Annotated in this window: 93 protein-coding genes and 3 pseudogenes; 42 read left to right on the plus strand and 54 right to left on the minus strand. The window is 57.1% G+C overall.

Annotated features, from left to right (window positions below; all coding sequences use genetic code 11):
- Positions 1-516: 516 nt before the first annotated feature.
- From gspD to AB1462_RS13715, 12 genes are all read right to left on the minus strand, one after another.
- Positions 517-2,739 carry a type II secretion system secretin GspD gene (gspD, locus tag AB1462_RS13660; RefSeq protein WP_367246871.1) on the minus strand — a complete coding sequence of 741 codons (2,223 nt, stop codon included), beginning with the start codon at positions 2,737-2,739 and terminating at the stop codon, positions 517-519.
- On the minus strand, positions 2,736-3,260 hold the full coding sequence (locus AB1462_RS13665; RefSeq protein ID WP_090406304.1) for a general secretion pathway protein GspN: 525 nt from the start codon (positions 3,258-3,260) through the stop codon (positions 2,736-2,738). The genes gspD and AB1462_RS13665 overlap by 4 nt, the downstream gene beginning before the upstream one ends.
- Positions 3,257-3,868: a type II secretion system protein GspM gene (gspM, locus tag AB1462_RS13670; protein WP_024076406.1), complete on the minus strand. Its 612-nt coding sequence runs from the start codon at positions 3,866-3,868 to the stop codon at positions 3,257-3,259. The genes AB1462_RS13665 and gspM overlap by 4 nt, the downstream gene beginning before the upstream one ends.
- A complete protein-coding gene (locus tag AB1462_RS13675) occupies positions 3,843-4,886 on the minus strand; it encodes a type II secretion system protein GspL (RefSeq protein WP_367246873.1) in 1,044 nt (347 codons plus the stop codon). The genes gspM and AB1462_RS13675 overlap by 26 nt, the downstream gene beginning before the upstream one ends.
- Positions 4,883-5,608, minus strand: coding sequence for a general secretion pathway protein GspK (locus tag AB1462_RS13680; protein WP_090406310.1), 726 nt, complete (start codon positions 5,606-5,608; stop codon positions 4,883-4,885). Before AB1462_RS13680 ends, AB1462_RS13675 begins: the two co-directional genes overlap by 4 nt.
- The gene (locus AB1462_RS13685) at positions 5,605-6,234 is read right to left on the minus strand and encodes a prepilin-type N-terminal cleavage/methylation domain-containing protein (RefSeq protein WP_090406312.1); all 630 of its coding nucleotides are present in this window, start codon (positions 6,232-6,234) and stop codon (positions 5,605-5,607) included. The genes AB1462_RS13680 and AB1462_RS13685 overlap by 4 nt, the downstream gene beginning before the upstream one ends.
- Positions 6,231-6,599, minus strand: coding sequence for a type II secretion system protein (locus tag AB1462_RS13690; protein ID WP_090406315.1), 369 nt, complete (start codon positions 6,597-6,599; stop codon positions 6,231-6,233). The genes AB1462_RS13685 and AB1462_RS13690 overlap by 4 nt, the downstream gene beginning before the upstream one ends.
- On the minus strand, positions 6,596-7,027 hold the full coding sequence (locus AB1462_RS13695) for a Tfp pilus assembly protein FimT/FimU (protein WP_367246875.1): 432 nt from the start codon (positions 7,025-7,027) through the stop codon (positions 6,596-6,598). Before AB1462_RS13695 ends, AB1462_RS13690 begins: the two co-directional genes overlap by 4 nt.
- Before the next feature lie 9 nt (positions 7,028-7,036).
- Positions 7,037-7,462, minus strand: coding sequence for a type II secretion system major pseudopilin GspG (gspG, locus tag AB1462_RS13700; RefSeq protein ID WP_024076412.1), 426 nt, complete (start codon positions 7,460-7,462; stop codon positions 7,037-7,039).
- Between the two features lie 20 nt (positions 7,463-7,482).
- Entirely contained in the window at positions 7,483-8,685 is a 1,203-nt protein-coding gene (gene gspF, locus AB1462_RS13705; RefSeq protein ID WP_259191851.1) for a type II secretion system inner membrane protein GspF, read from the minus strand.
- Entirely contained in the window at positions 8,682-10,412 is a 1,731-nt protein-coding gene (gene gspE / locus AB1462_RS13710) for a type II secretion system ATPase GspE (protein WP_090406324.1), read from the minus strand. The genes gspF and gspE overlap by 4 nt, the downstream gene beginning before the upstream one ends.
- Positions 10,413-10,504: 92 nt before the next feature.
- The gene (locus AB1462_RS13715) at positions 10,505-10,729 is read right to left on the minus strand and encodes a hypothetical protein (protein ID WP_259191852.1); all 225 of its coding nucleotides are present in this window, start codon (positions 10,727-10,729) and stop codon (positions 10,505-10,507) included.
- Between the two features lie 507 nt (positions 10,730-11,236).
- Between AB1462_RS13715 and AB1462_RS13720 the strand changes: the two genes are divergently transcribed.
- Positions 11,237-13,987: a glycoside hydrolase family 3 protein gene (locus AB1462_RS13720; protein ID WP_090406330.1), complete on the plus strand. Its 2,751-nt coding sequence runs from the start codon at positions 11,237-11,239 to the stop codon at positions 13,985-13,987.
- A gap of 60 nt (positions 13,988-14,047) precedes the next feature.
- On the opposite strand, the gene AB1462_RS13725 is transcribed toward AB1462_RS13720, so the two are convergent.
- On the minus strand, positions 14,048-14,662 hold the full coding sequence (locus AB1462_RS13725; protein ID WP_090406333.1) for a TetR/AcrR family transcriptional regulator: 615 nt from the start codon (positions 14,660-14,662) through the stop codon (positions 14,048-14,050).
- A 62-nt stretch (positions 14,663-14,724) separates the two neighbouring features.
- Positions 14,725-15,765: a LacI family DNA-binding transcriptional regulator gene (locus AB1462_RS13730; RefSeq protein WP_090406336.1), complete on the minus strand. Its 1,041-nt coding sequence runs from the start codon at positions 15,763-15,765 to the stop codon at positions 14,725-14,727.
- Positions 15,766-15,974: 209 nt separating this feature from the next.
- Between AB1462_RS13730 and AB1462_RS13735 the strand changes: the two genes are divergently transcribed.
- The 3 genes from AB1462_RS13735 to AB1462_RS13745 are packed head-to-tail and all read left to right on the plus strand — an operon-like array spanning position 15,975 to position 20,420.
- Entirely contained in the window at positions 15,975-18,158 is a 2,184-nt protein-coding gene (locus AB1462_RS13735) for a TonB-dependent receptor (protein WP_367246877.1), read from the plus strand.
- 1 nt (position 18,159) lies between these two features.
- Entirely contained in the window at positions 18,160-19,491 is a 1,332-nt protein-coding gene (locus AB1462_RS13740) for an LLM class flavin-dependent oxidoreductase (RefSeq protein WP_367246878.1), read from the plus strand.
- Positions 19,488-20,420: a sulfonate ABC transporter substrate-binding protein gene (locus AB1462_RS13745; protein WP_367246879.1), complete on the plus strand. Its 933-nt coding sequence runs from the start codon at positions 19,488-19,490 to the stop codon at positions 20,418-20,420. The genes AB1462_RS13740 and AB1462_RS13745 overlap by 4 nt, the downstream gene beginning before the upstream one ends.
- Positions 20,421-20,469: 49 nt before the next feature.
- On the opposite strand, the gene fecE is transcribed toward AB1462_RS13745, so the two are convergent.
- The 6 genes and pseudogenes from fecE to AB1462_RS13775 all read right to left on the minus strand — a co-directional run.
- Positions 20,470-21,261, minus strand: coding sequence for a Fe(3+) dicitrate ABC transporter ATP-binding protein FecE (gene fecE / locus AB1462_RS13750; protein WP_367246880.1), 792 nt, complete (start codon positions 21,259-21,261; stop codon positions 20,470-20,472).
- Between the two features lie 4 nt (positions 21,262-21,265).
- On the minus strand, positions 21,266-22,234 hold the full coding sequence (locus AB1462_RS13755) for an iron chelate uptake ABC transporter family permease subunit (protein WP_090406352.1): 969 nt from the start codon (positions 22,232-22,234) through the stop codon (positions 21,266-21,268).
- On the minus strand, positions 22,231-23,220 hold the full coding sequence (fecC, locus tag AB1462_RS13760; RefSeq protein WP_367246881.1) for an iron-dicitrate ABC transporter permease FecC: 990 nt from the start codon (positions 23,218-23,220) through the stop codon (positions 22,231-22,233). Before fecC ends, AB1462_RS13755 begins: the two co-directional genes overlap by 4 nt.
- Before the next feature lie 2 nt (positions 23,221-23,222).
- Entirely contained in the window at positions 23,223-24,143 is a 921-nt protein-coding gene (locus AB1462_RS13765; protein ID WP_090406357.1) for a Fe(3+) dicitrate ABC transporter substrate-binding protein, read from the minus strand.
- Positions 24,144-24,345: 202 nt separating this feature from the next.
- Positions 24,346-26,751, minus strand: a complete 2,406-nt coding sequence (locus AB1462_RS13770) for a TonB-dependent siderophore receptor (protein WP_367246882.1) — start codon at positions 26,749-26,751, stop codon at positions 24,346-24,348.
- Positions 26,752-26,831: 80 nt separating this feature from the next.
- A pseudogene (locus AB1462_RS13775) lies at positions 26,832-26,945 on the minus strand (AsnC family transcriptional regulator); the annotation flags it as partial.
- Positions 26,946-27,501: 556 nt separating this feature from the next.
- On the opposite strand from AB1462_RS13775, the gene AB1462_RS13780 reads away from it, so the two are divergent.
- From AB1462_RS13780 to AB1462_RS13790, 3 genes are all read left to right on the plus strand, one after another.
- The gene (locus AB1462_RS13780) at positions 27,502-28,356 is read left to right on the plus strand and encodes a lipopolysaccharide biosynthesis protein (RefSeq protein WP_367246883.1); all 855 of its coding nucleotides are present in this window, start codon (positions 27,502-27,504) and stop codon (positions 28,354-28,356) included.
- 540 nt (positions 28,357-28,896) lie between these two features.
- On the plus strand, positions 28,897-29,070 hold the full coding sequence (locus tag AB1462_RS13785) for a hypothetical protein (RefSeq protein ID WP_244176366.1): 174 nt from the start codon (positions 28,897-28,899) through the stop codon (positions 29,068-29,070).
- A 332-nt stretch (positions 29,071-29,402) separates the two neighbouring features.
- Entirely contained in the window at positions 29,403-30,959 is a 1,557-nt protein-coding gene (locus AB1462_RS13790) for a methyl-accepting chemotaxis protein (RefSeq protein WP_367246884.1), read from the plus strand.
- Between the two features lie 138 nt (positions 30,960-31,097).
- On the opposite strand, the pseudogene AB1462_RS13795 reads toward AB1462_RS13790, so the two are convergent.
- Both AB1462_RS13795 and AB1462_RS13800 read right to left on the minus strand, forming a co-directional pair.
- A pseudogene (locus AB1462_RS13795) lies at positions 31,098-31,232 on the minus strand (alpha/beta hydrolase); the annotation flags it as partial.
- 57 nt (positions 31,233-31,289) lie between these two features.
- Positions 31,290-31,415, minus strand: a complete 126-nt coding sequence (locus AB1462_RS13800) for a hypothetical protein (protein WP_367246885.1) — start codon at positions 31,413-31,415, stop codon at positions 31,290-31,292.
- On the opposite strand from AB1462_RS13800, the gene AB1462_RS13805 reads away from it, so the two are divergent.
- Both AB1462_RS13805 and AB1462_RS13810 read left to right on the plus strand, forming a co-directional pair.
- The gene (locus AB1462_RS13805; RefSeq protein ID WP_090406372.1) at positions 31,406-31,732 is read left to right on the plus strand and encodes a DUF2388 domain-containing protein; all 327 of its coding nucleotides are present in this window, start codon (positions 31,406-31,408) and stop codon (positions 31,730-31,732) included. The two genes, AB1462_RS13800 and AB1462_RS13805, sit on opposite strands and share 10 nt — an antisense overlap.
- Positions 31,733-31,981: 249 nt before the next feature.
- Complete coding sequence (locus tag AB1462_RS13810) at positions 31,982-32,179, plus strand: hypothetical protein (protein ID WP_244176368.1); 198 nt, start codon at positions 31,982-31,984, stop codon at positions 32,177-32,179.
- Between the two features lie 162 nt (positions 32,180-32,341).
- On the opposite strand, the gene AB1462_RS13815 is transcribed toward AB1462_RS13810, so the two are convergent.
- The 3 genes from AB1462_RS13815 to AB1462_RS13825 form a co-directional block, all read right to left on the minus strand.
- Positions 32,342-32,965, minus strand: coding sequence for a hypothetical protein (locus AB1462_RS13815; protein ID WP_367246886.1), 624 nt, complete (start codon positions 32,963-32,965; stop codon positions 32,342-32,344).
- Positions 32,962-34,446: an AAA family ATPase gene (locus AB1462_RS13820; protein ID WP_367246887.1), complete on the minus strand. Its 1,485-nt coding sequence runs from the start codon at positions 34,444-34,446 to the stop codon at positions 32,962-32,964. Before AB1462_RS13820 ends, AB1462_RS13815 begins: the two co-directional genes overlap by 4 nt.
- A 177-nt stretch (positions 34,447-34,623) precedes the next feature.
- On the minus strand, positions 34,624-35,985 hold the full coding sequence (locus AB1462_RS13825) for a hypothetical protein (protein WP_367246888.1): 1,362 nt from the start codon (positions 35,983-35,985) through the stop codon (positions 34,624-34,626).
- A gap of 933 nt (positions 35,986-36,918) precedes the next feature.
- Between AB1462_RS13825 and AB1462_RS13830 the strand changes: the two genes are divergently transcribed.
- Positions 36,919-38,067, plus strand: a complete 1,149-nt coding sequence (locus tag AB1462_RS13830) for a hypothetical protein (protein ID WP_367246889.1) — start codon at positions 36,919-36,921, stop codon at positions 38,065-38,067.
- 437 nt (positions 38,068-38,504) lie between these two features.
- Here the strand turns inward: AB1462_RS13830 and AB1462_RS13835 are convergent, their stop codons facing one another.
- On the minus strand, positions 38,505-38,633 hold the full coding sequence (locus AB1462_RS13835) for a hypothetical protein (RefSeq protein ID WP_256214295.1): 129 nt from the start codon (positions 38,631-38,633) through the stop codon (positions 38,505-38,507).
- A 920-nt stretch (positions 38,634-39,553) separates the two neighbouring features.
- Here AB1462_RS13835 and AB1462_RS13840 point away from each other — a divergent pair.
- Genes AB1462_RS13840 through AB1462_RS13850 form a run of 3 tightly spaced genes read left to right on the plus strand, consistent with a single transcriptional unit; the run spans position 39,554 to position 45,487 of the window.
- Positions 39,554-41,977: a TerB N-terminal domain-containing protein gene (locus AB1462_RS13840; protein WP_367246890.1), complete on the plus strand. Its 2,424-nt coding sequence runs from the start codon at positions 39,554-39,556 to the stop codon at positions 41,975-41,977.
- Positions 41,974-43,269: an ATP-binding protein gene (locus tag AB1462_RS13845; RefSeq protein WP_367246891.1), complete on the plus strand. Its 1,296-nt coding sequence runs from the start codon at positions 41,974-41,976 to the stop codon at positions 43,267-43,269. Before AB1462_RS13840 ends, AB1462_RS13845 begins: the two co-directional genes overlap by 4 nt.
- The gene (locus tag AB1462_RS13850) at positions 43,244-45,487 is read left to right on the plus strand and encodes a DEAD/DEAH box helicase (protein WP_367246892.1); all 2,244 of its coding nucleotides are present in this window, start codon (positions 43,244-43,246) and stop codon (positions 45,485-45,487) included. The genes AB1462_RS13845 and AB1462_RS13850 overlap by 26 nt, the downstream gene beginning before the upstream one ends.
- Positions 45,488-45,642: 155 nt before the next feature.
- Here AB1462_RS13850 and AB1462_RS13855 read toward each other — a convergent pair whose 3' ends face one another.
- Genes AB1462_RS13855 through AB1462_RS13870 form a run of 4 tightly spaced genes read right to left on the minus strand, consistent with a single transcriptional unit; the run spans position 45,643 to position 50,494 of the window.
- A complete protein-coding gene (locus tag AB1462_RS13855) occupies positions 45,643-46,692 on the minus strand; it encodes a hypothetical protein (RefSeq protein WP_078803462.1) in 1,050 nt (349 codons plus the stop codon).
- Positions 46,692-48,236 carry a hypothetical protein gene (locus AB1462_RS13860; protein WP_367246894.1) on the minus strand — a complete coding sequence of 515 codons (1,545 nt, stop codon included), beginning with the start codon at positions 48,234-48,236 and terminating at the stop codon, positions 46,692-46,694. The genes AB1462_RS13855 and AB1462_RS13860 overlap by 1 nt, the downstream gene beginning before the upstream one ends.
- On the minus strand, positions 48,237-49,046 hold the full coding sequence (locus AB1462_RS13865) for a hypothetical protein (RefSeq protein WP_078803464.1): 810 nt from the start codon (positions 49,044-49,046) through the stop codon (positions 48,237-48,239).
- A gap of 11 nt (positions 49,047-49,057) precedes the next feature.
- Positions 49,058-50,494, minus strand: a complete 1,437-nt coding sequence (locus tag AB1462_RS13870; RefSeq protein WP_367246895.1) for a hypothetical protein — start codon at positions 50,492-50,494, stop codon at positions 49,058-49,060.
- A 951-nt stretch (positions 50,495-51,445) separates the two neighbouring features.
- Here AB1462_RS13870 and AB1462_RS13875 point away from each other — a divergent pair.
- Positions 51,446-52,984: a tyrosine-type recombinase/integrase gene (locus tag AB1462_RS13875; protein ID WP_367246896.1), complete on the plus strand. Its 1,539-nt coding sequence runs from the start codon at positions 51,446-51,448 to the stop codon at positions 52,982-52,984.
- A 77-nt stretch (positions 52,985-53,061) separates the two neighbouring features.
- A pseudogene (locus tag AB1462_RS13880) lies at positions 53,062-53,292 on the plus strand (TraI domain-containing protein); the annotation flags it as partial.
- A 156-nt stretch (positions 53,293-53,448) separates the two neighbouring features.
- On the opposite strand, the gene AB1462_RS13885 reads toward AB1462_RS13880, so the two are convergent.
- A complete protein-coding gene (locus AB1462_RS13885; protein WP_367246897.1) occupies positions 53,449-54,372 on the minus strand; it encodes a LysR family transcriptional regulator in 924 nt (307 codons plus the stop codon).
- Between the two features lie 133 nt (positions 54,373-54,505).
- Here AB1462_RS13885 and AB1462_RS13890 point away from each other — a divergent pair, with 133 nt between their 5' ends.
- Both AB1462_RS13890 and AB1462_RS13895 read left to right on the plus strand, forming a co-directional pair.
- Positions 54,506-55,756 (plus strand): multidrug effflux MFS transporter, encoded by a 1,251-nt coding sequence (locus AB1462_RS13890; RefSeq protein ID WP_367246899.1) that lies wholly within the window; start codon positions 54,506-54,508, stop codon positions 55,754-55,756.
- A 193-nt stretch (positions 55,757-55,949) separates the two neighbouring features.
- Positions 55,950-57,218: an OprD family porin gene (locus tag AB1462_RS13895; RefSeq protein WP_367246900.1), complete on the plus strand. Its 1,269-nt coding sequence runs from the start codon at positions 55,950-55,952 to the stop codon at positions 57,216-57,218.
- A 52-nt stretch (positions 57,219-57,270) separates the two neighbouring features.
- On the opposite strand, the gene AB1462_RS13900 is transcribed toward AB1462_RS13895, so the two are convergent.
- The 3 genes from AB1462_RS13900 to AB1462_RS13910 form a co-directional block, all read right to left on the minus strand.
- Positions 57,271-58,392: an MBL fold metallo-hydrolase gene (locus tag AB1462_RS13900; RefSeq protein WP_367246901.1), complete on the minus strand. Its 1,122-nt coding sequence runs from the start codon at positions 58,390-58,392 to the stop codon at positions 57,271-57,273.
- 260 nt (positions 58,393-58,652) lie between these two features.
- Positions 58,653-59,405, minus strand: coding sequence for an HpcH/HpaI aldolase/citrate lyase family protein (locus AB1462_RS13905; protein WP_367246902.1), 753 nt, complete (start codon positions 59,403-59,405; stop codon positions 58,653-58,655).
- Positions 59,406-59,574: 169 nt separating this feature from the next.
- Positions 59,575-60,384 (minus strand): NADPH-dependent F420 reductase, encoded by an 810-nt coding sequence (locus tag AB1462_RS13910; RefSeq protein WP_367246903.1) that lies wholly within the window; start codon positions 60,382-60,384, stop codon positions 59,575-59,577.
- Between the two features lie 15 nt (positions 60,385-60,399).
- Between AB1462_RS13910 and AB1462_RS13915 the strand changes: the two genes are divergently transcribed.
- Positions 60,400-61,299, plus strand: a complete 900-nt coding sequence (locus AB1462_RS13915) for a LysR family transcriptional regulator (RefSeq protein WP_367246905.1) — start codon at positions 60,400-60,402, stop codon at positions 61,297-61,299.
- A gap of 121 nt (positions 61,300-61,420) precedes the next feature.
- Here the strand turns inward: AB1462_RS13915 and AB1462_RS13920 are convergent, their stop codons facing one another.
- Positions 61,421-62,332 carry a LysR family transcriptional regulator gene (locus AB1462_RS13920; protein ID WP_367246907.1) on the minus strand — a complete coding sequence of 304 codons (912 nt, stop codon included), beginning with the start codon at positions 62,330-62,332 and terminating at the stop codon, positions 61,421-61,423.
- Between the two features lie 129 nt (positions 62,333-62,461).
- Here AB1462_RS13920 and AB1462_RS13925 point away from each other — a divergent pair, with 129 nt between their 5' ends.
- Complete coding sequence (locus AB1462_RS13925; RefSeq protein WP_367246908.1) at positions 62,462-63,547, plus strand: AbrB family transcriptional regulator; 1,086 nt, start codon at positions 62,462-62,464, stop codon at positions 63,545-63,547.
- 171 nt (positions 63,548-63,718) lie between these two features.
- Positions 63,719-64,621, plus strand: coding sequence for a LysR substrate-binding domain-containing protein (locus tag AB1462_RS13930; protein WP_367247110.1), 903 nt, complete (start codon positions 63,719-63,721; stop codon positions 64,619-64,621).
- A gap of 178 nt (positions 64,622-64,799) precedes the next feature.
- Here the strand turns inward: AB1462_RS13930 and AB1462_RS13935 are convergent, their stop codons facing one another.
- From AB1462_RS13935 to AB1462_RS13970, 8 genes are all read right to left on the minus strand, one after another.
- Complete coding sequence (locus AB1462_RS13935) at positions 64,800-65,828, minus strand: alpha/beta hydrolase (RefSeq protein WP_367246909.1); 1,029 nt, start codon at positions 65,826-65,828, stop codon at positions 64,800-64,802.
- A gap of 577 nt (positions 65,829-66,405) precedes the next feature.
- Positions 66,406-66,897: a cupin domain-containing protein gene (locus AB1462_RS13940; protein ID WP_367246911.1), complete on the minus strand. Its 492-nt coding sequence runs from the start codon at positions 66,895-66,897 to the stop codon at positions 66,406-66,408.
- Positions 66,898-67,003: 106 nt separating this feature from the next.
- The gene (locus AB1462_RS13945; protein ID WP_367246912.1) at positions 67,004-67,312 is read right to left on the minus strand and encodes a LysR family transcriptional regulator; all 309 of its coding nucleotides are present in this window, start codon (positions 67,310-67,312) and stop codon (positions 67,004-67,006) included.
- On the minus strand, positions 67,309-67,617 hold the full coding sequence (locus AB1462_RS13950) for an antibiotic biosynthesis monooxygenase family protein (RefSeq protein ID WP_367246914.1): 309 nt from the start codon (positions 67,615-67,617) through the stop codon (positions 67,309-67,311). The genes AB1462_RS13945 and AB1462_RS13950 overlap by 4 nt, the downstream gene beginning before the upstream one ends.
- A gap of 563 nt (positions 67,618-68,180) precedes the next feature.
- Positions 68,181-69,653, minus strand: a complete 1,473-nt coding sequence (locus tag AB1462_RS13955; protein ID WP_367246915.1) for an NAD-dependent succinate-semialdehyde dehydrogenase — start codon at positions 69,651-69,653, stop codon at positions 68,181-68,183.
- Between the two features lie 45 nt (positions 69,654-69,698).
- Positions 69,699-71,336 (minus strand): GMC family oxidoreductase, encoded by a 1,638-nt coding sequence (locus tag AB1462_RS13960; RefSeq protein ID WP_367246917.1) that lies wholly within the window; start codon positions 71,334-71,336, stop codon positions 69,699-69,701.
- A 292-nt stretch (positions 71,337-71,628) separates the two neighbouring features.
- The gene (locus AB1462_RS13965) at positions 71,629-71,808 is read right to left on the minus strand and encodes a rubredoxin (RefSeq protein ID WP_367247112.1); all 180 of its coding nucleotides are present in this window, start codon (positions 71,806-71,808) and stop codon (positions 71,629-71,631) included.
- Positions 71,809-71,988: 180 nt separating this feature from the next.
- Complete coding sequence (locus AB1462_RS13970) at positions 71,989-74,100, minus strand: 3-hydroxyacyl-CoA dehydrogenase NAD-binding domain-containing protein (RefSeq protein ID WP_367246919.1); 2,112 nt, start codon at positions 74,098-74,100, stop codon at positions 71,989-71,991.
- A 281-nt stretch (positions 74,101-74,381) separates the two neighbouring features.
- Here AB1462_RS13970 and AB1462_RS13975 point away from each other — a divergent pair, with 281 nt between their 5' ends.
- Genes AB1462_RS13975 through AB1462_RS13985 form a run of 3 tightly spaced genes read left to right on the plus strand, consistent with a single transcriptional unit; the run spans position 74,382 to position 77,142 of the window.
- Positions 74,382-75,551: a thiolase domain-containing protein gene (locus tag AB1462_RS13975; protein ID WP_367246921.1), complete on the plus strand. Its 1,170-nt coding sequence runs from the start codon at positions 74,382-74,384 to the stop codon at positions 75,549-75,551.
- A 4-nt stretch (positions 75,552-75,555) separates the two neighbouring features.
- Positions 75,556-75,969 (plus strand): Zn-ribbon domain-containing OB-fold protein, encoded by a 414-nt coding sequence (locus tag AB1462_RS13980; protein WP_367246922.1) that lies wholly within the window; start codon positions 75,556-75,558, stop codon positions 75,967-75,969.
- The gene (locus tag AB1462_RS13985; protein ID WP_367246924.1) at positions 75,970-77,142 is read left to right on the plus strand and encodes a lactonase family protein; all 1,173 of its coding nucleotides are present in this window, start codon (positions 75,970-75,972) and stop codon (positions 77,140-77,142) included.
- Between the two features lie 62 nt (positions 77,143-77,204).
- Here AB1462_RS13985 and AB1462_RS13990 read toward each other — a convergent pair whose 3' ends face one another.
- On the minus strand, positions 77,205-78,044 hold the full coding sequence (locus tag AB1462_RS13990) for an SDR family NAD(P)-dependent oxidoreductase (protein ID WP_367246926.1): 840 nt from the start codon (positions 78,042-78,044) through the stop codon (positions 77,205-77,207).
- Positions 78,045-78,499: 455 nt separating this feature from the next.
- On the opposite strand from AB1462_RS13990, the gene AB1462_RS13995 reads away from it, so the two are divergent.
- From AB1462_RS13995 to AB1462_RS14015, 5 genes are all read left to right on the plus strand, one after another.
- Complete coding sequence (locus AB1462_RS13995) at positions 78,500-79,615, plus strand: CapA family protein (RefSeq protein WP_367246928.1); 1,116 nt, start codon at positions 78,500-78,502, stop codon at positions 79,613-79,615.
- Between the two features lie 3 nt (positions 79,616-79,618).
- Positions 79,619-80,395, plus strand: a complete 777-nt coding sequence (locus AB1462_RS14000) for an SDR family oxidoreductase (RefSeq protein ID WP_367246929.1) — start codon at positions 79,619-79,621, stop codon at positions 80,393-80,395.
- A gap of 142 nt (positions 80,396-80,537) precedes the next feature.
- Positions 80,538-81,878 (plus strand): NAD(P)-dependent oxidoreductase, encoded by a 1,341-nt coding sequence (locus AB1462_RS14005; RefSeq protein WP_367246930.1) that lies wholly within the window; start codon positions 80,538-80,540, stop codon positions 81,876-81,878.
- 576 nt (positions 81,879-82,454) lie between these two features.
- The gene (locus tag AB1462_RS14010) at positions 82,455-83,822 is read left to right on the plus strand and encodes an MFS transporter (protein ID WP_367246932.1); all 1,368 of its coding nucleotides are present in this window, start codon (positions 82,455-82,457) and stop codon (positions 83,820-83,822) included.
- A 171-nt stretch (positions 83,823-83,993) separates the two neighbouring features.
- Entirely contained in the window at positions 83,994-85,946 is a 1,953-nt protein-coding gene (locus AB1462_RS14015; RefSeq protein WP_367246933.1) for a methyl-accepting chemotaxis protein, read from the plus strand.
- A 12-nt stretch (positions 85,947-85,958) separates the two neighbouring features.
- On the opposite strand, the gene AB1462_RS14020 is transcribed toward AB1462_RS14015, so the two are convergent.
- From AB1462_RS14020 to AB1462_RS14045, 6 genes are all read right to left on the minus strand, one after another.
- Positions 85,959-86,711, minus strand: a complete 753-nt coding sequence (locus tag AB1462_RS14020; RefSeq protein ID WP_367247113.1) for an IclR family transcriptional regulator — start codon at positions 86,709-86,711, stop codon at positions 85,959-85,961.
- A gap of 224 nt (positions 86,712-86,935) precedes the next feature.
- Positions 86,936-87,868 (minus strand): LysR family transcriptional regulator, encoded by a 933-nt coding sequence (locus AB1462_RS14025; protein WP_367246934.1) that lies wholly within the window; start codon positions 87,866-87,868, stop codon positions 86,936-86,938.
- A gap of 56 nt (positions 87,869-87,924) precedes the next feature.
- The gene (locus AB1462_RS14030; RefSeq protein ID WP_367246936.1) at positions 87,925-88,719 is read right to left on the minus strand and encodes an enoyl-CoA hydratase/isomerase family protein; all 795 of its coding nucleotides are present in this window, start codon (positions 88,717-88,719) and stop codon (positions 87,925-87,927) included.
- A gap of 100 nt (positions 88,720-88,819) precedes the next feature.
- A complete protein-coding gene (locus AB1462_RS14035; RefSeq protein ID WP_367246938.1) occupies positions 88,820-89,551 on the minus strand; it encodes an enoyl-CoA hydratase/isomerase family protein in 732 nt (243 codons plus the stop codon).
- A 59-nt stretch (positions 89,552-89,610) separates the two neighbouring features.
- On the minus strand, positions 89,611-90,651 hold the full coding sequence (locus tag AB1462_RS14040) for a CDP-6-deoxy-delta-3,4-glucoseen reductase (RefSeq protein ID WP_367246940.1): 1,041 nt from the start codon (positions 90,649-90,651) through the stop codon (positions 89,611-89,613).
- Between the two features lie 46 nt (positions 90,652-90,697).
- On the minus strand, positions 90,698-92,833 hold the full coding sequence (locus tag AB1462_RS14045; RefSeq protein ID WP_367246941.1) for an acetate--CoA ligase family protein: 2,136 nt from the start codon (positions 92,831-92,833) through the stop codon (positions 90,698-90,700).
- A gap of 557 nt (positions 92,834-93,390) precedes the next feature.
- Between AB1462_RS14045 and AB1462_RS14050 the strand changes: the two genes are divergently transcribed.
- From AB1462_RS14050 to AB1462_RS14110, 13 genes are all read left to right on the plus strand, one after another.
- Positions 93,391-93,948, plus strand: coding sequence for a hypothetical protein (locus AB1462_RS14050; protein WP_367246944.1), 558 nt, complete (start codon positions 93,391-93,393; stop codon positions 93,946-93,948).
- A 161-nt stretch (positions 93,949-94,109) separates the two neighbouring features.
- Entirely contained in the window at positions 94,110-95,204 is a 1,095-nt protein-coding gene (locus AB1462_RS14055) for an SMP-30/gluconolactonase/LRE family protein (protein ID WP_367246945.1), read from the plus strand.
- 58 nt (positions 95,205-95,262) lie between these two features.
- Positions 95,263-97,701 (plus strand): pyrroloquinoline quinone-dependent dehydrogenase, encoded by a 2,439-nt coding sequence (locus AB1462_RS14060; RefSeq protein WP_367246947.1) that lies wholly within the window; start codon positions 95,263-95,265, stop codon positions 97,699-97,701.
- A 509-nt stretch (positions 97,702-98,210) separates the two neighbouring features.
- Positions 98,211-99,638: an aldehyde dehydrogenase family protein gene (locus AB1462_RS14065; protein ID WP_367246948.1), complete on the plus strand. Its 1,428-nt coding sequence runs from the start codon at positions 98,211-98,213 to the stop codon at positions 99,636-99,638.
- A gap of 312 nt (positions 99,639-99,950) precedes the next feature.
- Positions 99,951-101,405 carry an FAD-dependent tricarballylate dehydrogenase TcuA gene (gene tcuA / locus AB1462_RS14070; RefSeq protein WP_367246950.1) on the plus strand — a complete coding sequence of 485 codons (1,455 nt, stop codon included), beginning with the start codon at positions 99,951-99,953 and terminating at the stop codon, positions 101,403-101,405.
- The gene (tcuB, locus tag AB1462_RS14075; protein ID WP_367246952.1) at positions 101,392-102,549 is read left to right on the plus strand and encodes a tricarballylate utilization 4Fe-4S protein TcuB; all 1,158 of its coding nucleotides are present in this window, start codon (positions 101,392-101,394) and stop codon (positions 102,547-102,549) included. Before tcuA ends, tcuB begins: the two co-directional genes overlap by 14 nt.
- Before the next feature lie 207 nt (positions 102,550-102,756).
- Positions 102,757-104,088, plus strand: coding sequence for a carbohydrate porin (locus AB1462_RS14080; RefSeq protein WP_367246953.1), 1,332 nt, complete (start codon positions 102,757-102,759; stop codon positions 104,086-104,088).
- A 307-nt stretch (positions 104,089-104,395) separates the two neighbouring features.
- The gene (pqqA, locus tag AB1462_RS14085) at positions 104,396-104,470 is read left to right on the plus strand and encodes a pyrroloquinoline quinone precursor peptide PqqA (RefSeq protein ID WP_003194766.1); all 75 of its coding nucleotides are present in this window, start codon (positions 104,396-104,398) and stop codon (positions 104,468-104,470) included.
- Between the two features lie 69 nt (positions 104,471-104,539).
- The gene (pqqB, locus tag AB1462_RS14090) at positions 104,540-105,451 is read left to right on the plus strand and encodes a pyrroloquinoline quinone biosynthesis protein PqqB (protein ID WP_367246954.1); all 912 of its coding nucleotides are present in this window, start codon (positions 104,540-104,542) and stop codon (positions 105,449-105,451) included.
- A gap of 11 nt (positions 105,452-105,462) precedes the next feature.
- On the plus strand, positions 105,463-106,215 hold the full coding sequence (pqqC, locus tag AB1462_RS14095) for a pyrroloquinoline-quinone synthase PqqC (protein WP_367246955.1): 753 nt from the start codon (positions 105,463-105,465) through the stop codon (positions 106,213-106,215).
- The gene (gene pqqD / locus AB1462_RS14100; RefSeq protein ID WP_367246957.1) at positions 106,212-106,487 is read left to right on the plus strand and encodes a pyrroloquinoline quinone biosynthesis peptide chaperone PqqD; all 276 of its coding nucleotides are present in this window, start codon (positions 106,212-106,214) and stop codon (positions 106,485-106,487) included. The genes pqqC and pqqD overlap by 4 nt, the downstream gene beginning before the upstream one ends.
- On the plus strand, positions 106,459-107,610 hold the full coding sequence (gene pqqE / locus AB1462_RS14105; protein WP_163033231.1) for a pyrroloquinoline quinone biosynthesis protein PqqE: 1,152 nt from the start codon (positions 106,459-106,461) through the stop codon (positions 107,608-107,610). The genes pqqD and pqqE overlap by 29 nt, the downstream gene beginning before the upstream one ends.
- 406 nt (positions 107,611-108,016) lie before the next feature.
- Positions 108,017-108,412, plus strand: a complete 396-nt coding sequence (locus tag AB1462_RS14110; protein ID WP_367246959.1) for a hypothetical protein — start codon at positions 108,017-108,019, stop codon at positions 108,410-108,412.
- A gap of 156 nt (positions 108,413-108,568) precedes the next feature.
- Here the strand turns inward: AB1462_RS14110 and adeC are convergent, their stop codons facing one another.
- Genes adeC through AB1462_RS14125 form a run of 3 tightly spaced genes read right to left on the minus strand, consistent with a single transcriptional unit; the run spans position 108,569 to position 114,243 of the window.
- The gene (adeC, locus tag AB1462_RS14115; RefSeq protein ID WP_367246960.1) at positions 108,569-109,993 is read right to left on the minus strand and encodes an AdeC/AdeK/OprM family multidrug efflux complex outer membrane factor; all 1,425 of its coding nucleotides are present in this window, start codon (positions 109,991-109,993) and stop codon (positions 108,569-108,571) included.
- Positions 109,990-113,145: an efflux RND transporter permease subunit gene (locus AB1462_RS14120; protein WP_367246961.1), complete on the minus strand. Its 3,156-nt coding sequence runs from the start codon at positions 113,143-113,145 to the stop codon at positions 109,990-109,992. The genes adeC and AB1462_RS14120 overlap by 4 nt, the downstream gene beginning before the upstream one ends.
- A gap of 3 nt (positions 113,146-113,148) precedes the next feature.
- Positions 113,149-114,243 (minus strand): efflux RND transporter periplasmic adaptor subunit, encoded by a 1,095-nt coding sequence (locus AB1462_RS14125; RefSeq protein WP_367247114.1) that lies wholly within the window; start codon positions 114,241-114,243, stop codon positions 113,149-113,151.
- On the opposite strand from AB1462_RS14125, the gene AB1462_RS14130 reads away from it, so the two are divergent.
- On the plus strand, positions 114,143-114,451 hold the full coding sequence (locus tag AB1462_RS14130) for a hypothetical protein (RefSeq protein ID WP_367247119.1): 309 nt from the start codon (positions 114,143-114,145) through the stop codon (positions 114,449-114,451). The two genes, AB1462_RS14125 and AB1462_RS14130, sit on opposite strands and share 101 nt — an antisense overlap.
- A 387-nt stretch (positions 114,452-114,838) precedes the next feature.
- On the opposite strand, the gene AB1462_RS14135 is transcribed toward AB1462_RS14130, so the two are convergent.
- Entirely contained in the window at positions 114,839-115,282 is a 444-nt protein-coding gene (locus AB1462_RS14135; RefSeq protein WP_367246963.1) for a cupin domain-containing protein, read from the minus strand.
- Positions 115,283-115,343 lie beyond the last annotated feature (61 nt).

Here is a 115,343-nt window from a genome sequence, read left to right on the forward strand (position 1 = left end):
GGCTTGTCCCGCGTTGGGCTGCGTAGCAGCCCCAGTAAAGCAGAATGCGGTGTATCAGAAACTCCATAGCGGCTGTTTTGGGGCCGCTACGCGGCCCAACGCGGGACAAGCCCGCTCGCCACAGGGGAACTCGCCAGTCTCTGAAAATTGTGTAGATACCTATGCCCCGATGAGTATGGGTATCTACACAACGTTGTATTAGCCAACGCTAACCACGATGCGAAGCGAGCCGCCCTTGATCTTGCTTTAGATCTTGATCTCAGGCGCCCCGTTAAACCACGCTGGCCGGAATTCGACAGTGATTTGGGGCACACCGAGCCTAGGCGAGGTGCCGAGTGGTGGGGCGAAGCGTTTTGCTTACTTTTGCACTGTTCAAAAGTGAGTCGCTGTAAGAGCGAAGCCCTAAGTGGCCGTTACCGCAGCAACGGATATGTACTCGGTCTGATCCAACATCCTGGTCGGCTGTCAGGCCGCCATCGGGGGCAAGCCCCCTCCCACATTTTTCCCCGCGTTCCCTCAGTTAGCCGGCTTCAACAACTGCATCTGCTGGCGATAGTCATCCGTCACCTGCCGCGCCTGGCTGCTGCTGGTAATCACCCTCGGGGTAATCAGCACAATCAACTCCGTGCGGTCCTTGGACTTGCTGGTATTGCCAAACAACCAGCGCAACCCCGGAATTTTCCCAAGGTAAGGCACCGCACTGACACTCTCCGCATTGTCCTGCTTGATCAACCCGCCCAGCAGCACCGTTTGCCCACTCTGCACCGCGACCTGGGTCGACACCGACCGCGTGGAAATACGCGGATTCGTCGGCGTATCGCTGCCAGTGGACGCCTGGTCCTGGGCATCACTGACCTGCTGCTGAATATCCATGTACACCAAACCACCCGGATTGATCCGCGGCACGACGTCAAGAATCACCCCGGTCTGCACATATTCAACACTGCTCAACGTGGTGTCGGAGGTGCCGGTGTTGACCGTGGTCTGGCTGATCGGGATGTTGTCGCCCACCTGGATCTGCGCCGGTTGGTTGTTCATCACCACCAGCGACGGCGCCGACAGCACCTGGGTGCGGCCGTTGGTTTCGAGGGCATGCAGGGCCACTTGCAGGTTGGAGCTGACGAAGGAGTAGAACAACGAATCCGTCGCGCCCAACCCTGCCCCGCCGCCGCCCAACGCGCCTTGGCTGCCAGCGGTGTTGCCCACCGTGGTGCTGGTGGAGTTGCCGGCCAGGCGGCCGAGGTACCACTGCACGCCAAGGTCCAGTTCGCCGGTGAGTTTGACCTCGAGGATGCGCGTTTCGATCTGCACTTGCAGCGGTGGGTTGTCGAGGCGTTTGATCGCCGATTCGATCTCTTTCCATTGCACCGGGCGGGTGCGGACCAGCAGTTGGTTACTGCTTTTTTGCGCGGTGATCCGGGTGCCGGCGTCGAGGCTTTTGGCCGGGGCGTCGTCGGTCGCGCCCTGCTCGGCGGTGTCCTGCTCGGTGTCGGGCGCTTGCTCCTCGTCCTCAGCGGCGGGTGGGTTGCCATTGAGGTTGTTGCTCAGGCCACCCGGCGTGCTGCCGGAGGTGCTGTTGGTGCCCGGCGAGGACAAGGTCGCGGTGCGCAAACCGGGGGCGACCTTGGCCGGGGTGTCGTCCTTGATCGCGCCCGTGCCGTAGATCTGCCGCAGGTACTTGGCCAGGTCAGTGGCCTTCATGTTGCGCACATCGTAGACGTACATCTGCGGCTCGTTGCCACCGCCTTCATCGATGGTATGGATCCAGTCGCCGACTTCGCTGAGGTACTGCGGCTGCGACGAGATCGCCACCACCGAGTTGGTCCGCTCGATGGGCAAGAAGCGCACCATGCCGGCCAGGGGCATGCCGCTGTCGGGGCCGAACATTTTCTGCAGCTCGGGCATCAGCTCGGCCACCGACGCGCGTTGCAGGCCGAACACGCCCACCGACATGCCCTTGAGCCAGTCCACGTCGAAGGTGTCGATGGTGTCCTGGTAATTGGCCAGTTCTTCGGGAGTGCCGGCCAGGCTCAGCACATTGCGCGCCGGGTCCACCAGCAGGAAGGCGTTCTCGCGGGCGAACGGCTTGAGCAGTTTCTGCATCTCGGTGGCCGAGATATAGCGCAACGGAAACAGGCGTGCCGACAAACCGCTGGACGGCTGCGACACGCGCATCTCCGGCACCAGCTTGCCCGCCACTGCCTGATTGGCCGGCAGGATCACATAGCGGTTGCCCTGTTTGATCATGGCGTTGTCGGTCCACGACAACAGGGTCTCCAGAATCGACAAGGCCTGCTGCTTGTTCACCGGCTTGGACGTGGAAAAGCTGACATTGCCCTTCACACCCTGGGCGATGCTGTAGTTCTCGTGCAGCAGGTCGCCCATCACGCTGTTGATCACGGCCTCGATCGGCTGGTCGGCGAAGTTGAACACGATGTCGCCGCTGCCCTCTTCCTTGGCGGCCGAGATGGCTGCCGGTTGGCGCACGAACTGCTGGTTGCCGCGTATCAACTGGCGCTGGGGCGGGGTCTTCGCCTGGGGTTGGCCGCTGTCGACCGGCGCCTGTTCGCTGGCCGGGTCCACGGGTGGGCGTTGCGAACCGGTGCCCTGCATCGCCTCATGCAGCAGGGCCTCGTCCGGGTCGAGATGCTCGGGGAAGGTGCCGCAGCCACCGAGGGAAACGGCGGTGGCCAGGCACAACACGGTGGTGCGCAAGGCGCCAGGGAAAGTATCGATCAAGGGGTGGACTCGTGAGGAAGGGTAATCGGGGGAGTGCTGGACGGCGGCGGCAAACGCAGGGCACGCAGGCTCAGGGTTTGCGTGCGACCGTCGAGTACAAAGCGGGCATCGCGGGGCGTCAGGTGTTCCAGGCGCCAGCCGTTGGGCAGGGTCTGGCCCTGGTGAACTTTGAGCGGCGGGCCATCGGCACGCTTGAGCAGCGCCACGCGCAGGTCGCCGTCGAGGACGATACCGGTCAGCACCAGGCTCGACAGGCTGGAAACGGCGGCTTGGCCCACCGCACGGTCGGGGCTGCGGTCGGGGCTGAACAGCGGCGTTTGCCAGGTGCCGGCCAGGCTTTCGAGGGTCGCGCTCGGCGCCACCAGAACCTTGGCGGCGGTAGTGGCGCGGGCATCGGGGTCCGGCGCCGGCAACCACTGCGGCGCATCGCCGATGCTGCTGAGGATGCCGACCATCAGCAGGCCCAACAGCCCGGCCACACCGAGCAACAGCCATTCCAGGGGACGCAATACATTGATCATCGTTGCACCTGCCGGGCGGCGGCCGGTTGCAGGTAACCGCGTACCAACAGGTGCACCACCAGTTGCCCGGCGCCACCGCTGGCCGGCGCGTTCGGTGGGCGGCGAATGCTCATCTCATCGACAAACAGAAACGGCCGTTGGTACTCCAGCTCATGCAGGATCGCGGTCAAGGGTTCGATGGCGCAGTTGAGGGTCAGGCTGACCTTGACCTGGCGATAGGGCTCGGCGTCGTCCTGCTCCGGGGTGATGGGCATGCGCTGGGTCAGGCTGCAACCGCCACCGAGGCCGGCGCGGCTGTTGATCAGGTCGGCGATGCGTTGCATCAGGTCCGCCGCCACCGCGCTCGGGTCGTCGCCGGGCAACAGGCTGGTGCTGCTGGCCGGGTCCTGCCGCGCTTGCTCCAATTGCTGGCGCAGGCTGTCGCCCTGGCGCAACACACCGGCGTAGCGTTGCTGCTGTTCACGCAGCTGCTCGGCTTGCTCGCCCATGCTGCGCAAGGGGCCGGCGAACCAACTGTCGATCAACAGCCAGTAACCGGCGCCGAGCACCAGGGCCAGGGCGATCAGGGCCGCGCCACGGCGTTCACGGGGTGTCAGTGGTCGGCGCATCGGCGGCCTCCTGGTGCAGGTGGGCGCGCAAGGAAAATTGATCCTTGCCGGTTTGCGCATCGGGTTGGATCACCCCTTCGAACTGGGCGTTTTCCAGGCTGTGGCAGGCCTTGATCCGGGTGATAAGCGCACTGGCCTTGGCACTCTGCCCGGAGAAGGACACGTCGGCGCCGTCGTTGACTTCCAACTGGTCGAGCCAGGTGTCCGAGGGCAGGCACGCGGTCAGTTCGTTGAGCAGCGCCGCCAACGGTGGTTGGGCGGCCTTGCGGCGAATCAGGTACTGGGCGGCGCCACGGGTATTGAGCAATTGCTGGCGCAGGGCCTGGATCTCGGCGACCTGGGCTTTCTGCTCGCGCACACTGTGCTGCATGGCATCGAGCACGCGCTGGCGGTCGTCGAGCCACAGCAGCATCGCCGCAATCAGCAAGGCGCCGCACAACCACGGCAGGCTGCGTTGCAGGCCCTTGCCCTGGGGGCGCTGGCGGGGACGCAATGGCGCCGGCAGCAAATCGATGCCCATGGGTTTGCCTGCGCTATCGGCGACATCCACCGCATGGGGCTGCAAGCCGAGGGCCGCGCAGTCATTGAGGATCTGGTCGAGGCGCTCACGCAGGATCGCCACCAGCGTGACGTGCAAGTGCGTGGGGGTGCGGCGCTCCTGGCGCGCGACAAAGTACAACTGGGCAGCGTCGAACGGCGTGAAGCGGTCCAGTTCATAGCCGACCACCGTCGACAGGTTGCGCGCCGCCGCCGGGGGCAACTGCAGGGTTTGCACCAGCACCGTTTCCGGCGGCAGCACCAGCACCTGACGCGCTTCGCCAGGCAGCTTTTCGACCGGTGCGGTCAGCGGCCAGGCGTAGACATGCTCGGGGATATCGGCGAACGACAACCACCCCGGCAGGCAGCCACGCAGCTCCTTGAGCCACAGGCGCCAGCCCAGTTGCAGCAGGCTGCCGCGCCAGCGCTGGGTGATGGGCTGCGCCAGCGCCTGAAGCCGCGCGGTTAACTGTTCGTTCATTCTTGCCAACGTAAGACTCGATAAGGTTGTGCGCTGCCTTGCGCGGGGCTCAATAACACGGTGGCTTGCACCTGGGCGTGGTAACCACCGGGGCGTTGGGCGCGGCTGCTGACCACCAGCACGTCGCCGGGATCGGCACCCACCGCGCTTTGGTGCGGCAGGTTCAGTGCGCGGCGCATCAAGGCACTGGCGAATGCCGGATCGGGCCGGTCCAGGCCGCTCCACAGGCTGATCTCGGGCACCAGTTCGCTGTACAGCGCCTGGGTCATGCCCGGCAGTTGGCGCACTTCTTCCACCACCCGAAACGGCGCCAGGCCCTGGTTACGCCGCACCTCCAGGGCTCTGGCGAGTTGGTTGGCCTGGGCCTGGGTCGCACCGCAGGCCAGGGCCAGGCGGGCAAAATCACCCACCTCGGCGCTGTTCAAATACAGCTTGCCGCGCTCGCTGTGCAGGCTGACGCGCAGCTGCGCATCGTCGAACACCAGCGGGATTTCACGCCCGTCGGCAATCCACTGCTTGCGCTGCAACGGGTCGGCGACGGCTTGCATCGCCAGCGCCACCCCGGCCTCGGCCGCCAGCACCGCCTGGGTGTGCTGGCGGTGCCAGGCGGCCTGGCGTGTTTCCAGTTGCACCCAACCGGCCAAACCGCCGAGCAACAGACTGAGCAAGGCCAGCACCCACAGCACCAGCAGCAGGGCCACACCGCGTTGATGCTGGATCATTCGGGTGCCCCGCCGGACAGGTTCAGGCGCAAGGCAACCACCTGGGTCACCCACGGCACCGGGCCATTCACCCGCGCGTCAATCCGCACCGTGTAAGGCAGGCGCTTGGTCCACGGCCACTCGCTGATCCAGCCGGTGGCCTGGCCCTTGGGCGACACCCCGCGATAGCTGAATTGCAGGTCCTCGACCCCCTTCAACAACACCTGCGGCTCACTGCGCGAGGCCGGGACGCTGACTTGCGCCGCGGACTCAAACCGCGCGAACGCCACCTGCAAGTCGCGCTGCGACTCAGGGCCCACCAACTGCAAGGTGAAGCGCTGAATCCCGCCACCAAGCACACCGGGCAAGGTCGCGACAAACTGCATGCGCTGCGGCCCACCGGCAAAAAAACCATCGGTCTGGCTGTCGTCCTCGGTCACATCCAGCGGTAGCGCTTCGCTGATGGCGGTGCGCAAAAACTGCTGCGCGGCACGCATTTCATCCAGGCTGACCGTGTAGCGCTGGGCCTTGAGCACGGCGCGATTGGCCCCCAGCAAGGCGCCGCCGACCAGGGTCAGCAACACCCCGAGCAGGCTCAGCACGATCATGATCTCAAGCAAGGTAAAGCCCTGCTGACGCGCCTTCACAAGCCGGCCCCGACGCCGGCAGCGCGCAGTTTCAAGGTGCTGAAACTGGCCTGGCGCGGGCCTTCGCTGACGGTGAGGTCAAGCCTGAACAAATGTGCCTGACCAATGCGGCTGGGCTGCTGGGCGATACGCAGTTGCCAGGCGATACCGTTCAACTCGCCCTGGCGTGTGCCGCTGGCCAAAGGGCCCATGCCTTCCTGATCCATCACACTCAAGGCGGCATGGGTCAGGCGGTCGCTGTGGGACACCTGCAACAACGAGCGCGCGCTCTGGCCGAAGGCGACCAGCAGCACCGTGCTACAGATCGCCATCAACGTCAGCGCGGCGAGCATTTCCAGCAGGGTAAACCCCGCCTGGCGCTTCATGGCAAGGCCTTGGACCGCACGCTGCCAGTCAGCCAGCCGATGTCGATGCGCCAACGCCGACTGCCGTTGGCCAGCAACACGTGGCCGCCGGTGGAACTGCCATCGGGGTAGAAATCCACCGCAGCGCCGGCTTGCTCGGCAGTGTGCAGGGTCACCTGCAGCCCGGCCGGCCAATACTTTTTCGGACGGCCCGGCGCCTGCACGCTGAGGTTGCGCAAATCGAACAGCGTGCTTTCGGTGGTGCCACTGACAATCGCCCGCGCCCGCGTGCTGCGCAATGCCTCGACCACCTGCCCGACGGCCTGGCGTTCTTTGGCGGCGCGCAGGCCCTGTTGCAGGCCAAACCCTACCAACCCGGCCGCGATGCTGATCAAGACGATCACCACCAGCATCTCCAGCAGGGTAAAGCCGCGTTGGGCGTTGGCCATGGTCGTGGGTTATTCCCAGTTGCCCAGGTCGGCGCTGTAGCCTTCGCCGCCGGGCTGGCCGTCCTGGCCGTAGAAAATCAGGTCGAACGCACCGTGCTCACCGGGGAAGCGATAGCCGAAGGCATGGCCGAACGGGTCCTTGAGGTCCGACGGCTTGGCATACGGCCCGGCCCAACCGGCGCTGTTGCCCGGCTTGTCGACCAGTTGCTGCAGGGTCTTGGGCGGCGAGCCGACGTCCAGGCCGTAGCTTTCAATCTTCATGCTCAGGCTGGCCAGCTGGGCCTTGCCCGCGCCGTATTTGCCCTTGTCCACATTGCCGCCGACCTGGCGCACCACGATGGTCGCGACGATGCCCAGCAGCACGATCACCGCGAGCATTTCCAACAAGGTAAAACCGCCCTGGCGGCGGGCGGGCTTGAATCGGGTATGGCGCATCAGCGTGTTTCCTTAAGGGTTCATATATTGCTGGTCAGGCTCATCAGCGGCAGCATGATCGCCAGCATGATCACCGCCACCAGCACCGCCATGACCACAGTCAGGGACGGCACCAGCGCGGCGAGCAGGCGGTCGATGCCGCGTTTGGCTTCAACGTCGAACACTTCGGCGACCTTGAGCAGCATGCTGTCGAGTTCGCCGGCCTGTTCGCCGACTTCAATCATTTGCAACGCCAGATCGGGCAGCAGCGGTTCGCTGCCGAAGGCACTGGCCAGAGTGCCGCCGCCCTTGACCGACTCGGCGGCCTGGGCGACCTGGGCTTGCAGGGCGCGGTTGGTGCAGACCTGGCGGGCAATCACCAACGCTTGCAGCAGCGCCACGCCGTTGCTCAGCAGCGTGCCGAGGGTGCGCGCCAGGCGGGCGGCTTCGACCCGTTGCAGCAACGGGCCGATAATGCGGATACCCAGAACGCGGCGGTCATAGCGTTCGCGGCGCTGGGGATCGCGCAGGCGCGCGGCCAGGGCCCAGGCGCCGACAATCAACCCGGCCAGCACCGCCAGGCCGTAGGCCCCGAGGAATTGGCCGAGGCCCAGGATCACCTCGGTGATCAGCGGAATCGGCACGCCCAGGTCCTTGAAGATCGGCACGAACTGCGGCACCACGTAGGCCAGCAGCAGGGCCAGCGAACCGAGCACGCCGACCACCAGAAAGGCCGGGTAGATCAGCGCGTTGATCACTTCGCCCCTGAGTAACTGGCTGCGCTCCAGGTAGTCGCTGAGCTGGCGCAGGGTGTCTTCGAGGGCACCGCCCGCCTCACCGGCGCGGACCATGCTCAGGTACAGCGGCGAGAACTGGCCACCCTCCGCCTCCAACGCCTTGGATAACGGCTGGCCGGCCTTGACCTGTTCGCGGATGCGCTCGATCAACGCACGGGTCTGCGGCTGGCCGGGCTGCTTGAGCAGGATGCCCAGGGAGCGTTCCAGCGGCTGGCCAGCCCCCAATAGCGTGGCCAACTGTTGAGTGAAACTGACCAGCGCCGCGCCGTTCAACTGACCCCGGCCAAAGGCCTTGCGCAGGCCCTGGGCACCCGCCACCTCGATCTGCAACAGCAGCAAGCCGCGCTTGTGCAGCGCGGCGACGGCGGCGTCCTGGTCCTTGGCTTCGAGGGTGCCGTTTTGCGCCTGGCCCTGGCTGTCGAGGGCGCGGTATTTGAACAGGCTCACGCGCCCTCTCCCCGGGTGACGCGCAGCACTTCTTCAAGTGACGTGACACCGGCCACGGCCTGGCGCAGGCCCTCTTCATGCAAAGTGCGCAGGCCGCCACGACGGGCAGCCTGTTCGAGGGTGGCGGCGTCGGCCTGGCGCATCAACAGGCTGCGCAGTTCGTCGTTCATCACCAGCAGTTCGGTGATTGCACTGCGGCCGTGGTAACCGCCGCCCGGCGCATCGGCGCGGGGGCGATAGAGCATGATCGGGCGCTGCTCGGTAAACCGGTCGAGGCCATGTTCGGCGATCAACTCCGGCGGCGCTTCGAAGGCTTCGCGGGTGGCCGGGTCCAGGCGCCGTACCAGGCGCTGGGCGAGGATGCCGTTGACGGTCGAGGCGATCAGGTAGCTTTCGACGCCCATGTCCAGCAAGCGCGTGATACTCGCCGCCGCGCTGTTGGTGTGCAGGGTCGAAAGCACCAGGTGGCCGGTGAGGGACGACTGGATGGCGATGCGGCAGGTTTCCAGGTCGCGGATTTCACCGATCATGATCACGTCCGGGTCCTGGCGCACGATGGAGCGCAACGCGCCGGCGAAATCCAGGCCGATGGCCGGTTTCACCTGGATCTGGTTGATGCCCTCAAGTTGGTATTCCACCGGGTCTTCGACGGTGATGATCTTGCGCTCGGCGGTATTGAGCCGCGACAACGCGGTGTACAGGGTGGTGGTCTTGCCCGAGCCGGTGGGCCCGGTGACGAGCAGGATGCCGTGGGGCCGCTCGAGCACTTCGAGGAAGGTTTCCAGGCGCTGGCCATCAAAGCCCAGGCTCTGGAAATCGAACTGCACGGTCTGGCGGTCGAGCAAACGCATGACCACCGATTCGCCAAAACTGGTGGGCACCGTGGACACCCGCAAGTCCAGCTCCTTGCCCTGGATGCGCAGCATGATGCGCCCGTCCTGGGGCAGGCGCCGCTCGGCGATGTCCAGGCGCGCCATGATCTTCACCCGCGAAATCACCGCTGCCGACGAACTGGACGGTGGGGCTTCGGCTTCGTGCAGCACGCCGTCGATGCGGTAGCGCACCTTAAGCTGGTTTTCGAAGGGTTCGATATGAATGTCCGAGGCGCGATGCTCTACCGCGCGCTGCAGGATCAGGTTGACCAGGCGAATCACCGGCGCTTCGGAGGCCATGTCCTTGAGGTGTTCGATGTCTTCGAGGGCGCCGCCCTGCTCGTCGAGGTTTTCGATCAGGGTGCCCATGGCCGAACGGCCCTGGCCGTAGTAGCGCTCGATCAGGGTTTCGACTTCGTTGCGCGGGCCCACGGCCAGCCACACCGGCACGCCGCAGGCATAGGCCATGGCCTGGAACGGGTAGACCAGCGACGGGTTGGCGGCCAGCACCCGCAGGCCGCCCTGGCTCCAGCCCACGGGCACCACCTGGTAATGGCGCATGAAACGTTCGGTCAGTACCGGCAATGGGTCCAGCAGCGGCGGCGCAGCATCGGCCAGCAGCAGCGGTGCGCCGAGCAGGTCAGCCCAGGCACGGGCCAGTTCCACTTCCGAGACCAGCCCCAAGCGCGTGAGCAGCCCGAGCAACTCGGTGTCGCCGCCCTCCTGGGACAGGCGTCGGGCGCGCTCCAGGTCAACGGTTTTCAACCCGGCATGTTGCATCAGCCACGCGCAGACCTGATCGGTGTGCGGGATGTGCAGTTGGCAGGCATTGAGAGGCGTTGAGGAGCTGGGCATGGGTGACTATCTGAGGGGCTATGTTCTAAAGGGTTATGGGAAACCCTTGTGGGAGGGGCAAGCCCCCTCCCACAGGGGACCGCGTTTCCCCGTTAGTTCGAGGTCTTCGGCGCGGCCTGGCTGCCGTTCAGCGGACGCCCACCCTTGGTGGTTTCAGCCTTCTGCTTTTTAACTGCCTTGGCGTCGTGGGCCTGGGTCAACACCGTGGAATCGGCAGCCCCGGATTTCGCATCAGCGTCCGTGGACTCAGCCGCCATCGCTGCGCCACTTAGCGCAACGCCCAGGACAACACCGGCACCCAACAGGGAAATCTTCATCAACTTTCTCCAGATCAAAAACAGCAGATAGCCCAAGTGGCGCCTTGAACTCGATCAAGACCCTACACCAAAGCGTTGTGTATGACAGCTTGTGTAAACATGGCACTTTAGAACTACCGAGCAATGCCACTAGTTAGCCACGACTCGACAAAATTCCTTAAACCAATCGACTGGTAGGTTTAGCCTTAGTTCCTGAACGTAAGAAATTATTTCTTATTTCGCGCAAAAATTAGCTTTTGTTTGACTTCCAAGCGCAAGAATTGCCTTAATTATGCGGTTTTCGCGGTTCAAAATGCCACCTCGTGATATCGCTTAGACACTATCTACAACAATAACTAATACAATTTTTACACTAATAAAACTGCGAAATTCGCCAAATAGTTGCAATTAGCCATCGGTTAAAAATTGCGATCACGGGCAACTGTTGCCCAGAAAAAAGTGACGAGGTGCAGTGCAACACGCACTTCTCGGCGCGCCATGTTTACTGAACTGTTGTCGGAGAGACCCATGAATAAACGCAAAATGCTCGGTGCACAGTCGGCATTCGCCCTGCTGGCACTGGCCGTGTCCCAGGTGCATGCAGCCACCAGCCCCGCCCTGGATGAAGGCCGGGTAAGCCGCGCAGAAAAGGCTGCAGACAAGACCCTGGCGAAGATGACCATGGAAGAAAAACTCGCCTACATCGGCGGCACCGGTGGCTGGGACGTCAAGCCACTGACCCAATACGGCATCCCACAGATCCACGGCGCCGATGGCGGCGTGGGCGTGCGCTACACCAGCGAAGGCAACGCTCAGGGCGTGGTCTACCCGTCGGGGCCGAACCTGGCCGCCAGCTGGAACCCGCGTCGCGCCATCGACCTGGGCCGTGCCCTGGGCTATGACACCGCCAGTGGCGGTTATCAGTTCGTCACCGGCCCAGGCATGAACCTGTACCGCATGCCGTACAGTGGTCGGGCGTTCGAGTACTTGTCCGGTGAAGATCCGTTCCTCGGCGCCAGCCTGGGGCCGGCGGTGATCAACGGCATTCAGTCGCGTGGCGTGTGGGCCAACGCCAAGCATTTCGCCGCCAACGACCAGGAAAGCAACCGTTTCCACCTCGATGAAATCATCAGCGAGCGCGTGCTGCGCGAAATGACCCTGCCGCCGTTCGAGTCCGCCTCCAAGAACAGCAAAGTCGCGATGATGATGTGCGCCTTCCAGAAGGTGAACGGCGAGTTCGCGTGCCAGAACAAGCACCTGATGCGTGACATCCTCAAGACCGAATGGGGCTATCCGGGCTTCGTGCAGAGCGACTACAACGCGGTGGTCGACGGTTTGCCGGCGGCACAGGCGGGTACCGACCTGGACATGATGGGCTACCAGATGAACAGCACCATCCTCAAGCCGTACCTGGACAGCGGCGAACTGAGCAGCGCGACCATCGATGACAAGGTGCGCCGCATCCTCAAGCAGATCTACCTGTACAAGTTCGACAGCAAGGCGCCGCTGACCAGCCACAACATGAACAGCGCCACCAGCAACCGCGTGGCCCTGAACGCCGCGCGCGAAGGTATCGTGCTGCTGAAAAACCAGAACAGCCTGCTGCCGCTGGACGCGAACAAGGTCAAGCGCATCGCCGTGGTCGGCACCCTGGCCAAGTACGCGCCGCCTACCGGTTTTGGCAGCGCCAACGTCATGGCCGCCAACTACATCAGTGAGCTGAGCGGTTTGCAGCAACTGGCGCCAGGCGCCAAGGTCGAGTTCATCGACGGGCTGTCCCTGGACCCGGCCACCTCGACCTGGACCCATGCCGACAGCAATGGCAACAGCGTCAAAGGCTTGAAGACCGAGTTCTTCAGCAACACCAACTGGTCTGGCGACCCGGCCGCCAGCCGCACCGACACCCATGTCGACCTGGACTGGTCCACCGACAGCCTGCCGGTGAACGGCGATACCGCCGCCACCTCGATTCGCTACAGCGGCCAGATCACCCCGACGGTCAGCGGCGAGCAGGTGTTCAAGGTACGTGCCGACGGCGCCGTACGCCTCTACGTCAACGGCAAGAAAGTCCTCGACAACGGCGACGGCAAACCGCTGCCGAACAACAGCATTCCACCGACCATCCCGGTGTTTGCCAAGGTCAACCTGGAAGCCGGCAAACCGGTCGACATCAAGCTGGAATACTCACGCCGCAACGGCTACCTGTCGACCATGGGCGGCCTCGTCGGCGTGCAGATGAGCTGGGCTTCGCTGGTGGCACCGCAGGACCTGGCCAAGTACGACGCGGTACTGGTCGCGGCCGGTAACAGCAATGAATACGAAGGTGAAGGCTTCGACCACAGCTTCGACCTGCCCGAGTACCAGAACCTGCTGATCCAGAGCATCGCCAAGGTCAACCCGAATACCGTGGTCACCCTGCACGGCGGCACCGGCCTGAAGATGAGCGACTGGATCGACCAAGTACCGGCCGCGCTGCATGCGTTCTACCCTGGGCAGAACGGCGGCCAGGCCTTGGCGGAGATCCTGCTGGGCAAGGTCAACCCGTCGGCCAAGCTGCCGATCAGCATCGAGCGCAACATCGAAGACAACCCGATCTACGCGACTTTCCCCAAGTTCGACAACCAGGAAACCCTGGCCGAGATGAGCTACAAGGACGACCTGTTCCTGGGCTATCGCGGCTACGAGAAAAAGGGCATCAAGCCGCTCTACCCGTTCGGCTACGGCTTGTCGTACACCACCTTCGGCTACAGCAACATCAGCGTGACCCCTGGGGTGGCGGTGGCCGGGGCGCCGATCAAGGTGTCGTTCGACCTGGCCAACACCGGCAAGGTCGCGGGCGCCGAAGTGGCCGAGTTGTACGTGGGCCAGAACAACCCGAAAGTCGAACGCGCGATCAAGGAACTCAAGGGCTACAAGAAGGTGTTCCTGAAACCGGGCGAGAGCAAGCGCGTGACCATCGAGCTCAACGATCGCTCGCTGGCCTACTACGACGTGGCGAGCAAGCAATGGGTCGTGGATGCCGACAGCTTCAACCTATCGGTGGGCGCGTCGTCCCAGGATATTCGCCTGAACGCCAAGCTGGTCAACCCGTTCCGCCAGGAACTGTCGACCACCACCAGCAACCCGCTGCCACGCTCGGCGCTCAACTCGACGCTGCGTGAATCGACGGTGAAGACCGGCGGTGTGCTGCATCAAAATGAAGGCGATAGCGGCACCAGCGACGGTGATGGCTATGACATGAGCGATGACAGCAGCCAGGGCAGTGCTGCGGGTAACTGATCCCGACTCAGGCTAGTGTGGGAGGGGCACGCCCCCTCCCACATGTTGCCTGTGTTCGACTCAGGTTCTGATAGCTGCCTCGACCCGTGCGATGTAGCTGTCAAACCGTGCCACCAGATCCACCTGCTCCGGAAAGCGCAGCCACTGGATCTGCAGGCCATCCATCATGGCCAGGATTTCTTCCACCAGCCCGGCGATGTCCACATCGCTGCGCACTTCCCCCGCTGCGACCAGGTCGGCAAACTGCCCCTGCATGCGCCGCTGGATCCCCGCATAACGCTCCTGGAACCACGCCCACGCCGGTTGGGTGTCGAGCAGACTTTCGGCATTCAAAATCGTAAACGCGCGCACCACGCCCGGCGCGGTGGCGTTCGAACGGTTGATCGCGCGCAGGCTGCCGAGCAACCCGGTCAGGGACTTTTCGGCGCGCACTTCATCGGCGATTCGTTGATTGACCTCGTCGCGACGTTGCAGCACGCCCATCAATAATGAAATTTTGCTGGGAAAGTGATGCAACACACCGGCCACGGAAATACCGACGATGGCCGCCACTTTTGCCACCGAAGCGCCGCTATAGCCTTCCAGGGAAAACACCTGCAAGGCCGCGTCCAGCAGCTCTTCGCGGCGTTTTTCACCTTTGGGGGCGCGGCGGGTCTTGGGGGCGGGCTCGGTCATGGGGACATCCTTGTGGGCAGGCTTGCACCGTATCCAAATTGCCCCTGGGCCGCAAATAAAGCTCAGGCGCTTTCCCGTTCGATCAGGCGGCAGTCCAACAGGTTCAAACGCTGTACTTCCTCCTCAACCGGCACTACTCCAAGGCTTTCCAGCACCCGCGTGGCCGCCAGCACACCGATCTCCAACGCGGGCGGCTTGATGGTGCTGAGGCTCGGCAACAGCATCTCGGCAAACGGGTAATCGCCAAACCCGAGCACGGCACAGTCCTGCGGGATCTTCAGCCCGGCGCGCTGCCCCGCCAGCAAACCACCGGCGGCGAGGTTGTCATTGGCGAAGAAGATCGCGTCGGGCGGTGTGGCATGGTTCATCAAGGCTTCCATCGCCTGCCTGCCGGCCTCGAAGGGCGCGCGGTCGGCGTCCGGGGCGAAGACCCAGGGTTGTACACCCAGCTCGATCAGGGTCGCGGCAAACCCATCACCCCGTTCCAGCGCGCTGAAGTCGCCCGTAGCGCTGTTCTGCACGAAGGCGATGCGCCGATAACCCTTGCCATGCAGGTAGCGCGCGGCGGTGACGCCGACTTCGTAGTGGGAAAACCCGATTTGCAACGGCGCGCGGTCGGGCACGTAGTCCCAGGTTTCCACCACTGGAATATCGGCATCGGCGATCATTTTTTCGGTGCCCGTGCTGTGAAAGCGGCTGGTCAGCACCAGTGCCGCCGGCGACCAGCCGAGGAACGCGCGCACCGCGCTTTCTTCCTGCTCGGCGCTGAAGTAACTGGACGCAAGCAACAGCTGATACCCATGGCGACTGAGGGTGTCGCTGAAGCCCTGGATCGTGTTGGCGAAGATCGGCCCCGAGATGTTTGGGATCACCATCGCCACGATCCGCCCGCGCGCCGACGCCAGGCCGCCGGCCACCAGGTTGGGCACATAACCCAGCTCGGCCACCACCTCGGCGATGCGCTCGCGACGCTCGGGTGAGACCTGCTCCGGCTGGTTGAAATAGCGCGACACGGTGATTGCCGACACGCCAGCCTGGCGGGCCACGGTGTTCAAGGTGACGCGCCCGGCGCCACGGCGTTTGCGCGGTTTTTCTTCGCTCACGGGATAATCCTACTAACAACAAAAAAGAATATAGGAATAATTTTTAAGTCTTTGACGCTCTAAACCCAAGTTACCAATAATGTCGATGTTAGCGCTAACAAAGCGCGCTGTCTGCTACTCGCTCAAGCGAATGCCCAAGACAGTTTCCACAGGCGCTGACGGTCGCAAGAACCGCAGCGGTTCAGGGCATTTTTTCGAGCGAACACACCATGCACAGGCACACGCACTTATTCCTTCTCGCCGGTCTGACCGCCCTCCCCGTGCCCGGCGCCTTTGCCGCTGACGAACAGGAACCCACGCTCAAAGCGGTGACGGTCACCGCCACCCGGCGTGAAGAGTCACTGCAAAAAGTCCCGGTGGCGGTCTCGGTGCTGGACGGCGAACAACTGGAGCGCGACAACCGCAACGGCGTGGCAAGCATCGCCCAGCAAGTGCCGTCGCTGAACTTCCGCACCGGCGCCTCGAACAAGGACACCTCGCTGTTCGTGCGCGGCGTGGGCACCATTTCCACCTCCCCTGGCGTGGAGCCGACGGTGGCCACGGTGATCGACGGCGTGGTCTATGCCCGCCCCGGCCAGGCCACCCTCGACCTGCTGGACCTGGAACGCATCGAAGTGCTGCGCGGCCCGCAGGGCACCTTGTTCGGCAAGAACGCTTCGGCCGGCGTGCTCAACATCACCAGCAAGGCGCCCAGCGCCGAGACCCACGGCTACATCGACCAGGCGTACTACAGCGGCAATGAAAGCCGCACCCGTTTCGGCATCGGCGGCAGCCTGGTGCCGGATGTGCTCAAGGGCTCGATCAGCACGCTGTTCGGCAGCTACGACGGCAACGTCGACAACCAGCACAACGGCCAGGAGGTCAACGGCTACAACCACAAGGGCATCCGCGGCAAGCTGGCGTTCACCCCCAACGATGACGTGACACTGACCCTGATCGCCGACTACATGCAGTCCCATGACGACGCGCCGAATGGCGTGGTCAGCAAGTCCCTGAGCCCGGGCTTCACCACTGCCTTGAGCCCGGTGCGCGCTTCCAGCGACAACCGCGACATCAACACCGATACGCGCAGCCATGTCGAGGACACCAACAAAGGGTTGTCCGCTCAGTTGGACTGGAACCTGGGCGACTACACCCTGACCTCGATCACCGCCTGGCGCGGCTGGGACAACACCCAATACCAGGACGGCGACCGCCTCAGCACGGTGACTGCCGCCTTCCCCGGCACCGCCGACAAGGGCGAGCTGGCCTTCGACCAATACTCCCAGGAACTGCGCCTGGCCTCGCCCAAGGGTGAGTTCCTGGAGTACGTCGGCGGCCTGTTCTACATGCATGGCAAGGACGAGGAAACCTATCAGCGCACACTCACGACCACCACGCGCACCGACCGTGGCATCGCCGACTACAGCACCACCAGCGACAGCTACGCGGTGTTCGGCGAGACCACGCTGAATTTCACCTCGCGCTTTCGTGGCATCGCCGGCCTGCGCTACACCCACGATGACCTGAAATACGATCACCGCCGCGTCTCCACCTCGGCCACCACGGTCAGCGGGATTCAACCGGCCACCTCCAGCTCCGGCTCGGTGGACGAAGACGGCTGGTCCGGCCGTCTCGGCGTGCAGTACGACATCAGCGACAGCGTCACCAGCTACCTCACCTACTCGCGCGGCTACAAGGGCCCGGCCTACAACGTGTTCTTCAATATGCAGCCACGCGATACCGACGCGCTCAAACCGGAAACCTCCAACACCTGGGAAGCCGGGATCAAGGCCACCGCCTGGAACAACCGCCTGACCACCAACCTCGCGGTATTCCACAGCGACTACGACAACTACCAGGCCAACTTTTTCGACACCGTCGCCGGCCAGGTCGTGACTCGCCTGATCAACGCCGGCAGCGTCAGCACCGAAGGCGTCGAGCTCGATTACGCCCTGCAAGCCACCCAGCAACTCAAGCTCTCCGGCGCCCTGGCCTACACCCGTGCGCGCATCGATGAGTTCGCCTGCCCGGCCGGTGCAGCGGCGACGTGTAACGTCAACGGCAAGCCACTGCCCTTCAGCCCGGACTGGAAAAGCTACGTGCGCGCCGACTACACGATCCCGCTGGATAACGGCCTGGACATCGAACTGGGCACCGACTACAGCTGGCAGAGCGAAGTGCAATACGACATCAGCCAGAACGTCGACACTAAACAAGGCGCCTATGGCATCTGGAACGCCAGTGTGGCCCTGGCCGACTACAGCAACGGCTGGCGCGTGGCGTTGCTGGCCAAGAACCTCGCCGACAAGTCCTACTCACCGCTGCTGGCCAGCGGTGGCAACTACATTTACCGCGCCGTACCCCGTGACGATGAGCGTTACTTCGGCGTGCAACTGCGCAAGGATTTCTAGCATGAGCCGTCAACTGAAACTCGGCGCCTTTCTCATGGCCACCGGGCACCATGTCGCCGCCTGGCGCCACCCGGACGTACCGGCGAATGCCGGGCTGGACTTCGCCCAGTACAAACACCTGGCGCGGGTGGCCGAAGCGGCGAAGTTCGATGCGCTGTTCGTGGCGGACAGCATCGCCGCCGCCACCGGCGAGATTGCCAGCCATATGGCGCGCTCGGACCATTTCGAACCGCTCACCCTGCTCTCGGCGCTGAGTGCGGTGACCGAGCATATCGGCCTGATCGCCACCGCGACCACCAGCTACAACGAGCCCTACCATGTGGCGCGCAAGTTCGCCTCGCTGGATCACCTGTCCGGCGGGCGCGCGGGTTGGAACCTGGTGACCTCGGACAACGCCGCCGAAGCGCAGAATTTTGGCCGCGACGAACACCTCGGCCATGGCGAACGCTACAGCCGCGCCAAGGAGTTTCATCAGGTGGTGACCGGGCTGTGGGACAGCTGGGAAGACGATGCCTTTGTGCGCGACAAGGCCAGCGGCAACTATTACGACCCGGCGAAGCTGCATCTGCTGGACCATGTGGGCGAACACTTCCGGGTCAAGGGCCCGCTGAATGTGGCGCGCTCGCCCCAGGGCCAACCGGTGATCGTGCAGGCCGGTTCGTCCGAAGCTGGCCGTGAGCTGGCGGCGCAGACCGCCGAGGTGGTGTTCACCGCACAGACCTCGTTGGCCACTGCCCAGGCGTTTTATGCCGACCTCAAGGGACGCTTGAGCCAGTACGGGCGCGAGCCGGATTCGCTGAAAATCATGCCCGGCGTGTTTGTGGTGGTCGGGGCAACCGAGGCCGAGGCCCAGGCCAAATTCGAGGCGTTCCAGGCGCTGGTCGAACCGCAGGTCGGTGTCGCGTTGCTGGGGCGCATGCTGGGCAATTTCGACCTGTCCGGCTACCCGCTGGACGGGCCGTTGCCGGAGCTGCCGTTGACCGACAGCGGGCAACGCAGTCGTCAGCAACTGCTGAGTGACTTGGCCCACCGTGAGCAACTGACCCTCGCACAATTGGGTCGGCGAATTGCCGGTGGCCGTGGGCATTACAGCCTGATCGGCACGCCCGCGCAGATTGCCGATGAGCTGCAGAACTGGTTCGAAAACGGCGCGGCCGATGGTTTCAATATCCTCGTGCCGCACTTGCCGGGTGGGTTGGAAGACTTCGCGCAATGGGTGGTGCCCGAGCTGCAGCGGCGCGGCCTGTTTCGCACTGAATACAGCGGTTCCACCTTGCGTGAAAACCTCGGTCTGCTGCGCCCGGTCAATCGTTTTACAGAGGGTAAAGCATGAAGTTTCCCGCACTGATCCTGGCCCTGCTGGCCGTGACGCAAACCGCGCTGGCCGCCGACCCCGCCACCCTGCGCATCGGCTACCAGAAAGGCTCCATCGCCCTGGTGCTTGCCAAGCAACATGACCTGCTGGAAAAGCGCTTCCCGAAGACGGACGTGAAATGGATCGAATTCCCCGCCGGCCCGCAGATGCTTGAAGCGCTGAACGTGGGGGCACTGGATGTGGGTTCCACCGGCGACATCCCGCCGCTGTTCGCCCAAGCCGCCGGGGCCGACCTGGTGTACATCGGCGCCGAACCGCCCAAGCCGAGCGCCGAGACTATCCTGGTGCGCAACGACAGCCCGCTGCATTCGGTCGCGGACCTCAAGGGCAAGAAAGTGGCGTTCCAGAAGGGTTCCAGCTCCCACAACCTGATCCTACGCGCACTGAACAACGCCGGCCTGAGCTACAAGGACATCCAACCGATGTACCTGCCTCCGGCCGATGCGCGAGCCGCGTTCGAACGAGGCAGCGTCGATGCCTGGGCGATCTGGGAACCCTACTCGTCACTCGCCTTGAGCCAGAGCCCCAGCCATGTGCTGGCCAATGGCGAAGGCTTGGGCCTGTCGGGACCGGTGTACACCGCCCGGCGCGAGTATGCGCGGGACAATGGTGCGTTTATCCAGGCTCTGCTCGACGAACTCACCGCCGCCGAAGCTCTTACCCGCAGCCAACGCGAAGACAGCCTGAACGTACTGACCGACTTCATGGGCCTGCCCGCCGACGTGGTTGCGCGCTACATGGACAACCGCCCGCCTTCGCCGATTTTGCCGATTGATGAGGGGATCATCCAGGCGCAGCAGGCGACGGCGGATCTGTTTTTCCAGAATCGGTTGTTGCCCAAGGCCATTGAGGTCAAGAAGGCTGCGTGGAAATCTGAAGCCAACTGAGATCCAAATGTGGGAGGGAGCAAGCCCCCTCCCACATTTTTTGACCGCGTCAGGCTTGGGTACGGGTGCTTTTTTCGACCAGGCACATGGGGGTGCCGGCCACCGGCTCGCGCATGATCTGCACCTGCACCTCAAATACCTGGCGCATCAACTGCGCACTGATCACCTGCGCCGGCGCGCCATCGGCCACCAGCTTGCCGGCGTGCATCACCGCCAGGTGGTCGGCGTAGCGGCAGGCCTGGTTGATGTCGTGGAGCACGGTGATCACGGTCTTGCCTTCGGCGGCGAGTTCGCCCATCAGGTCGAGCAGTTCGACCTGGTGGCTGATGTCGAGGTAGGTGGTGGGTTCGTCGAGCAACACCACAGGTGCGTTCTGTGCCAGGACCATCGCCAGCCAGGCGCGTTGGCGCTGGCCGCCGGACAGGTCCGCCAGGGCGCAGTCGGCCAGGTTGTCGAGTTCCAGGCGTTGCATGGCTTGGGTCACCTGGGACTGGTCATTGCCGCTCAGGCGTCCCCACAGCGAGTTGTGCGGGCTGCGGCCATAGGCGACCAACTGGCGCACGCTGACGCCTTCGGGCACCGGCAGCACTTGGGGCAGGAATGCAATGTGCCGCGCCAGTTGGCGGGCGGACAGGCTGGCGTAGGCCTGGCCGTCCAGGCTCAGTTCGCCTTGCGTGGGCTTGAGGATGCGCGCAAACGCCTTAAGCAAGGTGGACTTGCCGCAGCCATTGGGGCCGATCAATGCGGTGACCTTGCCCGCCGGCGGCGTGAACGACAGCCCCTGCACGATGGGGGTAGCGCCATAGCCGATATCCAGCTCGCGTGCTCGAAGAATACTCATGTCATCAGCCCTTGAACCGTGCCAGCAACCAAAGAAAATACGGTGCGCCAATCACCGCTGTAAGCACCCCGGCGGGGATTTCGCTGGGTGCGATCAACGTGCGCCCGAGGGTGTCGGCCAGTACCAGTAACAGCGCGCCGATCAGCATCGCGGCCGGCAGCAGGTACTGGTGATGCCCGCCCACCAGGCGCCGCGCCATATGCGGTGCGACCAAACCGATAAAGCCAATCGGCCCGATCACGCCCACGCCCAGACTGGTGAGCAGCACCGCGCAGGCCATCGCCAGCCAGCGCGTGCGACCCAGGAAGGTGCCCAGGCTGTGGGCCGCTTCATCACCGAGGGCGATCAGGTTCAGCGGCTTGGCCAGGCACAGCCCCAGCGGGATCAGCACCAGGAACGGCAACACCAGCGCTACATGGTGCCAGTTACGACTCCACAGGCTGCCGGTGAGCGCGAGCAAGGCAGTGTTGATGTCCAGCGGGTGGGACAGGATCAGAAACTCGGTGATGCTGGACAAGGTCACCGCAATCGCCACGCCGGACAGCGCAAAACGCACGCCGGAAAAACTCACGCCGCTGTTGTACAGCGCCAACAGCAACGCACCACCGGCACCGCCCAGGCAGGCCACCAGCGGCAGCCAGGCAATCGGCAGGTGCGGCCAGCTGATGATCGCCACGGTCAGCGCCAAGCCTGCGCCTTGGGTCACGCCAAGGATCTCCGGCGAGGCCAGCGGGTTGCGAATCACGCCCTGCACAATCGCCCCGGCCAGGCCGAATGCGCAGCCGGCGAGGATCGCGATCAGGCTGCGTGGCAGGCGGTGGTTCCAGACTTCAAAGTCGAGGGCGTCATGGGCCAGCAGGCGCTCCAGCACGGTTTCGGGCGTGAGCCACAGGGTGCCGGCGCTGAGGCTGACGAAGGTCGCCAGCAGCAACAAACCGAGCAGCAGCCAAAGGCGCAATCGTGGCTGGGTCATAGGGCGCGCCTGGCGAGAAAGAGGAAGAACGGTGCACCGATCAATGCAGTGACCACCCCGGCCGGAGTTTCCACCGGGAACGCCACGGCGCGGCTGAGCAGGTCGGCGCCGAGCACGATCACCGCGCCCAAGGCGGCACTCAGCGGGATCAGCCAGCGGTAGTCATTGCCGAGAAACTGGCGAAGGATATTCGGCGCGATCAACCCGACAAAACCGATCGGCCCGACCGCGCAGACACTCGCCCCCACCAGCAACAGGCTGGCGACGAACACCTGCAAACGCAGGCTGGCAATGCCCACGCCCAACGAGCGTGCAGCGTCTTCGCCAAGGTTGATCAGGTTCAGGCGCGGCGCGCACCACAGCGCCCACACACCGCCGATCAAGGTGCACGGCCAGAGCAATTGCACCTGCGCCGCACCGACGTTGGCCAGGGAGCCGGCCAGCCAATTGAGCACGCTTTGCGCCTGGGCCTCGACCATGATCACCGTGAGCCGGGTCAAGGCAGCACACAACGCGGCGACGGCCACCCCGGCCAACACCAGTCGACCTTGAGCCGTGGTCGGCGACCAGGCACCGCCGAGGCTGAACACCGTGACCCAGGCCAGCGCGCCGCCCAGGCAGGTCATCAGCAAGGCACCGCCGGCAAACGGCGGTGCGACCAACCCGGTGGAAAACAACGCAAGCCCCAACGCCGCGCCCGCTGTCACGCCGAACAGCGACGGCGATGCCAGACGGTTGCGGGTGATGCCTTGCATCAGCGCCCCGGCCAGGCCCAGGCAGGCGCCCACCAATGCCGCGCATACCGCACGCGGCACGCGCAACTGGGCGACGATATAGGCCATATTGCCGCCCACGCTGCCCTGATGCACCAGGCCATTCCAGGCATCCGTGGCGGTGAGGGTGAACGGCGACCAGCTGTACAACGACAGCCAGAACAACACGGCGCCCAGCACTACGATGCCGGCTGCGGCCAAACCACGGCCCATGCTTATTGGCTCAGTACGGCTTTGCCGCCCTTGAGGATCGCCAGGGCGTCCTCGGCGATCTGCTCCGAGGCCAACACGCCACGGTTGCGCGCCCAGCTGTCACCGTCCACTTCGGCCACCTGCTGGTGACGCACCGCGCCCAACACTTGCCACAGCGGCTGTTTGCTCCAGCTGTCGACGATGCTCGGGCGGCGGTAATGGCCGACCAGCAGCCAACCCGGATCAAGGGCGAGCAGTTGTTCCAGGCTGACGAATTCAGTGGGCGCGGCGTTGGCGCGCACCGACGGCACTTTCAGGCCGATGGCTTGCAGCACGCTGCCGGCGTAGGAGTCCGGGCCGTGCACGGAGAAGCTGTCTTCACGGGCGACACCGAATAACACGCTGGCACCGGCCGGGATCTGCTGGGCGATGTTTCTCAGGTTTTCACGGTTTTGCGCGATGCGGACTTCCATCTGCGGGCTTTTGCCCAAGGCCTTGCCGATCAGCTCGGCGGACTTGAGGCTGCCCTCGTAATCCTCACCACGCGAGGGCAACAACAAGGTCGGCGCAATACTCGCCAGGTCGCTGTACAGCGCCTGGTGGCGGTTGAGGTCGGCAACGATCAGGTCCGGCTTGAGCCGCGCGATTTCCTCGATGCTCGGCTGCGAACGCAGGCCCACGGATTTCCATTGGCCGATGGCCTGGCGCACACGGGGCAGCACGCGATTGGCGTCGCCATCATCGGCGGCGCCGACTGGGGTCACGTCAACGGCGGCAAGGCTGTCGAGAAAGGAGAACTCCAGCACCACCACTCGCTTGGGCGCATCGGGCAGATGCACCGCGTGCTGGCCGTCGTTGAGGTCGATGGGGGCAGCGCTTAACAGGCTGGAAGAGAACGCCAGCAGGCAGGCGGCAAAGGTGGGGATGGAGCGCAACAATTGCATGAAGGTACCTCGGCGTTAAAACACCCCAGCTGGACCGGCTGGGGAAAACGGCGGGTACTATTCCATATCGGGGCGGCGCGATCAAAAAACATTCTCATTTGTGGGAGGGGGCTTGCCCCCGATAGCGGTGTGTCAGTCAAGGATGCTCCAACTGAACCGCCGCAATCGGGGGCAAGCCCCCTCCCACTTTTTTAATCGGCGTCTAGAAGTCGACGGTGGCAGACAGCAGGTAGGTGCGCGGGGTCGACAGGGTCAGCCCCGGCTCGCTGTCATCCGACGCACCGGCCGAACTCCAGTAGCGCTTGTCGGCGACGTTCTCCACATTCGCCCGCAGGGTGATGTGCTTGTCATCCACCTTGAACGCATAGCGGGCGCCGACGTCGATACGGTTCCAGGCGTCGATTTCCTTGACGTTGGACTGGTCCAGGTATTGGGAGCTGGAGTGGATGCCCCGGCTGGTCAGGGTCAGGCCTTCGAGGGTCGGAACGTCCCACTCGGCGCCGAGGTTGACGTTGTACTTGGGCGTGGCCGGCGCGCGGTTGCCGTCCCAGGCGCCATTGGTGGTGTCCTTCAATTTGCTGTCGATGTACATCACGCCGCCGAGCAAGCGCACACCCTTGAAGGGTTCGCCGAACACACTCAGCTCCGCACCGGTGTTCTGGCGCTTGCCATTGGGACCGAACAGCAGCGAGGTGGAGTTGGTCTCGTAGGCCGGTTGCTTGATGCGGAACACGGCGGCGGTCACGGCGAAGGCGCCGGCGTCGTACTTGGCGCCCACTTCCACCTGGCGGCTGATAAACGGCGGGAAGATCTGGTCTTCGTTTCTCGACGTGGACGGTGCGATCTTGCCCTGGCTCATACCTTCCATGTAGTTGGCGTACAGCGAGAGCTTGTCGGTGGCTTTGAACAGCAGGCCACCCGAAGGCGAGATCTTTTCTTCGTCGTAGTTGGTCTTGCCTTTGATGCCATTGCTCCAGTCGTCCACGATCACACGCTGCCAACGCGCGCCGAGGGTGAGCAACAGGCGGTCATCGAAGAAGCCCAGGGTGTCGGACAAGGCCACGCCACTGAATGTGTTCTCGGTGTACACCTTCGCGTCCTGACGCGTGGCCACAGACGGCGTCGGGGTTTGCACGGGGTTGTAGAGATTGCTCGATGCGTTGGCATAACGCGCACCGCCGTTGGTGAAGTCCATATAGAAGTAGCTGGCGGCCAGGTTGACCTCATGGCTCACCGGCCCGGTGTGGAACCAGTTACGCACACCGGCCGTGGCAGTGCGGACGTTTTCATCGCGGGTGAAATCCCGAGGCGAGACGGTAAACGCGCCGGCTGCGTTGCTGACCGACACCGCATGGCGCAGGAACTCGTGGTTACTTTTACGCGCGCCCACACCGCCGTAGAGCATCACCGAATCGCTGAGGTCATATTCGGCATTCACCGTACCGAAGGTGTCCTTGGTGCGGGCCTTGCTCCAGGACTGCGCGTAGTTGCGGCGCACATCGTTGGCGCTGGGCACCGGCGCCGCGGCCGCTACTTGCACACGCTCCTGCGGGGCATCGGTGTCGCGCTCGGTGCGGCCGATGTCGGTGGAAAGACGCAGGCGCTCGCCACGAAAATCCAGGCCCAGCACGGCCATCTCACGGTCGACGCTCTGGTGGTCCCATTCGGTATCGCCGGACTGCTTCACGCCGTTGAAGCGCAGGCCGAACTTGTTGTCCTCACCGAAGCGCCGGCCCACATCCACCGCGCCGCCGGCCTGGCTGTCGGAGGCCCAGGTGCCGGTGAACGAGGTGATGTCCTTGTCGGTGGCGCGCTTGGGCACCACGTTGATCCCGCCACCCACGCTGCCGCGCGGCGAGATGCCGTTGATCAACTGGGTGGGGCCCTTGAAGATGTCGACGCGGTCGGCCATTTCCATGTCGATGGTGTAGGTCGGCAGCACGCCGTACAGGCCGTTGTAAGACACATCACTGTTGAACAGGCTGAAACCGCGAATGGTGAACTGCTCATAACGCCCACCGGCCGGGTTGGTGGCGCGTACCGACGGGTCGCTGGCGATCAGGTCGCCGAGGGTGCGCGCCTGCTGGTTTTTTACCGCGTCCTGGGTGTAGGTGGTCATGCTGAACGGCGTTTCCATGAAATCCCGCGTGCCCAGCAAGCCTTGCGAGCCACGCCGCGCCACCTGGCCACCGGCGTAGGTGTCGCCGTCGTACAGGCCGGTGGTACCGAGAATCGACGTCGGCGCCAGTTCCAGGCTGCTGCCATCCGGCGCCGGTACCAGCATGTACGCCTGCTCCCCCATGGGTTGCAGCTGCAGGCCGGAGCCTTGCAGCAGGCGGGCAAAGCCCTCTTCCACTCCGTACTCACCAGACAAACCGCTGCTGCTGCGCCCGCTGACCAGCGCCGGGTCTATCGACAGGTTGACCCCCGACAAACCGGCAAAGCGGGTCAACGCCGCACTCAGGCTGCCGGCCGGCACCTGGTAGCTGCGGCGCGCGGCGCTGTCTTCGGCATAGCTGACGGGGACGAACAACGGGCTGGCGCTGAGGCTCAGCATCAGGCTCAGTTTGAGCAACGGGCGCAAGCGCAAAGGGAGGACGGCGGGCATGGGAAGAAGCTCTCGATTTTGTTCACTTGCCTGGAATGACAGGCGAGGTGAAAAAAGGGGACAGGCTTCGACCAACTTTTTTATGCAACCGGCACTTCCAAGCCGACGTTGACCCGGTCCAGCACCACCAATGTCTTGAACCGTTTCACATTGGGATTCTCGGCGAACAGCCGACCGGCGAGGTCCTGGTACTTTATCCCAACTCCCTCGGCAGGCATAAACGGAGCGTCTCCTGGTTTTTTGATTCACCTGTCGCCGGTGTTTCCGGTGATGTCGAAGGGTTCCGTCGCCACGGAGCGGCCGGGCATGCCGTAATACCAGTCAGCTAAGGAACCTGCGACCAACTTGCCGCAACCGTGCTGCAAGTTAAAAATCCCGCTGAGTTCGGCGCCATTGACCGCGAAATATCGCGTACGCGCCGCCTTGGCGAGCTTGTCAGCCCATTTCTCCGTGTTACACGCGTAATCAGCCCATACCCATCAGCTTTTTTCGAGCCATCCACCAGCTGGACCTTGGAATAGGTGCTGCGTCGGGAAATGCGCCAGATGGCCAGCTCGGTGGGGGGGTGTGAACCTGGCATATCCGATCCGCACGCCTGAGAAAGCGGACAAGCAGGTGTTTCAGTTTTCCATGGGACAGACGTTCTGAAAGCGTCAGCGCGTTTATATATTCTTTTTCATTAAGGAACTCTACTGCTGGCTCCAGGTCGGGAGATGTATGTACTTTCATTTCACAACATGGATAGGTCGGATGAAACAGATGTCCTGCGTCGGGGCCAAGCCGGTTGGCGAGAATAAGCTGCCGTTGTTTGCACCCGCATCAGTGCCGTGTTTAAACGCACGCTCGCCGACCCTACACGACTTTGATGCCTGTCGGAATGTCGAATCAGGCGCGGTTTTTATTATTGCTTCCGGCCCTTCAGCCAAATCATTTCCCCTCGAAAAGTTTGCGCACGTGCCCATGATTACGATGAATGGCGCGATTTCGATGTTTATGAACACCGACATCAAACCGAGTTTTTACGCCTGCACGGACAGAAGCTTTTCCAACCAGCAGCCGGATTTATTCAACTACGCCATGGTCGTCAGCCAAAGGGTCGCGCTATGGGCAGACCATGCGCAATCATCCTGCATTCGTCCAACCGGGCAGCTCTACCCGTTGTCCAAGGCTACAAGGCCGTCGTGGCTCGATGTGGCGCTCGGGAGACAAAAAGAGTTGGTTACCGATCACTCCTTGATCGCCCGTCGGAAACGACCCATCGGGTTCTCCAAGGACATGAGCCAGGGCTTTTTTGATGCCCGAACCGTGGCCTACCTGGCCATACAGCTGGCATTCCACGTCGGGTTCTCCAAGGTTTTTCTGGTAGGCGTCGACCTGGACGAAAAGTCGGGGAGGTTTTACGAAACGAAGGACTCCGTAAACTCCCCCTGCGGGCTCGATCAACACTATTACACCCGCATACTTCCGTCGTTCGAGTTGATGTCCAAAAAGGTCATGGGGGATGACTTCATGGTTTACAACTTATCCGATATTTCGAAGATCCCGGAAAGCGTCATTGCGCGTGTAACCGTTGCGGAAGTGGAAGCGATGCTCCAAACGCCATGAAGCAAGAAAGGGGCGAGTAGCGCACGCCTTGGCGTGACTTGATCTTCGCTCGCTCATCGAGCGGTTGCTCATCCCATTGGGCGTGCCAGGCACAAACGGTCACAGGGCCATGAACCTCGGTCAAGCGTGAGCTGGACCGGCGCGTGATCGACGGCATGCTGCTGTGTACTGCACCGGAAAAACGCCGCAGTCGCTGATCTAACTGACAGCTAAGACCGTACTAACGCAGTTGCACGTTATTGAACGCAGATTGAATCAAGATTCAACTTATCGGCTGAATCGAATCATCTGTTTAATCCGTGAAACACACTACAGCTGCGTAAGCGACATTATAAGCAGGGTGAATACCCGCACAAAAAAGCTGTGAACTTTACGATTTCACCGCGTTAGCCATTAGTCGAATACTGCCTCCCGCGAGCAGGGCCTTATAGTGCGCAACCTAAAACACACCTCCTATTGAAATAGTTCTGAGTATTTTTAATGTCCCTCAAGCCCCCCTCGCCGAATGCACTTGCGATTAATGAGGAGCTATTGCATTTAATGCAAGCAACCGCTAACGCCCAAACGGCCTGGATGACCACCGTCAACCATTTGGAAGCCGCCTGTGATGACGTCTGGCTCGCGCGCATGTGGGAAGTCGAGAACCTGGAAAACCAATACAGGGCCTGCCAGGACCAATTGTTTTCCTACCTGAAAAAAACCATCAAACTTTAAATACCTGGTGACTGCCGCCTGTCTTTTGGTAGTTAGCCGCAAGCATTCGGGCCAAACAGAACTCGGTCCTCCTGAATATTCGACTAAAGCACAAGACAACATTTCGGCTCTCAGAAAATCAACTTAGTTAACTAACCGCCCTCCCCGCCAACGCCTGAAAAACATGGGGCTGTATCCTTTCAGTGACACTACAGCCGATGAACACCACCTGCCGATTTTTTTTCACGCAAGATCCAAGTCGAAGTATGGAACATGCTCGCGATTAAAGCATTGGAGGTGTAGGTCGACACTCAGGGGATCAATAATCAACCTGCTTTATTTTAGGAGTCTGTATGTTCGGCTGGATCAGCAATATCCGAGTCAGTGCTAAATTAAGTTGGGGGTTCGGCCTGGTGCTGGGGCTTGCGTTCTTGCTGGCCGCGACCGGCTGGTACGCCGTGGTGACACTGACCGAGCGCGGGCTTAAGGTTGAAAAAATTGCGCAGATCAGCAACTACACCAAAGACTTGCGAATCATCCGTCTGCGCATCGGTACCAACGCTCAAGCGAATGCCTATCAACCGTTGCAACAAACCCTGGATCAACTGGCAGCCCACCTGCACAGTATCCGGGAGCTGTTCATCGAGCCGATGGATAAAGACCTGATCCAGCAGCAGGAAAATGCGGTCAACGAGTACGGGAAACACCTGCACGACCTGTCCACGCCTGGCATTGACCAGGCGGCGCTATTTAAACGGATGGGGCAGTTGGGTGACCTGTTGCTCGACACCACGCAAACCCTCATTCAATCGCAAAATACCAAACGCGATGCCGATGCCGCCTCTGCCAAGACCCTGCTGGGACTCGTCGCGGCCCTGGCACTGTTGCTGGGTACACTCGCCGCCTGGGTCATCACCCGCCAAATCGTGAACCCACTGCAACACACGCTCCAGGCAGTGAACCGCATTGCCCAGGGTGATTTGACCGAGCCTGTAAAGGTCGACCGGCGTGACGAGTTGGGCCAACTGCAATCAGGCCTTGCGCAGATGATGCACAACCTTCATGAGCTGATTGACGGCATTCGCTCCGGTGTTATCCAGGTGGCCAGCGCGGCCGAGCAGTTGTCGGCAGTCACCGAGCACACGAATTCCGGCATCAGCAATCAAAAAGCCGAAACGGATCATGTGGCCACCGCGATGAACGAGATGACCACCACTGTCCAGAACGTCGCACGCAATGCCGAAGAAGCCTCTGCGGCCGCGTCCATCGCGGATCAACAAGCCTGCGAGGGGGAACAAATCGTGGGTGAGGCGATTGCACAGATCCAGCGCCTGGCGGCAGAACTCAACCAATCGGCCGATGCGGTGCGCCATCTTCAGGAACAAAGTGACAAGATCGGCGGCGTACTGGATGTGATCAAAGCCGTCGCCCAGCAAACCAACCTGCTGGCGCTGAACGCGGCCATCGAAGCGGCCCGCGCCGGCGAGGCTGGCCGTGGCTTTGCTGTGGTGGCAGACGAAGTCCGCAACCTCGCCCTGCGGACCCAGCGCTCCACCGAAGAAATTGAAAGCCTGGTCGCCGGGGTACAGAGCGGCACCCACGCCGTGACCTCAGGTATGGAAAGCAGCCTGGTACTGAGCGAAAGCAGCGTGGAATGCACCCACCGGGCGGTCAGTGCGCTGGAGAACATCACGGGCAAGGTCTCGATCATTCAGTCAATGAATCAGCAGATTGCCACGGCGGCGGAACAGCAAAGTGCCGTCACCGAGGAGATCAATCGCAGCGTGATCAACGTGCGCAACATCTCCGACCAGACGGCCGACACCTGCGAAGAAACCGCCGCGTCGAGCAACGAGCTGGCGCGGTTGGGGCATGAATTGGAGCGGTTGGTGGAGCGGTTTAAGGTTTAAGGCGCGCAAGGGCGGCTGCCGGTTTGCGGTAGCCGCTGCTGGCATTGAAGCCTAGCAATGAACGCCTCGCCCGCCGGTTCGCCCGATGGGCGCCCATGAAAACCAGGCAGCCCTCAGGAAAACCGCCCCCCCGGTGAGGCTGTTCGCGTGGAAATCGGCGATCTGTTGCCACATCGCGATCGGGTTGGAATACATCGGACCGTGCGCGCAAACCGCAATAGGCGCCAGCCGCATACGTTCAGCCTGGAGGCAGTAGGACAACGACGTGGATCGTGTCCGATCTAACCGGACACGTTGTTGGCCTGCTGGTGAGGACGTGGTGTCGGTGATTCAGCCGATCTCGACATTCATCGCGATGCACCAGGTGCCGGCGCCGGCTTCTTGTTTCTGCTGATCCCCTGCTCTGGTATGGTGGCGCCCACTGATCGCAATGGAAGCATCGAAGAATGGACTCATGGAAGACCCTGGCAGCCGTCGTTATGGTATCAATCAGCGCTGAAGCAATGGCGTGGTACGTCGAGAATCCGGTCGAGAGAGCGCTGAGCGCCACTACCCTGTTCCCAACGATGGTGCTCGGAGGTACAACAGCATTTACAGTCTACGGGCCCTCAATGATGAAAAAAGCGAAGGACGATGCCCTCGCATTCATTGGTTCAGATGGCGAAATTCGCGGCGCTCAGTTTGAGCAAGCAGTTCGCTTTTATCGTGCGACATACACGCCGCCGCTGATGAACGACCAGCAACTGGCCCAGGCAATCTCTACCTCGTACTGAGCGCGACCTTTCACGACCTTTTCACAGTCAATTGTCTATTGTTACCCCAGCTCCTAGTGAACATCCCTTTAAGCCCGCCCTCCCCATCGCGGGCTTTTCTTTGCCTGCGATTCGCCCTTAGCGATAAGTCCTCCCTGATCTACACTTCCTCAGTCGAGCTTTCGCCCCCTCTCGGTGCTCGACAGACCGCACATGCGGGCGTTTTGTTACCCACGACCTCAAGCGGAGGAGCGACCATTTCTACGCAGGATGGAAGGAAGAAGAGATGCCGGCTTCCATGAAGTGCGAGCGCTGTCGCTGCACCTGTACAAGAAAGCCGGTAAGGACGGGCAGAAGATTGCAGGCCATGCGAGCGAGGGCATGACCAAGAACTACCAGCGGGACCACGAGGAAATCATTTGGTCCGAGGCGATTCCGGATCTGAATATCAGCGAAATCACCGGGTAGTTTTGCGCAGGCACAAAAAAGCCGATCTATCTGATCGGCTTAAGAGTCTGATTTTACTCAGGAATAATGGTCGGGACGGAGTGATTCGAACACTCGACCCCTAGCACCCCATTGTACCGATCCACCAACGTGGGCTTCGTTAAACATCGCTTGAGTGATCCATTAAGCAACGTTCATCGCTCCCAGCGCTCTCTCAATGAGATCCTCTTCCTGGGCTGGAAGCCTCAATCGTCCCCTTTGTTCGTAAAACACTTCCTTCGCTCTCTCCCTGGTCAACCCGACGTCATCAAGCTTCATACTCTTGACAGTCCAGAGTCCCTTCGGTGATATCCCTTTTATCACTACCGGAAGCTGATCTCGATCATTGTCAAACTGAATATGCAATTCGATCTCGTCATCGTAAGGATGAACGATGTGGAACTCACAGTCGTCGTACGTATCTTTGAGTTCTTTAATTGTGTCGATATCGGACTTCACCGCGAGGCCGTTGCAATACTCACAAGAGATCACAAGATTTTTCGCAACAAAGGTCCACTGCGGGTAGAGAGATGATGGAGCGATATGATCCCGATGGATTGTTCGCCGACCTTCCGCACCCAAGGGAAGAGTGCACCAGGCGCAGCGCTCCTGCTGAATCACACGACCCTGTATGAGCACCTGACTTTTGAAATTGATTACCGGCTTTCTCTTTCCGTACCAACTTTTCGGTCTTAAATCGACCTTTATAGCATCAAGCTTTTTCTGATCTTCTGGATCAATGACAGCACACCTTGGCAGCTTGATCATCTGACACCTTCTATGAACACGCCTATGCGTTCCAGGATGATGTTCATCGCAGGGTTGTCCGGGCCAGCCACTTTCTGTAGGCGAGCGTAGGTCGACTTCAGCTCTCTCATGTTCAGAGGTTCGGTCCGAGCAATCATTTGCAGAGCTTTACGAAGATCACTTTCAACGTACATGTTGCCTGTGGTTGCTACGCCAAACACACGATAAAGGATGTTTTCAGGAGAGCGGCCGTACACGTCACCTTCGAATAAATCGAATTTTGGTCCGTTTTCATACCGAGCAGTAACCAGAACCGAATTATCTTGATCCAAATCGGATACCATAAAGTGAGAATGCGTTGCGATCAAAACATGCGTTGCATCGATGTTTTTAAGGCTTTCCAGCAGCGTTGGAATGTACTTTATCTGCCAATGCGGATGCAGGCTGATCTCAGGTTCATCAATCACAACTAGAGAGTGATCATTTAACTCTGCGAGCAAGCGAGAATTCGTACCGATCAGTTGCTGCTCACCAGAACTCAAGTCCGAAAACTCACATTCCATGCCGGATCTGCCGAAGAAAAGAGAAGACTTTTTAAAAGCTCGCCAGCGCCTGGCAGCATCAAAACCTCTCTTCCATGCCTCTGCCGCTACTTCATTTTCCAGGGCATGCGACAACTCAAAATACAAACTTGTACCATCAGTACCCTGCTGGAACGGCCACTCGCGGATCAAATCAAAAAACGACATAATATCGTGGAAGTTATTATCTAAATTATGCCTAAGATTCGATTTTTTGGCAGGTGTCATTGCCCTCGTTTCCTGTATACGAATCAACTCATCGTAAACATCATTCCAATTACTAGAAAGAAGTTTTAGCGAGTGCAACTGCAAATGAATGTGTATTTTATTGTCGAATCCTGCCAGTTCCAGCCAGTTCCTCAGCCGATCTTTAAAGCTCGGAGTTGAGAATCCTACAACTAGACTATGCATAACTTTCTTCTCAAGCGCGCCAGTCGTTGTTAAATTCGAAGACTGACGTAGCCCGAGATACTTATAGAAAGAATCTTCGTTTTCCGTGGTAAACCTAAACTTATCATTTGGAAGGTGAGAGACAGTTGCCACCTGACTTGGAAATGGCATGTCATTCAGCTTTGTACTTCTACCACTTAAGGTACAACGAACTTCGTCAAGACTCTTGCGCTCAATTACGCACATTTTCCCGTCAAACCGATACTTCAAGGTTGCCTGATCTGCCAGCGCCCTACTTCTGAACGCAGCTTTATCACCTTCCGTCCGCAGCGTATTCAAATAGCAAACTTCATCTACAATACGGCTAATGTATCGGCTTTTCCCCGATCCATTAGGCCCAATCAGAACAGTTACGTTCGTGCTTCCACCTTTTACACTTTCATCAAATAGCGGAATGTTGATGGCGCCTTCTTCATAACTTATTAAGCAGAAACCTACTTTCTTGTTTTTTCTTCTTACTGACTCAGTCATATTTTAGCCATAGCATCATACGGTTTGACTCCCTTATTTCAACTATATCAAACAATGCACGAATTCGCGTTCACTTCCGCAGCTAAACACTCAAATCAACATCATTCAAAACCCACTGCCACTAAACCCACCACTGGCGACATTCCGGCACAGCCGGGACTGCACCCTCCCCGACTTTTAAGACTCAATTTCTGAGCAAGTAGAAAATTCATCAGCACATTTGACAGCATAAATCTCCGTAATCTGCTCAACTGCTTCAGACGTACTAGCACCATTACGAACCAATTCCGCGAAATCATAGATCGCTGCCGCTCCGCTACCATTGGCGAGTGCGCAGGCCATCAACTCCTTCACTTGAGCATCAATGCTCGCCTCAGTTTCATCTCGCTCTATTGGGTTCTCATCTGAAAGCTTTTTGATGATCACGGAGGCGTCAGTGGTTTCATCAATCCCGTACAGCTCATAGAAAACCTGACCCAACGCTCCGGCGGGTAACGATTTGAGACGACTCCATACACCTAAATCAGTTTTCTCGTTACGCGCTTTTTCAAATTGAAGTCGCAGTTTAGTGGCGATGGTTCCGGCCGACTTCTCTCTATTGGAGTACTTATAATTTGAGTTAGACGATACGGTTTGCACAACTCGCCACAACATGCTCCACACGTCTCTGGTGCTGTAATACTTCAACGCCGTGTAAATCGCGCTCTTGATCTCTTCCGTCTTATGTAGCGGAAAGACCTGTCTGTACTCTTCGAGTTGATTGTGCAGGTATGCCATGCAGTCGGCCATAGTGTAGTCGTACCACAGCGCTAACAAGCTCTGCTTATTCGTATAGGTGCGTACTACCAGCTCATTGAAAGCCTCCTCGCCGCCTCCTAGGAGTTCATCGGGGACCAAGAAAAACCGTGCCTTTTCCCGGTAATAGTTCAGTCCGTTGGCGTTCACAAAGTAGGCGCTGGAGCCGGTGGCACGAGGATCGTCCGATATGACGCCAGCCTTATAAAGCCGAGAGATGAACATCTCCGAATACAAGGGCGATAGGGCCCTGCAATCGTGGAAGGTGAATCTTCCGCCGAAAAGGCTAGGTGAGATGGCGCCCCTTAATGCCAACAGGATGAACGCCAGGTCGTCAGGCAAAGCCGAGTAGTTGGTCGTTAGAGCTGTTATGCGCTCAGCGTGCTTCGCTACTCGCCTTTGCAGGTCAGCCTCCGCTTCTGCTTCAGCAACTCGCCGCGCTTCGTCCAACTCGGCCTTGCATGCCGAGCAAGGCCAGAGTGGGTGTTGCTTGAATCTCTTCACCTCCGACCTGCTTGTGATACTCAACTCACAACCGCAGACCGAACAGTTCTGGTTTTCGTCAAACGCGGTGCATTGCGTTCTGATGTAAGCAGCGAGGGCATGGGGTTTGAGGATCTCGCGAAATGGCAACATCGCGCTGACGTTCTCGACAGGCTTACATTCCTCGTTCATTGCCCAGTAGCGCTGGACCAGTGAGATGACTTCCGGGTCGGTAGCATGGATCTCTAATTTGATTGCCATCGTGCGAACGGTCCGAGGAGGTGGTTTTCGAGTTGTGTGAGTTCGATTGCCATCCTACTCAAATTCTGGCCAATGGCCACCCGCAAAATCCATTTCTGATGGTGCCTCTGCTCCGACCCAGTTCATCAGTAAAACGGAGGATTTTGCAGGCATCACGAATACGGTGAGCCGCCCTTACCCGAGGACGGTGAAATTGAGAAGTGTAGGCGAGCATATGCAGGGCCAAATGCGATTCATGCCCTATCAATGATGCCAAAGCAGATGAAAATTAAGGTTCCAAAATCGGTAGACTGGAACTCCGTGATCCAAAATGATGAATGCACGAAAGTTTGAATCCTTTAGGCACCTATTACTAGGAAAGACAGCAGCAAGCTGATAGCGGATCCGCGATCGGCCCGCCCCCTGGCGTGAATGTCGAAATGGCTAACGCGGTAAATACGATCAACAGAGGGCGAGATTTGATCTTACCCAAAGCATCCAAAATATTTTTTAGCACTTATTGCATTCCTACTTTGCACGAGCGTAGGCCAACGCCTACATCCAAAACTGCCGTTGAATCACGCTTGGTTGACTGGCGAACTTTGACTCAGTCTGAGACTTATTGACAACTTCCTACGACTGCTTTTTGGCCGATTGCTCCCTTTCCCGAAAGGCAGATACCGACACATTTCAGCCTTCCGAGCAATCTATGCCTCAATGTCGCGCCTCCCCTTATTGTGGTGTATGCTCAGGCCAGCCATTGAGCAGACCACTCCCGGCATTTTTTCTAGCAGAAATAGGCCCGCAGCACATTCAGCTCCCTTCGGGGGTGTGTTTCGAACATTCGTAGCTAACGCACTAACCGGTCATGCGAATGCTAGCCAGCACAGCTGGTGAAGCACATCTATGCCTGGACAACCCCATGTCCGGGAAAACCGAATTTGGAGTCTATCAATGAGCAGAACTATCATTACCGGCCCGTCCTCCGACGCGCTCGCATTTTTCAAAAATACGCCGCTAGGCAGCCTTCACTTCCGCCAATGGCAAGAGCTTTTTGCTGCCTGCCTCGGATTCAACACTCTCGCTGCTGCAATCAGTTACGAGAAAAGTGCTGGGACATGCATGGACGACATGACCCGCTCCGCAGCGGTAGTCCTAGATCCATCGCAAGCGTCAACTTGGCTCGCGCGAAAAGGCATCCAGACCACCCACCAAGACCTCTCTCTGATCACTCATTTTCTGAACGAGTATTGGTCCCGAAAATGTGATCCGGCGCCAAAATTCTATTGGTCCATCCGTGACTACCTTGACGTGATCGAGATCAAGATCGCGGAAAGGACTACCGCGGGCTTGGCTCTCATTGTTCAGACATCTTCCGTACCGGAGCTACCGTCAGGTCCACTGCGCCCTGTTCACTCCTTGCTACTTCAAGGGAAGGCTCGATGTATCGATTTTCCACTTGCGACTCACGAAACGGCGGGATCACCTGAGGCTCAAATCGTGACAGGAAAAGCTAACGTCACGTTCAACTGGCCAAGAGGATTGACGCTGCATTCTGTTCGGGCTGCGCGCGAACCTGAGCAAGCCACTGATATCAGTCCCTTCTCATGGGATCATTTCATCGCGAGCGGGACGGAACGAGGAGTTAAAGGGGGAGGCTTAGACTACCAACAGATTTTTGCACGCCCAACGCTGACTGCTGGATACCCTATAGTCACAATGACGCGCGGGCCAGTCGTACCGTGGGAAGAGGCTGTGCCAACTCCTGAACTACGTGGTGTGATCCTGGATCTAGCCCTTAGTTACATCGGCAGGCGATTTGATCGGGTGATGCTTCATTTCAACGGCGGGCTGATGCCAGATCACATACAAGCGCACACTCGCGATGGTCGCGAAATCCATTGGCACCCGTCCCGCGATCGTGATCAGGCAGCAATGTTGCTGAACGTCCCGTCTGAGGAGTTGGCTGGAACCAACTGGGGGGATTTGTTGCGCGATCTTATTTTAGTTACGGTCGGCCCTGGAATCCTCGTGCCGTTTTACGGCCACCAATCAGATCTGGATGCAAGGCGGGAGCAGCTTGAGAAAAGACAAGAGACGTGAACCTCAACTTGTCTCTGCGGCATGCAAAACGAAGCATTTCAAATCGGCACCCTTGCCCCAGACTCCGCAATCCAGGCACCACGTGATGGTGCCTCTCTTCGCTAAATCCGAGTTTTTAGGGCTCTAAAGGGCTGCCATTGGATGGATAAAAGCCATTCGTGAGAGACCGCTTTTGGCTGTGCTGCCTGTCGCGAAGGGCAGCAAACGGCCCAGAGTGTGTAAAAACGCTCTGACCTCATCGTCAAGGGCATCTAGAAAAACCAAGAGAATTAAACTCTCAAGCTATGCTGCCGCAATGATGCTATCCGATATGTTGTTATAGCGCTCATAGAGCGGGCAATGATCGTCAGGTAAATCGAAATTACCGACTATGCCTTCATTCCCTAAAATCCTCAATGACAAAAGCTAACATTAAAGTAGCTTCTGCCAGTGATAACCTATTTTTTTGAGGACTTGCTAGGTTTCAAGTCGGGATTATTTCCCTGCGTGTCTTTATTGTCACGACGACGCTTATCAACTTCGCCGGTTGATTTAGCAATTGGCTTTGGGCCTGGTTTAAGTGCCATAAGATCTCTCCTTGATTTTAATATTGATTTGGTTGTTGCAGAATCATCTTATTAGTGCCGACTGATACTTTCAATAGACATGAGATGCTTGATTTTAGCTATGTGAAAAATTGAATTAGCTTTGGCAGTATCTACTGATTATCTGCCGGCAGGCTAGGTTGTTGATTTACATCCATTTGTGCGACGTTGCAGGTAGCACAGCACGTCCAGAGTCATTCGTGCATTGCTTAGGGCGCGGCGGGAGCCGACCTCCAGCACCCCGCATTCGATAGCGGCCTCGATAAGCTTGATCCAGCGCCATTGCCAGCCCTTTTACCCATTCACCACTCCATATGCAGCAGCATTGCGCAGGCAGTGGTCAGCTCCGGGGCGGTTAGTCCGTGGCGATGGCGGGCAGGCGCCGATCAAAGGAGGCGCTATAAGCAACGACAGTTCGCCCCGCGACGATAGCCGCGTATTGCTCGGCCACGTGCGATGGCCACCATGTCGTCGGTGATACCTTGAACTCATGTGAAATCGTTCACGATCTTGAGAAAACCAGACCGAGGCCTCCGGCAAAGGGATCAGCAGAACCTACCTGATGTTCACGGAAAGTTAGAGTACTTGAGAGGATAATAGTGGTGTTAGGGGAAATGGGGGTATGTACTCGTCCACTGCGAAATTTCGCTGTCAAGCCGCTAGCAACCCGAGATTGAATGACTGCTTCTGGCTGATAGCTGCCCACAATCAATCGCAGCTATCAGCAATGGAGGGGGATGATCTGCGCGCGTCATGCTGAAAAGCTACTTCTGATGATTGTAGCTATTCGTGTGCAAGCAAAATTTTCCGATCAATAGCGTTCCTCGGCCCATGGTTCTCGTAGGGCAATTATCGGATACTGCCATTGCGCCAGCACCCATCTTTCAAGGTTGAAACGACTCATGGCAAGGAAGAAGGCAAAAAATTCCACAAGTAACGGCATCCTGATCATTTTCGCTCTGGCCTTCGGCGCAGTCGCATCGATCCCGAAAAATGCTTGGATCGCCATTGGTGTTATTGCTTGCATTGCCGCAGTTTTTTGGCTGTTGGTTCGTCGCTCAAGGCGACATGCCGAGCAATTGTCAGTGGCCGTTTCGGAGACAGAACATCTGCGAGAGCATCAACGACCAGACCTCACTTTCTCTATGCGTGAGGTTTCAGGGAGCCATATGGGCACAGAGGAAACCTCTGATTTTTACACTGTCCAACTCGGCTCAACATCTTCAAAGTCCTTCAAAATTCCAAATGCGAGCACGCAAAACCCTAATGTTCGCTGGGTGCCAGCAGGTGAATCTGTCACCGTTTCCGGCTTTTCAATTCCCGGTGGCATGTTCTATATGGGCAGCGTACTAGGTGGCCGGCACGATGCCGAAGAACCCTCACTGATAAACCCCAAGCTCCGTATCGCAAAGACACACGTCGATCTAGAAGAACGGCTGATGTCCTATTGGCCCAGTTTTCACTCCATCACGTCAGAGGCTCGCCGTGGATACCTTCAATGGCTGGAGGGCGGTCGTCGTTACCCACTGGCAGACACCGGCTACGTATTTTTGTATTTCTATGGTCTAGAGCGTCGAGCACTCGTTGACGCAGTGAGTGACCCGGGCGTCAAGGCTGAGCTTCCTTTGATCGTAGAAGAAGTCCAGCGCCTATTGAGTATCTACGGGGAAAATAGGTCGTTCAGGGGATATGCGGAAGGTTTTCTGGATTACCTGAGCAACACCAAGATCGATCCAGACCTTTACCTTGGCCCACCTCCCAACGTTGTCGCGTATAGCTACGAGATGCCACTGCCACTGCGCGTAGGTCTGGGGCAATTCGCTTCCAACAAGCGCCCCCTTGATGCCGATTGGGCATTAGCCTGGGCGCTAGCTGACCCCAACATCAGCAAACGCACGCCCGTGACTCGCTGCAAGGATGTCTTTTCGAGACTGTTCAAGCTTAAGTACACAAGCGCCCATCCTAAGGGTCTTGTCCTGGCGCACAACAAGACCAAACTTAAAACCAGCTATCGGCCGGCCTCCGCGGTCTTAATGGCCCCCACGCTTAGTTTGGGTGACCTTCCTGATGTCCTGGCCACGTCAGGTACACGAAAAAGCCTGCAGTTGCTGGTTGAGCTATGCACTACCGAGCTTGAACCCTACAGCCGATATTTGGGCCGCAACCCTGATAGCGCAGAAGCTCTCGAAGGTCTTTTGCAACTTCCCGTCGCTCTCTGGCCGACGGCAGCCCGTACAGAATTGGACGAGCTTCAATTCAGAATTGGCGACGACCTGATTGTCATGAGCTTTGGCGAACTCGCAGGCCGGTTCAAGAGCGCCGGCGCCCTGTCCCGCGACAAAGTACTTGCACTTGCTCGCGCGCTGGAATCGCTTCACATCGGTATTGAACCCGACGTACTGGCTGGCAGTAAGACACCGAAAGCAGAAGATCAAATCGCGCTGTTCGTGACTCAACCAGAAGACGGGTCACTGCGAGCTTCTGCAGCCTACAATGCTGCTTCGGTGACGCTCGACCTTGCTAGTGCTGTGGCTTCTGCCGATGGTGATACCTCCACTGAGGAAGTTACGCTTCTTGCTCAACACATCGACTCCTGGAATCACCTGAGTGTGGCCCATCGCAAACGCCTTAAAGCACACCTGCGAATCCAGATCCAGCAACCACCAACGCTGGCCAGCCTAAAGAAAAAACTCGACCCACTAACGGTCGAAGCCAAACGCACGATTGCCAGCTTCCTGGCCCATCTGGCGCAAGCAGATGGCATCGTCAGCCCATTGGAAGTGAAACTTCTTGAGCGCGTTTACAAGGCCCTGCAGCTGGACAGTCAGTTGCTGTACAGCGATCTCCACGGTGCTGCATCTGGAGCAAGTATTGCCTTCGTAAAACCAAAGGCCGGCATTCCTCGTTCCGAGCCTGGTACCCCGATCAACTCCACTGCAAATCAAGGGTTCGTGCTTGATCACGAGCGCATTGCAGAACTGCAACGAGAAACCGCAGAGGTCTCCGCCCTCCTTGCCAAAGTCTTCACTGATGACCAGGTTGACGAACCGGAACAGTTGATCGATGTGGCAGAATCAGTACAAAAATCGAGTGCAGACATTGGTGGTCTCGATTTGGAACACTCTGCATTCCTTCGGTTGCTGATCTCACGCCCTGAGTGGAGCCGCTCCGAACTTGAAGCTGCCGCCAGCGACATGGAGCTGATGCTCGATGGTGCCCTGGAACAAATTAACGACATGGCTTATGAACGTTTCGACATGCCCGTCACTGAGGGTGATGACCCTGTCGAGATCAATACAGACATTCTGGAAGAGTTAGCCCTATGAGCACTATCAGAGCCAAGGATCGCGATGCGGTCATCCAGTCGCTACGCGCAGGCGTCGTTCCTCGCGTGGGCCAACACCTGATTCAGGTTGGCCGGGTAGGCGAACTAGATGCACTGATTAAGGACGTCAATCGCCTGGTTGAAAGTGGATCGGCATTTCGAGTCGTCATTGGCGAGTACGGTGCGGGCAAGACGTTCTTTCTGAACCTGGTACGAGCGATTGCCATGGAGCGAAAGCTTGTCACCATGCATGCCGACTTGAACCCAGATCGCAGATTACATGCCACGGGTGGACAAGCACGTTCGCTTTACTCCGAGCTGGCTAAAAACATGTCGACGCGTACGAAGCCCGACGGTGGGGCTATGCAAGGCATTGTTGAGAAATTCATCTCTCAGGCCAAAACCGAAGCCAAGGCGACGGGTACGGACAGCGAGACTGTTATTCGTGCTCACTTGGCCGAGCTGACCGAGATGGTCAACGGGTATGATTTTGCGGAGGTGATTGCCGCCTATTGCCGAGGTTTCGAAGAAGGCAACGAGCAGCTCAAGGCCGACGCCATACGTTGGTTGCGTGGAGAGTTCACCACTAAGACTGATGCCCGAGCAGCCTTGGGTGTACGAACCATCATTGATGATGCCTCCGTGTACGATCAGCTCAAGCTCCTGTCGAGATTCGTCAGACTTGCAGGTTTTGGCGGTCTGATGATCTGCCTCGACGAACTGGTCAACCTCTACAAACTGGCCAATACCCAAGCTCGTAATGCCAATTACGAACAGATCCTCCGTATTCTCAACGACTCTCTGCAGGGATCGTCCGAAGGGCTTGGTTTCGTTTTAGGTGGCACTCCTGAGTTTTTGATGGACACTCGTCGGGGGCTATTCAGCTACCCTGCCCTGCAATCTCGACTGGCCGAGAACTCGTTTGCAAAATCAGGATTGGTGGATCTGTCGGGGCCGGTCATTCGCCTGACCAGCCTGACCCCGGAAGACTTCTACGTGCTGCTTCAGAAGCTTCGTCACGTATACGCTGGCGGGGATGTCGAAAAATACTTACTACCTGACGAAGCGCTCCCCTTGTTCATGGCGCATTGTAATCAGCGCCTGGGAGAAGCTTACTTCCGCACGCCACGTACCACGATCACAGCGTTCATCAACCTGCTCGCCATCTTGGAGCAAAACCCGGGCGCCGATTGGCGAATGATGCTTGGAGCCGTCGAGGTCGCCAGGGACTCAGGCGGCGAAGACGATACCAAAGTCGATGCGGACGATGAACTTGCCACCTTCACACTCTGAGTCATCGGGTTTCGATCAACTTGAGTCCCGAATCCAGCGATGGGTTTGGGCGGAAGGCTGGACTTCCTTGCGCGACGCCCAGGAATGGGCGGTACCTGTTCTGGTGGATGCCGATCAGGATGTCATCATCGCCGCAGCAACAGCGGCAGGCAAAACCGAGGCTGCTTTTCTTCCCATACTCACCAATTTGCTGAATCGCGATGATCCACCCGGTTCGGTGCTGTATATCAGCCCGCTCAAGGCCCTGATCAACGACCAGTGGGACAGGTTAAGCCGTCTTTGTCAGCAGCTTGAGATTCCCGTAGTGGCTTGGCACGGGGACATCTCCTCAAGCAAAAAACATCGCTTTTTGAAGTCCCCTGAGGGGGTGCTTCTGATCACTCCTGAATCCCTTGAAGCCCTGTTCGTCAACCGCGGTTCAAGTCTTGGCGGGGTGTTCCAGCACCTGCGTTATATCGTCGTGGATGAGCTGCATGCGTTCATCGGTAGCGAACGAGGCAAGCAACTTCAGTCGCTAATGCATCGGGTAGAACTTGTTGCCGGCCACCGTCTCCCTAGAGTCGGGCTCTCAGCCACCCTCGGCGATATGAAGATGGCGTCGGAGTTTTTGCGTCCGGGAAATGCCGATGGCGTTACCGTCATTGAATCAAAAAGCTCCAACCAGACTCTCCAGGTGCAAGTTCGTGGTTACGTTCAGCCACCCATGAGCGAGCTCAAGAAGAAGCCCGTAAAGCTCTCTGACCAGGCGGAAAATGAAGACGAGACAGAGAACGAGGCAAGCCCAGACTTCGCGATCGCCGATCATCTTTACAAGGTGTTACGCGGCAGTAACAACCTGATTTTCCCAAACAGCCGGTCTCAGGTTGAATGGTACGCAGATCAACTGCGACGGCGCTGCGAGAAAGACGGCGTGCCTAACGAATTCTGGCCTCATCACGGTAGCCTTTCGAAGGACTTACGTGAGCAAGCAGAGCATGCTCTCAAGGCAGGGACTCATGCAGCATCCGCGATTTGCACCACGACGCTTGAGCTCGGCATAGACATCGGCAGCATCAAAACAGTCGTGCAGATTGGTGCCCCACCATCGGTGGCGAGTCTGCGACAACGTCTAGGGCGATCGGGAAGGCGCCCAGGAGAAAAAGCAACGCTGCGCGTTTACTGCAAGGAATCGCCACTCAAAGATGGATCGAGCCTCTCGGATCAACTGCGCCAAGGCTTGGTTCAAACCATTGCCATGGTTCGACTGCTGGCCAAGGGGTGGTTTGAACCTCCCAGGGCTCAAGGCATTCACGCGTCCACCCTCGTTCAACAATGTCTTTCAGTGATTGCCCAGTGCGGCGGTGCATCTGCTGCAGATCTCTGGAAAAGTTTGATTGCTGAGGGAGCATTTCCAAAAGTTGAGAAACCAGACTTTGTGAAGTTGCTCAAGGCGCTCGGCGAGCACGAGCTCATTGTTCAGGACAGCTCAGGGTTGCTTCTTCCTGGGACGGTTGGAGAGCGATTGATCAACCACTATGAGTTCTACAGCGCATTCACCAGCGACGAAGAATTTCGCCTTGTATGCGACGGTAGGGCACTGGGATCTGTGCCGGTAAGCCGTCCACTGACCAAGGATCAGCGCATTATTTTCGGAGGCCGGAGGTGGCAGGTTCGTGATGTTGATCTCCAGGCCAAAGTCATCATCGTTTCAGCAGCACGCGGTGGTGCCCCTCCTCAGTTCGACGGTCTGGGTGCGATGGTGCATGACAACGTACGCCAAGAAATGCGAGCCGTCTTGGCAGACACAATCCCCTGCCCCTTTATTGATCAAGGGGCTCAAGAGCTTCTCGACGAGGCTCGAAAGACATTTGTTTCGCTGGGCCTTGGTAAGCGCTACATAGTTGAGTCTGGCGGTAAGTGTTATCTGATGAGCTGGCTAGGTGATCATGCCAACGATGCACTGCGCTTGTTACTCAATCATGTCGGCCTTTCTTGTGATAACGCAGGCCTTACCATTGAGATTGACGCCGACATCGGTCGAACCCAAATGGCACTGAAGGAAGTCGGAAGCCTGGATGCTGCTGATCTAGACTCGATACTTTCGGAGGTGGAAAACATGCTGCGCGAAAAGTGGGATTGGGCACTGCCGCAATCCTTGCTGATGAAGTCGTTTGCTTCCATATCGCTCGATATCTCGACCGCAATTCTTTTTGCACAGAGTCATTCTCTGGAAAAATAAGTGGAAGAAACCGCACTGCATTGCGCCGACGCGACTACGCGCGAACACGCTGACGTCCCGCCACTGGGCTGGTGATGAGTGATCATTACCAGCCTAGCCTTGCGTAATTCTGAGCCTGTTAACACGGTTCAGAAACCACATGTCGACAACAAGACCTAACGTCGAACTTCAACCTTGTAGAACAAATTTTCTATCATCAGGCGGCGCCGATCGGACATCACTGCCCCTTGAATTTGACTCGCCAGTCGCACATAGAATTTACACTCTCGTTGATTGGCTAAATCAGAGATGGGGCGTGCCGCCTGAAGAAAGTCCTCATACGTGCGAGTGGTGTTTGCCATCAGAGCGGAGAAATTCGGGAGCGCTTCAGCATCTGCCTGTCGTGTTGGCGGCCAGGCCGGTTCAAAGTTCAGTGAGTCCTCCTTCAAGTACACCGTGAGGAACATTTCTGCTTTGCCGGCTTCGTTCGCCCAGCAAGGCGGCAGATCGCCTCCCTTGCCCTTGTTCAGCTTGTTTTGTAGAAACTGAACCTGCCCTTTCAGGTCACTGTTGGTTTTCTGCAACGTCGTCGGATTTACACCTTGTTTCTCGGCTTGGGCATAAGCTTCAGCGTTCTTCACAATGTCTGAAATTTGCTCCGAAGTCGGAACGCCTTCTTGCCCTAACGCGGTCTTCAACAATTGCTCAGTTGCCTTGAGAGCACCTATGCGTTTGATGATGTCCGTGGGCTGAGCGTCCTTTTCCTGGTCGGGATCGACCACCAGCTTTTTGAGCTGGTCATAGGACATCATTGTTTCAAGGATAAGGCGCTTGGCATCTTCACCCTTGTTTTTGCTACCAGCCTCCTGCAAAGCCTTATCGATAGCGGCTAGCGCAGTAAGCTGTTCATCTTTCTGAGTCAGTAGCACCTTGAGACGACCAGCTTCTTCTTTTGCCTTAGAGGCATCGACGAGCTTCGAAATGATCTCGTCCGGATTTTTCACCTTAAGAGAAACCATTCGCGCCTTGAGCTCATCACTCGCAAGCTTGATAGCCTGTTCACGCTCATCGATATTTTGATAGGCGGCAATTTTGTTCGCCATCTCCGTATTCTTATGCGTGAGCTGCCAAACTTTGTACCCCATCAGCAAAAGCAGAATGAAACACAAAATGATCCAGATTTCGGTAAGCGACAGCTGAAACACCTGATCATTTTTAGAACTCATCAGGCAGTTCTCACATCCGACGCAGGCACATGGTCGAGGGCCAGCGTCGCGTTGGCAATTGACTCGAGTGATGATCCGAAAGCTTCTTCGCTGGCCGCTGATAAACGTGTTTCAGGATTGCTGATGAGATCAATCTTGCCCATCAGCTCATCCAGCAATCTGGCATTCGCCGCCTCGATGCCGCGGTTGCTCGATTCAACGCTGGCAGCCAGCGCCTTATGCACATCACTGCTGGCCACGACGGCCTCTACCAACGGCAGCAGCGCCGAGCGTAAATTTTCTGCGAGGGCCTCGTTACTTTTAACGGCGCAATCGCTGACGGCATTCAGTGCGCCGGATACTTCCTGGGTCAAACGCTCCACCGTGGTGTCGTCTTTGGCTACGGTGCGCAGTTCTTCAAGCTTCTCGACAATTTTCGTGAATACCTGTTGGTTAGCTTTCATGTCCTCCATGAAATCTTCTCGCTGATCCTCCAACGAGTCCAGGTAGTCCTTTTGAATACGCTCCACTCGATCCATGACGTCACTGCCCTGTGACTTCATCGATTCTGCCAAGCGTTCCTGGCTTTCTACGATCGAACCTACCGCAGCGACAGCCTGGCCTATCGTTTCAGTTTTGGTGTTCAAACTGCGAATCGCGGTGCCTACCATCCGAGCGGCAGCCTTGACGTCCAACGCCAATGTCGAAACCCCTTCGTTCAGGGTGTCAGTGGTTCCGGATAGCGTATCAATAGCGGGGTTAAGTTTTTGAGCGAACAGGTTATCCGGGAACAGAGTCTGATCGAGCCGTTCCTGTGCTTTTTTACCGAAGTCGAGTGCATGCGATTCCATGCGATCGAGTGTCTGCGAGCTCTTCTCAGAAAGCCCGTTGATGGTGGTCAGTAGATCCGTACTGGCGTCATTGGCTTGTTTAAGGATGCGTTCGAAAGCTTCGTTGCTTTGACGGGTAGCGCTGGCGAAAAACGCATCCATAGCATTGGTGCTGTGCTGAGAGATCGTGGTGATTTGCTCATGAACGCTCTGCACTGCTTCCTTGGAAGCAGCCATAACTTGATCCCGGAACACTTCAAGCTGCTGGCTGGCGGCGTCAAAAGCCATGGTCAGGTTTTCAGCCGACTGAACAGCACGCTCCTCAACGCTCCTGACCGCGTCGTTTGTATCAACTTTGAAGCCTGTATGTAGCACCCTGGCTAGCATACCTATGGCTGTGCTCACCATCGCGGCGCCAAACCGAACAGCCATTCCATTGAGATTTTCACCAATGGAATTAATGTCGAGAAGACAGATGATGATGCTGCCAACGGTGAACAAAAACCCGAGGTAGTACACCGAGTCCGCAAATTTCGCGAGGGTAAGCTGGACGTTCCATTTCTCCCGTACGCGGTAACCGACAAACCAATAGCAACACATCACGAGCAGTGGAAGCACAAAGCCGAGCCAGAAGGGCTCATTGAGTAGGAGACTGGTTACGGCCAAAGTAGCCTTGAGTATCACCGCCGCAATGAAATAGGTCTGAACCCGGCGTACATGCTTGTTGAAGTCCAATTACAGCCCCTCCATTGCAGTAATTCCCTCAACTGAAGCCCCGTTGGCCTCGAAATATTGAGCCCAGAAATTGCCCAGCTCGTTGGTTTGTGGCGTTTTCTCTTCGTTTGCCAGCAAATTGATGGTCACGGTGGCTCCGTTTAAGCCTGGTGCTTGGGCATTGCGACCATAAGGAGACTTGGCAAACTCCGCATAATTGTGTCGTTTACTTTTGTACATCGAGAAATCAGGCATGTTGGCCAACATGTCCGAGTAAATGACGAGCTTACGATCACCTTTCACATTCGCATGATCGAACCCGTTGATGCCTACCAGTTGGAGCATCTGAAAAATAGGTGACAGCTTGCTGTGTTCGTCGAGAGGGATATGGCGCACAACGGCATCGAGTGGTTTCGCAAATTTTTCATTGAAATCCCTATCGACAAACTTCTTGGTCGCCGTGAGTTGACTGCGATCGCCCCACTGACCAGGGTTGCAGCGTTCGAAGATAGGCTTTTCGTTTTGCTCAAATTTTTCCCCGAGCAAAAACACCGAAAGCAGGTGCCCTTCAGGCACCTCGTTCACCACCATCGTCTTGAGCCGCTGGGACAAAGCAGCCTTTTGGGTGAACGGGAACGGCGAGGTGTTATCAATTAACACGACATATTGGCCTTTAGGGCCGTTACTGGGGCAAAGAGTCTCCTTGTCCAAGGTTTTGTGGTTCATTTTGTAATAACCAATCCCGCCGAGCACCAAGGCGACTGCAACGCCAAGCACGCCGCCCCAAACCCATTTCCCAGTGTTACTTTCACGCTTGGCATAAACCGACATCACAAATCCCCTTATACCAAGTCCTGGAGCGGCTGAAGCTGGTTGTATTGCTGATTGAACGAGGACTGGACCCTCGCCCGGATTGGCTCAACTTCAGTGACCAATTCGCGCAAAAGCTGCTCTTGTGCATCCAGTCGCAACTCATCCTTTTGAACACTGAAATCCGGCATATCCAAGGGGCCAAATGTCACTGGATGGTCGAAATAATCAGGCGGTGGAGCATCCGTAGGGCGCGCCATCATATTTTCGTTCTGGTAGTAACGGGTCAGGCTCTGTAGCGTCTCATCGGCCATGACCAGTGTTTCGGATACCTGTTTTTTCACTATCGACTTCTGGTTCATATTAAACTTGAAAGCTTTGATCGCCTTCTCAGCTGCCTGCACACCGCTATCAATTTTCAACAACACTTCGGCCTTCTCGACTTCCAGCCTATCTCGCAAGCCTTCGATCAGTTCGATATAGCGGCGGTGAGCCTCAGCATATTGACTCCATACCCCTGCGTACCCCGGATAGCGATCCGTGAAGTTGTAGCCCTTCCAAACGCCGACACAGCCAAACACAATCGTCCCGAAGAACAGAATCAATGATTCGAAATCCTGAATGGGGAATGTGCCCGCACGAAGGCTTTGCCAGACCAGGGGGAAGGCGTTATGACTTGCGTCTTCATCCACGGTCAGCACATAACGGAAATAGGAGATCAACACTCCCAATCCGATCATGATGACTACTGCCGAAGCGAAAGAGATCCAGCCCCAGAGCCGGCGTGCCCCTCTGACGTGGTTCTTGTTTCTGAAACCAAGCCCTGCGAAAAAGCAGATGACCACGTTGAAAGACGACAACATAAAAGCCATCGTGAATCCGCTGAGTAGTCCCCCTTCTAGGCCTGAACCGAAGAAGGTCGCGTTGAGCCCACCCTCCACGACGCAACAGGCAAACACGATCATGATCTGCAGAAACTTGCTGGCACTGCTTAAGCTTTTAGCAGGGACGCTCGGCAGTCGATTATCCCTGCGAAAATCGCTCAAGAGCTGAAATTTGGTTTTCGCGTCGCTGGCAAAATCCTTCATGCGACCATCCTCCCGCGTGAGGTAATGGTCGGACGTACGAACAAACTCATTTCCTAACTCGATGGCGCGGTTCATATCCAGCGTAATGTCGATCGAGTCCAGGCGATTCTGAATCTGCTTGATACGCTGCTCGCCGTATTTCACCGTTTGCTCTCGCATCCGGCCAAGCTCCGCTCGAACAGCGTGCTCGGCAGCAGTCAATTGTGTGTCTCCGCTCCTCGGGATGCCCTTCGCGCCGTGTTCTCTAGCGATTTTTTGAAGATCGAGCTTTTTCTTGAGCTTCTCAGGATCGATTTTCGGGATGAGCGGTTCGCTATGCTCTGTTTCCTGGCTCGAAAAAAGGGAAGCAATAAAAGCAAAGAATCTTTTGAAAAAATGCATTGAAGACATCCATGCGCTTTGTTGATCAACGACTTATGACATTCATATGCGCAAGCGTGCTACGCAGCATAAATTGCCGTTTTTATCGTTCTGGAGGGTGAGTTCAAGAGGAATCGTCGTCCGTAACGTGCAACCGTATCAAATAGCCATCAAGGTGGCGAAATGATGACTGCACCAATGCTCCATAGCAAGCAGGAACGAGTAGTTTGCGGACTAACGGACGGGCTAATAGGCGGCTGCTAGTCAAAGCAAGAATTTTTACTCGGCTGGAGGCTCAACTAGGTTGGATCATCCGCGCAGTACTAGAAGGGTCCGAACTATTCGCCAAGCAGCCTCAACTTGTAGGCCGCTGCCACGCCTTTGAAGCTAGATTGTTCATGCTGGACTATGACCTACGCAGTCTAGTCCCCCGAGGCTATACGATCCCAGTGCCGCCCAAGCTTAACTACCGGGTATGCAGGATGACCCGAGCGACCTGAGATAAACAAGCTGATGGTTGACCTGTATGTAGTTCTCAATCAGCACGAAAATAGCCTTAAACACTCAAAAACGTTAGGACCTGAAGAGAAAGACCAAACAGCATTGGTAAAGAGACCACGCGTGAGCGCCAAAGCCTGCGCCCGCCCACGCGGAAGCCGTGAGGATTCCACCCAGAGCCGGTGGTTTTGTGGGGGTAAAAACGGCCAAAAATAAAAAGGGGTCGCGAGATAAAATCTCGCAACCCCTTGAATTATATGGTCGGGACGGAGTGATTCGAACACTCGACCCCTAGCACCCCATTCAGTTAAGCACTAAACATCTCTGGTCCGCACCACACCTCTATAGAACCCTACAATCCAGCAAGATAAGGGCTTTAAGCGCTTAACTCTTCCATCGATCGCTATCCTGACCTACCCTTAGCTGACGGATTTGTGGGAGTAAATGTGGGAGTAAATTTTTAGGAGGTTGATTATGGCCAAACTCACTGCCAAAGAACTGGAAGCTCTGACCGAGCGGGATGCCGGTGCCGTCATACGCGACGAAGGCAGCCTCTCGGGCAGGGTCTCACTCCGCAAAAAAGGTATCGCTATCCCCTTTTATTTCCAGTTTCGCTGGGAAGGGATTTACACACGCTTCTCGTGCGGCACCTGGCCAAACAAGCCGTTGACCGAAATCCGCAAGGAGCGCAACGAAGCGCGAGATCTTGTCGCTACAGGGATCAATCCGAACGAGCACAAGCGTGCAGGGAAGGTCAGACAAAAGGCAGAACTGGCTGCACAACTCGCGGAGGCCGATCGGCAAAAGTCTAAAGAGCTAACGCTGTTGGACCTCGCGGGAGAATGGCTTCGTGATGGTGTGGCGCGCAAGGATGGTAATGCCGAACTACGGAGAAAATTCACGAAAGATCTTTACCCCGCCCTTGGCTCTAGAGTCATCAGTTCAATTAGTGAGCATGACTTGCGGAACGTGGTGCGGTCCGTAATGGCTCGCGGCGCTACTCGCCAGGCTATTGGTCTTTATTCGGATATCGTTCAAATGTTTGGGTGGGCCCAGAAACGCCAGCCGTGGCGAACATTGCTAGTTGACGGAAACCCAGCAGACTTGGTCGAAATCAACAAACTGGTACCCAGTGACTACCAGGAGGAGCGAACTCGGGTCCTCTCCTCTAGCGAACTTCAAGAACTACACCACCGCTTTGAAAAAATGACTGCGGACTACGCAGCGCTACCTGCCGGCGAAAAATATGATGGGATTCGCCCACTCAAACCAGAGTCCCAATTTGCGCTTTGGATCTGTTTGGGGACGTTATGCAGGATCGGTGAACTGCTTCAGGCCGAATGGAAAAACGTTGATCTGGAAAATGGCGTCTGGTTTATTCCCGTGGCAAACGTCAAAGGTCGCCGGGGAAAGAAACAGGACCACCACGTATTCCTATCTACGTTTGCGATCCGCTATTTCAGCAAGCTTCGGCTGCTCACAGGAAACTCTCAATGGTGCTTCCCCGCAAAGCATCATGATGGTCATGTCGATCTCAAGGTCGTCAGCAAACAGGTGGGAGACCGCCAGTCACGCTTCAAAAATCGCAAGCCTCTTTCTCATCGCCGACATGATGACACCCTGGTGCTGTCAGGGGGGACGAACGGGGAATGGACACCCCATGACCTGAGACGGACGGGTGCAACCATGATGCAAGCCTGGGGTATAAGCCTTGACGTGATAGACCGGTGTCAGAACCACGTACTGGCAGGTTCTCGGGTCCGTCGTCACTACTTACACCATGATTATGCCAAAGAGAAAAAAGCGGCTTGGAACCTGCTGAGCGAGAAGCTCACAGAGATCATGATCGGCCAGGACAGACTGGAGGGACTAAATATCGGCGATTCAAATGGGCACAAAGCAGCCATTATGACGTCCGACTCTGCCACCAGAAATGCGAACCCAAATTCATTAACATCTGAACTGCAATCGCCGCCCGTCGACCGTAAGCTCTTATTTTTTCCCACGGAGTGAGCCATGAATCACACAGCCAATGTTCACGGTGCTCCAACACAAACGCCACCGCTTCGGCAGAGAATGCAGCAAAAAGAAAAGGCCCGATGCGACAGGAGTCGGCTGCATCGCTGCTGCCTACCCCAGGCCGGCAGAAGCGGATGGAACATCGTCTGGCAACGTACTTCGCTCTCACACAATTCGCAGCGCTGTATTGCTCGCCACTGGAGCACTACGCCAAGTTGACCCAGCACTTCCCTGCGTCGAAAAGCCCTCACCAGGCTTATCCAGGTAGCATGCTCGACCACGGACTGGAAATCGTCGCCTATCCGTGCCCCATGAGTTTGTGACGCTCAAGTCGTCGCACTGAATTGATCGCAAGCATCTACAACATTCCGTGTACCTGCGCGGCATAAATCACGCGATAAGCAATGGAAACCTCAAGTCTTTCCAAAGGGCTGTAAGCGGTTTTTCCAATGAGGATTTCAGTCGAGCAGCTCTGCCACCTGCCCCATTTCGTCCCAGGTCGAAAAAACTTCGAGACAGTGGTCAACGAATAGCTGCACTTTGCGATCCAACGCCGCCTGTGCTGGATAGATCGCGACGATCTCTGTTTGCTGTTCCCTATCCCAGCCAGGTAATACCCGCTCCAGACTTCCATCCTCTATGTATTTCCTGGAAATCTGCGGTGAAAGTAGCGCGACACCAGCGCCTGCCACTGCTAGCGGCGCCAGTGCCATTGATTCATTGGCAGCCAGCACAGGATCAAATGCAACCTCGACTATCTGACCTGATTCATTTCTGAGTCGCCAGACGGTTGGGGCGGCTCGACCAAAGGCGATCAGGTCATAGCGCGACAATTCCTCTGGCGTCTTGGGCCGGCCGACGCGATCCAAATAGTGGGGCGCTGCAACGAGCTTAGCGCCCGCCATGGCTAAACGGCGAAACAAGTAGCCTGAGTCGGGTAAAGGTCCTCGCCTCAAAGCTACATCGAACCCATGCTCGATCAATTCAAGCGGCAGGTTTTCAAACGTCAGCTCCAGTTTTATGAGTGGGTAAAGTCGCCGAAATGTCGCCAGTGTGGGTTCTATCGTGTTCAGCCCCAAGGCATAAGGCATTAATACTCGCAGCAGCCCAACCGGCTCGTCGCGCTGAGTGCGAACAGTGTGCTCTGCCTCATCCAGCGCCATTTCAGCTTTGAGACATTTTTCGTAGAACTCCAAGCCCGCTTGCGTCACCGATACGCGCCGCGTGCTGCGGTGGAGCAAGGGGACACCCAGGTCATCCTCAAGTATCGATACCTTGCGGCTGATCGTGCTGACCGGGACCCTCATATGTTTGGCTGCGGAGGTAAAGCCACCACGCTCCACCACGCGCAAAAACATCCGGACTGCGTCGAAATCCATCATAGATCGCTACCACTATTCCAAATATGAGAAAACCTAATCCAGTTTTGCCTAATTATCCTATGGCGTGCGCTTGTTTACACTTTCACGTATGAATAGACCTGCTGAAATCTCTCACTCCGCGCCTGCCGTCATCTTGGCCATTAAAGAAGACGGTGAATCGCACGCCTCAGATCCAGCACCGATATGGCTGCTTGCGCTAATCACCGTAGGCGGCTCATTGTCGATGCACATTTTCGTACCCGCCTTACCTTTGGTAAGCGCCGGGTGGGGTGTCAGCGCTACGGTGGCGCAGTTGACTTTAAGCATCTATGTACTCGCCCTGGGTGCGGGTCAACTGATATACGGCCCGCTCTCGGATCGATTTGGCCGCCGGCCGGTCCTGATCTCGGGCATTGCGCTGTATGCACTGTCCAGTCTGACGGCGTTCGTCTCTCCTTCGATCGACGTGCTGATTGCCGCGCGCCTTTTCCAGGGCTTGGGCGCGGGTGCCGGGTTAGTTCTGGGACGAGCCATTGTGCGGGACTGCAACGTCGGCGATTCGGCGGCAAAGGCGCTGTCTCTGCTCAACATGATGGTGCTGCTGGCTCCCGGCCTATCCCCTATCATGGGATCGTTGTTATCTGATTTTTTCGGCTGGCGATCAATTTTTGCGGTGTTATCGATTTTAGGCATTTTTAACCTTGTTACCGTGTGTTTTTTGCTGAGGGAAACAGCAACTGGTCCACGGCGAAGCATGAGTACGGTCCTGGACAATTACTGGCACCTGATGAAGAACCGTGACTTTGTCTGCTTTGCAGTTGCCGGCGGTTGCGCGTCCACCTCCATTTACGCATTCATTGCATCAGCCCCCGTCATTTTTATTGATCAGCTACGTCGACCCACACACGAGGTGGGCATCTTTCTCGGCTTCAATATCGTGGGGTTTGCTGTCGGCAGTGTCATCACGCGCTTGCTGGTTGGACGCGCCACATCTCAGCGCATTATGTTGGCGGGCAGTATGCTAAGTCTGCTGGGTGCGCTGTGTTTCAGTGCTTTGATGATCACCGGCACCCTCCAACTCTCAACCATACTCATCAGCTTGTTTGTGTTCACACTGGGCGCTGGCTTGACGATTCCCCTGACATTGGCTGAAGCATTGAATGTCAGACCCCTCGCGGCGGGTTCGGCATCGGGGCTGTATGGCTGCACTCAAATGATCGTGGGCGCTATTTGTGCGACCTTGGCCTCCTTCAGCAATCAGCCAGGCATTGCGGCTGGCTTGATCATGTTAGGTGCGACTCTGCTCGCGCAGCTCTGCCTGTTCCTGACTCGTATCGCTACCCCTGTGCGTAAGCGCCCATCCACACCCGCACTTCGGGAAGCCATTGGCGAGCCGAAGGTCTAGCAGCGCTTGAGCCCTAAACTCGCACCACAGACAAAACGTGCGACAACATCGCTGAATCGCCCCCGCCCCACCCTTCACTAAAACCGAAGCCCTCACCTCTAAAACCACCTTTCCCGTTAACACACGCATCCTTATCGTTAACTCACTGGCCAGTAGCCGAGGACGTTTTATCCAAAAAGGAAGAACAACAATAATGATATTTCAAAACATCCGGTTGACGATCCTGTTGGGGCTCAGCAGCATAACGTTGGCCTTTCCGCTGCTGGCCGCAGCCGAAGGCTTTGTCGATGACACCAAAGCCAGCCTTAACTTTCGCAACGCCTACATCAACCGTAACTTCACCAATCCTGCCTACCCCGATAGCAGCGCACCTCAAGGCGAGGCCGAAGAGTGGACGCAAAACTTCATTCTGGACGTCAAATCTGGCTTTACCCAAGGTGCAGTGGGATTCGGTGTAGATGTGTTAGGTCTGTATTCGGTAAAGCTAGACGGTGGTAAAGGCACCAGCGGCACGGGTCTATTGCCGACCCATGATGATGGCCGCCCGGCGGATGACTTTGGGCGTCTGGGTGTTGCAGCCAAGGCCAAGATATACAACACCGAATTGAAAATCGGCGAGTGGATGCCGGTCTTACCCATCCTGCGCTCGGACTACGGTCGTTCCTTGCCGCAAACGTTCCGTGGTGGTCAGGTCACCTCCAAGGAACTCAGCGGCCTGAGCCTGTATGGCGGCCAATTCCGGGGCAACAGCCCTCGTAACGATGCAAGCATGGAAGAGATGTCCCTCAACGGTCGAGGCGCCTTTACATCGAATCGATTCAACTTCGGCGGAGGCGAATACACCTTCAACCAAAAACGCACTCAGGTCGGCATGTGGTATGCCCAACTGGAGAACATCTATCGACAGAAGTTCCTCAACCTTCTGCACAGCCAGCCTATCGGCGACGTAACCTTGGGAGCAAACCTGGGCTACTTTTGGGGCGAGGAAGATGGCAGCAAACTGGCCGGCGATCTGGATAACAAAACCGCCTATGCCCTGCTGTCCGCCAGATTTAAAGGCAGCACGCTGTCTGTGGGTTTGCAGAAAGTCAGCGGCGATGATGGGTGGCTCAAGGTCAACGGCACCAGCGGTGGCACCCTGGCCAACGACAGTTACGGCTCCAGTTTTGATAGCGCCAAGGAACAATCCTGGCAGGTGCGTCATGACCTGGACTTCGCAATTTTTGACATACCTGGCCTGACCCTGATGAACCGCTATATCAGCGGTAAAAACGTCCATACCGGCGCCATCACCGATGGCAAGGAGCAAGGTCGTGAATTTGAGCTGGCCTATACCGTACAGAGCGGCACGCTCAAGAACCTCAACGTGGTATGGCGTAACTCGAGGAGTCGTCGCGACTACAGCACCAACGAGTTTAATGAAAACCGGGTATTCATCATCTACCCGCTCTCTTTACTCTAAGGATCAGCCCGTTCGAGGTGTTTTCTCTTCATGGGCGGATTGCGCCCCATCATTACTTAAGCCTTTCCCACCAGCGCTCAAACGTTTGAGGGCGCCCATCCAGATACACCGGACGACCAATAATAGGCGTCCAGAGCACATAACCCCGCCCCTCACTGGCAGCCGTCACGCGCTTGAAGGGGTCATCCCAGTCATGGGGTGCAATACTGAAACGGCCTACGTGTCCGGGTGTGAAAGCTTTGGTACGCAGGTCTTCGGCGGCTTGAGCTGCCTGCTCCGGATTCATATGCACATTCGCCCAACGCGGGTCGTATTGCCCGGTGTCCAGTGCCACCCAATCAAAGGGGCCATACCGCCGACCGACCTCAGAGAAGTGCGTGTCATACCCGGTGTCTCCGCTAAAGAAAATTCGCCGCTGCGCTGACACCAATGCATAGCCAACCCAGAGCGATTTATCCCGCGTGAACGTACGTCCCGAAAAGTGCCTTGCGGGGGTAACGTAGAGGGTCAAGTCTCGCCCAACGGAGACGGAGTCGTACCAGTCGGCTTCACTTACCTGCGCCTTTGCGTAGCCCCAGGCTTCAAAATGAGCCCCCACGCCTAAACCCGTCACGACTTGGTTGACTTTGGAGCGGAGCGCCGTGATGGTCGGGTAGTCCAGGTGATCGTAGTGATCATGGGTGATGAGTAGCGCATCGACTTGAGGCACGTCGTCTGCGGAATAGAGACTGGTGCCTTCAAATGCCTCATTCGCCAAGGGAATCGGCGCCGCATTGGCGCTGAAGACCGGGTCGATCAGAATCCTCTTGCCCGCGAGTTGGACAAAGTACGACGAATGCCCGAGCCAGATCACCAGGTCTTGATTGACGTCCAATGCTTTGAGATCGGTTTTTACGGAAGGCATTACAATGCTGGGCCGCGGTTTGCCTGTCTCGCCGAAAAATTTGTCCATCCAGATTGAAAGCTCACTGCTACCGGCAGTGTGCAGTGGTGTGGCGATCTGGTTATGAAATTCTCCATCGGCGTAATGAGGTGAACGCTCAATACGCGAGAGTCGCTCACCGTCGGGAAATCTTCCAAATAGGGGCGCGTGAAGAAAGGTATACACACCGATGACAAGAATAGCGATAACCGCCGCAAATACTGACAGTAACCGGCGTACGCGTATTTTCATGAACGTCCTATTCCTTGAGTTGGGCAACAGTCATTCCGTTGCGAAAACAAGGTATCAGGCGATCGCCTGAAAACAGCTAGCCCATAGCGATTGCAGCTATGAATCTGGCAGATCAATCGAGGCGGCGGCTTCAGGTCGGACCCGATAGCTTCTTTACCGGCGGTAGAAGCAATCACGCCCGCTATGCGCTCTGGGCCAACTGCATTCGACAAGAGCATGTCCGGATCTATGTGTGGGAACGACGCCTTAGACCAGGCGGCTTAAGTAAATTGTTGGCGTTTTCGTACTGCCGCATCAAGAAGAAATGAGCTGTCATTGCCGGTCGACACATACCGTGCGCCCAATGCCAACAGCTCTTTGATCAAGTCAGGCCGGCTGCCTAGCCCACCGATACCTAATACCTTACTGTTCGCCAGACACGCATGCAGTACACGCCTGTAGGCGTTACGCACCAGATCATGGTCCATCTCCTCAGAAACACCGAGAGCGCTGCTGAGTTCATTGCCCTCCACCAGGAGAATATCCACGCCATCCACCTCGGCAATTTCCTCGACTGCGTCAAGGCCCTCCAGCGACTCAATCATCGCAATGATCATCGTTGCTTCGTCGAGCGGCTGCCTAGCGTCTGTTGCGGGCGGTGATCGATAGTGAAACTGCGCATGCCTGACAGCTCGCACGACTGCGCTGGCATCCCGGGCCGACTGCACCCTTGGGACAACGATGCCTAAGGCACCTGAGTCGAGCATGCGGGCAATGAAGTGTGGGTCTGGGCTGGGTACTCGCACAAACGGGGTCACGCCCAAGCCGATACAAGCCATACACAGCTGCCCAGCAGCTTCCAGGGAAAAACTGCTGTGTTCCATATCGATGTGCAGCGAGTCAAAACCTGCGGTGTAGGCAATACTGGCGATATCGAAGGTTGTGACAAGGCGAGCGGTCATCGAATACACCGACTCACCCCTGGCGAGTTTTTCTTTTACGCCGCTCCTGAGTGACGCTTTCAAAGCAATCATGTTTTATTATCTCGAAGAAGCTTCATGAGCTAGTGCCATATTCGCTATCCAAAGCTCTACAAATGTCTTGGATGGTATTTGCTGACTTTCTACCCAGTTCCAGACACACAGGCATACAAATAAGAACCCGAAGCATCGCAGAAACGGTGAGTTCATCCAGGGCTATTGCTCAAGCGCGGGAACGGCCTTTGAATAGCTGGTCAAACCGTCCAAAACGATAAGCCCAGTCCGGCCCCTGGTCTGTCTCATAGGCCAGTACCCCCGAAAGCATTCCGAATGGCTCGATGTAACGGGCATTTTTAAGAGCCCCAGCATCCACCGGATCGAATCCAACCTGGCTGATGAGATTCGCCGCCTGTGCCTTGCTGGCTGCGTCATCCCCACAAAAGATCAGGCTGGGACGTAGCGCCTCTCCTCTGGCCGCGAAGACATCGAACATGACCTCGCTGGGTGTCGCCTGGAAGGCTGCCACGACGTGGGCGTCCGGAATCATCTGTGACAGCGTTTCCGCACCGGACATGGTGTGTCCAATGACGAGTTCAGTGTCCTCCGCGTTTAAAGGATTGCAACAGGACATGACTATCTTCCCCTTCAAACTGCCCACTTGGCTGAGCACATCAGGTACTTGGAGCCAGTGCACGGCGAGGAGCAATAAATCAGCATCGTGCGCAGCTTCCGCTGGCGTACTTGCCCGCGCATTGTTACCAACCGAGGCAGCCAGATCGGCAATTTTCTGCTGGCTTCGCGAGTAACTGAAGCTGACCTCATGACCAACCTTAGCAAACATCGTGCCCAGATGACTGCCCATTCGGCCGGAGCCAAGAATTCCAATTTTCATGCATGTCTCCTGTAGATTCATGCTCATTAGAAACCCGGATGGCTCCAAGAGGAAGGCTTGATTGTGAATGAAGGCATGACCCAAATTGATCAATGCTGTTCCATAAGCACGCGCTTCAGCTGTTAAAGTATCCGCTTCCATGCAGAGAGTCGATTAATGCCAAAGGAACACTACAGCGACTTGCTCGCACTTATCGCCGTTGCGCGGGAGCACAGCTTTACGCGAGCGGCGTCCCAATTGGGGATATCCCAATCCATGCTGAGTCATTGCATTCAGAGGCTTGAGGCACGGGTCGGAGTACGCCTTCTCACGCGAACCACCCGGAGTGTATCTGTCACCGAGGCCGGTGAACGCCTGCTACTTACGGTCGAGCCTAGACTTAAGGAAATTGAGGCCGAACTGATTGCTGTGACCGAGTTTGGCGACACCCCAGCCGGTAATATTCGAATCACGGCTACCGACCATGTTATCGATACCGTGCTCTGGCCAAAACTGGCCAGGGTCCTGCCAAAGTATCCGCAAATCAGCGTAGAAGTCGCTATCGACTATGGCATGACAGATATCGTGGCCGACCACTTTGACTTCGGTATTCGACTCGGCGACGGCCTAGCGGCCGGGAGTGAAGCCGTGTGTATTGCCCCGGACATGCGCTTTATGATCGTGGCTGCACCCTCCTACATGGAGTCCCGTGCAATGCCCGCCAAGCCACAAGATCTTCTGGGGCACGAATGTATAAATATGCGCTTGCCGACTCGGGGCGGATTGTACGCGTGGGAACTGGAGAAGGACGGGCAGGAAATTAATATGAGGGTGAAGGGCAAACTCATATTCAACGGCATCAACCAGATCCTGAATGCTGCTGTATCAGGTTTTGGGCTTGCCTATGTTCCCGAGGACATCGCTCAATCCCACGTTGATGACGGCACCTTGGTCCCTGTCATGGACGACTGGTGGAGGACATTTCCGGGGCTGCATCTTTACTATTCCAGCGAACGCGAGAAGTCTCGAGCCATGCAGGTATTGATTGATGAGTTGCGGTACGTAGAACCGACATAAAAGGTCTACGCTCCCTCTACATTGCTGCATTGCTCACTTTTACGCATTGGTGCTTTCGGTTTCAAGATCAACAAAGATTACCCATGCCCCTGCTCGCGGCCCTTAAGGGCCCATGCTGCATTCACGCATTCGATCCCCCGATAAAGAACGGTGCTTCCTTACCCTTGAGAACACTCAGCAGTCTTTGCGCCGCAGGCGATAAATAGGCCCCCGCCCGAACGAATACAACGATGGTGCGCTTCATAGTGGTTTCCGCCAGCTTTACCTCACGCAGGTGCGTGACCCCCTTCACGTCTTCAAGGGTCTCCCGGGCCAAAAAGCTTAGCAGGTGGGTTTCACCTATAAGACGAGGCAATAAAGAGATCGATGTAGTTTCGATTTGCACCTGAGGCAAAGGCAGGTCTCTAGACTGAAACGCGTTGTCGATCCAGCGCCGGGACGGCACGGTAGTGGCCGGCAGTACCCAATGGTACTGGCACAAATCGCGCAATTGATAATCGGCGCTGAACAGTGGATGGCGACGACTCGCTACCACCACCGCTTCATCGTTGAACAATGCATGAAACTCCAGCAACGGATCCGCTTCGTATTGCGGGCAGATCACCATGTCCAAGCGCCCGGAAAAAAGCGACTCACGCAGTAAATCGTCCTGGCCGATGACCAGGTTCAAGGTGATCTGCGGCGCACGCGACAGCAGCGTTGCCGTCAGGTGCGGGAGCAGGTGGTCAGCCATCGAAGCAGCGCAACCCAAGCGGATATTGCCCATCACACCGTCAGCAAAATCGCGGATCTCTCGCTGAGTTTCAGCAACGCTTTGCTGCAGCTGCTTGCCGCGCACCTTCAGCAACTCCCCCACCGGCGTGAGCTTGATCCGCCGCCCCTCCCGCTCAAACAGGCGCGTACCCAGAGACTCCTCCAGCCGCTGGATGCTTTTGGTCAGCGCAGGCTGGCTACGGTTGAGCTTTTGCGCAGCCCGCCCCAGATGGCCCAACTCGGCAATGGTTTCAAAGTAGGTAAGGTCACGCAGATCCATATCCATCAACCAAAATTATCAATCAATCGATATTAGAAAATAGACTTTATCAAACACGCTATCAATAATTATCAGCACATCGATCGCGATGCCACGCCTTCAGGGCGACCAGCGTTTGGAGCACAATTCTTGTCTTCTTCAGCCCGATTTTCCTTGCACGCCTACCCCGCTCCCCTTCAATGGTTGGCGCTTGTACTTCTGGCCGGTGCCGGCGGTTATCTGCTGAAATTATTAGCCGTTCCGGCTGGCCAATTCCTTGGCCCGATGCTGGTCGCCATCGGCTTCGGAGTGTGCGGTGCGAGCATTCGGATGCACCGCTATGCCTTCAAGCTTGGCCAGGGCTGCATCGGCATACTGGTAGCTCATTCGATGACACTGGCGGTGCTCGTTTCAATCGTACAGTCCTGGCCGATGATGCTGTTCGCTACGCTGGTGACGGTCAGCCTCAGCGCGTTGGTGGCGCTTGCGTTGGTGCGAATGGGTATTCCGGCCAGCACCGCAGCCTGGGGCACCTCTCCAGGCGCCGCCTCAGCGATGGTCTCGATGGCCGATGATTATGGCGCCGATTCACGCGTGGTCGCGACTCTGCAGTATGTGCGGGTGGTATGCGTGGTTGTGATCGGCGCACTGGTGAGCCGTTGGCTAGGTGCTCCGGCTGGCGGCAGCGAAGTGCATGCTACAGAGGTCACGCTGCAAAGCTTCGGCCTGGTGAATCTGGGGCTTACCGTCGCCACCCTGCTGGTGGGGGTCGCACTGGGAAATCGATTGCCGGCCGGTGCGCTTCTGATGCCGTTATTGCTCGGCGGCACCCTGCAGATCAGCGGACTGCTGCACATCACGCTGCCTAACTGGTTGCTCGCTACCGCCTACGGCGCAATTGGGTGCTACGTTGGTTTGCGCTTTGATCGCCCCACCATCGAGTACGTCTGGCGGCGCCTACCGGCGATGATTCTTGGGGCGGTGCTGATGATCGCGCTCTGCGCATTGTCAGCCTGGTTTTTGGCGACACTGTCAGGTAAAGACTTTCTCTCAGTTTATTTGGCCACTAGCCCAGGCGGCCTCGATACCATGGCGATTATCGCAGTGGACACGCACTCCGACGTCGGACTGGTGCTGGCCATGCAAACCCTTCGGTTATTTGCGGTCATCCTGACGGGAGCCTTTGTGGCGCGCTTGGTTATTCGTTTGGCGAATCCTCGTCAGATCACGGTATAACGCCGTTCTCAACTGCAAAGGCCTACCGAGACTATCAAGACAGCCACCACAAGCGCCTCACTTCACCTAGCAAAGGATCTCTCCGATACCGTTTAACCGGGATCCGCCAGTTCGATGAACGACGCCCCAAAATGTTATTGTTCATGCGCATCCATGACGGTCACCGAAGCCATGCAAGACGACATCCTTAAGCAGTCCTTTGGCGGATTGATGGCCTTTATCGCCGTCGCCCGCGAAAAAAGTTTCACACGCGCGGCAGCGCATCTGGGTTTATCCCAATCTGCAGTCAGCCATGCTGTCAGTTCGCTAGAACGAAGTCTCGGCACGCGGTTGCTTGCGCGCAACTCGCGCTCTGTCTCTCCAACAGAAGCCGGTGTACGACTACTGGAAACGGTAGCCCCCCGGTTTGAAGAGATCGACGCTGAACTTCTGGCGCTGTCAGAGTTGGGCGAGAGCCCCACCGGCACCATACGCATCACCGCGTCGGATCATCCGATCAGATCGGTCATCTCCCCCAAGCTGAAAAAATTCCTGCCGAAGTACCCTGGCATCAAGGTCGAATTGTTCGCTGACAACGGGCTTATCGACATCGCCGCCGATCGATTCGACGCGGGGGTTCGACTGGGCGAGGCTGTGGCCCAGGACATGATTGCCGTGCGTATCGGTCCGGACACCCGTTTTACCGCAGTGGCCACCAAGCGCTACTTTGCCAACCGCGTTGAACCCGAAAAGCCGGAAGATCTGATGCAGCATAACTGCATCAATCTGCGGCTTCCCACACATGGGGGGTTGTGGCCTTGGGAGTTTGAAAAGGACGGGCGCGAAGTGAACGTGCGCGTCGAGGGTCAACTTATCTATAACAGCATCTATGACTGCCTCGACGCTGCGGTAGCAGGCTTGGGCCTTGCGTATGTCCCTGAAGACATCGCCGAACCCTACGTAACGGCCAAACACCTGATCCCCGTACTGAAAGATTGGTGTCCGCTCTGGACAGGACTGCACCTTTACTACCCAAGCCGCCGACAGCCTTCAGGGGCGATGGCGCTATTGATCGCCGCGTTACGGCACGAGTAGATATAAATAAAAAAAGGCCCTGCACAGTGTGCGGGGCCAACGGGAGCCACTAAGACTCAAAGGGATGACTCTACTTGGAACACGCAGGTCGAGCGATGCGCACTACGACCTACGTGCAGACTTGAAGCCTCAAACCTTCTGGATTAGGAGGTTGGGAGTAGCGGCTTCAAAAGTGGAGTTACTTCAGATTGGTCCGGAAGAAAGAAGTCAGCTTGTCGAACGGGATGAGGTTCACCCGGTCGTAGAGATCCACATGACCGGCGCCAGGTACAATGACCAATTCCTTAGGCTGACCAGCGAGCTTGTAGGCCTCTTGGCTGAACTCCAACGAGTGCGCTTCAGAGCCCGCGATGAACAGCATTGGGCGAGGCGAAATCGAGGCAATATCGCTGAACGGGTAGAAGTTCATGAACTTCACGTTGCTAGTCAGCGTTGGGTGCGTCGTCAGGGTTGGTGAAGACCCAGCCGGGGTAAATTCACCGCGCGGCGTGCGATAGAAATCGTAGAATTCGCGTTGGATCGGATGGGTGTTGGCGTCCAGTTTTTGCACGGTCCCGCTGGTGTACTTGGTTTCACCACCGGTGAACTCTACATAACGCTGCTCTGCCGCCTCGGCAATGATCTGCTTGCGCTGCTCAAGCGTCTGCGAATGCTTCAGTGCATCGCGGTTAGCTGCCCCCATGTCGTACATACTTACGGTTGCGATCGCCCTCATCCGAGGATCAATCTTGGCGGCACTGATGACAAAACTCCCGCTGCCACAGATACCTAAAACGCCAATACGGCTACGGTCAATGTACGACTGGGTTCCCAGGTAATCCACCGCCGCGCTGAACGCTTCGGAGTAGATATCGGGCGCTACGGCGTTGCGTGGCTCGCCCGCGCTCTCCCCCCAATAGGACTGGTCTATCGCGAGCGTCACAAAACCCTGTTCCGCAAGTTTCTGCGCGTACAGATTTGAGCTTTGCTCTTTGACCGCCCCCATCGGGTGGCCAATGATAATTGCAGGATTTTTGTTGTCCTTATTCAAATTCTTCGGGACAAACAAATTGCCTACAATTTGCATTTTGTACTGATTATTGAAGGAAACCTTCTGTTCGGTAACCTTATCGCTTTTGTAAAAATTGTCTGCGCCGTTGGACATATCGGCTCCTAGTGCGGTGAATGAACTCGCCAGCAGGGCCAGCGACAACAATAATTTTTTCATCGTTTTGTTCCTTAATCATGAAACCAACGGGGGGATATCCATAACGACGCGTCAGGACCCAAACTCAACGTTCGCCAGTTCGACTAACTCAACAGTCGCCACATTTTCATGGCGGGCATTGAAACGAATTTCTATTTCCAAGTTGCTTCAGTCATCAGACCTGTTACTTGAACGACGACGCATCAGGCTTCGATGACGCGAAGTATGCCCTCAGGGGATTACCTCTAAGCCCACGAAGGATCATTTCGTCGATGCTAATTTAATGGACACTTGCCCCAAAAACATCACATGAAACTGAATGCACCCATGCACCATACTGATCAATAGGAATTGTAGCGCGAGAAGAATTGACCTGCAGAGCCCAGCATCTACTCCCGGCATACGGGCGCTACCTATGAAGAATCTTTGGGTTACCCAGTCAGTTACGTGCATCGAGCTTGCGACTGAGCACAGGGCCCAAGCATTTATGTAACAGAATAATGCACGCATAAATTTCGACAACGAGAAACAGGCCACGGGTGACGAGCCCAGCGAACTCGCCCCTAATTTCAGACCGATCATTGGAGCCTGAAAAGCTTCATCGAGAGGCTTCGTACTGCTCGTCAGTTACCTGCTCCAGCCACTCGACATTTTTCCCGTCCTGCGTCTCTTGAATAGCCAAGTGCGTCAAGCCAGTGGTGTTCGTGGCCCCGTGCCAATGCTTTACACCTGGGGGCGTCCAAATCACGTCACCAGGCTTGATGATGATTTTCTCTCCACCCTCTTGCTGGACCCACCCAACACCCGCGGTAACGATCAGATTTTGGCCCATCGGATGGGTGTGCCAGGCCGACCGAGCCCCGGGCGGAAATGTTACAGCGCCTGCCGTAACCCTCGACGGCGTTCGCGCTGCAAATAATGGATCGACTCTGACGGTACCGACAAAATTGTTGGGCGCCCCCACTACAGAGGCCTGCTCTCCGTTCCTGAGAACGTGCATAGCGCGATTTTCCGGGCCATCGGCCGCATGCACAGAACCGGAGATGGCAAAGGTTGCGGTTAGCGCAGACACAGCAAATATCAATTTCATCAATAAGCTCCTGGTGCGGGCGCAATAGTTACGCGATGAGCTTGCAGTTCGATACTGCGGCTCCAATTGGGGTGAAAGACCTATCGACGAAACATCCGACACTAAATTAACGAGCGTCGCTAAACCTTGCTTGCCGCCCCGTAGCAAATAAAATTTTCTGAATTTTCATCAGTGCCGGTGCCAACTCTCGTATGATTTCATTCGCCTTAGGCGTGGGTTTAAGGCCTCGGGAGTGCCGGACGAACAAGGGGTCTTGAAAATGGATGCGCAGCTTCGCTAGCGTGTTGCTGATCGCTGGTTGCTTTACGTTGAGTCGCTCAGCTGCACGGGTCACACCCAGCTCACGGTAAACCACCAGGAGAATGAACAAGGCATTGAGGTCGATTTCGTTAAATAGCGCCTCATCAAGCTTCATATCGCTGCCCCTCCAATTCGAGGCGCGAAACTGGCGAACGTCAAGTTAGCGTAGGACGCAATCAAGTGATTGACCAACGCGGTCATCGACTCACTCTTAAAGTGTGCAGTCATTGCCGACTCAGCGCTCCAGTAACCGCTGAAGACCCATAAGTTCGTTTCATAAATGCTGCGAGTCACGCTATAGCCCAAGCATTCGGGTACTCTTTCAAAAACTGCCGCGTATTCCTTCAAACTCAATTCGAAGCCTTGATCAGCCTCTTCGATTAAGCGTATTTCCAGAGTATTAACGGCTGTAATGTTCATATTCCCTCCTGCTCGGGTTGGGTAACGATGAAATGACAACTGTATGCAGTAGCCCTCACCGCTATTGAATGTCGTCGCTATCAAACCGGTTAAAGCTATTCTGCCGCCGATGAGGCAACCTTAGATCCAGGGTTGAGCGCTGACTACAGGGCACATTGTTAAAACGCTGATGAACGTTCCTCAGTAGTGTCTGATTCCACCCTTCAGTGTGTTCACACGATATTGAACAATGACGGAGGTCTTGCCCTCAGCGAAAACAGCTAACGGAGCTAACAATATTTATGCGACAAAACAATGAATTAACTGATAGTCATCCCAGAATGGGAATGCATCAATTCAAGCATCGCCTTGTCGCGGCTGGGTAGACATCGAGTGATAAACCCAACCACGATAGACGTTGACATGAGGGGTGTAACCACGTGCTGACTCTACTGCGAGAGACATCTCGTAACGAATTCACACCCGTAAAACCGTTATACGCATGAGCGAAATTCGGGTGCATGTGATCACTGAAATCAACGAAAGCACCCGAATCCTAATGTGTGACAGGATGGTCCCATCAATCAGACGCGTACCGTCCTCTGCAGTACCGTTTTGCTCACCATGTATGAATCCAGGCTCCACGGCCCGCCTTCTCGGCCGATACCACTGTCTTTGACGCCACCAAAAGGAGTATCCGGATCCGGCGCACCGAAATGGTTGATCGACAACACGCCTAGATCCAGCTCACGACTTAAACGCTCGGCCTCCTCGAGCGAATTGGTAAACGCAAACGCCGCCAAGCCCACAGACAGACTATTGGAAATCGCGATGGCTTCATCGAGGGTCTTGAAAGGAACCGCTACAGCAACGGGGCCAAATGGCTCATCAATCATGATGGCGCTATCCAGTGGCGCATTGACCAACAACGTCGGGGCAAAATAATAACCGTGATCGCCGACACGGTTGCCGCCCACAGCAACCTTGCCACCGCGTGCCAATGCGTCATCGACAAAATGCTGCATTGCAGCAAGGCGCCGACCGCTGGTGACCGGTCCCATATCAGCTTTGGGGTCCATGCCGTCGGCGACATGCACCTGTTCAGCCGCCCCCACAAAGGCCGCCACAAATTCGTCGTACACGCTCTCGTGCACCAGGAAACGACCTGGCGCTGCGCACCATTGAGCGTTGATGCGAATTTTACTCTTGAGCGCCATCTTGCCGATTTCGGTCGCGTTAACCCCTTCGCAGATGATCACCGGCGCATGACCACCGAGTTCCATCAGCACCGGTTTCATTGCTGCGCCCGCGAGGCGACTCAGGTGCTTGCCCACCGCCACCGAGCCCGTCAGGGTCACCATGCGGGTCACGGGCGAATCGATCAGCGTCGAAGACACCTGCGCTGGATTGCCAAACACCAGATTCAACACGCCCTTGGGTAAACCGGCCTGCTCAAAGCACTGAACCATGGCCACTGCGGCGCCAGGCGTTTCCTCGGGGGCCTTCAAAATAATGGAGCACCCCGCGCACAGTGCTCCGCTGATTTTGCGAGACGGTGCACTCAGCGGCACATTCCAAGGCGTGAACGCGGCGACGGGGCCAATCGGTTGGCGCAGAATCAGCTTTTGCATCTGCGCCTCACCCGGCACGATGGTGCCGTAAGCGCGCAGGGCCTGAGCCATGTCCCAGTCGAAGAAACTCGCCGAACGCTCAACCTCGCCACGAGCATCGGCAATCAGCTTACCGTTCTCGCGGGTGATGATTTGAGCAATTTCTTCGGCGCGCGCCCGCACGCCCGCGATGGCACGACTGATGATGATGTTGCGCTCAGCCGGCGGTGTGTCACGCCAGATCTTGAAGCCTCTTTCAGCGGCGGCCAGTGCGCGCTGCAGGTCATCGGCCGTGGCCCCTGGCACGCTGGTGAGCACCGCTTCGGTGCTCGGGTTAAGCACTTCAAAGCACGACGGACGTTCGTAAATCCATTCACCGTCGATGAACAGACCGACACGCGGATGGGCAACGTCGGCGATGGCTTTATGCTGAGTTTCAATGGTCATTGGAATTGCCTCTACGATTGGCGTCATGGCGCTCGCGGTTATCACTTAAATAGTTTCGATCAATTGTTCGCTGGTGCGACGCACTACTGCGTCTTCGCGGATCAGGTCGGCGGCTTTAACCCCAATCATGATGGACGGCGCGTTGGTATTGCCCGAGGTGATAAACGGCATGATCGAAGCGTCAACAACCCGCAGGCGCTCAATTCCACGCACGCGCAGACGCTCATCCACCACCGCCATCGCATCGTTGCCCATCTTGCAGGTGCCGCCCTGGTGGTGGGCAGAGTTTCCGTTTTCGACCAGGTAGTTGTAGATATCCTCATCCGTACGCACGTGAGCGCCCGGCATTTCCTCGGCGACGATGCGCGACTTGATGGGTTCGCTGCTCATGATTTTACGTATCCATCGGATGCCACTGATCACCGCATTGATGTCGTAATCACTGCTCAAGAAATTTGGCGTGTAATCGGCCGGATCCGACGGATTCGTCGAGCGCAGCTTCACAGTCCCGGTGGTGCTGGGACGCAACTGGTAGACCGAGACCCCGAGCCCAGGATGTTTTTCAACATCGACCGTGCCATCGGGAAAATATTGAAAGGTCATCGGCCGGAAACTGATCTGCAGGTCCGCGTAATCTTCCTCCGGCCTGCTTTTAACAAACGCCGCGACCTGCGAAGAGCCCAGCGCCAGATAACCTTTGTGTGTCATCAGGTAGCGAAAGCCCTCCCAATATTTACGCAGGCCGACCAGGTTGGCGTTATAGGAACTGTCTGGCGTGGCACGAAACCCGGTGTGAATATAGAAGTGGTCCTGCAGGTTTTGCCCGACGCCCGGCGAATCCAGGACAACAGGAATGGCGTGTTTTTCCAGCTCGTCCCTCGGCCCTACACCCGACAGCATCAGCATCTGCGGCGTTTTCAAAGAGCCGGCTGACAGGATGATTTCACGCGCGGCATAAATCCGTTCCAACCGGCCGTTCCTCAGGATCTCGACACCGACGGCAGTGCGTCCCTCGAATAAAACACGCTGCAACTCGCAACCGGTTCGAACTGTCAGGTTGGGCCGCTCGATCACCGGCTCGACAAATGCACGGTAGGTCGACATCCGCTGGCCATCCTGGATGTTGTGCTGCATGAAACCTACGCCATCGTGCACCGCGCCATTCATGTCCTCAGTCATCGGGATACCGATGCGATTGGCAGCGTCTATAAAGTCATAACTGCTTTTTTCTTTAACGACGGGATCACTGATCCACAGAGGGCCGGTCGAACCACGGTACTCATCGCAACCACGCTCGAAATGCTCCATCTTTTTGAAATAAGGCAGCACATCGTCATAGCCCCAACCTGGGTTGCCCAGATCACGCCAGCCATCAAAATCTTTCTGATGCCCGCGAATGAACACCATACCGTTGATGGAGCTGGACCCGCCCAGCAACTTGCCTCGCGGCCAATACATCTGGCGCCCCTGAAGCTTGTCCATTGGCGCGGTACGGAAGTTCCAGTTCAACGTCTTATGAAAATAGAGTTTTCCCATCCCCGCCGGGGTGTTGACCCAAAAACGATCGGCACCAGGGCCCGCTTCAAGGAGCAACACCGTGTTTTTGGGATCATCGGACAAGCCGCGCGCGACCGGGCAGCCCGAAGACCCCGCACCCACGACAATGTAATCAAAAATCTGCATTGGCCGACCTCCTCATTTCCTCAACCTTCAGCTTCGATACAGAGGGAGGTGCGCCCAGGAAAATGAAGTCGTCAGCGAAGCAATGCGCCTTTAACTCTTGCATAGTCTGCCGGTCCTTTTTTTATTGTTAGATGAAGAGCACGAGAAGACGCCCCGAATAGGCGGGGCATAACCGCTTACTACTCAATCCCAAGGTTTGTTCGGCTGCTGGCGGCGTTACAAGTTATTTTGGGATGGGGCGCTACCTCAAGCTCGAAAACCCTACAACCCAATACGCAGAAAGGGCCGTTGATCAAATCTCAATCATCTCGAAGTCCTGCTTTGTCGCCGAACATTCGGGGCAAATCCAATCCTCTGGAACATCTTCCCAGCGAGTCCCGGCAGGTATGCCCTCCTCCGGTATGCCCACCTCCTCCTCGTACATGAAGCCGCACAAAATGCACTGCCAAACTTTGAATTGAACCTCGTCCAAGGCTTCTATTGACGTTTCACTGCTCATGATTTTCTTCCGTTTCGTTCTACGTGTTAGCCCCTTAGCTGACCATCGCAAGCGTCTTTAAACCCTCAATGGGCCAGCTAGAGGAGGCGTTGTTTTCATTAACCCGCGAGCGCTATTCAACTCTCACACACCAGGCCATCGAGACCGTGATGTTCAAATAACTGATTTCAATTCTCTCAAGGAGAGTCCTTCGTTTGCCGCTTTAGCCAGCAGCGGGCTAGGGACCCAACGTCTTCCGTACTGCTCATGCCATTCCTGCACTTGCACATAAATGTCCTTGGCTCCCAACGTGTCGGCCCAATACAGCAGCCCGCCGCGGTGACGCGGGAAGCCAAACCCGTATAGCCACATGACATCAATGTCACTGGCCCGATATGCCTTCCCTTCATCCAGGATCTTGCAGGCTTCATTAATCGAGGCGAACAGCAGACGCTTGAGAATTTCGCTGTCGGTAAAGGTGCGCTGAACCGTGCCAAGCTCTGTGGCGACGGTCGCAATGATCTGCATAACGTCTTCGTCGTGATGGGGTGTGCGGTCACCCTCTTCGTAGCGATACCAGCCAGCCCCATTTTTCTGGCCTTTGCGTCCCATTTCGACCATCCGATCCGGAACATGGAGCTTTCTATACTGTGGGTCTGCCGCCGCCCGACGCTGGCGCGTGTCATAGCTGACATCCAGACCAGATAAATCGCTGACCGCAAACGGCCCCATCGGGTAACCAAACTCGACCATGACCCGATCGATCTGCTCTGGGCGCGCGCCTTCCTCAAGCAACAGCATCATTTCCGTGACCAGCGGCGCGCGGCTGCGATTTGCCGCGAAGCCGTCGCATGTTCCGGATACCGCACACACTTTTTTTAGATCACGACCCATCTTCATGGCCCGAACCACTGTTTCTATCGAGGTTTGATCACCCTTGACGATTTCGCACAGTTTCATAGCGTTTGCCGGAGCGAAGAAATGTGCGCCAGCGACATAATGCGGTCGACTTGTCATGTCGGCCATGACGTTGATATCAATGGCGGACGAGTTCGTCAGCAACAACGCCCCAGGCTTCATCACAGCATCAAGTTTTGTGAACACATCTTTCTTCAGATCTATCCGTTCAAACACCGCTTCAACGACGACATCACAGTCGCCGAGCGCCTCGTAGTCAGCGATAGGTTGAACGAACCGAAGGCACGCCTCCATCTCTTGTGCGGTCATGCGTCCGCGCTTGACCTTTATCGCGTAGATATCACGGATGCGCTGCAAACCTCGCTCCAGCGCTTCGGCACTCGCCTCAAGCAGCTTGACTGGAATACCTGCGTCAGCGAAGCAGATTGCAATACCCGCGCCCATCGTTCCCGCCCCGATCACCGCAGCAGACTTGACGCCAAGAGGCTTAAAATCGGAAGGCGCGTCCGGCACCTTGGCGGCCTCTCGCTCGGCAAAAAATGCGTAACGCAGTGCCTTGGCGACATCGGAACCTTCCAGCTCCGAAAACAGCTGTTTCTCAACGGCCAGCGCTTCGTCAAATGGCAAGCTGAAGGCCGCTTCAATACAGTCAATGGCGTAGAGCGGGGCTTTATTGTGCTTGGACTTTTTAACTGCCACGCGGCGTGCCGCTAGCAACACTTCCACAGTCTTCGCATCCATCGGCTCAGGGACTAAATCACGTACGCGTTGCGGCTGAACGTGAGCCACGGACTTCGCATAGCGTACGGCGGCATCACGCAGGTCTTTGTGCTCGGTACCGGAAACAATCTCGGAAATAAGACCGATACTTAAGGCTTCCGCGGCCTGGACGTGGCGGCTAGAGATAATCAAATCGGTTGCTACAGCCGCCCCAACGAGCCTCGGCAAGCGTTGTGTTCCGCCGCCTCCAGGAATCAGTCCGATGGCCACCTCGGGCAATCCGAGCTTTGCTGTCGCCAATGCAATCCGATAATGACAAGCCAGGGCATGCTCAAGCCCCCCGCCGAGCGCATACCCGTGAATGGCAGCGATGGTTGGCTTGGCACTGGCGTCGAGTGCGGCGGCACTCATACTGGTTGTCACAGTTCTGGCCTTGCCAAATTGTCGAATATCAGCGCCTGCAATGAAATTTTGACCTGCCCCGATCAAGACGATCACCGCTACATCAGCGTCGGCATTCGCGCGGGTGACGCTATCAATAATGCCCTCCCTCATTGCGGGAGTCAGCGCATTGACGGGTGGGCTATTGACCGTGATTACGGCAACTACGCCATCGACTTCATAACTGACCATCTGGCTTTCGCTCATCTCATCTTCCTGTTTCAAAAAAAAATAAGGCCAGCTCCTTTCGCAATCACTCGCCTCCACTATGCAGGCTGGTTTGGCCCGGTAATTTCAGTGCAACGCAATCCAGCGCTCCAAACCACGTCAAATCGATGGTAGCATGAGTTCTGATAATCAGTACAGATTTCACTCACCGGAACCGTAACACAGACAACTTTCATCTCCGGCGTCGGACCGACACCCTGGATGAAAGCAATAAAAATGGCATTCAGGCTTCACTTTCGTGCACTGAGGAGACCCGAAATATGACAATAAAAGGCAGCGCATATATCGTCGGCGCGTACGAACACCCCCTACGCAAAGCCCCCCACCACTCGGTTGCTCAACTCCATGCGGAGGTGGCAAAAGGGGCGATTGAGGACGCGGGGTTAAGCAAAGACGATATCGACGGCTATTTTTGCGCGGGCGACGCACCCGGTGGCAACGTATGGTCGATGGCCAACTACCTGAACCTGGACAAATTAAGGCACGTGGACTCCACCGATATGGGGGGGTGTTCTTATCTTGCTCATATCGCACATGCCGCAGAAGCGATCGCGGCCGGTCGATGCAATGTGGCGCTGATTACCCTTGCCGGACGCCCTAACTCGGAGGGAATCTCCGGGGTACAAGCGCGAGTGCGAGGCGTCAATCTGCCTGACTCACCTTTCGAGATGCCATACAACCCCGTCACGCTGAACCTCTACGCCATGTGCGCAATGCGCCATATGTACGAATACGGCACGACCAGTGAACAACTGGCGTGGGTCAAAGTCGCCGCTTCGCACCATGCGCAGCACAACCCACTGGCGATGCTGCGAAACGTTGTATCTGTGGAAGACGTGCTAGCGTCGCCCATGATTTCCGACCCCTTGCGACGCCTCGACTCCTGCGTCGTGAGTGACGGCGGCGGTGCCGTCATCGTGGCCCGCCCTGAGATCGCCAAAGCCCTTAACAGACCCAGAGTGCGCATTCTCGGTTGTGGCGAGTCCACTAAACACCAGATGGGCGGACGTATTGACCTCAGCTACACCGGCGCGGCATGGACCGGCCCGCGCGCTTTCGAAGAAGCTGGTTTGTCGCCGTCCGACATCCAGTACGCCTCGATTTATGACAGCTTCACCATCACCGTCATTCTGCAACTTGAAGATCTAGGCTTTTGCAAAAAAGGCGAAGGCGGCAAGTTTGTGGCGGATGGCAACCTTATTTCGGGGATCGGCAAGTTGCCGTTCAATACTGATGGAGGGGGCCTGTGCAACAACCATCCCGCCAATCGTGGCGGGATCACCAAAATTATCGAAGCTGTACGCCAGCTCCGTGGCGAAGCTCATCCCAAGGTGCAAGTCCCCAACTGTTCCCTGGCACTTGCGACCGGCATCGGCGGCGCAATAGGTCATCGGCATGGGGCCGCCACCGTCATCATGGAAAGGGAGTGAAAACATGGCTACCCCCTACACCGAACGAAAAATCAGCGACCCTCTCTTGAACCCGGGCGATGAGCCCTACTTCGAGGCAGCCGCGCAGGGCCGCCTGCTCCTGAAGACGTGCAACGCTTGCCATCAACCGCATCATTATCCACGCGCGTTATGCCCGTTTTGCTGGAGCACTGACGTCGAATGGATAGCGGCGTCCGGAACCGGAGCGATTTATACCTTCAGCATCACACGCCGTGGCGCCGCATCACCGTACTGCATCGCCTACGTGCGTCTTGACGAGGGACTGATGATGCTCACGAATATTGTCGACGTTGACCTGGACAGCATTGGCATCGAACAGCGAGTCAAGGTCGTGTTTAAAAACACTGAAAGCGGCATGTCCGTTCCTATGTTTACGATTGACCATTCGGAGAATTGAATGAGCAGCCGCGCCGTACTTTATAGCGCCGTCGATGATGTCATCACGCGCTACGCCATTGACGTGGACACCGCAACACTTCAGAAGATGGAGAGCATCACGGTTGCCTCGAAGGTCCAATACGCATGGCCGCATCCGTCAGGCGACTATCTGTATGTTTCAACCAGCGACGGTGGGCCCAGGATTGAGTCCAATCATAACCACGTCAGCGCCTATTCGCTCGGGCCCGACGGACAACTCACTGCTCACGGGCAAGCTGTACGCCTTGCCTACCGAGCGGTTCATCTGTGTGTCGACCCCTTAGGGCGATTTATCATCAATGCACATAATTTCAAGCGTGGCGCATTGACGGTGCACCGCCTCAACGCAGACTTCACGATCGGCGCATGCCAGGCGCAGGATCCAGAGAGTCACTTCGGAACCTACCCACACCAGGTCATGTTTTACCCATCGGGACAGCGCGTCCTGGTGGTCGACCGCGGGAACAAAGCCGTGGAAGATAAACCTGAGGATCCCGGCGCGCTCCGCTCGTTTCGCGTCACCGCAGAATCGCTCCAGCCGATCGATGTGGTGGCGCCGAATCATGGCCATGATTTCGGTCCTCGCCATGTCGATTTTCACCCGACTCAACCGTGGCTCTATGCATCCGACGAACGAACCAACCGCCTGTACATGTTCCGATACGCCGGCGGTCAGATCGAGTCCACGCCGGCCTTCACGCGAGAGACGCTCAAGGCCCCTCAACATGCGCACTCACGCCAACTCGCCGGCGCGATCCATATCCATCCAAACGGGCGTTTTGTCTACGTGGCAAATCGCGCAGACGCAACGCACGACCACCAGGGGCAAAACGTATTCTCGGGAGGCGAGAACAACATTGCCGTCTACGCGATTGACGCCGACACCGGAGAGCCGACGCTCATTCAGCACGCGGATACGCACTCCTTTCATGTCCGAACATTTGCCTGCGATCCGAGCGGGCGACTGCTAGTCACCGCCAGTATCAAGGCGCTGTCTGAGTGCGACAACGAACTGACAATCACTGAAACGCCTGCGGCGCTGTCGATCTTCCGGATAGGTGATAACGGGCATCTGGAGTACGCACGAAGGGTTGATGTTGAGACGCAAGGACGTCAACTTCAGTACTGGATGGGTATTGTCGGGCGGCGCTGAAAAGGACGTACGGCAGGCCTTAGGCGCTCCCCCTCGCGACTTACAGCGGGGGGAGCTGAAGATCAAATACGATTGAGCAGCCGACCGCCATCGACAGCCAAGGCAATCCCTGTAATAAAGTTGGCTTCATCGGACGCGAGAAACAACGCCGCATTCGCAACATCCCAGGCGGTACCCTGGCGACCGAGCGGCACTTTGGCATTGCGCTCTGCACTGACTTGCTCGCGCGATTGGTTCCAGGCCTGAATACGCGCCTCTACGGCCATTGGCGTGGAGATCAACCCCGGCAAAATACAGTTTGCCCTGATCCCGAAAGGCGCATTTTGGAGCGCCAGCTGCTCTGTAAAAGCGATTACGCCGGCCTTTGTAGCCTTATACGTCACGTAGGGATACTTACCCAACGCCGCCGCGGATGAAACGTTGACGATCACCCCGCCGCCTTGTTCACGCATGATTGCTACCGCGTGTTTACAAGCAAAGACCGTACCCCGCAAGTTGATACGACAAATGTTATCGAACTGCTCTTCGGTAATGTCCATCAAGTCGGCGTCGCCACCGGCAAGGCTGACGCCCACATTGTTGTGCAGGATATCCAGTGAACCCCAACGGCCTTTCGCCATCTGCATGGCAAGGGCCAATTCGTGCTCCCGGGTCACATCTGCGGAAAAAGCAGCGGCGGATCCACCCTCCTGGATGATCATTGCCGCGGTTTCCTCGGCGGAGTCCATTTGCCGATCAACCGCCAGGACGTGCGCGCCCTCACGCGCAAAGCGGATAGCCGCAGCTCGACCGTTGCCCATGCCCTCTCCGGGGCTTTGTCCCGCACCAATAACAACAGCGACCTTTCCGGCAAGCCGCCCGATCGGCGTATGCCCCTGAGTCTGATCTAGTGAGTTTGCCATTGCCGTCCTCTCGTATCCGGATGTAAGAGCTTGAATAAACCAATGATTCCAGAGCGTAGCCAGGTACTGTTTTTGGGCGGCAAGACGACCAATGCTTTCGCCGCCGCAACTAATACGCCCGCCTCTCAGCGCTATCGTCAGCTGAGACGTCGAAATTGATATTACCATATGTTCTTATTATCGATACCAGTTCCGATGAGTAAAACCTTCATGCCGCATGCTTTCACAGGAAAGGGAGCACCGAGCGACCGCAAAAACTCAACACTATCAGCCATCTGAGAGCGTGACGGGCAACTGGTGGGGCCTGGCTTTACCCAATAGCTATAGTGCCGCGACATGATTGATATACAAATCGTGGTCATGCTGCTGGGGCAGTGCTATGCTCAGTTCTATCTACCAGTATTGGTTTCACCTAATGAAACCATAGATTCTCCACAAAAATAATAGGAGGGGAGATGATCTCAAAGGCCACCCTACTGATCGGCGGTGACTGCGGGCCCACGCACGGACCGAAAGACGGCTTCCCAGTCGAAGGGTATACGGAGCTCGTCCTGCCAACACTCGCTGCGGCTGATATGCGCTTTATCAACTGCATGCGTACCTACTCGGACCGCACGGTCCGCGCAGACCATGCCCCTCAGGTGGGGCAGCCGGTGGAAATGGCGGCTATTTTCACCAATGGCTTGTTCGACGCGGTAACCCTGGCAAACAATCACAGCTACGACAGCGGTCCCGACGCCCTTGTAGACACCCGAGACTTTTTTGTCTCTCGCGGCATCCAGGTGACGGGGGCCGGTCGAGATCTGGAAGAAGCGCGTCGCCCTGCCATCATTGAACACGATGGGGTCAAGGTCGGTTACTTAGGGTACACCTCGCTCGGTCCTGCCGGCAGTGAGGCTGGGCCGCAAAAGCCCGGCGTGACCGCTGTCAAGGTGAAAACCTGCTATGAAACACGAGGTCCACACCAACCGGTCCGCATTCGCACGGAGCCTGAACCCAGCGACCTGGCAAATCTGGTTGCGGACATTGAAAAACTGAAACGTGAAGTGGACGTCGTCATTCTGGCGTTTCACTCGGGCGTCATCCGCCTGCCACGTGTGATCTCCGATTACCAGGTGACCGTTGCACATGCCGCCATCGATGCAGGCGCTGATATGGTGGTGTGCCACGCACCGCACATTCCTAAAGCGATCGAAATGTATAAGGGCAAAGCCATCTTTTACAGTCTCGGCGTCTTTGCAATGACTAAGTCATTCCCGGCCCCCTCGTGGAAAGAACCCGCCTGGTCCCACGGGGCGGTTCGCAACCATGCCGACCTGGACCCTGAATACCCTTTTATGCCTTACGGAAAGGCATGCACCTTGAGCCTGTTGGCCAAAGCCGTCGCGACCAAAGACGGCATACAAAAGGTTTCATTTCTGCCAATGGTCATGGACTCAAAGTATCGGCCTGAAGTGCTCAATCACGACGATCCGCGCTTCCACGAAGTACTTTCCTATATGGAATGGGCCTCCGAAGACATGCCGCATCGGTTTAGCGTGGAAGGCAATGAAATCATCGTGTCGGAGTAGATCATGGATCTAAATATCAACGGAAAAGTGGCCGTCATTACCGCTGCCAGTGCGGGCCTGGGCAAGAACATTGCACACGCACTGGCGGCCGAGGGCGCTCATGTCGTGCTGTTTGCACGCTCGGCAGACAAACTGACCGCCCTCGCCCAGGAAATAACTGCAACGCATGGCGTGCGTGCGATCGCCGTTGCCGGAGACATGCGCCTCGCCGCCGACGTAAAGCGCCTCGCCGAGACAGTAAACACCACATTCAACGGCGCCGACATTCTGGTCCTGAACACGGGACGCGCCCCCAACCCTTTGCGCGCGACCCTCGAAGAAAACGAAGAGGAGCGCTGGCATGAGGCCTATCAGAATCAGCTGTGGGGCACCATTCAGGTGGCCAAGGAAATGGTTCCACAGATGCTTGAAAAGCAGTGGGGGCGCGTCATCGCAATCACCTCTGCGTCCGTAAAACAGCCAATGCCTCACCACAGTCTTTCGACCGTTTTCCGCGCGGGCGTTACCGCCTATATGAAACATCTCGCGAACGAGGTGGGCGCTTACGGCATAACGGTCAATTGCGTGGCACCAGCACTGATCGATACATCGCACCGCACCGGCACCGCTGCGTACACCCCCGAGCAAGCAGCCGCCCGCCGCAAGCTCACGCCACTGGGCCGCATGGGTGAGCAGGACGAGGTCTGTGGTGTGGTCGCATTTCTCGCTTCCAGACAAGCAGGATTTATCACCGGTTCGACCATCAGCGTTGACGGGGGCATGATCGGGTCACTGTTTTAAAGCTGATGCAGTACGTTTTGATAGCCGCAACCAACATCGACTATCAGAATTAAGATCTCACAATAAAAACAAACAGAATCTGCACCCTTCTACCGATGCGTCGCATCCATTGGATGAAGGGTCATAGCAAAGGCGACAGGACATGAAAATCGGATACATCGGACTCGGCGCGCTTGGCAGTCAACTCGCTCGGCGGTTTGCGCCTCATTCATTATGCGTGTGGGACATCAATACAGCCGCGGTCGAAGCGTTCAAGCAATGGGGCGCCGACGTCGCGCCGACAGCGGCCGAGCTGGCGCGCCGGTGTGACATCATCTTTCTGTGCCTGCCGCGCAGCTCGGATGTAAGGTCCGCGCTGTTTGGCCCGAATGGGCTGGCGGCAGAACTGGCACCTGGAACGCTGATCATCGATCAAACAAGCGGCATTCCGGACGAGACCCGGCGAATGGCCGATGAGCTGGCCGAGCGCGGCATCGCGATGATCGACGCCGCGGTATCCGCAAGCCCTCTAGTCGTTGCTGATGGCAAAGCCACCCTGATGGTGTCTGGTTCAGATGCTGCCTACGAGCGCGCCTTACCCATTTTGCAAACTATTACGCCGACCATCTATCGCTGCGGCGACAGAGTCGGTGACGGGCAGGCCATGAAGATGGTCAACAACGCCATGAATGCCGGCTGCCGTCTCGGGACACTGGAAGTCGTCGCAATGGGTAAAAAAGCGGGCCTGTCGCTACCCTTCATGGCGGATGTTTTGAACCGCAACGAAGCGCAAAATCAAACCACAGACAAGATGCTCCCTGCGCTTGCGCAGGGAAAACCGTCAACCAATTTTGCACTGACACTGATGCTTAAAGACGTCGATCAAGCGGTCGGGCTGGGCATCTCTAAAGATGTTCCTATGCCACTGACTGCAATAGTCAGGGCCTTGCTGCAAATCGGCACGAACACACTAGGGCCAACCGCGCAGTTGGAAGATATGGTCGGACTGATCGAAACCATGGCCGGGACAACGTTATACGAAGGCGATGCCGTCGCAGCGGACAAGGACTCTCACTCTTCAGAGCCCACGAAAAATGACGCCATCAGGCTGGTTACCGGCGCGATCGCATCGCTGTGCAGCGCGATCACTTATGAATGCACTGCGGCAGGCCTGCGGTATGGTCTGACGCTTGAGGACATGGCACTGATCCTTAAAAAGACATCGGGTTGGAGCGCATCCTCCCGCATTCTCTACGCACAACTGCTATCCGATTTCGCTCAGGACAAGATGACCTTAGTGGCCGAAACAGCCACCCTGAAAGCGGCCTGTTTACTCGGCAACAACCTGGGGGCTCCTATGTTGATCGCCAATGCGGCCCGAAATCTCTTCGAACAAGCGGGCAATCAAATCAGCGAAAGGATCAGCGTCAACGATTTGAGCACGTTCTATGGCTCGATTTCCGCGGTTCGATTGAAGCCTTCCGTCGTCAGCGATAGACATTGATCAAAAAAACCACGGATAGAGCAACACCGAGAAGAACTGGCGATTCTCGACAGTCTTGACAGGGCGCACCGATGTCGGCGCCCCTGGGGTGCGTCCCGCTTTCTCTACATGCCAGGTGAGCCGATGGGCATCTATGCAAGCGCCCCCAACGATGACGATTGCCCAGGAAGATATTTTCGGGCCCGTTCTGCCAATCATTCCCAGCCCAACACCTTGAATGACGTCGCCGAAAACCTCCAAGGTCCCGTTCGGTCATGATTTATTGCCGAGACAGGTTCGACAAGCCTCTCTCGCTATTAACAAATAGTGAACGCGTATTGTTTTTACGCGCCTGCAATACGCGGCCTCCTAACATAACCTTGGCTATCGGAATACGTAATTGGGGTAGACGATTGAGTCAAGAGTCACACTTGGCTTGCGTAATGATTGCATCCGAAGACAAGCACTATTGAATAGCACCACGAACATCTCTTAACGGCCTGATGGCGAAGCAACCCTGTTTCATCCTGCAGTCATGATGCATCAGCGTGCAAACGCATCAACTAATAAAAACCATCCTGTCACAGGAGAAGACGCATGACGAACACGAAGAAGACCAGTCCTCGGCGAACACTTGCCGTTGGCGCTATCGGAAACTTCGGTGAAATCTATGATTTCGCCGTATTTGGGTTTTCGATACCTATCCTATCAGTCCACTTTTTTCCCGGTTCCGATCGAACTGCGGCGCTTCTGAGTACGTTCGCAGTCTATGCCGTGGCCTTTGTCGCACGCCCTCTGGGCGGGTTGATGTTTGGCTATTTGGCGGATCGCCTGGGTCGTGTCAGAGTCATGGCGATGACCGTTTGGCTCATGGCCCTGGGCACCGCGATCATCGGGCTGCTTCCCACCTATGCGACCATCGGGATCGCCGCGCCGCTGCTACTGCTGCTTTGTCGAATTGCGCAAGGCTTAGCGCTGGGTGGCGAAACGACCGGCTCGACCAGCTACATTGTCGAGTCCGCACCGCAGAACCGCAGAGGGTACTGGCTCGGCTTCACGCTGATCTTCTCTCACTTGCCTAATGCCGTTGTCGCCGGGTTGGTAATCGCCCTGCAACTGGGTGCAGGAGAGCAAGCGTATTCAGATTGGATGTGGCGCATTCCCTTCCTGCTCGGTGGCGTTATTGGCTTGGTAGGGTTCTGGCTACGACGCAGCATCGATGAGCCCGAAGAATACAAACAAGCACGCCAGGCCAGCAAAGCCAGCAAAACCCGGAAGAACCCGCTGATGGCGGCTATCAAATGCGGCGGTTTGAGGGGCATGTTGCACGTTTTCATGGTCCAGCCGGCATTCTCCGTGGGTGCCTACTTGTTACTCGGGTTCATGTACACCTTTCTCGTCCAGGTTGGAAAACTTGACTCGACGTCAGCGCTGGTCTCGAACGCGATCGCGGTAATCGTGCTGTCCGCGCTACTCCCATTAGGCGGTTTGTTGAGTGATCGGTATGGCCGTAAGCGCGTGCTCTCCGTCGGAGCAGTGTGGATAGCACTGTCGGCATATCCCGCTATGCACATGGCGGCTTCGGGCACCTTCGCCGGCGCGGTTTCCGGGCAGATACTCCTTGCTATCGGGCTGGGGATTTATGGCGCCCCCAGCTTCGTCGCTGCCGCGGAGTTCTTCCCTACTTCGTTTCGGGCGACCGGACATGCCATTTCCTATCAGACAAGCGTCGCGATGTTTGGCGGAACGTGCCCATTGATCGCCGCGTACCTGTCTCAAACTTTTGACTCCCCACTCGCACCGGCATTTTATGTCACGGCAATTGCCATCATCTGCCTTATCACCACACAGTTTGTTCCTGAGACCCGCGACGTAAATCTTCGGACCTCAGTAGCTAACAATGCGGCTGAACCGTCGCAAAACCTGCAGGCACGGCAGCAGGAGCTTCCAACACAACGCGCGTAGAAGCCTGATTTCATTGGTTGCTTTGCGCGTAAGCGGGCTGAAATAGCCCGCTTCGTTGGTTCAGCCACTTGCAGTATCGGCGTTTCTGAATCAGCGGCTCAACTCATGTGCAACGCACGTTATCGCTAGGACCTGGCCATTTGCGCGCCATCCATGTTTATGGGTTTCTCAATGAAAATAAAAAATAAACTTGTACTTGCGTTCGTATTGGTCGCCTTTATTCCGGTAAGCCTGGTTGCAGTGATTTCGGTGATGAACACACGAACCCTGGCAGTCGATCAGTTTATTGATGGTAGTACCCGAGAAATACGCCAGATCGACGGCAATATTCGACAGTTTTTCGACGCAAGCCAGCAGAATGTCGACCAGATGGCGACCGATCCTGCTTATACATCGATTGAAAGCCTGAAGGACTACCAGACCGCCGACGCAGCCAGCCGACCGCTGCCCGCGGCGGCGCAGCAATTGATTGAACGGTTCGAGCGTTTTGGCACGTCGCACCCCTCAGCAGCGGTTCTTTCCATTGGCTTGGAAGATGGCACCTACGCCAAATGGCCAGATGATCCGAAATTGGCCAACTATGACCCTCGCTCGCGACCTTGGTACAAGACCGCAATGGCCAACCCGGGCAAAACCGTGCGAACGCCGGCGTTTTACCCGGCTTACGACTACGGTAAAGAAGATGCGGCGCTGGTGGGGACTGCCAGGGCAATAGTCGATAGTGCAGGCATAGCCAAAGGCGTGTTGGCCGTGAATGTGTCACTGAGGAACCTCACAGAGCTGGTAAAGAGCATCAAGCTGGGCGAAAGCGGCTACGTGATGTTGATCGAAGATGGCACCGTCCTGGTTGATCCGCGCGACGCTGAACACAGTTTCAAGCCACTGAAGGACCTGGGCGCACCCTACGCGCAGTTGGCCGCCACACCACAGGGCTCTACAGAGGTCGAAATCAAAGGAATTCGATACATGGCCAACGTCTGGTCGTCACCAGGCCTGGGCTGGCGTTACATCGGACTTATCGAGCACAGCGAGGTTATGAGCGCGGCCACCCGCATGACTTACCTTACGGCGATCATCGTAGCGGTCCTGACCACTGTCTTTGCGCTGATCGCGATAGCGTTCTCCAAAGCCATCGTCAAACCGATCAGCCAGGTCAGCACCGGTCTGCAGTCGATTGCCGAGGGCGAAGGCGATCTGCGCCGTGAACTTGAGTTCCAGGGCAACGACGAAACCGCGGAACTGGCAGGTTGGTTCAACAGGTTTCTCGCCGCCATACGTCAGTTGATCCAACACATCGGCGCCGCGTCGAGCAATCTGCAGAATGCCTCAAAGGTCAACAGCGAGGTGGCCTTCAACATGAACGAGGCTGCCGGGCGGCAGCGTGAAGCCGTGGAGTTGGTGTCAACCGCGTTCAACGAGATGGTCGCCACTGCCAATGAGGTGGCCCGTTCATGCAGCGGCGCGGCAGAATCCGCCGAGAACGGGCACCGCCGTGTGGCAGAGGGCAAACAACAGGTCGAAGTGACCACGGACAATGTTAACCGCCTCGGTCGCCGTCTGACCGAGTCCTCCCAGGCAATGGCTGAACTGGAAGCCGGCAGCCGCAGTATCAACCAGATCCTTGGCACCATCCGGGCCATTGCCGAGCAAACCAACCTACTGGCGTTGAATGCGGCCATTGAAGCCGCCAGGGCCGGCGATCAAGGCCGAGGATTCGCGGTGGTGGCCGATGAAGTCAGGGCCTTGGCCAAGCGCACGTCAGACTCCACCGGCGAAATCGAACAACTGCTCGGGACACTTGGCAGCAAGACCCAGGAAGTCACGCAAAAAATGGGGAGCTGCCTGGAACTGTCGCGGGCCAGCGTGTCTTCCATCGAGAGCACACGGGACAGCTTTGAAGGCATCCAATTGTCAGTCAATGAAATCCGCGATCAGAATTTGCAGATCTCCGCGGCGGCTGAGCAGCAGCACAGCGTCGCCGAAGAGATCAATCGGCATATTCAACAGATCTATGACGAGGCAAGGCTGGTCGAAAGCCTGGCTAATTCCGCCCAAGGTGATTCAAGCAAACTATCGAAGCTGTCGGATGAACTGAACGGGCTGGTAGGACGCTTTAAATCCTGATGCCGGAAGGCATCAATCGGACGTAGGCGTCGGCAACGCGACCTGCCCACCGAATTGGCGCGATATGACTTCAGCACCTTTCACCGCCAACTCGATAAATTCTTTCTCGTTCATGTTCATTCGAACGGTCGGCGCGCCCACCGACAAACAGTAGTGCACCTCTTCATTGACGTCCTTGATGGGAACTGAGATTGCCGAAATGCCTAACAGTCGCTCACCATGGGAAACCGCAAAGCCCTGCTCTCTGATCCGGGCCAATTCTTCAAGCACGGCCGCACTCGTGCGTTTCGTCGCTTTGGCGACGTTCTTGACCAGAGGTGTGAGTTCGGCTTTTGGCATGTACGCCATGAGTACCTTTGATGCCGACCCCACCAGCAACGGAATCTGTTCACCCGATTGGACCACGGCGCGCAACGGTGCCGAACTGGTCGTGACCGAATCAAGACACACCCGGTTGCGATCACTCACCGCGTGGATAGAGACCGTTTCTTCCGTCTGCTCCGCGAGCTCCTGTAAAACGGGGCGGGCGATCTCACGTATTCCCAGCGTGCTCTTGACCAGACCGGCCAGGCGTGTGAACCGGAAGGACAGGCAATACTGCTGCTCGAGGCGTACCAGGTAGCCAGCCTTTTCAAGACTCTGAACAATACGAAACGTTGTCGACTTCGGCAGCTCAATACGATCAGCGATGTCTTGAAGTGTAAGGCTGCTGCGGTCTGAGCTGAAGCTCTCGAAAACGGCCAAGATACGTTGCACTGAGCGCATCATTGTTGAAAGATCCCATCAAAATCATTAATCGTAACGATCCTCCTCGATCCGAAATACTATTCGATTACGATTAAACGAGAATCAGTCTTATAAACCGATAGTAGCATAGCGCAGTTTCACTCGCCAAATTCCGTTTCACCCAGCGGATTCAAGTCTTAGATTTTCCAATGAATAAACGTAGTGCTTGAACAGGCAGTGGCCCACTAGTAAACGTGTTCTATTTAGTCAGGCACGGTCACCAACTGCGCACCTACCCAGCGTTTATCGGAAACCAGCGAGCGTACGACGTCGGCCAATACCACCCGCGCTGCCAGGCCTGCTGGAGACAGTTCGTCATCCGAAAAACTTGCGACTTGATTTAACCGAGTGAAGTTGAACTCTGAGATGGGTACCGTAGCAAAACGATTTTTGTCGTGCCTGGCAAGTGCTGCGCTAGGTTGTACCGTCATGCCCATCCCCGCCCCCACAGCATCCATAAGAATTGCGAGCCCGTCGATCTCCGCGACTACATTCATAACGCAGTTTTCTCTTTCGAATGCGTTATTGATCAACGCCCTTAGCCCGTGCGTATTGCCCGGTAAAATAAGAGGAACATTGGAGAGTTCACGGATTGAAAGTGTTTCACTTTCTCGAACCAGGGGAAAGTCGGCCGCCGAGATCGCGAAGAGGCACTCGTTGACCAGTGGCTGGGTGCTGAATCGTTTTCCGTGCGCGGCACCAAACAATATCGCCAGGTCAATCTGCCTTGCACTCAACATCCGCTCAAGATTGCCTGATAGCGCCTCGACAATGCACAGGGAGATGTCCGGATAGCGCTCTCGCATCGCCTCCATAAACGGCAATGCAACCACGCCAGAGGTAGTCGGCGCCAACCCCACGGTGACATGTCCTGCAAACCGCCCTGTCCGCGCTGCATTGGCCGCATCTTCAGCGTTACGCAGCACTAATTGCGCTCGATGCCAGAACGCGAGCCCTGCACTGGTTGGCTGTACGCCACTTTTTTTTCGTTGTAGCAGCCGGACGGACAATTCGTTCTCGAGCCGGCTGATTTGTTGACTGAGGGCCGAGGTGACAACATCGAGCTCGAGCGCTGCTCGCCCCATGCTCCCACACTCAACTACCCGGACAAAGTAGCGTAGCTGACGCAGTTCCACGGACACCTCCACTATCACCACTATGCCTGGGCCGGTCGGCCCAGGCCCAACACACCCTATTTCCCGATAAAACGCGGCTTCCTTTTTTCCTTATAGGCCTTTATCGCCTCTTTGTAGTCATCGGTCGACTGCACCACGGCCATTTGCGCGGATACCGACTCCAGGCTTGTCCGAAAATCGGTGCGCAGCGATTGGTACAAAAGCCGTTTGATGGTGCGTTGTTGAATAGGAGGACCATCGGCCAACCGTGCGGCAAAATCCAGCGTCTCGTGCATAAGTTCGTCATCGCTGAATACCCGGTTGACGATACCCAATGTCAGCGCCTCCTCGGCACTGACGAAATCACCGGTCCATAGCAACTCCAGCGCCTTTGCGGTACCCACAATACGCGGCAGCAAATAACACCCGCCGTTTCCAGGAATAAGACCCACTCGAATGTAAGCTTCAGCAAACCGAGCTGACTGCGCTGCAAACCGTAAATCGCACATCAGCGAAAGATCCATCCCGGCACCGACCGCTGCGCCGTTGACCGCGGCAATTAATGGCTTTTCGAAGTTCTCGATCGCCAGCGCCACTTGGTGCGTGACTTTTTGCAGTCGATCTTTACGTTCGAGCGGAGTAGGGTCACCCTCCCCGCTTTCGGGGCCACGACGGCCAAGGTCTCCTCCAGAACAGAATGCATCGGCGGCGCCGGTGATGACAAAACAGCCGATGTCATCGTCTTCATTGGCAGACTGCAACGCAGTGCGAAGCGACTCCAGCATGCTCTCGCTTAATGCATTCTTCTTCTCAGGCCGGTTCAACCGGGCGATCATCACGCGGCCCACAGTGCTGACTTCAAGATCAGGCATCACATCTCCTCCGTTCGATACGGGCTCAAATTCAGTTGCAACTCAGCGAGCCCGCTTATCGGTCAAGTATTCAGAAAATTCAGCGTCGCGCGCTCTGCGCCTAGCTCTCGGTGCGAGCTAACTCGCGGTGCCGAGCATGCTCATCTCGCGCCTGCGACAACGCCGCCTTCAGCGAGCGATTGATCCACTGCTTGTTTTCGGCAAATGTGCGCGGATTTTTTGCCCCGAGCGCCTCTCCCACTTCCACCGCCTTCACGATGAGATGGTCTCGAGGGGCGACTGCGCAAAAAAGCCCCCTCGCCTGAGCCTCATCAGCCCTCATAGCCCTGCCGCTCTGAATCAAGTCCAGTGCCAACGCGCGCCCGCCGATCACCTCTAGAATATTTGCACCGGAGAACGTTGCGATACCCAGATCGATTTCGGGCAGCGACAGCTTCGCGGTATCAACCGCAACGCAGGCATCTGCCAAGAGTGCGAGCATCGCACCGCCCCCCGACGCAGTCCCGTTGAGTACGGCCACGACAGGCTTCGGACAATCCATCACAGCGTCTTGCAAGGCCGCCAACGCCTGGGACCTTCGCTGCCGCTGGCGTGCCATATCACCATCCGCTGGTTGCTCTCGGATGTCGACGCCCGCACAAAACACGCGCTCACCAGAACCGCTCAGCATCACCGCGGACACCTGGGCATCATCAGCAGCGGCATGTATGGCAGCAGTCATGCGCTCCATCATATCGACCGTCATCGCGTTCGCCTTGGCCGCACGATTCAGCGTGACCCACAGTAGCGACGCGAGTCGCTCAATCGTTAACTCATTCGATAATTCACTCACCGACATTATCCTCCTACCGGCTTATTTTTATTGTTTATCGCGGCACCCACCACCGGGTTCTACTGGGCCGGTTTGTGTCCCGACACGAACATGTCTGCGAAGAATTCACTCTCAGGAAGGTTGCGTGACGCCACGAAATCATCCTTTGCCGACTGCACAACGATGGGCGCACCACAGGCATAGACCTGGTGTTCGGAAAGGTCCTCAAAATCCTCCATGACGGCACGATGTACGAACCCGACCCGACCCACCCATTGGTCGTCAGGGTGCGCTTCTGACAGGACCGGTATGAAGGTAATCGCATGTGCTTGCGCCCATGCCTCGGCAGCGGAACTCAGATAAAGATCTGAAGCCCTGCGCCCCCCCCAATACAGCGTCATTTTACGCCCCGATGCTTTCTTCAATTCCTGTTCGATCATGGCCTTGATCGGTGCGAACCCGGTGCCACTGGCGACGAAAACCATCGGTTTGACGCTGTTTTCACGCACAAAAAAAGTACCCAAAGGCCCTTCAAGTCGCACCAGGTCGTTTTCTTTCATCACATTAAAAACATGCTGGCTGAACGGGCCACCGTAATTTCTGAGATGCAACTCCAACACGTTTTCATCGGGCACGTTTGCCAACGATAAGCTGCGACGAATGCCACCCGGGACTACCACGTTGATGTATTGCCCTGGCAAAAATCTGAATGACTCTTTGGCGGGCAATCGCAGGCGGATTCTCATCACATCGTCAGCCAAGCGTTCAAGCTGGTCGACGCGTGAAACGAGCTTTCGAATGGGGATGTCCTGCGTGGCCTCAACCACATCGCAGACAATCGTTAGCGCAGTCAAGGCCTTTGCTTTGCAAAGGAGCGCGTACCCCCGCTGCCGATCCTCGTTGGAAAGTACGGCCATGCTGGATTCAGCATGGTCGACCACCCCGTCAAGTACCTGCGCCCTGCAGGTACCGCAGATGCCGTTTTGGCAGCTATAGGGTAGTTGGCAGCCACTTTTAAGGGCGGCGGCAAGTATCGTATCGTCGTGCTGAACCTCAAACGTTCGACCAATAGGCTGAACGCTTACAGCGTGAGTCAACTGGGTGGCCAGGCTGTCATTCATAATGATTCACCGCTTTACCAAATTTCTGGTGCATTGCTCTGTCGCCTCAAGCGTGGGAGTGAGGGGTGATCTTCGGAACGATCAAGGCGTCCGCAGCAACCACACCACGGGGCAATACAAACATTGGGTTGATGTCGATTTCAGCGACTGTGTCGCGCTGTTCCCAGGAGAACTGCGACAACGCAACCAATGCGTGGGCAACCGCATCAACGTCGAGGGGAAGCGCACCCCGAACACCCCGCATAATCACAGTGCATTGCAATTCATCCAGCATTTCCAACGCAGTTGCCAGACCAAACGGCGCGATTCGACACGCAGAGTCCTTCAGTACCTCGGCATAAATCCCACCCGCGCCGACCACAACCACTGGACCGAATGCCGGATCATTTACTACGCCGGCAATCAGCTCGAACCCACCTGACACCATTTCCGAAACGAGAACACCTTCAATATGGGCTGCAGGGGCGTATTGCTGCGCGTTGGCCAAGACTTCGCCAATCGCTGACTCCAACTCCTCGGCCGTATGAATGCCGACCTTTACACCACCGATTTCAGTTTTATGCGCGATGTCCGGGGACACGATCTTGACGACAAGGGGAGGTTTGACCTTGTTAAACAGCGTCGCGTCAAAGCCATCCACGATCAGGTCAGTGGTGACTGGTATCCCTATAGCACGCATCACTGCTTTGGACTCGACCTCGGACAATGACGCCCGAACGTCAACAGGACTGTTAAGTTGTGCAGGCGCTTGCTCAACGTCACTCACCTCGCTTGCTTCCCTGCCCTGGAGGCTCAACTGCGTGCGTTTGAACCGCATTAGCATGGCAATGGCTTTGGCTGCCCGCGAAGGTGAAGGCAGCACGGGGATAGCCGCATCTGCGAATACGCGTAATGCGTCTGCAACCTGGACCTTGGGGGCCGAAGAGAAAATCAGGATCGGCTTCGTCGCCGACGCGGCTATGGGGGCCAACACCTGGGCCGCTGCTAGGCTGCCAGCGGCGCCAGTGGTTGCCAGGTTAATGCAAAGCGAACCGACGGCAGGGTCGTCGAGGGTTGCCCGCACGGCCGCTTCCAGTTTCTGCGCATTGGCTGCCGAGAAATACCCGGCGGTAAGGTCAATCGGATTGTGGACAGCCCCAATATTGGGAACGACTTCAAGAAGCTTCTGTTGCGTATCTTCACCGAGTTCGCACAAGGTCAGGCCTTCAGGCTCACCGGCATCTGCGAACACAATCGCGGACCCACCCGATACGCCCATCACCGCAACGCCACCGTTGGCGGGGTATTTCTTGCCTTCCAATGCCTTGAGAAAATCCACCGCCTCATGGATTTCTCTGATCTCGACAATCCCCGTCTGCTTAAACAGCGCACGGTAGAAATCGTAGACGCCTGTCATGCTGGCGGTGTGCGATGCGGCCGCCAACGCGCCCTGCTCGGTGACCCCGCCCTTCCATAGAAGGATAGGCTTACCGCGCGCCGTCGCCTTGCGACCGACTTCCAACAGCGCACGGCCGTCGTCGGTACCTTCGATGTAGGCGACGATGGTGTGTGTTTCGTCATCATCGAGCAATGCCTCAATGAGCTGCACCGTATTCACATCACTCTCGTTGCCCGTTGCGATGACATGCCGGAAACCAATCCCGGCCTCGGCGCACGCGAGGGCGATGCTGTAGCCAAATCCTCCACTTTGCGTCACCAGTGATACCGAACCCTTTTCGAGTTTCGGTTCACGCGTAATGCTGCCAAATGCGGCATAGACGCGGGAGTGGATATTGGCGAAGCCGAGACAATTGGGCCCGATTATCCGCATGCCCGCCGCTCGGGCAATCGCGAGCATCTTTTCCTCGCGAAGCACGCCTTCCGGACCGCTTTCGCGAAAGCCTCCGCTAAGGACCACGGCGAATGGCACCTTCTTCAGGGCGCTCGATTCAAGCACCGCCAATACGCCCTGCGCCGGAACGCCGACCACTACCAGGTCGACGTCACCGTCGATCTGCTCAACCGACCCATAGCACTTCAACCCTTCGAAGGTTTCGTACTTGGGGTTCACCGGATAAATCGTGCCGCTGTAGCCGTTGCTCATCAGGGCTCTCACCGCCTGAGAGCCGGGACGCCCTGCATCCTCCGACACGCCTACAACCGCAATCGAACGTGGTTCAAGCAAATATTTGAAGTTTTTCATATCGGTACTGAAACCCTTGATCGGTATCGAAAATCGAGAGACGAGGTAAAGAGATGCAGTTCACTTTCTTCTGCTCTCTCCAAAGTAGAGCTGCCACGCCGTACTGTCGTCCGCACCACACCGAAAGTCAATTATTTTTGGAATAGGTTCCACCTATCGAAACTAAAATTCGCGCCACGCAAAAGCAATCTCCTCCGCTCACAAAGCATTTGACGCGAAAACCAAAGTTTCACCCATTGAAACTTGTGCTATTTAATAAAACCCGTGCTAGTATCATTTCGCTCTCGCCGAGGCAGGCAAATGCCTCGTAGGGATGGCTCATTTGTCCTGCATACAAAGCAGACTCAATAGGAGAATTGGTGATGATTTACACGCGTAGTGGGGCCACCGCCCTGGCAGAGCGGAGCGTTATCGTTTCGCCTGGCACCGGAAACCAACATTGGGGAACGACATTTTTTGGCCCGCGTAGCTCGCAGGGCATGGCTCCAGGCCCTCAGGCGACGATGTCAGAACTCAGAGCACACGAAGCCGTAGTGCCCCATTTCCATGGGGTCTCCATGTTCCAATTGTTTATCGCGGGCAGCGGCACGCTGGGCAATCGCGGTCAAGTGCTGGAGCCACTCACCGTCCAGTTCAAAGATCATCACACCGCTTACGGTCCGATCGTTGCGGGCCCGCAAGGTCTGTCCTTCGTGGCCATGCGCATGTATACCGGCAACTCTCAACCCGTTTACTTGAGTGAGCCTGGCTATCGAGATCATCTGCGTCCTAGCAAACGCAGACATTTGACATCCGAGCGGATCAAGTTCTCTATCGCGCCGGTCATGAAGGATCGCGATGAGGCGATCTGGGAACCTCTGTTTGAAGATGAAACGGACGGTCTGCGTGCACAGGTCTTGCGATTGGGGGCCAACATGACAGTGGAGGGTCCACCACCTGGCGCTGCATCGGGTTATTACGTTTTTGTCGGCAATGGCAGCGTGCTACATGGCGATGAGGAGCTCCCGCTCTGGTCCATGATCGTTGTCGAACCGACCGAAGAAAAGTTCGACATCCGCGCCGGCAGCGAAGGAGCCGAGGTACTTGTGCTGCAGTATCCTCGCGAAGGGATTTGAGCAACAACGCTTGTACTGCCTGCAACTGGTGAACAGACGCTTGTTGGGCTAACGCACCAACAGCGTCACGACGCAAAAGCAACAAATCTACGCGGTAAAACAATAAACAAGTCTACCCCCCCTTCGGGGGAGTAAAAGGCTTTCGCACAACGGAGTTCGTTATGGGCATACGCGTAACGTTCAATGTCAAAAGGCAGGCCGCGCCGATTTCCGGTGCGACCTTCGGTTTCAGGCTCTGCAGCCTGATGGCCTGCTTGGTAGCTGGCGCCGGCGTGGCTTCAGCCGCACACGCTGAGCAACAACCCTCCCCTTCAGCATTGGTCTACAACAAGAGCAACCAAGGTCCTGTACCCGTACCCGTATCAGAACGGGACCTGCTTACGGTTCGCGCACAAACCTGGTTCAAGGCGTCAACCGAAGGGCGAATACTCGAAGGCGCTATCTTCGATCGCGACGGTAACCTGCTCTTCTGTGATGTTTCCGGCAAACGCGTACTGCGTCTGTCACCGACCAAGCAGTTGTCCGTCGTGACGACGATAGACAACCTATACCCCGGCGGGCTGGCCCTTCATCCCGACGGACGCTTGTTCATCGCCGCCCTGGATCTGAACCACAACGTCGGCGCCATTTTCGCCGTCAAGCCAGATGGCACTGAAAAGCAGACGATCATTGCGCCTGACGCGGGGTACATGCCCAACGATCTGGTGTTCAACAATCAAGGCGGTTTCTACTTCAGTGACTTCAAAGGTATTTCGACAGAGCCAAAGGGAGGCATCTATTACGTTCCTCCCGATCTTTCGAACCCTGTTGTTGTCTTGCCACATCTCTCCATGGCCAATGGCGTTACGCTGAGTCCAGACGGTAAAACACTGTGGGCAACGGAGTTTGGGCGCAATCTCCTGCACAGAATCGACCTCGCCGATGCCACCACCATCGCCCCCATAAGCTCGTCCATTCCCTACCGTTTCACGGGCCCGGCCCCTGACTCGATGCGCGCCGACGCGGATGGCAATGTCTATGTGGCGATCTACGGGCAGGGCCGTGTAATGGCCTTCAACAAGAACGGAATTCCGATTGGCCAGGTGCTGTTGCCGGGACGAGAGCAGGGTCACAACTTGCTATCGACGAGCCTCGCTATCGATCCGCAGACGAACACCTTGTATTCCGTCACGAGCGATGGAGAGGGAGGCCAAGGCGCGACAATATTCAGAGCCAAAGTCTTTACCCATGGCTTGCCTCCGGCGTCGTTCAAATGAGCCTGACAATGGCTCTCCTCCCACACGTGTGTCCTATTGATCACATGGAGAAAACCCTATGACCCCTATTGGCGCAGAGCCTGACTCTTCGAATGCCAAGCGCGGTACAACTGCACCGTCGCGATGGGTATGTCGTATTTTTGCCCTTGTTCTACTGATACTCGGCCTGGCGCTTACCGCTGGCGGTATGGTTTTGGTAAAGGACGCAGGTTCTGCGTACTACCTGATCACCGGACTGGCGTTCATCATAAGTAGCGTATTGCTCTGGCGCGGCGATGCGCGCGGGATCTGGGTCTATGGTGCAGTGCTGGTTTGGACCACAGCCTGGAGCCTTTGGGAAGTCGGCTACAACGGTTGGCAGCTGGCACCCCGGCTCATTGGACCGTTCGTTCTCGGGGCCGTCCTGTTGCTACCGGCTTTCTCCCGGCTGAAACACCCGTCCAGCGCAAGAAAGCTGCCACGCGGCTGGCCTTCTTTTACGGGTGGCTTGGTCGTTGCGATCGCAGTGGGAAGTGTCAGTCACGCTGTCGGTCCCGACGCGCCGGACTTGCCGGTAATGCGACGCGGCATGCAATCGCAGGCGCCTGGCAAACTGCCCGAGCCTTTGGCAGACAACGAACGCACTGACTGGCAGGCCTACGGCAATGACCAGGGGGGGACGCGCTTCAGTCCGCTGGCAGACATCAACACCTCCAACGTGTCGAAGTTGGTCAAGGTCTGGGAAGCTGACATGGCCCCGGTGACCGGTGATGCTGTCAACGCGGTCGAAGGCACTCCCATCATGATTGGTAGCTCCCTTTACGCCTGTGACGGTAACAACGGCATCCACGCGTTCGATGCAGAAACCGGTAAGGAGCTGTGGCGCCGTGACATTTCCAACGGCGTGCCGCAGTCAGGCAAACCTTGCCGTGGCGTGGCGTACTACAAAGTCCCCGACGCTCAAGGCGTTTGCGCTGAGCGTATCTATGCACCAAGCCACAACCCCACGCTGGTAGCACTGGATGCGAAAACCGGTGAGTACTGCCCTGGGTTTGGCGAAAACGGCTCGATCAATCTGGCAGAGGGCGTAGCCCCTTATCCACATGGTTTGTTCTACGTCAGCTCGGCGCCGCAAGTTATCCGCGGCAAGATTGTCGTCGGTGGCGGTATCCCCGACGGTCAATACTGGGGAGGCCCGTCTGGCGTCATCAGAGCATTTGATGCCGTGACCGGTAAACTGGCCTGGGCCTACGACGCAGGCGCCCCCCAGCGCCTGGGTCTTCCGCCCAAAGGTGAGTATTACACCCCATCCACACCCAATAGCTGGGCCCCCATCAGCGCGGACGAAAAGCTCGGTCTCGTCTACCTGCCGGTGGGTAATGCGACGCCTGACGCCTACGGTGGGCAACGACGTCCATACGATGAGGATATCTCCAGTGCGGTGATCGCCCTTGACGCGGAGACTGGCCGGCTACGCTGGAAATTCCAGGCCACGCATCACGACATCTGGGACTACGATGTGGCGTCTCAACCCACGCTGCTCAATTGGCCCACCTCCAAGGGCATGCGCCCGGCGCTGATTCAGCCAACCAAACGCGGCGAAATCTTCGTCGTCGACCGCGAGACTGGCGAGCCCATCAAGACGGTGGACGAACAGCCCGTACCTCAGCAAGACATTGCTAAAGGTGAATGGCTGTCCCCAACCCAGCCGGCCTCAGTCGACCTCCCAGCATTCAGGGGGCCCACACTGCGCGAAAAGGACATGTGGGGTGCAACGCCGATCGACCAGATGCTTTGCCGGATCATGTTCAAAGAATCGCGCTATGAGGGCCAGTTCACACCGATCACGCTTGGCAAGAATGTCCTGATCGATCCAGGCTCCATGGGCGGCGTAAACTGGAACGGCATATCCCTGGACGTCGATCGTGGCCTGATGATCGTCAACTGGACTCAAGTTCCCGATCGAATCGAGCTGGTGACGCGCGCAGAAGCAACACGGCGCAACTTCCAGATTGCACCCGGTCTTGATGCAGGTGGTCAGGCCGAGCAGCCTATGCTCGACACGCCATATGGTGCTTATCGGGTCAACTTCCTGTCGCAGCTTGGCATTCCTTGCAATGCACCGCCTTGGGGCCTAATTGGTGCTGTTGATCTTGCCAGCGGCAAACTTCTTTGGTCCAAACCGTTGGGATCACCACGTGACATCGGCCCCTTCGGCCTCCCGACCCTGGTCTCTATCCCGATCGGTACACCGACCGCTGGTGGCGCAGTGACAACCCGTGGCGGCCTGATATTTATCGGGGGTGCAGCCGAACACACGTTCCGTGCCCTGGACGCTGCCACTGGCCGTGAACTATGGAGTAGCCGTCTGGCAACCAGTGCGAACGCTACCCCCATGACCTACCGCAGTCCGGTCAGCGGCAAGCAGTTTGTCGTGGTGGCTGAAGGGGGGCGCCCTCATTATCGTACGAAGCCTGGGACAAAGCTGGTGGCCTATGCCATTCCAGACAGCAAGTGATGGTGACAAGCGATACGCAATCGACCAAGGAGCAGATCGGTCCCGACAGGCTTTCTAGGGCCTAGGCCCGATGAGGCTGTCTGCTCCTGAAGCAAGTTTATCGCGAGTGCAACATCAAAACGCCCGGTGCTTTGCATCGGGCGTTTTGTATTTTCAGACCCGTCCACCGCGACTGCCGCGAGTGCTTAAACCGCACGCCACAACCGGCAGCGAATGACATCCACCCCACTCTTCACTAAAACTGAAGCCCTCACCTCTAAATTCACCTTTCGCGTCTACACACGCATCCCTATCGTTAGACCACGGGCCGGGAACCATTTTCACCCTGCCAGCGCCCCACCACCTTGCAGTGCCTTCCCCATGGCACGATGCCCACGGACCTGGTGGGCATCCTGATAATCCTGGCAAACCCCGCCACCTTCATCACCGGCCAGACTATCGCCTGCGATAGCTGCTATACCCACAGCACTTGATGCCAGTGCCGTACCGACTAGACCGAGGTTAGACAGATGCAGCATTACGAAAGATTTTATATCGACGGCGAATGGGTGGAACCGCTGACGCCTGGCTACAGCGAGATCATTGATCCGACCACCGAAGAGGTATTCGCGAGCGTGGCCATGGGTGGCGTAGCGGATGTCAACAGGGCGGTTGCCGCCGCCCGCACAGCGTTTGAAAGTTACTCCAAGACCACGCTCGACGAACGCATCGCCCTCATCGACCGGATCATCGACGCCTATGAAGAACGCCTCGACGATTTTTCCGCAGTAATCGCGCAAGAAGTGGGCATTCCCGTCAGTGCACGCGCTCAAGTCATGGGGCCGATCGGCCACATGAAAGTCGCGCGTGATCTTCTAAAGACTTACTCATTTGAATCGCGCATTGGCACAACCATCATTCGCCGTGAACCGATTGGTGTGTGTGCGCTGATTTCTCCGTGGAATTGGCCGATCCAGACCAAAGTCATCAAAGTCATTTACGCCTTGGCGGCTGGCTGCACCGTCGTGTCCAAACCCAGTGTCAATTCGCCGATCAGTGCCATTTTGCTCGCTGAGGTGTTGCACAAGGCCGGAGTCCCCAAGGGGGTGTTCAACCTGATCAACGGTCCAGGACGAGTGATTGGCGAGGCCATGTCCAGCCACCCTGATGTGGATATGGTGTCGTTCACCGGTTCCACGGGCGCCGGTAGCCAGGTGGGCCAAGCGGCGGCACGGACGATCAAGCGCGTATGCCTGGAGCTGGGCGGCAAATCCGCTAATATCGTGTTGCGCGACGCGGACCTGGAAAAAGCGGCCCGCTTCAATATCCAGCGGTGCTTCTTCAACACCGGCCAGTCCTGCCATGCGCCAAGTAGGATGCTGGTGCACGAATCCCAGGTTGAGCAGGTAATTCCCTATCTGATCGACGAAGTCAGCAAGTTCAGACTTGGCGACCCGCGCGACCCGCAAACCACCATGGGGCCGATTGTAAGCCGAGCACAATTCGACAGCATTCAGCGCCATATCCAGTCAGGCCTTGATGAGGGCGCGCGCCTTGTTACCGGTGGTTTGGGCAGGCCGGCAGATAAACACCGCGGTTTTTTCACCCAGCCCAGTGTGTTCGTGGGCGTGACGCCCGAAATGACGATTGCTCGAGAGGAAATTTTCGGACCGGTGTTAGCCGTGCTGTCCTATGCGAGCGAAGAGCAGGCCTTGGAAATCGCCAACGACTCGCCCTATGGACTCGGCGGCTATGTCTTCAGTAGCAGCCCTGAGCGCGGGTACACATTTGCCAGCGGTTTGCGCGCCGGACGGATAAGTTTCAATGGTGCAGAAACCAATTCGCAGACACCAATGGGTGGGTATAAACAATCTGGCATCGGCCGATCCATGGGTGTGTTTGGGTTGGAGGAGTATCTGGAGGTCAAATCCGTCTATGGGTTTGATGATCAAGCTTAAGGTCTCTGGGGCCTGTTTGCTGCCAATGAAGCCGATTCAGGCGCGCCAGTAAAGATCGTACTGCGACACCGTGAGTTGCGCAGGTTATAACCCGACCCTCGGGCGCAACTCACGACCTCGGGTTGCGCCTGCAAGGTCGCGCCTACTCCGACGCACCGGCCAAGCGCAGGGGCGTAATCGCAGCCGCCCCAACCTTCACTAAAACTGAAGCCCTCACCTCTAAATCAACCTTTCGCGTCGACACATGCATCCCTATCGTTAACCCACTGGCCGGCAGCCACTGTCGCCCTGCCAGCGAATCGAGGAGGCAAGATGGTCGACGTTTTGGTGATAGGTGGCGGCAACGCTGCATTATGTGCCGCACTCATGGCGCGTGAAGCCGGTGCTAGCGTACTGCTGCTCGAAGGCTCGCCGAAAGTCTGGCGCGGCGGAAATTCGCAGCACACCCGCAACCTGCGCTGCATGCACGATGCGCCTCAGGATGTGCTCATCGATGCCTACCCCGAAGAAGAATATTGGCAAGACCTGCTGAAGGTCACCGGTGGCCTCACCAATGAAAAACTGGCGCGCATCGCCATTCGTGCGTCGTCTTCTTGCCGCGATTGGATGCGCTCGCACGGTGTGCATTTTCAACCGCCCTTGTCGGGTGCCTTGCACGTCGCACGCACCAACGCTTTTTTCATGGGCGGCGGCAAAGCACTGGTCAATGCGTACTTTCGCAGCGCCGAACGCCTGGGCGTAAAAATTCGTTATGACGCTCAGGTTACCGACATAGAAATAAAAGACGGCTCGTTTGTCGCCGCTCACTTGGCCGAGCGCGATGTCGACGGGCAGCGACTGCCCGCCGAACGTATCGAAGCACGTTCCTGCGTCCTGGCCTCCGGCGGTTTTGAATCCAATCGCGAATGGCTGCGAGAAGCCTGGGGCCAGAACGAGCGCGGCGAATGGCCTTCGGATAACTTTCTGATTCGCGGCACACGCTTCAATACCGGTGTTTTATTGCGACGCATGCTGGACCTGGGTGCCGATGTCGTCGGCGATCCAACACAGGCACACATGGTCGCCATCGACGCCCGCGCCCCCCTCTATGACGGTGGCATATGTACCCGCATCGACTGCGTGTCTCTGGGCGTGGTGGTTAACCGCGAAGGTCAGCGTTTTTATGATGAGGGCGAAGATTTCTGGCCCAAGCGCTATGCAATCTGGGGCCGCCTGGTGGCTGGCCAACCTAACCAGCAGGCCTACTCGATCATCGATCAACAGGCGTCAGGCCGCTTTATGCCACCGGTGTTTCCCGGGACCAAAGCCCAGACGTTGCAGGAGCTCGCGCGGCTTCTAAACCTGCCACAAGCGCAATTCGTCAAGACCATCGAGGACTATAACAACGCCTGCCACATCGGGACGTTCGACCACACCACACTCGATGACTGCCATACCGAAGGGCTGACCCCGGCCAAAACTCACTGGGCAAGGCCGTTAGTCAAACCACCCTACTACGCCTACCCGCTAAAGCCTGGTGTCACCTTTACCTATCTCGGCTTGGCCACCGACGAAACGGCGGCCGTGCACTTTGCCGGTAAGGCCAGTCCCAACCTGTTTGTCGCCGGAGAAATGATGGCCGGCAACGTATTGGGCAAGGGATATACCGCAGGTATCGGCATGGCCATCGGTACCGCCTTCGGGCGTATCGCCGGCGTACAGGCCGCGGCCTCTGCAGGGTTCAGTCCTTCTTCTGTGAAATCGGAACTTCAACATGCAGCTGTTTGATCCTCAGATGTCCAGCCAACTGATCCCGGTCCTCAACCTGCAGGAAACCGAAGTCGAACGGCAGATGACCATTTGCAATGCCTGTCGCTATTGTGAGGGTTTTTGTGCCGTGTTTCCGGCGATGACCCGGCACCTGGAATTCGGCCAGGCCGATATCCACTATCTGGCAAACCTTTGCCACAACTGCGGTGCATGCCTGACGGCGTGCCAATACGCCGCCCCGCACGAGTTTGCGGTCAATGTACCCAAAGCAATGGCCAAGGTAAGGCTGGAAACCTACGTCAGTTACGCCTGGCCGCAACCCCTGGGCAAACTCTACCAGCGTAACGGTCTGACGCTGGCACTGGCCTCAGGCGCAGGATTGGCGCTGTTTCTGGTGCTGACATTGTTGACCATGGGCAACCTGTTCACTGCAATGCCAGGCGGTAACTTCTACGGGATTTTTCCACACAACACATTGGCGCTGATGTTCGGCGCGGTGTTCGGTTTTGCCGTGTTGGCACTGAGCATTGGTGTGCGACGCTTTTGGCGTGAAATTTCCCCCGCTGAAGCGCCCCTGCCATTGAAAGCCAGTGCAGCACTGGAGGCTGGCGTAAATGTCGCGCAGCTCAAATACCTGGACGGCGGTCACGGAGAAGGCTGCACCAATGCCGATGACAAATTCACCCTGTGGCGCCGCCGTTTCCACCACCTCACGTTCTACGGATTCATGCTGTGCTTTGCGGCCACGGGCGTTGCCACCCTTTATCACTATTTGTTGAATTGGTCCGCGCCCTACCCGGTTATCAGCCTGCCAGTACTGCTCGGCATTTTCGGCGGTGTCGGCCTGCTGATCGGCCCTGCCGGTTTGCTCTGGATGAACCTGCGACGTAACCCGCAGCAGGGTGACGAATACCAAAAGCCGATGGACCTTGGTTTCATCGCGCTCTTATTCCTGGTCAGCGCCAGTGGCCTGGCATTGCTTGCCTGGCGCGAAAGCAGCGCATTGGGGTTGCTGCTCGCGATCCATCTAGGTCTGGTCATGGCGTTCTTCCTAACCATGCCGTACAGCAAATTCGCGCACGGCATATTCCGTAGCGCAGCGTTGCTGAAATACACCATTGAAAAACGTCAACCGAATCCGATCAGCGCCGGCAGTGAATGACTTCAGTGTCCTTAAACACCTCCATAACAATCACAAGAGGAGCGTTACCGATGTTCAAATTAAAGTACCCACCTGATATCGCAATCGACACTTCAACCTCACCCACTGGCTAAAAAACCACGGACGGCCTGTAGCAACCCTTAACAGAAGATAAAGCAGAAGACGTGTTCGATCATCTGACTAATAAAAACAAAAGCAGAGATTATCATGACCGCTCAAATTAACCGTACCACGCTTACTAAAACCTCAGTCGCAATGCTGTTGCTCTGCGGAGCCACCAGCAGCCAGGCGCTGGAAGCCTTCAACCCCGAGTCGCCCTGGATGCTGGGCGATTGGGGCGGCCTGCGCTCAGAATTACTCGAGAAGGGTTATACGTTTAACGTGTTCTACACGGGCGAAACCGCGACTAATCTCGCCGGCGGCTATGATTCACACACCACCACGCGATATACCGACCAACTTGCGCTGTTGAGCAATATGGACCTTGAGAAAATCCTCGGTTGGAAAGGCGCGGATTTTCAATTCACGCTATCGAATCGCAACGGGCGCAACCTCACCAATGACGTGATCACCGACCCGCGCGTGGGGGGCATCAGTCAGGTTCAAGAGGTGAACGGCCGAGGCCAAACCGTGCGTCTTACGGATCTCTGGTACCGCCAAAAGTTCTTTGACGGTGGGCTGGATATCAAACTGGGCCGCATGAACTTTGGCGAGGATTTCGGCAGCTTCCCCTGCAAATTCCAGAACCTGGCGTTCTGCGGCGCCCAACCTGGGAACTGGGCCGGCAATATCATTTACAACTGGCCGATCACTCAATGGGCCGGCCGCGTAAAGGTTGCGCTGGGCGACAACACCTATGCGCAAATCGGTGCTTACGAACAGAACCCGTCCTACCTCGAAAAAGGTAACCGTTTCAAACTCAGCGGCAGCGGCAATGAAGGAACCCTGGTGCCTATCGAGCTGGTCCATGCCACCTCGCTGGGAGCCGGACATTTGCCAGGGGAATATCGCGTGGGGGCGTATTACAGCAGCCGTAAAGCAAACGACGTCAACACTGAAGAAAATGGTGTAGCCAAATCCCGGGACAACAAACACGGCGCCTGGGTTGCCGGGCAACAACAAGTTTGGAGGGACCCGGACTTCGCCGCGCGCGGGCTGACAGTGTTTGCCTACGTCACAGCGCATGACAAAGCCACCAATATGATTGATCGCTATGCGCAAACAGGGCTCTACTACACGGCCCCCTTCAAATCTCGCCCGAATGACGAGATTGGCGTCGCCATCTCTACCCTCCACGTCAATAAACGTTACAAAGAGCATCAGCAGCAATTGAACGACCTGGCGGGTGTCAGTGATTACAACGACCCGCGTTACACGCCAACGCAAGGGTCGGAAACCAACATGGAAATTTATTACGGGTTTGCCGCGACCAAATGGCTGACCGTACGCCCCAACCTTCAGTTCGTTGGCAACCCAGGGGGCGTCAGCGAGGTTAAGGATGCGTGGGTCGCAGGTTTGAAATTCGAGACCAGCTTGTAAGAGGACGAGTCCGATGCGATTGACTGTCAGCGTAAGCATTAAAATGAAGTTTCGGGCTCTGCAAGGTCGCGCTGGATTGCTGAGCACCTGCTTCGCGGCGCTCGGTAGCAAGCTGTCCAGCCACTCGCTCTCACACCTGGAGCAATTTCCGGAAGCGATTTTGTTGCCCAACCGTCCGGCGGTACTGGATTAGGGGCAACTGCTGAATCAGGGCGACGGTAGGGCCGGACGCGCCTTGGCAAGCGGTAAAATGATCCCGGCCAAAGAAATCTGACAACTGTCCCATCCACTTGAACGGAGCAATCCTATGACCTGGTCCAAACCTGCTTACACTGATCTGCGCATCGGTTTCGAAGTCACCATGTACTTCGCCAGCCGTTAATCCGCTGGGTAATACAACGCCTCGGTTCGCCCGGGGCGTTTTTGTTTTGAGCTTTGCTTGGGAGCTACCATGTTTGTCCAGATTCTAGGTTCCGCCGCCGGCGGTGGTTTCCCGCAGTGGAACTGCAACTGCGTGAACTGCGCAGGTTTTCGTGACGGCAACCTGCGGGCGCAGGCACGTACCCAGTCGTCCATTGCGATTTCCGACGACGGCGTGAATTGGGTGCTGTGTAACGCCTCGCCGGATATCCGCGCGCAGCTGCAAAGCTTTGCACCGATGCAGCCCGGCCGCGCCCTGCGCGATACCGGCATCAGCGCGATCATCCTGATGGACAGTCAGATCGACCACACCACCGGCCTGCTGAGCCTGCGCGAAGGCTGCCCGCACCAGGTGTGGTGCACCGACATGGTCCATGAAGACCTGAGCACCGGCTTCCAGCTGTTTACCATGCTCACCCATTGGAACGGCGGCCTGGCCTGGAACCGCATCGAGCTGGACGCCAGCTTCACCATCCCGGCCTGCCCAAACCTGCGCTTCACCCCGCTGCCCCTGCGCAGCGCGGCGCCGCCCTACTCGCCGAACCGCTTCGACCCGCACCCGGGCGACAACATCGGCCTGATCGTCGAAGACCTGCGCACCGGCGGCAAACTCTTCTACGCCCCTGGCCTGGGCAAGGTCGACGCGCCGTTGCTGGAGATCATGGCCAGCAGCGATTGCCTGCTGGTGGACGGCACAATGTGGGATGACGACGAGATGCAGCGCCGTGGCGTCGGCACCCGCACCGGCCGCGAGATGGGCCACCTGGCGCAGAACGGCCCCGGCGGCATGCTCGAAGTTCTGGAACAGTTACCCAAGCAGCGCAAGGTGCTTATCCACATCAACAACACCAACCCGATCCTCGATGAAGATTCTCCCGAGCGAGCGGAGCTGGTGCGGCGCAATGTCGAAGTGGCTTACGACGGCATGAGCCTTGAATTGTAGGAGCAACTGAAATGACCGACACACCGCTGACGCTCGCCGAATTCGAACATGCCTTGCGGGCCAAGGGCGCCTTCTACCATATCCATCACCCTTACCACGTGGCGATGTACGAAGGCCGTGCCAGCCGCGAGCAAATCCAGGGCTGGGTCGCCAACCGCTTTTACTACCAGGTGAATATTCCCCTGAAGGACGCGGCGATCCTGGCCAACTGCCCGGACCGCGAGATTCGTCGCGAGTGGATCCAGCGCCTGCTCGACCACGATGGCGCGCCGGGCGAAGACGGCGGCATCGAAGCCTGGCTGCGCCTGGGCCAAGCGGTCGGCCTCGACCCGGACCAACTGCGCTCCCAGGAACTGGTGCTGCCCGGCGTACGCTTTGCGGTGGATGCCTACGTCAACTTCGCCCGCCGCGCCAGCTGGCAGGAAGCCGCCAGCAGCTCGCTGACCGAGCTGTTCGCGCCGCAGATCCACCAGTCGCGCCTCGACAGTTGGCCTCAGCATTACCCGTGGATCGACCCGGCCGGCTACGAATATTTCCGTACCCGCCTGGGCCAGGCCCGCCGCGATGTGGAGCACGGTCTGGCGATCACCCTGCAGCACTACACCACCCGTGAAGGCCAGGAACGCATGCTGGAAATTCTCCAGTTCAAACTGGACATCCTGTGGAGCATGCTGGATGCCATGAGCATGGCCTACGAACTCAAACGCCCGCCGTATCACAGCGTGACCGAGCAGCGGGTCTGGCATAAAGGGATCACCCTATGAGCTTTGATCGCAGCAGAACACCCATCTGGCGCCCGGGCTATCGCTACCAGTACGAGCCCGCGCAAAAAGGCCATGTGCTGCTCTACCCCGAAGGCATGATCAAGCTCAACGACAGCGCCGCGCTGATCGGCGGTTTGATCGACGGTGAGCGTGACGTGGCGGCCATCATTGCCGAGCTGGATAAACAATTCCCCGGCGTACCTGAGTTGGGTGACGACATCGAGCAATTCATGGAGGTCGCCCGTGCTGAGCACTGGATCACCCTTGCCTGAAAAGCCGGCCATTGGCCTGCCGCTGTGGCTATTGGCTGAGCTGACTTACCGCTGCCCATTGCAGTGCCCGTATTGCTCCAACCCGCTGGATTTTGCCGAGCAGGGCAAGGAGCTGAGCACCGAGCAGTGGATCAAGGTATTTCGCGAAGCCCGCGAGATGGGTGCCGCGCAGCTGGGGTTTTCCGGCGGAGAGCCGCTGGTGCGCCAGGACCTGGCCGAGTTGATCGCCGAGGCACGCAAGCTGGGGTTCTACACCAACCTGATCACCTCGGGTATCGGCCTGACCGAGCAGAAGATCAGCGACTTCAAGAAGGCCGGCCTGGACCATATCCAGATCAGCTTCCAGGCCAGTGACGAACAGGTGAACAACCTGCTGGCCGGGTCGAAAAAAGCCTTCGCACAAAAGTTGGAAATGGCCCGCGCAGTTAAGGCCCATGGCTACCCGATGGTGCTGAACTTCGTCACCCATCGACACAATATCGACAAGATCGACCGCATCATCGAACTGTGCATCGCGTTGGAGGCAGACTTTGTCGAACTCGCCACCTGCCAGTTCTACGGCTGGGCGCAGCTCAATCGTGTGGGGTTGTTGCCGACCAAAGAACAGTTGGTACGTGCCGAACGCATCACCAACGAATACAGGGCCAAGCTCGAAGCCGAAGGCCACCCGTGCAAGCTGATATTCGTCACACCGGATTACTACGAGGAACGCCCAAAAGCCTGCATGAACGGCTGGGGCAGCATCTTTCTTACAGTGACACCGGATGGTACAGCCCTACCCTGCCACGGCGCCCGACAGATGCCGGTGCAATTTCCGAATGTGCGTGACCACAGCATGCAGCACATCTGGTACGACTCGTTCGGCTTCAACCGTTTTCGCGGCTACGACTGGATGCCCGAGCCGTGCCGTTCCTGCGACGAAAAAGAAAAGGACTTCGGCGGCTGCCGCTGCCAGGCCTTCATGCTCACGGGGGATGCGAGCAACGCCGACCCGGTGTGCAGCAAGTCCGAGCAGCACGGCATCATCCTTCAAGCACGGGAAGAAGCCGAGCACGCCACCCAGACCATCGAGCAACTGGCCTTTCGCAATGAGCGCAATTCACGGCTCATTGCCAAAGGTTGACCTTATAGCAAGCGGGAATACATTGGGTTTTGCGGGAATAAAGGAATCGGGAGCAAGGGATTGCCCCCCTTCACCGCACCATTACTGAGTAGAAATCAATTCTGCATCAATAACTCAACCGCTAATCATTAAATAATTACGCTGTAGACTACCCCCATACTGATAACAACATCACCTCGATTATCAAGTGAACGGTTAACTCTTACGCTTCTCGATAATCCTGCACGGCCCACACAATGAAACTGACGGGCACTTCTTCTGAGCCAAAAAATTATTTGGTTCTAAATATTACATAGAAAATTCCTTACAGGCATCGACTTACAAAGCGTTACAAGTGTGGACATCAAAAACCTCACGCGTTTCAGTTTGTTATCGACCCTCATATAACGCTCAAGGCAGGACACTTATGAAACTTTCAAAATTGGTAGTTGCTCTTATCGTAACAACGGGACTGGCGGGCTGCGCAACCGAGCCTCCACCCCTTAAAAACGGTGAATCCATAGTCAATCTGCAGACACAAATCGGCGATCAAATGCTTGCAAGGCGCCTGGACGCGCAGCGCGCCGAAAACCTAACTTACTTCAAAGTATTACCAGGCGCCCGCACCATGGAGTTGGGGATTGTCACTAAAGGCTACCAGGAAAACCAGCACCGCTGCGTTGCCACGCTCGCCTATAACAACTTTTTACCTAATGAACATTACACCTTGAACCAAAGCAGTTCGGGAAGAGAAGTCAAAATTGAACTGTTCGACAGTAAAGGCAACGCCCTGGCTCAAACTGACACGGTAGCGTGTCTGTAACTTTTGATACACCCGTTAACGTTGAGGGCCGGCCTTCCCCCGAAACACCTGCGCACTTCTCGGCAGTGGACTCAAGAACAGAGTGATCATGGTTTCAGTCAACGCAAAACAACAACGCCCGGCTATAACCGGGCGTTGTTGTTTTGGTCGCTGGTCTCAGAGCACTTGCGCACCGCGCTCGTTCCATCCTCCACCTAGCGCACGGTACAAGTTAACCTCAGCCTGCAACTGAGCCAGACGGTCGCTGATCAGCGTCTGTTGGTTGCTGAAGAGCGAGCGCTGAGCGTCCAGGAACGTCAGGTTGCTGTCCACGCCGATTCGATAGCGGCGCTCGGCAAGCCGATAGTAGTCCTGGCTGGCCGCGACGAGATCATTCTGTGCTTGCAACTGATCGACATAAGTCTTGCGTGCAGCCAACCCGTCGGCGACCTCCTGGAAAGCGGTCTGGATAGCTTTTTCATAGTTGGCCACGCCGATGTCTTTCTGGATTTTCGAGTAATCCAGGCTGGCGCGTAAGGCGCCAGCGTTGAAAATTGGCAGGCTGATAGTAGGGCTGAACACCCAACCTCCCGATCCGCCCTTGAACAACCCATCCAGATTCGCGCTTGAAGTGCCAGCGTTTGCCGTGAGGCTAATGCTCGGAAAGAACGCCGCTCGTGCTGCGCCAATGTTGGCGTTGGCGGCCATGAGCGAATGCTCGGCGGCCAGAATATCTGGCCGGCGGGCAAGCAAGTCACTCGGCAGGCCAGCCGGCACCTTGGCGATTAGATCGCCAGCCAATGACTGTGGTGCCGGCAAATCGGCTGGCATTCCAGTGCCGAGGAGCAGCACGAGCGCATTTTGATCTTCGGCGACTCGCCTCTGGTAGGTTGCCAAGCTCGCCCGCGCACTTTCCACAGAGGTGCGTGACTGCGATAGATCAAGGGCCGAAGCCACACCCACCTGGTGGCTTCGGGTGGTCAGGCGCAGGCTTTCCTCATAAGCGGCCAGGGTATTCTCCGTGAGCGTGAGCAGTTCGCGGTCGGCCTGCCAGGTGAGGTAGGCCGTCGCGATGCTGGAGACCAGGCTGATCTGAGTTGCACGGCGAGCCTCTGCAGTCGACAGGTAAGTTTCCAGGGCTTGTTGGCTAAGACTTTGGATGCGTCCAAACAGGTCCAACTCGTAAGAACTGATGCCCAGGTTCACGCCATACTGACTGGAAATACCGGCCTGACCAGACTGCGACAAATCGCTCGGCAGTCGCTGACGTGTTCCGTTGGCATTGACGCCAACCGCCGGAAACACGTCTGCCCTCTGGATACGGTATTGCGCCTGGTAAGCACTGACGTTGAGGCCCGCCACCCGCAGATCGCGATTGTTGATCAACGCTGTCTGGATCAACTGTTGTAACGTCGGATCGTGAAAAAACTCGCGCCAGCCTTGCTCTGCAGCGGCATGGTCGGCGGCGTTGGCCACCTGATAAGCAGAGCCTTGCGGGTATTGCGCCGCGACCGGTCCCTGAGGCCGATTGTACTCAGGAATTAGCGAGCAACCACTGAGGACTGCTGCCGTGATCGCCAGACTCATAAAGGACTTAATCATTGGCCTGCCTCATCATTTGAAGTCGCTTCGTCCCGTTGCTTACGACTACCTTTAAACAGGGATGAAACAGAAACGAAAAATAGCGGAACCCAAAAGATCGCCAGAACGGTGGCCGTAATCATGCCGCCGATCACGCCAGTACCAATGGCGTGCTGACTACCTGAGCCCGCGCCGCTGGAGATGGTCAGCGGTAGCACGCCGAGGATAAATGCCAAGGAAGTCATCACGATCGGACGTAGACGCATGCGGCAAGCTTCGACCGTTGCTTCAAGCAATGGCTTGCCCTTCTCATTCAGCTCCTTGGCAAACTCGACGATCAGGATCGCATTCTTCGCCGCCAACCCCACCGTCACCAACAGACCCACTTGGAAAAACACATCGTTGGACAGCCCTCGCAAGGCCGTGGCCATCAACGCGCCAATCACCCCGAGGGGCACCACCAAGATGACCGCGATCGGGATCGACCAGCTTTCATACAGCGCCGCCAGGCACAGAAACACCACAAGAATCGACAGTGCGTAAAGAGCTGGCGCCTGTGAACCAGAAAGTCGCTCCTCATATGACAATCCGGTGAAAGAAATGCCTACCCCGGGTGGTAGTTGCGCTGCGATTCGCTCGACTTCCGCCATCGCCTGCCCAGAGCTGTAGCCCGGGGCTGGCGTCCCGAGGATTTGCTCGGCGGGAACGCCGTTGTAGCGCGACAGCTTGGGTGAGCCAAAGACCCACTCGGCACTTGCAAACGCCGAGAAAGGGACCATTTGACCTTGGCTGTTACGAACGAACCATTTGCTCAAGTCCTCGGCGGTGCTCCGCGAGTCAGGCTCGCCCTGTACGTACACCCGTTTAACGCGTCCGCGGTCAATGAAGTCGTTTACGTAACTACTGCCATATGCCACCGACAGGGTGGTGTTGATATCTGTCAATGAGATGCCCATCGCCCTGGCGCGCTCGTCGTCAATGGTCAGGTGGTACTGCGGCTCGTCGGCCAAACCATTAGGGCGCACACCGGCCAGGACCGGGCTCTGGGCAGCCAACTCAAGAAACTTGCCCCGCGCCTCCATGAGCTTTTGATGGCCCACGCTGTCCTGGTCCTGCAGATAGAAATCGAAGCCGGTGGCGTTACCCAACTCAAGTACCGACGGCGGAACCACGGCCACCACCATCGCATCGCGGTACTTCATAAACTCTTGCTGGGCGCGCTGTGCAATCTTGAACACCGTATTGTCACTGTCCCGTTCACCCCAAGGTTTAAGGTTGACGAACGCGATCCCTGAATTCTGCCCACGGCCGGCAAAGTTGAAACCGTTGACCGTGAAGACTGTAGCCACGGCGTTGCCTTCGCCGTGTTCTTTGTCCAGCAAGTAGTTCGCCATGCGATCAAGCGCTTTCTGAGTACTTTCAGCTGAGCTATTGGCCGGTGTCTGTACCTGCGTAAAAATCAGGCCCTGATCTTCATCAGGCAGAAACGAGGTGGGTATCCGGGCGAACATCCAGATCATGCCGGCGACGATAACCAGGTAAACCACGAAGCCCGGCACCTTGTGTCGAATGATCTGACCTACGCCCTGCTCGTAACCGTTGATGCAGTTATCAAAACGTCTATTGAACCAGCCGAAAAAACCTCGTTTGGGCTGGCCGTGTTTTGCCGGATCGATGGGTTTGAGCAGGGTGGCACAGAGCGCCGGGGTGAACACTAAGGCCACAAATACTGAAAGCGCCATGGCGGACACGATGGTTATCGAGAACTGCCGATAGATCACGCCAGTGGAACCGCCGAAGAATGCCATCGGCAACAGTACCGCAGAGAGCACCAAGGCAATGCCCACCAGAGCGCCCTGGATCTGCCCCATCGATTTACGCGTAGCCTCCCTGGGTGACAGGTGTTCCTCGGCCATCACGCGTTCAACGTTTTCAACCACCACAATGGCGTCGTCGACGAGTAACCCGATCGCCAGGATCATCCCGAACATGGTCAACGTATTGATAGAGAAACCCGCTGCCGCGAGGACGCCAAAGGTCCCCAGCAATACAACGGGAACGGTCAACGTCGTGATAATGGTGGCGCGCAAGTTCTGCAAAAACAGCAGCATGACCAGAAATACCAGCACGACCGCTTCTGCCAGCGTTTCCACCACACCCGTAATCGATTCGGTCACCACCGGCGTGGTGTCATAGGGATAAATGGCCTCGACACCCACCGGGAAGAACGGTTTGAGACGGTCTACCGTGGCGCGAATGGCTTTGGCGGTATCGAGCGCGTTGGCGCCTGTGGCCAGACGAATCGCAATACCCGAGGCAGGCTTGCCATTGGCTTGCGCGTTGATGCTGTAGTTTTCGCCACCCAAGCTGATATCAGCCACATCACTCAACCGCACCTGCGAGCCGTCGCCATTGACCCTAAGCAAAATGTCACCAAACTGCTCAGAGGTTTGCAGTCGGGTCTTGCCGATGATGGTCGCCGTAAACACCGTACCTTTGCGCGCCGGAAGACCGCCAATAGTGCCTGAGGCCACCTGTACGTTCTGGGCTTCAATCGCCTCGGTCACATCGACCGGAGTCAGCTGATACTGGTTGAGCTTGGCGGGATCCAGCCAGACCCGCATCGCATATTGCGTGCCCCAAATTTGAAAATCACCGACGCCTGGAGTCCTCGAAATGGGATCCTGGATGTTAGAAACAATGTAGTTGGACAGATCTTCCTTACTGTGTTTTCCATCGGTGGAAACCAAGCCAATGAACATCATGAAGTTCTGCTGGAACTTTGTGACGCGCAACCCTTGTTGCTGCACTTCTCGTGGCAGCAGCGGGGTGGCCAGGTTCAGCTTGTTCTGTACCTGAACCTGAGCAATATCAGGGTTGGTACCTTGGTTGAAGGTAACGATGATGCGCATGCTGCCATCGGAGTTACTCTCCGAGGAGATGTAGCGCAAATTGTCGATACCGTTCATTTGCTGCTCGATCACTTGCACCACGGTATCTTGCACGGTCTGCGCGGAGGCACCGGGATATGAGACCTGGATTGCGACAGCAGGAGGCGCGATGCTGGGATATTGATTGATCGGCAGCCTGAATATCGACAATATCCCGACGAGCATGATGATCAATGCAAGCACCCAGGCGAAGATCGGCCTATCAATGAAATACTTCGACATGATCTACTCCGACTTGGCGCTGGTATTGGCCGCTACAGAAGCGCCTGTTGCCTCATCACTCCTGGCTTCCTGAGCGACGACCGTTGCACCGGGTTTAATGAACTGCAGCCCTTCGACGATGATTTTGTCTCCGGCGCTCAAGCCGCTCTCCACCAGCACATTCGGACCTACGGTGCGGCCGACCTTGAGCTGACGCTGCTCGACTTTATTGTCAGCAGTCACCACCATGGCGGTCGGCGTCCCTTTAAGGTCGCGGGTCACGCCAATCTGCGGAGCAAGAATGGCTTGTTCGGCAATACCCGCCTGCAGCCGCGCATGGACGAAAATCCCAGGCAGCAGCACGTGATCCGGGTTAGGAAATACCGCACGCAGGGTCACCGAGCCGGTTGTTTCGTCGACCGACACTTCTGAGAACTCCAGTGAACCCTGCAGCGGGTACTCACTACCGTCTTCAAGCGTTAGGTTAACTTTGGCGGCCTTGTCGGCAGACTGCTGCAACTGTCCGTTTTCAAGCGCCCGGCGCAGCTTGAGCATCTCGCCGTAAGACTGTGTGACGTCGACATAAATGGGATCGAGCTGTTGGATAGTCGCAAGAGGAGTGGCCTGACCATTGGAGACCAATGCGCCCTCGGTCACCGTAGAACGGCCAACCCGTCCACTGATAGGCGCGAACATCTTGGTGTACCTGAGATTGATCTGCGCGCTTTTGACCTGGGCTTCCGCCTGCATCTGCTGAGCTCGGGCAGTGTCATATTCCTGCTTGCTGACCGCCTGCTCGTCGATCAGTTGCCGATACCGGCTGGCCAGCGAGCGGTACTGCTCCAAACTGGCCTGCGCGCTGGCGAGCGTCACCTCATAGGTTGATGGGTCGATTTGATAGAGCTGCTCGCCAGCCTGGATATCCGCGCCTTCCTGGAACAAACGCTTCAGGACGATACCGTCAACCTGTGGCCGGACTTCGGCGAGACGGTAAGCGCTGGTACGCCCAGGCAGGTCATTGGACAAGGTCACGGACTGCGACCGCAGCGTCACCACGCTGACCTGTGGCGGTTGCACCGGGTCCGCAGCGGCTTTCTCCTTATTGCACCCACTGAGCATTGTGGCCAAAGCGATGGCGATTACCAAAGCGGGAAAGACGGGCTTGAATAACATAGAGCACCTCGAACACAGCGCAGGAAAAAAGGGCGAAAACGTTTGCAAACTGCCGCAGCACAGCCTCAAACAGCCGCTGATGGCAGTGGAAAAAGTGCTTGAGCAAGTAGCGCAAGATGCGCGGTGCGACGTCACGTTTATTGGCCTGGCGTAGTCAGCCTGAGGACAAATAAACCGCACTGGAATTGTTATGCGGGCATCCTAGCAACCGAGATATCCAATGATTAGCCCACCATCACTGAAATCACCATTGAGGAATATTCAGCAGTAAAATAGTTTCAAGACCTTTCAACTTTTTCGACGCGCTCTATATCAATCAACTTCCCCATCGCAATGATGGATTAGTGAGTAACGGTCAATTCTGGTTATAAAGATAGATAACTTATCAGCCGGTTGATTGATGTCTCGAACCGACAAAAACACCAAGAATGATTGCCGCCCTCGACAAGGCACGCGCTGTTGGAATCGACTGATTCAGTGCGGCGGATCATCGCAGACCCGGAAGCCGGGGCCTGAAAGGCCCGGACTCCGATGAACAACTTCAGTCTTTTTTAACCGGCCCCGAGAGGTACGTCTCATGGGAGACTGGCTCAAGCCAATCCACGGGTTTTCCATCGAGGGCTTCGTTGATCGCAACGTGTTGCATCGCCGTCTTATCAGTTGCGCCGTGCCAGTGCCGTTTTCCACAGTTGCACCAGATCAGATCACCTGGGCGAATCTCCACCTTCGGACCTCCATCGCACTGAGTCCAACCGACACCAACGGTCACTAACAGGATTTGGCCCAGCGGATGTGTGTGCCAGTTAGTGCGGGCACCCGGTTCGAAATTCACAATTGCCAACCCTACCCGCGCGGGCGCTGGGGAATTGAAAATCCGGTCGATTCGAACGGTGCCAGTAAACCAGTCTGCCGGACCTTTGATCGCTGCCGCCGAACCGGCGCGGTGAATTTGCATGTCTTCAGTAACGTTATCAGTTGCACTCATGCCGATCTCCATTGGATGTTTGATGACTTGCGTACAAATTTAGCAGAGCTGTTTTATCAAA

Origin of the sequence: Pseudomonas sp. SB113 (assembly GCF_040754745.1) — a bacterium.
Lineage (GTDB): Bacteria > Pseudomonadota > Gammaproteobacteria > Pseudomonadales > Pseudomonadaceae > Aquipseudomonas > Aquipseudomonas grimontii.

Coding starts and splice junctions, on each gene's coding strand:
- AB1462_RS13835 (WP_256214295.1), bottom strand. CDS start 38,633: ATGGCACTTAAACCAGGCCCAAAGCCAATTGCTAAATCAACCGGCGAA.
- gspG (WP_024076412.1), bottom strand. CDS start 7,462: ATGCGCCATACCCGATTCAAGCCCGCCCGCCGCCAGGGCGGTTTTACC.
- AB1462_RS13885 (WP_367246897.1), bottom strand. CDS start 54,372: ATGATGGATTTCGACGCAGTCCGGATGTTTTTGCGCGTGGTGGAGCGT.
- AB1462_RS13845 (WP_367246891.1), top strand. CDS start 41,974: ATGAGCACTATCAGAGCCAAGGATCGCGATGCGGTCATCCAGTCGCTA.
- AB1462_RS13945 (WP_367246912.1), bottom strand. CDS start 67,312: ATGAAGCTTGATGAGGCGCTATTTAACGAAATCGACCTCAATGCCTTG.
- AB1462_RS13895 (WP_367246900.1), top strand. CDS start 55,950: ATGATATTTCAAAACATCCGGTTGACGATCCTGTTGGGGCTCAGCAGC.
- AB1462_RS14135 (WP_367246963.1), bottom strand. CDS start 115,282: ATGAGTGCAACTGATAACGTTACTGAAGACATGCAAATTCACCGCGCC.
- AB1462_RS13875 (WP_367246896.1), top strand. CDS start 51,446: ATGGCCAAACTCACTGCCAAAGAACTGGAAGCTCTGACCGAGCGGGAT.
- AB1462_RS13810 (WP_244176368.1), top strand. CDS start 31,982: ATGGAAGGAAGAAGAGATGCCGGCTTCCATGAAGTGCGAGCGCTGTCG.
- AB1462_RS13935 (WP_367246909.1), bottom strand. CDS start 65,828: ATGAAAAAATTATTGTTGTCGCTGGCCCTGCTGGCGAGTTCATTCACC.
- AB1462_RS14030 (WP_367246936.1), bottom strand. CDS start 88,719: ATGCCTGATCTTGAAGTCAGCACTGTGGGCCGCGTGATGATCGCCCGG.
- AB1462_RS13680 (WP_090406310.1), bottom strand. CDS start 5,608: ATGATCCAGCATCAACGCGGTGTGGCCCTGCTGCTGGTGCTGTGGGTG.
- AB1462_RS13695 (WP_367246875.1), bottom strand. CDS start 7,027: ATGGCCAACGCCCAACGCGGCTTTACCCTGCTGGAGATGCTGGTGGTG.
- AB1462_RS13855 (WP_078803462.1), bottom strand. CDS start 46,692: ATGAGTTCTAAAAATGATCAGGTGTTTCAGCTGTCGCTTACCGAAATC.
- tcuA (WP_367246950.1), top strand. CDS start 99,951: ATGGTCGACGTTTTGGTGATAGGTGGCGGCAACGCTGCATTATGTGCC.
- AB1462_RS13930 (WP_367247110.1), top strand. CDS start 63,719: ATGCAAGACGACATCCTTAAGCAGTCCTTTGGCGGATTGATGGCCTTT.
- AB1462_RS13985 (WP_367246924.1), top strand. CDS start 75,970: ATGAGCAGCCGCGCCGTACTTTATAGCGCCGTCGATGATGTCATCACG.
- fecE (WP_367246880.1), bottom strand. CDS start 21,261: ATGAGTATTCTTCGAGCACGCGAGCTGGATATCGGCTATGGCGCTACC.
- gspE (WP_090406324.1), bottom strand. CDS start 10,412: ATGCCCAGCTCCTCAACGCCTCTCAATGCCTGCCAACTGCACATCCCG.
- AB1462_RS13920 (WP_367246907.1), bottom strand. CDS start 62,332: ATGGATCTGCGTGACCTTACCTACTTTGAAACCATTGCCGAGTTGGGC.
- AB1462_RS13675 (WP_367246873.1), bottom strand. CDS start 4,886: ATGAACGAACAGTTAACCGCGCGGCTTCAGGCGCTGGCGCAGCCCATC.
- AB1462_RS13940 (WP_367246911.1), bottom strand. CDS start 66,897: ATGAAATTGATATTTGCTGTGTCTGCGCTAACCGCAACCTTTGCCATC.
- AB1462_RS14050 (WP_367246944.1), top strand. CDS start 93,391: ATGTTCCAATTGTTTATCGCGGGCAGCGGCACGCTGGGCAATCGCGGT.
- AB1462_RS13815 (WP_367246886.1), bottom strand. CDS start 32,965: ATGATCAAGCTGCCAAGGTGTGCTGTCATTGATCCAGAAGATCAGAAA.
- AB1462_RS14120 (WP_367246961.1), bottom strand. CDS start 113,145: ATGTCGAAGTATTTCATTGATAGGCCGATCTTCGCCTGGGTGCTTGCA.
- AB1462_RS13830 (WP_367246889.1), top strand. CDS start 36,919: ATGAGCAGAACTATCATTACCGGCCCGTCCTCCGACGCGCTCGCATTT.
- AB1462_RS13820 (WP_367246887.1), bottom strand. CDS start 34,446: ATGACTGAGTCAGTAAGAAGAAAAAACAAGAAAGTAGGTTTCTGCTTA.
- AB1462_RS13770 (WP_367246882.1), bottom strand. CDS start 26,751: ATGCCCGCCGTCCTCCCTTTGCGCTTGCGCCCGTTGCTCAAACTGAGC.
- AB1462_RS13825 (WP_367246888.1), bottom strand. CDS start 35,985: ATGGCAATCAAATTAGAGATCCATGCTACCGACCCGGAAGTCATCTCA.
- AB1462_RS13805 (WP_090406372.1), top strand. CDS start 31,406: ATGGACTCATGGAAGACCCTGGCAGCCGTCGTTATGGTATCAATCAGC.
- AB1462_RS14045 (WP_367246941.1), bottom strand. CDS start 92,833: ATGAAAAACTTCAAATATTTGCTTGAACCACGTTCGATTGCGGTTGTA.
- AB1462_RS13850 (WP_367246892.1), top strand. CDS start 43,244: ATGAACTTGCCACCTTCACACTCTGAGTCATCGGGTTTCGATCAACTT.
- AB1462_RS13865 (WP_078803464.1), bottom strand. CDS start 49,046: ATGTCGGTTTATGCCAAGCGTGAAAGTAACACTGGGAAATGGGTTTGG.
- AB1462_RS14015 (WP_367246933.1), top strand. CDS start 83,994: ATGAAAATAAAAAATAAACTTGTACTTGCGTTCGTATTGGTCGCCTTT.
- AB1462_RS14110 (WP_367246959.1), top strand. CDS start 108,017: ATGAAACTTTCAAAATTGGTAGTTGCTCTTATCGTAACAACGGGACTG.
- pqqC (WP_367246955.1), top strand. CDS start 105,463: ATGACCGACACACCGCTGACGCTCGCCGAATTCGAACATGCCTTGCGG.
- AB1462_RS13745 (WP_367246879.1), top strand. CDS start 19,488: ATGAAGTTTCCCGCACTGATCCTGGCCCTGCTGGCCGTGACGCAAACC.
- AB1462_RS13800 (WP_367246885.1), bottom strand. CDS start 31,415: ATGAGTCCATTCTTCGATGCTTCCATTGCGATCAGTGGGCGCCACCAT.
- AB1462_RS14020 (WP_367247113.1), bottom strand. CDS start 86,711: ATGCGCTCAGTGCAACGTATCTTGGCCGTTTTCGAGAGCTTCAGCTCA.
- AB1462_RS14010 (WP_367246932.1), top strand. CDS start 82,455: ATGACGAACACGAAGAAGACCAGTCCTCGGCGAACACTTGCCGTTGGC.
- AB1462_RS13955 (WP_367246915.1), bottom strand. CDS start 69,653: ATGACCATTGAAACTCAGCATAAAGCCATCGCCGACGTTGCCCATCCG.
- AB1462_RS13910 (WP_367246903.1), bottom strand. CDS start 60,384: ATGGAAGCGGATACTTTAACAGCTGAAGCGCGTGCTTATGGAACAGCA.
- AB1462_RS13905 (WP_367246902.1), bottom strand. CDS start 59,405: ATGATTGCTTTGAAAGCGTCACTCAGGAGCGGCGTAAAAGAAAAACTC.
- AB1462_RS13735 (WP_367246877.1), top strand. CDS start 15,975: ATGCACAGGCACACGCACTTATTCCTTCTCGCCGGTCTGACCGCCCTC.
- tcuB (WP_367246952.1), top strand. CDS start 101,392: ATGCAGCTGTTTGATCCTCAGATGTCCAGCCAACTGATCCCGGTCCTC.
- AB1462_RS13780 (WP_367246883.1), top strand. CDS start 27,502: ATGAAACAGATGTCCTGCGTCGGGGCCAAGCCGGTTGGCGAGAATAAG.
- AB1462_RS13785 (WP_244176366.1), top strand. CDS start 28,897: ATGCAAGCAACCGCTAACGCCCAAACGGCCTGGATGACCACCGTCAAC.
- AB1462_RS13990 (WP_367246926.1), bottom strand. CDS start 78,044: ATGGCAAACTCACTAGATCAGACTCAGGGGCATACGCCGATCGGGCGG.
- AB1462_RS13980 (WP_367246922.1), top strand. CDS start 75,556: ATGGCTACCCCCTACACCGAACGAAAAATCAGCGACCCTCTCTTGAAC.
- gspM (WP_024076406.1), bottom strand. CDS start 3,868: ATGCGCCGACCACTGACACCCCGTGAACGCCGTGGCGCGGCCCTGATC.
- AB1462_RS13840 (WP_367246890.1), top strand. CDS start 39,554: ATGGCAAGGAAGAAGGCAAAAAATTCCACAAGTAACGGCATCCTGATC.
- AB1462_RS13715 (WP_259191852.1), bottom strand. CDS start 10,729: ATGAAGATTTCCCTGTTGGGTGCCGGTGTTGTCCTGGGCGTTGCGCTA.
- AB1462_RS13665 (WP_090406304.1), bottom strand. CDS start 3,260: ATGATCAATGTATTGCGTCCCCTGGAATGGCTGTTGCTCGGTGTGGCC.
- AB1462_RS14040 (WP_367246940.1), bottom strand. CDS start 90,651: ATGAATGACAGCCTGGCCACCCAGTTGACTCACGCTGTAAGCGTTCAG.
- AB1462_RS13720 (WP_090406330.1), top strand. CDS start 11,237: ATGAATAAACGCAAAATGCTCGGTGCACAGTCGGCATTCGCCCTGCTG.
- AB1462_RS13725 (WP_090406333.1), bottom strand. CDS start 14,662: ATGACCGAGCCCGCCCCCAAGACCCGCCGCGCCCCCAAAGGTGAAAAA.
- AB1462_RS14125 (WP_367247114.1), bottom strand. CDS start 114,243: ATGCTCAGTGGGTGCAATAAGGAGAAAGCCGCTGCGGACCCGGTGCAA.
- AB1462_RS14000 (WP_367246929.1), top strand. CDS start 79,619: ATGGATCTAAATATCAACGGAAAAGTGGCCGTCATTACCGCTGCCAGT.
- AB1462_RS13915 (WP_367246905.1), top strand. CDS start 60,400: ATGCCAAAGGAACACTACAGCGACTTGCTCGCACTTATCGCCGTTGCG.
- AB1462_RS13755 (WP_090406352.1), bottom strand. CDS start 22,234: ATGACCCAGCCACGATTGCGCCTTTGGCTGCTGCTCGGTTTGTTGCTG.
- AB1462_RS13690 (WP_090406315.1), bottom strand. CDS start 6,599: ATGAAGCGCCAGGCGGGGTTTACCCTGCTGGAAATGCTCGCCGCGCTG.
- AB1462_RS14060 (WP_367246947.1), top strand. CDS start 95,263: ATGACCCCTATTGGCGCAGAGCCTGACTCTTCGAATGCCAAGCGCGGT.
- AB1462_RS14065 (WP_367246948.1), top strand. CDS start 98,211: ATGCAGCATTACGAAAGATTTTATATCGACGGCGAATGGGTGGAACCG.
- fecC (WP_367246881.1), bottom strand. CDS start 23,220: ATGGGCCGTGGTTTGGCCGCAGCCGGCATCGTAGTGCTGGGCGCCGTG.
- AB1462_RS13975 (WP_367246921.1), top strand. CDS start 74,382: ATGACAATAAAAGGCAGCGCATATATCGTCGGCGCGTACGAACACCCC.
- AB1462_RS13740 (WP_367246878.1), top strand. CDS start 18,160: ATGAGCCGTCAACTGAAACTCGGCGCCTTTCTCATGGCCACCGGGCAC.
- AB1462_RS13765 (WP_090406357.1), bottom strand. CDS start 24,143: ATGCAATTGTTGCGCTCCATCCCCACCTTTGCCGCCTGCCTGCTGGCG.
- AB1462_RS14055 (WP_367246945.1), top strand. CDS start 94,110: ATGGGCATACGCGTAACGTTCAATGTCAAAAGGCAGGCCGCGCCGATT.
- pqqB (WP_367246954.1), top strand. CDS start 104,540: ATGTTTGTCCAGATTCTAGGTTCCGCCGCCGGCGGTGGTTTCCCGCAG.
- AB1462_RS13790 (WP_367246884.1), top strand. CDS start 29,403: ATGTTCGGCTGGATCAGCAATATCCGAGTCAGTGCTAAATTAAGTTGG.
- AB1462_RS13960 (WP_367246917.1), bottom strand. CDS start 71,336: ATGCAGATTTTTGATTACATTGTCGTGGGTGCGGGGTCTTCGGGCTGC.
- AB1462_RS14005 (WP_367246930.1), top strand. CDS start 80,538: ATGAAAATCGGATACATCGGACTCGGCGCGCTTGGCAGTCAACTCGCT.
- pqqD (WP_367246957.1), top strand. CDS start 106,212: ATGAGCTTTGATCGCAGCAGAACACCCATCTGGCGCCCGGGCTATCGC.
- AB1462_RS13900 (WP_367246901.1), bottom strand. CDS start 58,392: ATGAAAATACGCGTACGCCGGTTACTGTCAGTATTTGCGGCGGTTATC.
- AB1462_RS13995 (WP_367246928.1), top strand. CDS start 78,500: ATGATCTCAAAGGCCACCCTACTGATCGGCGGTGACTGCGGGCCCACG.
- adeC (WP_367246960.1), bottom strand. CDS start 109,993: ATGATTAAGTCCTTTATGAGTCTGGCGATCACGGCAGCAGTCCTCAGT.
- AB1462_RS13970 (WP_367246919.1), bottom strand. CDS start 74,100: ATGAGCGAAAGCCAGATGGTCAGTTATGAAGTCGATGGCGTAGTTGCC.
- AB1462_RS14080 (WP_367246953.1), top strand. CDS start 102,757: ATGACCGCTCAAATTAACCGTACCACGCTTACTAAAACCTCAGTCGCA.
- AB1462_RS13950 (WP_367246914.1), bottom strand. CDS start 67,617: ATGAACATTACAGCCGTTAATACTCTGGAAATACGCTTAATCGAAGAG.
- AB1462_RS13870 (WP_367246895.1), bottom strand. CDS start 50,494: ATGCATTTTTTCAAAAGATTCTTTGCTTTTATTGCTTCCCTTTTTTCG.